The sequence below is a fragment of the Telluria sp. AIW5 genome (assembly GCF_056680575.1).
The window spans coordinates 1,654,985-1,769,917 of the sequence record NZ_CM155289.1 but is presented as its reverse complement, the minus strand read 5'-3'; the positions used below and the strand labels follow the sequence as shown (position 1 = coordinate 1,769,917).

The following is a 114,933-nucleotide window of genomic DNA, read 5'->3' as shown; positions in this document are numbered from 1 at the left end:
GACTACCCGTATTATCGCTTTGGACCGCGCGGCCGCTACGTGCGCCGCTACCACCCGTTCTACGATCCGTTCTGGAGCCCCTTCCCCGCCTATGACGTGTCGATCGAGCACCAGTACCGGCGCGAGCTGCAGGTGTCGATCAAGGATGCGGGCGACAAGCGACTGTTCGACGTCACGGTGCACAACATGAGCGGCGAGCTGTCGACTCCGGTCGTGATGCCGGCGCTGGTGCAAAGCGCGTTCGCGGGCTTCCCGGGACCGAGCGGCGTCGCGCGGCGGGTGGAGTTGCAGCGCAAGGGTGGGTAAGATTGTCGGCCGACGGGGCCGGTAGCGATAATGAAAGCCGGAACGTTCGCGTTCCGGCTTTTTTTATGCCGGGATACTTGCCCACCCAACGGTTACGGCATCGATTTCGCCATCACGAAAAATACGCCTGCGACGCAAAGGTAATCACCACGATCAGCAACACCGCCAGCACCAGCACGATCAGCAAGCGCCCGAACTTCGGCGCGCCGACGGTGTCCGGCTCCTGAGGCTCGTTATCGTCGCTGAACTCCCTCATGGCAGCAGGATCGTCGAGCCGGTCGTGCGGCGCGCTTCGAGCGCGATGTGGGCCTGGGCGGCGTCGGCCAGCGGGAAGCGCTGGCGGATGTCGATGTTGACTTTGCCGCTTTCCACCATGCCGAACAGGTCGGCCGCGCGCGCCTCGAGCTCGGGTCGGGTGGCGGTATAGGCCGCCAGCGAGGGCCGCGTGAGGTACAGCGAACCGCGCGAGGCCAGCTCGCTCATCGAGAACGGCGGCACCGCGCCGGAAGAATTACCGAAGCTGACCATCAGGCCGCGCGGCTGCAGGCAGTCGAGCGAGCGGATAAACGTGTCCTTGCCGACCGAGTCGTAGACGACCGGCACTTTCTCTCCGTTCGTGATCTCGCGCACGCGCGCCACGATGTCCTCGTCGTTGTAGTTGATCACGTGCGCGGCGCCTGCCGCCTCCGCCAGCTCCGCCTTTTCCTTCGACCCGACCGTGCCGATGAGGTTCACGCCGAGTGCGCGCGCCCATTGGCAGGCGATCAGGCCGACGCCGCCGGCCGCCGCGTGGAACAGGATGGTCTGGCCCGGCTTGACGGGGTAGGTGCCGTTGAACAGGTACTGGACCGTCAGGCCCTGCAGCATCATGGCTGCGCCCGTCTCGAAATCGATCGCGTCCGGCAGCCGCACCAGGATGTCGGCCTGCATGATGCGCAGTTCGCTGTAGGCGCCGTTCGGGCGCCCCGCATAGGCGACGCGGTCGCCCGGCCTGACGTGCGTGACGCCCTCGCCCACGGCCTCGACCACGCCCGCGCCTTCCTGGCCCAGTCCGGAGGGCAGCGGCATCGGGTACAGCCCGGTACGGAAATACACGTCGATGAAATTCAGGCCGATCGCATGCTGGCGCACGCGCGCTTCGCCCGGTCCCGGGTCGCCCACCTCGACGTCGACGTATTCCAGTACTTCGGGCCCGCCGGTGCGGGTCATGCGGATTGCCTTGGCCATCATGCCTGTTTCTCCCTATCGTTGGTCATCATGAGTTGGCCCAGCACGAGATGGGCCGTGGATACATTGGTCGCGCAGGCGACGTCGTGGACGTCGCAGGCGCGCACCAGTGCGTTGATATCGGGTTCGTGCGGCTGCGGCGTCATCGGGTCGCGCAGGAAAATCACGCAGTCGATCTCGCCCATGACGAGCTGGGCGCCGATCTGCAGGTCGCCGCCGAAAGGGCCGGAATGCTTGCAGTCGACCACCAGGCCGAGCTCGTTGATCAGGCGCGAACCCGTGGTGCCGGTGGCGGTCAGGGTGCAGCCGGACAGGAACTCCCGGTACTCGCCGGCGAGCACGATCATGTCGTCTTTTTTCTTGTCGTGGGCAATCAGGGCGATGCGTGGTTTCATTCTTTTCGTCTCTTTCTATTTTTTCAAAGACAGCATGAAAATGCCCGACACCACCAGGCCGGTACCGGCCAGCTGCACCGCCGTGATCGGCTCGCCGAGCACGAGATAGCCGAGGAACAACGTCGACACCGGGCCGATCATGCCGGCCTGGGATGCGGTGGCCGCGCCGATGCGCTGGACCGCGACCATCGTCATGAACACCGGGACGATAGTACAGAAAACCCCGTTCACGAGCGAGAGGCCGTACACCTGCAGGGGCTGCACCAGCAACTCGACCGGCCGCAGGATGAAGAACTGCGCCAGGCAGGCCACGCTCGAGACGCACATCGCGTAGGCCACCAGGCGCAGCGAGCCGATGCGGCGCACCATCTCGCCCGAACCGAGCAAATAAAAGGCGTAGCTGAGGGCCGAGCCGAACACGAACAGCGCGCCGAGCGCCGTGCTGGCGGCCTGCCCGCCGGCCAGGTCGTGCATGAAGACCAGCACGATGCCGCAATACGAGAGCCCGAGCGCCCCCCACTGCGCCGCCCCGATGCGGCGCTTGAAGAAGGTGGCGGTGATCACCAGCACGAAGGTCGGCGTCAGGAACAGGATCAGCCGCTCGAGGCCGACCGAAATGTATTGCAGGCCGAGGAAATCGAGATAGCTCGACAGGTAATAGCCCACCAGGCCGAGCCCGGTGATGCGCCAGCGGTCGGCCGGGCTGAGCGGCGCCTCGGTGCGCATCTTCCACAGCGCGACAGCGGCAAACACTGGAAGTGAGAACAGCATTCTGAACGCGATCAATGTCACCGCATCGATGTGGTATCGGTATAGAAGTTTGGCGACTACGGCTTTCGTGGAAAACAAAACGGCGCCACTGATGGCGATTGCCAGGCCGGCAACGAAGACAGGACGTGGCATGGAGGTTGCAGTGATGGCAGGTTCAGGCTGGGTCATCCAACGATTGTACGGCCAAGCACAAAATCGAGCTCGGCAGGGGCCTTGAACGCAAGGCCGGCTCCGCAGTCCAACCTCTGCATTCACACATGATGAGGAGAGACAATGCCGAACTGGAGCATGAAGCCGCCGACCGGCCATCCGGCGCTTCGTCCATGCCCATCCGCGATGTCGTCCGGTCAGGGAGCATCCGGATGACCGCCCTGATCCGCATCGACACCCAGCCCGGCCGCGAGCGGCCGCTGGTCATCGCCTGCCTGGCGATGCTGGTGGCAATCTGCTGGGCCTGCCTGGTGTTCAGGGCCTTGCGCATCGCAACGCTCGATCCGATCTCCCTGGGGGTCGGCCCGCTGCCGGGCGGACCGCTTGCCTCGGCGCCGCCGCCCTACCGCGCGTCCGAACTGCTGCTGGTGCTGGCGATGTGGGGCGCGATGCTCTCCGCAATCACCCTGCCGGCCGCCACCCCGGCGGTCCTGCTGTTCGCACACATCAACCGGCTGGCGCAGTCCGTGAGTTTCCTGAATGTGGGGACGCTGTTCTTCGTCGCCGGCTACCTGGCCGTCTGGAGCGGCTTCGGCGCCCTCGCCACCCTCGCGCAATGGGCGCTGCACGATGCCGGCGCCCTCGATACCGCCATGGCCATCGTCAACCCGAGTGCCTGCGGCCTGGTGCTGGTCGCGGCCGGGATTTACCAGTGGACGCCGGCCAAGCATGCCTGCCTGCAGCACTGCCGGGCGCCGCTGTCCTTCGTGGTGATCTGCTGGCGCCCCGGGCTGGGAGGCGCGCTGCGCATGGGCTGCACGCACGGACTGAACTGCGTGGGCTGCTGCTGGCTGCAGATGCTGCTGCTGTTTGCCGCCGGCGTGACCAACCTGGGCGCCCTGCTCGCCCTGGCCGGGCTGCTACTGAGCGAAAAGCTGCTGCCGGGCGGTCCGGTCGTCGCCTGTATCAGCGGCCTGGCGCTCGTTGCGTGGGGCACACTCTTGCTGTTTCCATAATGGCGATGAGGGGCTTTTTGCGGACGGGGCCCATGTTAGAATGTCGGCCATTCTTGCATACCGTCTAAGGAATTCTCGACATGGCTGGACACAGCAAATGGGCCAATATCAAGCACAAGAAAGCCGCGACTGATGCCAAGCGCGGCAAGATCTGGACCCGCCTGATCAAGGAAATCACGGTCGCCGCGCGCATGGGCGGCGGCGACATCGACGCCAACCCGCGCCTGCGCCTGGCGGTCGACAAGGCAGCCGATGCCAACATGCCGAAGGATAACGTCACGCGCGCGATCCAGCGCGGCTCCGGCAGCCTGGAAGGCGTGAACTACGAAGAAATCCGCTACGAAGGCTATGGTATCGGCGGCGCGGCGATCATCGTCGACTGCATGACCGACAACCGCGTCCGCACCGTGGCCGAAGTGCGCCATGCCTTCAGCAAATTCGGCGGCAACATGGGCACCGAGGGTTCGGTCGCCTTCATGTTCAAGCACACCGGCCAGTTCCTGTTCGCGCCTGGCGTGGATGAAGACAAGCTGATGGAAGCGGCGCTGGAAGCCGGCGCCGAAGACGTGGTGCAGGACGAGGAAGGCGGCTTCGAAGTGCTGTGCGACCCGTTCGCCTTCTCCAACGTCAAGGATGCACTGGAAAAGGCCGGCTTCAAGGCCGAAGTGGCCGAAGTCATCATGAAGCCTGCCACCGAGACCGAGTTCACCGGCGAAGATGCGATCAAGATGCAAAAGCTGCTCGACGCGCTGGAAAACCTGGACGACGTGCAGGAAATCTATACCAACGCCGTCATCGGCGATGAATAAGCATAAATAAGCGCGAGCGTCCCATGAAGATTTTGGTAGTCGGCTCTGGCGGCCGTGAACATGCCCTGGCCTGGAAACTGGCCCAATCCGAGCGCGTGCAGATGGTGTATGTCGCGCCGGGCAATGGCGGCACCGCGCGCGATGCGCGCCTGGTGAACGTCGACATCACGGACCCGGCGCAGTTGGCCGATTTCGTCGTCGCCGAACACATTGCACTCACCCTGGTCGGCCCGGAAGCACCGCTGGCCGCGGGCATCGTCAACCTGTTCCGCGCACGCGGCCTGAAAATCTTCGGGCCGACGCGCGAAGCGGCGCAGCTGGAAAGCTCGAAAGACTTCGCCAAGGCCTTCATGGAGCGCCACGGCATCCCGACCGCGAAGTATCAGAGTTTTTCCGATGCGGCTGCGGCGCATGCCTATGTCGACGCCAACGGTGCGCCGATCGTCATCAAGGCCGACGGCCTGGCGGCCGGCAAGGGTGTCGTGGTCGCCATGTCGCTCGATGAAGCCCATTCTGCGGTCGACCACATGCTGTCCGATAACGCCTTTGGCGACGCCGGCGCGCGCATCGTGATCGAGGAATTCCTGGCCGGCGAAGAGGCCAGCTTCATCGTCATGTGCGACGGCAAGAACATCCTGCCGATGGCCACCTCGCAAGACCACAAGCGCCTGAAAGACCACGACGAAGGCCCGAACACGGGCGGCATGGGCGCCTACTCCCCTGCGCCGATCGTGACCCCGGCAATGCATGCGCGCGTGATGCGCGAGATCATCAACCCGACCATCCAGGGCATGGCCAAGGACGGCATCGTGTTCACCGGCTTCCTGTACGCCGGCCTGATGATCGATGCCGAGGGCAATCCGCGCACGCTGGAATTCAATTGCCGCATGGGCGACCCGGAAACCCAGCCGATCATGGCGCGCCTGAAAAGCGACTACCTGACGGTGCTCGAACACGCCTGCAACGGCACGCTCGACGCCGTCGAACTCGAATGGGACCGGCGCACGGCAGTGGGCGTGGTGATGGCCGCCGGCGGCTACCCGGACAGCCCGCGCAAGGGCGACATCATCGAAGGCATCCCGGCCGAGACACCGGAATGCGTCACCTTCCACGCCGGCACCACCATCGTCGGCGGCACGCTGCAGACGAACGGCGGACGCGTGCTGTGCGTCGTCGGTCTTGGCGACAGCGTCAAGATGGCGCAGAAGCAGGCGTATGAGGCTGTGGATCAAATCCACTTCGATGGCGCGCAGTTCCGGCGCGATATCGGATGGCGCGGGATTAAGTAAGCGCCAGCACGTCAACCGTATATCGAGTGCGGAACCGTGGTACCGCGTGGAGCCAGGAGGCTTGGCGCCCCCCTCCACCCTACGTTTAGCGATGATCGTAGGGTGGAGTCCTGACTCCACGCGTTTACACCCTCCGATCACCCACGGCAGAGACCATCACCCTGGCTTTCACCGCCGCCCCTCGCCGCAGTGTACAATCCCCCTCTTATTTTTCCGTCAGCGTTCCCGCCCCTCATGTCCACACCCTCCCCTTCCGCGATCAAAGCCTGGCTGCTCGACCTGCAAGCACGCATCGTCGCCGGCCTGGAAGACGTGGATGGCAAGCCTTTCCTGCGCGACAGCTGGGAACGCCCGGAAGGTGGCGGCGGCATCTCGCGCCTGATCGAGGAAGGCAATGTCCTCGAACGCGGCGGCGTAAATTTTTCCCACGTGACCGGCGCCAACCTGCCGCCATCGGCCGCCGCGGCCCGTCCCGAACTGGCCGGCCGCGCCTGGGAAGCGATGGGCGTGTCGCTGGTGCTGCACCCGCGTAATCCGTACGCGCCGACGGTCCACATGAACGTGCGCTTTTTCGAAGCGACCGCCGAGGGACAGGAACCCGTATGGTGGTTCGGCGGCGGCATGGACCTGACGCCGTATTACGGCAACGCCGATGACGCGCGACACTTCCACCGCGTCTGCCACGATGCGCTGGCGCCCTGGGGCGACGGCCTGCACCCACGCTTCAAGAAGTGGTGCGACGAGTATTTTTATATTAAACACCGCAAGGAAGCACGCGGCGTCGGCGGCATCTTCTTCGACGACTTCAACGAGCTGCCCTTCGACGAAGCCTTCGCCATGGTGAAGAGCGTCGGCGACGGTTTCCTCGATGCCTATTTGCCGATCCTTCAACGCCGCAAGGACACCCCTTACGGCGAACGCGAGCGCGATTTCCAGGCTTACCGGCGCGGCCGCTATGTCGAGTTCAACCTGGTGTGGGACCGCGGCACCCATTTCGGCCTGCAATCGGGCGGACGGACGGAAGCGATTTTGATGTCGCTGCCGCCGATCGTGAAATGGCGCTACGACTGGCACCCGGAAGCGGGCAGCCCAGAAGCGGCGCTGTATGCCGACTTCCTGCCGCACCGCGACTGGCTCGCTTCGTGAGCCAATGCATCGCCCTGCTCGGGGGCAGTTTCGATCCGGTCCACCACGGCCACCTCGCGCTGGCGCGGCTATTTTGCGATCTGCTGCATCCCGATGCACTGCACGTGCTGCCGGCCAAACCGTGGCAGAAATCGTCGCTGCAAGTGAGCGACGAGGCGCGTGTCGCGATGCTGGAACTGGCCTTCCGCGAACTCGGCGACAGCGGCTTGCCAGTCATCATCGACCGCCGCGAAATCGAACGCGGCAACGCGACCTACACGGTCGAGACGCTGCGCGGCCTGCGCGAGGAACTCGGTCCCGAAGCATCGATCGTGTTCCTGATGGGCGCCGACCAGTTGCAAAACCTCGACAGCTGGCGCGACTGGCAATCGCTGTTTGCGCTGGCCAACATCGGGGTGGCGGCGCGCCCGGGTTATACGCTGGAACAGGAAGCGCTGCCGCCCGCGGTGGCGCAAGAATTGGCGCCGCGTCTGGCGTCGCCAGGACAGGTGCGCACCACGCCCGCGGGCCTGGTGTGCCTGGCGCACACACTGGCGGTCGACATCTCGGCCACCCAGGTGCGCGCGGCACTACGCGAAGGTCATGTACCGGGCACGGACGCGAAAGAAGTGAACTCGCTCGTCCCGCCGGTAGTGCTAGACTATATTCAACAACATCATTTATACAAGAACTAATGGATATCAAAAAACTGCAAACGGTCGTCGTCGACGCCCTCGAGGATGTCAAGGGCCAGGAGATCATGCTGTTCGATACGACCGGGCTGACCAGCCTGTTCGACCGGATTGCGGTCGTTTCGGGTACGTCGAACCGCCAGACCAAGGCGCTCGCCGCCTCGGTGCGCGACAAGGTCAAATCGGCCGGCGGCGACGTCATCGGCATGGAAGGCGAGGACACCGGTGAATGGGTGCTGGTCGACCTCGGCGACATGATCGTCCACATCATGCAGCCGGCCATTCGCCAGTACTACCGCCTCGAGGAAATCTGGGGCGAAAAGCCGGTCAAGCTGGGCGCCGCCAAGCGCAAGTCGACCACGGAAGCGGCGGAAGCAGCCGAGCCGAAGCTCAAGTCGAAGCACCTGGCCGCAAACCAGGATGCGCCGGAAGTCAAGCCAGTCAACGAGCGCAAACCGGCCGCCAAGCGCGCAACAACCCTGAAAACCTCGGCCACCAAGCCGGCGGCGAAGAAGCCTGCCGCCAAAGTGTCGAAAGCCGTCGGCAAGACCATTACGGTCGGCCCAAGCAAGACCGAGATCGCCGCCGTCGAAGCGACCAAGGCCAAGCCGCCGAAGCGCAAGGTCGCAGCACCGGCCGCAGCGGCAGCCGAGGCTGCACCGGTGAAGCGCGTCATCAAGCGCGTCGCCAAGAAGGCTGCCGAGTAATTTTTAGAAGTCAGCTTCAATGCAACTGATCATCGCCGCGGTGGGCCATAAAATGCCAGCCTGGATTGAAACCGGTTTCGGCGAGTACACGAAGCGCATGCCGCCCGAGCTGCGCATCGTGCTCAAGGAAATCAAGCCGGTCGAACGGTCCGGCAGCAAGACGGCGGCCACGGCGATGGCGCTCGAACGCGAGCGTATTGAAGCGGCGCTGCCGAAGGGCGTGCGCATCATCGCCCTCGACGAGCGCGGCAAGGACCTGACCAGTGTCGGCCTGTCCCAGCAATTGTTGGGCTGGCAGCAGGACGGCCGCGACACCGCCTTCCTCATCGGCGGCGCCGACGGCCTCGATCCGGAACTCAAGGCGCGCGCCGAAGGCCTGATCCGCATTTCCAGCATGACCTTGCCGCACGGTGTGGTGCGCGTGATGCTGGCCGAACAGCTCTACCGCGCCTGGTCGATTACCCAGAACCATCCGTACCACCGCGTCTGACGGCATCCGTCCCATGAAAGTGCTCGACAAAAAAATCTACCTCGCCTCGAAAAGCCCGCGGCGGCGCGAACTGCTGCGCCAGGTCGGCGTGGACTTCGATTTGCTGATGCTGCGCAGCGACCCTGCGCGCGGCGCCGACGTCACCGAAGAAGTGCGCCCCGGCGAGCCGGCGCACGAGTACGTGGTGCGCGTCGCGCTCGAGAAGGGCGCCTTCGCCTGGAAGGTGTTGCAGCAGCGCCGCCAGCCGTTGCGCCCGGTGCTCACGGCCGACACGACCGTGACGCTCGACGACGAGATCCTCGGCAAACCGGCCGACCCGGCGGAAGCGGCAGCGATGCTCGAACGCCTGTCGGGCCGCACCCACCAGGTCCTCACGACGGTGGCCGTGCACTTCACCGACATGGCCGAGCACGTCACGCAGGTGTCGAACGTGCGCTTCGCCAAACTGACGCCCCAGGCCATCCGCGCCTATTGCGCCACGCCCGAACCCTATGACAAGGCAGGTGCCTACGGCATCCAGGGCCTGGCCGCGCTGTTCGTCGAGCATATCGAGGGCAGCCATTCGGGCATCATGGGCTTGCCCCTGTTCGAAACGGCAGGACTGCTGCGCAAGGCCGGCGTCTGCATTTGACCATCGCGCCGCCAGCGCTTTCTTGCTGGCGCTGCAATCATTTTCCAGCCCGGCCTTCTGCCGCGCTGCCAGCAAATACGCCAGCCTGAGCTGGCGTACGGCCCATCTGTTCCCCATCGCCAGCCGCGCTGCTGCTCACCCGCAAGGGCTGTTGCGCCGAAGTGTCAATTGCAAAAAAGAAAATTCATTCTATTAACAATTGCTATCGTGCGCAGTTGGCATTTTCGTATGCTCCCTGTCACAAAACGCTCATAAACCTCGTCGCCAAGTGATGAGCCGATTCTTTTGCCGACTTTTTCGGTAGAGCGATGACCGCAACATTGGGGGCCACAATGTCAAACTACCAGATAGCGATTAAGCGGCAGTCGGTCGCACAGGCTCTGGCGACCGCGATCGCTCTGCTCCTCGCCGCAAGCCTGCTCGGGCAGCTTTCCCGTTATCAGTTCGGACACGATTCTGTCTACGGCCTGGTCCAGCTGCTCAATGTGGATGGCGAGCGCAACATCCCGACCTTCTTCACCGTCCTGCTGGCCGCGACCGGCGCCATGTTGTTGGTCGTCATTGGCCTGGCGAGCAAGCAGCGCGGCGCGAACGATAACCGGAACGATAGCCGTTACTGGTTTGCACTGGCCGCCGGCTTTGTGTTCCTCGGTTATGACGAGTCCTTCCAGGTCCATGAACAACTGATTGTGCCGATGCGCAAACTCATGGGCAATGCCAACCTGGGCTTCTTTTACTTCGGATGGGTGGTGCCGGGCATTGCAGGCGTCTGTGCATTGATACTGTTCTTCTTCAAATTCCTGTTCCGGCTTCCGGCAACGACGCGCAACCGGCTGGTGTTCGCGGGCGGCATGTACCTCGGCGGCGCCCTGGTCATGGAAATGATCGATGGGAAGTACGCGGCGGCATACGGCCAGAACCTGATGTACAGCGTGCTGACCACCATTGAAGAAGGCCTCGAAATGTCGGGCCTGGCCATGCTCATCTCCACCCTGCTCGGCCATATTGCCGGGGCCGGCGCGAAGGTCGAGTTCCGCATCGACGCGCAAACGCAGCCGGACATGGCCGCCCAGCCAGAGTTCAGCTGAGCATCGTGCCGGGCGACCTGCCCTGCCTGCCGGCGATCGCGCCCGGCAGGCCAGGCGCCATCCAGTACCGCTGAGCATCCGGCCGTGCGCACCACCTGCCCACGGTCGCGGGCGGCTGGCATGCAGCGGCTGCTCCACGCGCCACCACCCAGCGTGTATCATGGCACTCTGAACAATATCTCCCCGGCGCAGCGCTCATGAACGAAGACATCCTCATCAATATCACCCCGCAGGAAACGCGCGTGGCGCTGGTCCTGCAGGGCGCGGTGCAGGAGTTGCACATCGAGCGCACGCTGACCCGCGGCCTGGCCGGCAATGTGTATTCGGGCAAGGTCGTGCGCGTGCTGCCGGGGATGCAGTCGGCCTTCATCGACATCGGCCTGGAGCGTGCGGCTTTCCTGCATGTCGCCGATATCTGGGAAGCGCGCCCGCACGACAATTCGAACACGCCGCCCACGGCCATCGAAAAGCTGCTGTTCGACGGCCAGGTGCTGACGGTGCAGGTAATCAAGGACCCGATCGGGACCAAGGGCGCGCGCCTGTCGACGCAAATCTCGATTGCCGGGCGCATGCTGGTCTACCTGCCGCAGGATAACCATATCGGCATCTCGCAAAAGATCGAGAAGGAAGCGGACCGCGAACTGCTGCGCACGCGCATGGCGGGCCTGCTCCCAAGCGAAGAAAAGGGCGGCTACATCGTCCGCACCCAGGCCGAGGAAGCCTCCGATACCGATCTTGCCGCCGACATCGATTACCTGCGCAAGACCTGGGCCGCGATCCAGAACGGCGCGCGCACACGTCCCGCCACGAGCCTGTTATATCAAGACCTGAACCTGGCCCAGCGCGTGCTGCGCGACTTCGTGCACGACGAGACGGCGACGATCCAGGTCGATTCGCGCGAAAACCACGCCATGCTGGCCGAGTTCGCCAAGGTCTATACGCCGAGCGTGCTGGCGCGCCTGCAGCACTACACCGGCGAGCGTCCGCTGTTCGACCTGTATGGCGTGGAAGAGGAAATCCTGCGCGCGCTGGGCCGGCGCGTCGACCTGAAAAGCGGCGGCTACCTGATCGTCGACCAGACCGAAGCGATGACGACGATCGACGTCAACACGGGTGGTTATGTCGGCGGGCGCAATTTCGCCGATACGATCTTCAAGACCAACCTGGAAGCAGCGCATGCCATCGCGCGCCAGCTGCGCCTGCGTAACCTGGGCGGCATCATCATCCTCGACTTCATCGACATGGAGAACAACGAGCACCGCAACCAGGTGCTCTCCGAGCTCAAGAAGACGCTGGGACGCGACCGCACCAAGGTATCCGTCAGCGGCTTCTCGGCGCTCGGCCTGGTCGAGATGACGAGGAAGCGCACGCGCGAGTCGCTCGCCCACATCCTGTGCGAACCCTGCCCGGCCTGCGCCGGCAAGGGGCAAGTGAAAACCTCGCGCACGATCTGCTACGAGATCCTGCGCGAACTGCTGCGCGAAGCCAAGCAGTTCAACCCGCGCGAATTCCGTATCCTCGCCTCGCAGGAAGTGGTCGATTTGTTCCTGGAAGAAGAATCGCAGCACCTGGCGATGCTGGGCGACTTCATCGGCAAGAAGATCTCGCTGCAGGTCGAAAAGGGATACCACCAGGAGCAGTACGACGTCATCCTGATGTAGGAGTGCGAGGAACAAGGCCGAACCAATCCGCGGCCTCGCGCTCGAACCATCATGGAAAACGCATCCCGTCTTACCGATTCGTCCCAACAAATTGCGCGATCGGCTGCCGCCCTGCCGCTTCTTCTTGACTTGTCCATCGAAAATCCCTAGCGTCTGGGGCAGGTAGCGATTCTGCATTCCGGTTTTACGTCACAGCAGTCCTTGTATCGAATCACCTGGCTTTCGATATGCGTACAGACCCATCCGGCCAGAAGAGCGAGGCGCAGGGCCAGCGCCAGACAAACCAGCCCGACGGACACGGCGACCTGGGGCCGGACGGCGTCGACCTCGACTACGAGGCGGCGATGTTGCGCCTGACGCAGGACCAGATGCTGGTCAACCAGGCGCTCGTGGAAAAGATCTTCGCCTGCGAACGGGCCGAAGTGGCCCTGCGCACCTCCGAACAAAAACTGCACGAGTTGCTGGCGCACCAGCTGGCGACCCGCGAAGACGAACGCAAGCGCATTTCGCGCGAGCTGCACGATACGCTCGGCCAGAACTTGCTGGCGCTGCGCATCGACATCGTCATGATGCGCCAGGACACCACCAGCCGGCACTACCGCCTGCGCGACCGCATCGGCGCCGCGCTCGACAACGTCGACGTCACGCTGCGCTCGGTCAAGCAACTGCTGGGCGAGCTGCGCCCGTCGGGGCTGGAACTCGGCTTGACGGCCACCGTCGAGATGGAGCTGCGCAAGTTCACGCGCGCCAGCGGCATCGCGTGCGAGCTGGGCGGCAGTCCCGGCATCGACGAGCTCGTCATCGGGGAAGAAGAAATCCTCACCCTCTACCGGGCGCTGCAGGAGTGCCTGAACAACGTGTTTCGCCATTCGCTGGCGAGCCGGGTCAATGTGCGGCTCGAGGCCGCGCACGGCAGGCTGGCGATGCGCATCGTCGACAACGGCATCGGCTTCGATCCCGCGGCGCCGCGCAAGGCGAACAGCTTCGGCCTGCTCGACCTGCAGGAACGCGTGGCCGGGCATGGCGGCACACTGGCCGTGAAGGGAGCGCGTGCCCACGGTACCGAAGTGGTGCTGAGCATCCCGATCGCGCCCCGCCCTGCGGACTCGTCCAGCCTCCCGGCAATCGGATAGAACGATGTGTTGAGCACATCCATTCACACGGCCGTGGCGTGGCGCAAGCGTCATCGACGGGCCATGTTGCTGTTGCCTGAACGCCATGCCAATACCGACCGAGCTGTTCGCAACAATGACAGGACGATTGACTCCCGGCGGTAGTCCAGGAACTGCTACGGATGCAATCGTGGTGTGGCGCGCGTTGTTCAAGAAGTTCGCCCCCCTGCTTGGCCCGCTCAGTACGGAGCTGCTGTTTGCGCGCAGCCTGGCCGCGCACGCGTCCGCCTTTCCCTGGCTGCCGCAAACGACGGTGGGTGTGATGCGCCCGATGTTCGAAGAGTTCGAACGCGGCCTGGAAACCCGCTCCCCTGACGAGATTGTCGTAGTCAACAACGCCTTGCTGGCAACCTATACCATCGCTCTTGCCGACCTGATTGGTGCAGGGCTGGTCACGCGCTTCCTGCACGCAGCATTTCCGCATGACGAATTCACCAAGAATATTCAGGAGTATCAGGCATGACCGACAAACTTGCGCTGCGCCTGCTGGAAACAGGTGTTCCCGGACTCGATACCATCCTCGGTGGCGGCTTGCCCGACTTGTCGTTCAACATCATCGGGGGCGCCCCCGGCAGCGGCAAGACCACGTTCGCGCAGCAAATCATGTTCGCGCTGGCCACGCCCGAGCGGCGCGCCCTGTTCTTCACGGCCATGGGCGAGCCGCCCGTGAAAATGCTGCGCTACCAACAGCAATTTTCCTTCTTCGACTTCGACAAGGTCGGGGACGCCGTCAACTTCGTCAACCTGGCGGCCCAGGTCGAGGAAGGCAATTACGACGCCGTGCTGGCCCAGATCCTGGAAGAAGTGCGCATGCGTGCGCCGAGCCTGGTGTTCATCGATTCCTTCCGCTCCTTCGTCCAGGGCGCGCGCGGCGACCAGCAGGAAGTCGCGGCCCTGCAAACCTTCGTGCAGCGCCTGGTCACGCACATGACGGCCTGGAATGCGACCAGCTTCCTGATCGGCGAATACACGACCAACGAGGCCGACCAGAACCCGATCTTCACTGTCGCGGACGGCCTGATCTGGCTGAACCAGTATGTGCAGCGCAACGCGATGGCGCGCAAATTGCAGGTCATCAAGATGCGCGGGCGGCAACAGCGCCCTGGCCTGCACGCGTTTCGCATCGGCAGTGGCGGCATCGAAATCTTCCCGCGCATCCTGCCCGCGCCTGAACCGATCGGCGCCATTGCGCCGCTGAAGCAACCATTGGGCCGCCTGTCGAGCGGCGTGCCGACGCTCGACGAAATGTTCGGCGGCGGCATCCCGGTCGGCTACTCGGTCCTGCTGGTCGGCCCGACCGGCTCGGGCAAGACGATCCTTGCCACCGAGTTCCTGGCCGCCGGCGCCGCCAACGGCGAGAAAGGCGTGCTGGCACTGTTCGAACGTACGCCGAACCAGATCATGAACGACAAGCTCGACGCCCTCGTGCGCGCCGGCGAGGTCGCCATGATGAGCGTGCGCGCGCTCGACCTCTCGGTCGACGAGACGCTGCACGAGATCAGCGGCCTGATCGACGCCACGGGTGCGACCCGTATCGTGCTCGATTCGCTCTTCGGCTTCGAACTGGCGATCGCGCCGGAATACCGCGAGGACTTCCGCGATTCGCTCTACCGCATGACCACGGTGCTGGGCGCGAAAGGCGTGACCGTCCTGATGACGAGCGAACTCGAAGACCGCTACCAGGAACTGCGCTTCAGCCAGTACGGCAGCGCGGTGCTGGTCGACGCGATCATCATGCAACGCTACATCGAGTCGCAATCCGAACTGCACACGGTGATCTCGGTCGTCAAGGTAAGGGGATGCAAGCACAGCCGGCAGATCCGGTCCTTCGAGATCGGGGACGACGGCGAGGTCATCATCGGCGACGGTCCGGCGCCATTCGACGGCGTGCTGTTGGGGAAACCGCAGGCACGGGAACCGTAAGGCCGCCGCCCGGCAGGCTTGACGTCGACAAATGCCAGCTCCCGAGCTGGCATTTTTGTTGAGCAATGCGCCAAGTGCGCTTTCCCCGCAGCACTATTGGTGCACGCACGGAACAGTCGGTGCACTCTTGAAAAGACACAAATACAAGCTCGCGTTCTATCTGGAAATGCGCCGTGTCGACTTTCTTTACATGTATTTACGGCGAGACCTGTTGATGATCATAAGCAATTGATTCTTAAGGAAATTGTTTTTAGGCACGACGATTGCTTTACTTAAAGTTCCACCGCCCCACTGACAATTTGTCGAAAGAGCAATAATGAAATTTGTTAAACAACTTATCTGTGCCGCAGCCCTCGCGCTGGGCACCACCGGTGCCGCAATCGCGAGTCCGGTACTCAACAATTGGGTCTTCAATCCGGTCGGCGGCGGCTTCGCCGGCGGCCAGGTCGTCAACGAATACCTGGACTTCAACGGCAACGCCTTCATCCAGCTGACCTCGACGGGCGGCAACGCCTTCTCGTTCAAGGAAACGGCGGTCTTCAACGTCCTGCAGGCGGACAGCAACGGCCGCTACTTCCCCCTGAACTACCCGACCGGCAATATCAGCGCAACTTTCCAGGCAAGCGGCAAGGGCGTGTTCGGCGGCGACTTCAGCTTCGCCAGCGGCACCATCCGCATCTACCGCAATCCGGTCGGCGGCCAGTACGCCAGCACGAACGGCTACTACGGCGCGAACCTGGGCGAAGTCATCGCCGAGTTCAACGTGCTCCAGGGCGGCGGTGGCACGGTCGATTCGAGCGGCAACCCGACCCGCAATGGCCAGGTCAGCGTGTTTGCCCAGGCAGCCCCCGGCATGCTCGACGCCGGTTACTTCTTCAATAGCGCGGGCCGCGACCTGTCGAGCGAATCGATCCTGTCGTTCGCCTTCACCAACGCCAACACGCTCGGCTCGCCGACCAGCAGGCTGGTGAGCGAGGTGGCTTGCCAGTTCGCCGGGTTCACGGGGCCGGGCTGCTCGGGCGGCACCTACCACAACCGTGCGCGCGAGTATTTCTTCATCGGTTCGAACGGCCAGTTCAAGCTGGCCGAGGTGACGGACGTGCCGGAACCGGGCTCGTTCGCCCTGTTCGGCATCGCCCTGCTCGCCGCGGGCGCCGTGTCGCGCAAGCGCAAGGCTTTGCAGAAGTAAGTGCAGAGCTGGGGTCAGGTCTGACAATCGGACACGACCTCTGCCTTATTCGGCCGGCTATCGTTGAGGCCGTGCCTAAATGTCAGACCTGACCCCAGCCGTCTCACTGGGGTCAGGTCTGCCAATCGGACACGACCTCTGCCTTATTCGGCCGGCTATCGTTGAGGCCGTGTCTAAATGTCAGACCTGACCCCAGCCGTCTCACTTCGCAGTGGGGAAAAACAGCTGCTCGCCGGCCGGCTTGAAGGCGGCGATGCGCGCCTGCCCTTCCTTCGAGGTGATCCACTCGATCAACTGCGTCGCGCCCTTGTAGTTCACGCCGGGGTGCTTCGCCGGATTGACGGCGATGATCCCGTACGGATTGAACATGCGCTTGTCGCCCTCGACCAGGATCGCGAGGCCCGTCTTTGCCTTGTACGCGCCGTAGGTGGCGCGGTCGGTCAGCGTGTAGGCACGCATTTCGGCGGCCATGTTCAGGACTTCGCCCATGCCCAGGCCCGCCGATACATAGTTTGACCCTGCCGGCCTGGTGCCGGCCGTCTGCCAGTAGCCCTTCTCCATCACGTCGGTGCCCGAATTGTCGCCGCGCGAGATGAACTTCGCGCCGCTCGCCGCGATCTTGCCGAAGGCGGCGATGACGTCATGGTTGCCCTTCACCTTCGCTGGATCCGACTCCGGGCCGACGACGATAAAATCGTTGTACATCACGTCGCGGCGGTCGATGCCCCAGCCCTCGGCGACGAATTTATCCTCCAGCTGGCGCGCGTGCACCAGCGTCACGTCGACGTCGCCGTTCTTGCCCAGTTCGAGCGCCTTGCCGGTGCCGACCGAGATCACCTTGACCTTGATGCCGGTTTTGCCCTCGAAGGCCGGCAGCAGCTGGGACAGCAGGCCCGAGTTCTCGGTGCTGGTCGTGGTCGACAGGCGCAGCACGTCCTGCGCCAGCGCGAGGGGCGAAGTCAGGCTGGCGCACAGCAGTACGGCCAGTAGCTTACGGCGTTTCATCGTGTTCTCCTTTATGGGTGCGGTATTCGAGATGCCCGTCGCGCAACTTGAGGCGGCGTACGCCGGGCAGGCCAATCAAGTCGCGGTCGTGGCAAGCCATGACCACCGTCGTTCCTTGTTCGATGAGCGTCGGGATCAGCGCGATCACCTGCTCGCGCGCGGCGCCGTCGAGGTTCGCGGTGGGTTCGTCGAGCAGCAGCAGGCGCGGTTGCAGTACGCGCGCCCGCGCCAGCGCCACGCGCTGCTTCTCGCCGCCGGACAGGCGCGCCGGATCGGTGCCGGCCAGGTAAGTCACGCCCGCCCATTCCATCGCCTCGTCGACGACGCGCGCGATGCGCGCCTTCGCTTCGCCGCGCGCCGCCAGTCCATAGGCGATGTTCTGCGCGACGCTGGTCGAAAACATGATCGGGTGCTGGTGCACGTAGACGATCGCACGGCGCAGCAGCTGCGGGTAAGGATGCAGCGTGACGGGCTTGCCCTCGAAGGAGGCGCTTCCCACCTGCGCGGTATCGAGCCCGGCCAGCACGCGCAGCAGCGTGCTTTTACCCACGCCGTTGGCGCCGGTCAGCACATAGGCACTGGCCGTGTCGAGGCTCAGTTCATCGATATCGAACAGCAGGCGCTCGCCGTGGCGTTTCTTGAGGCCGCGCACCGTCAGCAGATTGGTCATGCGCGTCCTCCGGCGGTATGCGCTTCGCCCTGCAGCAGCATCAGGGCGCCGTTCATCAGCAGCGCCAGGGCGACCAGCACGATGCCCAGCGCGATCCCCTGGGCAAACTCGCCCTTGCTCGTTTCCAGCGCGATGGCGGTGGTAATCGTCCGCGTTTCGCCTTCGATGTTCCCGCCCACCATGAGCGCGCAGCCGACTTCCGAGATCACGCGTCCGAAGCCGCTGATCACGGCCGCCATGACGCCATAGCGCGCCTCGTGCAGCACGGTGGCCATGACCCGCCAGCGCGAGGCGCCCAGCGCCCTCGCCGTCTCGGCATAGCGCGCGTCGAGCGCCTGCACCGCCGCCAGCGTAAAGGCCAGCAGCACCGGCAGGCCGACCAGGAACTGGCCGGCGATGATGCCCGACTGCGAGAACAGCCACTCCAGCGGCCCGAGCGGACCGCGGCGCGACAGCAGCAGGTAGAGCAGCAAGCCGATGAGGACCGTCGGCAGGGACAAGGCGCACTGGGCCAGCCAGATGGCGACGCGGCGCCCCGGGAAGCGGTGCATGGCGATCGCGTAACCCAGCAGCACGGCAGGCGGCGTCGCCAGCAGCAGGCCGACGAGGCTCGTTTTCAGCGAGACCCAGACGATGCGCCACAGGGCGGCGTCGCCCGAAAACAGCAGCGCGAAGGCGTGCGCCGTGGCGTCGAACAGGGACATTCAGCTGCGCTGCGTGGCCGCGGGAAGATCGAACAGTTCGGGCTCGAACACCAGCCGCTCCTGCCCGGCCAGCAGCAGGAAGTGCTTGCCGGTGCAGCGCGCCAGCAGCGACATGCCGACCTTTTCCGCCACCATGTGCCCCATCTGCGTGGTGCCCGAACGCGACAGCAGGAAGGGAATGCCCATCTGCGCGCCCTTGATGACCATCTCGGAAGTCAGGCGCCCGGTGGTATAGAACACCTTGTCGGCGCCATCGATCCCTTCCAGCCACATCAGGCCGGCGATCGCATCGACCGCGTTGTGGCGGCCCACGTCTTCCACGAAGTACAGCAGCTCGCCGCTGTTCGAGAACAGCGCGCAGCCGTGCACCGAGCCGGCCTGTTTATAGATCGATTGCTGGGTGCGGATGGTGTCGACGATGCGGTACACGACGGATTGGCTGAGGCGCGCAGTATCGCTCAGGGAAATAGTGTCGATCTCATCCATTAATCCGCCGAATACCGACCCCTGCCCGCAACCGGTGGTGACGACCTTTTTCGCGGTGCGCTCTTCGACATCGGCGATGCCGTTGCGGGTGACGACCGCCACCGCATCGACCGACCAGTCGACCTGCACCGAGACCACGTCCTCGATAGCACGCACGAGGCGCTGGTTGCGCAGGTAGCCCAAGGTGAGGGCTTCGGGCGCGCCGCCGAGCGTCATCAGGGTGACCAGCTCGCGCTTGTCCACATACACCGTCAGCGGGCGTTCGGCCGGAATCGAGATGGTCGACGCGCGGCCCCGTTCGTCCAGCGCGCTCACCTCGTGCGTGAGGTGGGCGCGGGCGTCGGAGAGTTGCGGGCGGTAGCGTGGCAGGTCGGGACAATTCATGTTGCTAATTGTGCCATGCCGGCCAGGATTTGGCCGCCACCGTAGCTCCCCTGGTGTGCGACCTCCCCGCCCGCCGTCACCTTGATCGCACAATACTTGAACTCCGGGATCTTCGCGACCGGGTCGAGCGCCGCGTTGGTCAGCCGGTTGATCGCCGCTTCGTAGTAGCAGAAGGGAACGAAAATCGCACCCACGGGCGAGCTGTCGTCCGCGCGCGCATACAGCACCACTTCACCGCGGCGCGAGGCGATCGTGACCGGCGCGCCCGGCGTGATGCCCATGCGTTCCATATCCAGCGGGTGCACCAGAGCGACCGGATCCGGCTCGATCGCATCGAGCACGGTGGCGCGCCGGGTCATGCTGCCGGTGTGCCAGTGCTCGAGCTGGCGGCCCGTGATCAGCACCATCGGATAGTCGGCATCGGGCCGCTCGTCGGCCGGGATGATATCGGCCGGGACGAAGCGTGCCCGTCCCCCTTCGCGCGGGAACAGTTCGGTGAACACGACCGGCTGGCCGGCGTCGCCCTCGTTCATGCACGGGTAGACGACTGCACCGTTCTGCTCCAGGCGCTCCCAGGTAATGCCGCCGATGCTCGGCATCGTGTGGCGCATCTCGTCGAACACTTCCGACACATGGCCGTAGTTCCACGGCAGGCCGAGGCGGTTCGCCATTTGCTGGATGATCCACAGGTCCTGCTTCGCCTCCCCCGGCGGGTCGATGGCTTGCCGGCCCAGCTGGACCAGGCGGTCGGTATTCGTAAACGTGCCCGTCTTTTCCGGGAAGGCGGAGGCAGGCAGGATCACGTCGGCGAGATAGGCCGTCTCGGTGAGGAAGATGTCCTGCACCACCAGGTGCTCCAGCGCGGCCAGCGCGGCGCGCGCGTGGTTGGCGTCCGGGTCGGACATGGCCGGGTTCTCGCCCATGATGTACATGCCGCGGATCTGGCCTGCGTCGATCGCGTCCATGATCTCGACCACCGTCAGGCCCGGCTTCGGATCGAGCGTGGCGCCCCAGGCGGCTTCGAATTTCGCGCGCGCTTCCGGGTTGTCGACGCGCTGGTAATCCGGCAGCATCATCGGGATCAGGCCGGCGTCGGACGCGCCCTGCACGTTGTTCTGGCCGCGCAGCGGATGCAGGCCGGTGCCGGGACGGCCGATCTGGCCCGTCATCAGGGCCAGCGCGATCAGGCAGCGCGCGTTATCCGTGCCGTGTACGTGCTGCGACACGCCCATGCCCCACAGGATCATCGAGCCTTTCGAGGTGGCGTACAGGCGGGCCACGTAGCGGATGGTCTCGGCGTCGATGCCGCAGATCGGCGCCATCGCTTCGGGGCTGTACTCGGCCACGTTCGCTTCCAGCTCTGCGTAGCCGATGGTGCGGCTGGCGATGAAGTCGGCGTCCACCAGTTTTTCGGTGACGATCACGTGCATCATGGCGTTGAGCAGGGCGACGTCGGTGTCGGGCTTGAACTGCAGGTAGCGGTGCGCGTGGCGCGCCAGCTCGGAGCGGCGCGGATCGAGCACGACCAGTTTGGCGCCGGTACGTACGGCGTTCTTGATCCAGGTGGCCGCGACCGGATGGTTCACGGTCGGGTTGGCGCCGATGATGAGGATGACTTCGGCGCGCGTCACGTCCATCACCGGGTTCGACACGGCGCCCGAGCCGATCCCTTCCAGCAGGGCCGAGACCGAGGAGGCGTGGCAGAGGCGCGTGCAATGGTCGACGTTATTCGTGCCGAAGCCGGTGCGTACCAGCTTCTGGAACAAATACGCCTCTTCGTTACTGCCCTTGGCCGAGCCGAAGCCGGCCAGCGCATTGCCGCCGTGGGTGTCGCGGATCGCGGCCAGCGTGCCGCCGGCCAGCGCCAGCGCTTCTTCCCAGCTCGCTTCGCGGAAGACGTCGAGCACGCGCTCCGGGTCCATCGTGAAGTCGCCTGTTTTCGGCACGCCCGCACGGCGGATCAGCGGCTTCGTGAGGCGATGCGGATGGTGCGCATAGTCGAAGCCGTAGCGGCCCTTGACGCACAGGCGGCCCTGGTTGGCCGGGCCGTCGCGCCCTTCCACGTACAGGATCTTGTTGTCCTTGACGTTATAGGTCAGCTGGCAGCCGACGCCGCAATACGGGCAGACCGAATCGACCTGTTTATCGGGGACGGTCAGCGCCACCTCGCGCGCCGGCATCAGGGCGCCGGTCGGACAGGCCTGCACGCATTCGCCGCAGGCCACGCAGGTGGAGGCACCCATCGGGTCGTCCTGGTCGAACACGATTTTCGCGTTCTCGCCGCGGAAGGCGAGGCCGATGACGTCGTTCACCTGCTCGTCGCGGCAGGCGCGCACGCAGCGCGTGCACTGGATGCAGGCGTCGAGGTTGACGGTGATGGCGGCGTGGGTGTCGTCACGCTGCGGCTGGCGGCGGGTGGACGCGAAGCGCGGCTTGCCGAGGCCGAGCTTGTCGGCCCAGAGGTCGACTTCGTTCTTCCGCGTGTACCCGGCTTCCGGCATGTCCGACAGCAGCAGCTCGAGCACCATCTTTTGCGCGGACACGGCGCGCGCGCTGTCGGTGGTGACCTTCATGCCGGCGCTTGGATGGCGGCAGCAGGATGGCGCGAGTACGCGCTCGCCGTCGATCTCGACCATGCAGGAGCGGCAGTTGCCGACGGCCTCATAGCCCTCCTTGTAGCACAGGCGCGGGATCTCGATGCCCTCGCGGCCTGCGACGTCGATCAGGGTCTCGTGCGGCAGCGCTTCGACGGTGCGGCCATTGAGTTCGAATGAAACGGTGCGGATGATGGCGTTCATGGTTTCACCTAATTGAGCTTTACTGAGCCAGCTCGTGCGGAAAGTATTTGATGACGCAGTCGAAAGGATTCGGCGCGGCCTGGCCCAGGCCGCAGATCGACGCGTCGCGCATCACCTGCGACAGTTCGCCCAGCAGCGGAACGTCCCAGACCGGCTGGTTGATGATGTCGAGCGCTTTGGCGGTGCCGTTGCGGCAGGGCGTGCACTGGCCGCAGGACTCGTCCTTGAAGAACGCGAGCGTATTGCGCGCGGCGGCGCTGGCGCTGTCGCGATCCGACAGCACGACCACCGCGGCCGAGCCGATGAAGCAGCCGTAGGGCTGCAGCGTGTCGAAATCGAGCGGGATGTCGCCCATCGACGCCGGCAGGATGCCGCCCGAAGCGCCGCCCGGCAGGTAAGCGTAAAAACTATGGCCGTCCTGCATGCCGCCGCAGTATTCCGCGATCAGCTCCGTGATCGTGATGCCGGCCGGGGCCAGTTTCACGCCCGGTTCGCGCACGCGGCCCGAGACCGAGAACGAGCGCAGGCCACGGCGGCCATTGCGGCCGTGGCTGGCGAACCAGTCGCCGCCGCGCTCGAGGATCTCGCGCACCCAGTGCAGCGACTCGAAATTGTGTTCCAGCGTAGGCCGGCCGAACAGGCCCACTTGCGCCACATACGGCGGACGCAGGCGCGGCATGCCGCGCTTGCCCTCGATCGATTCGATCATGGCCGACTCTTCGCCGCAGATGTAGGCGCCGGCGCCGCGCCGCAAATGAATTGGCGGCATGCCCTGCACCGGAGGATCGGCGCGCAGTTTGTCCAGCTCGGCTTCCAGCATCGCGCGGCAGCCGTGGTATTCGTCGCGCAGGTAGATGTAGATGGCCTCGATGCCGACCGCCCAGGCGGCGATCAATGCGCCTTCCAGGAAGCGATGCGGATCGCGCTCGAGGTAGACGCGGTCCTTGAAGGTGCCGGGTTCGCCTTCGTCGATGTTAATTGCCATCATGCGCGGGCCGGCCTCATTGCGCACGATGCGCCACTTGCGGCCCAGCGGGAAGCCGGCGCCGCCGAGGCCGCGCAGGCCCGAAGCTTCCAGTGTGCCGATGACTTGCTCGACATCGCGCAGGCCGGCGACGCAGTCGCGCAGCAGCTGGTAACCGCCGCTTTGGCGGTAGTCCATGAAACCGATGTGGCCTGTCACCTTGTCCGTCGTCACGCCGGCGGTGGCCTTGGCCACGATGGTATCGACGGTCGCGTTTGGAATCGCATGCTGCCCCACCACCGCCGCCGGCGCCTGCTCGCAGCGGCCGATGCAGGGCGCTTCCAGCACGCGCACTTCGCGTCCGAGCAGCGCCGGGAGTTTATCCAGCAGTTCCTTCGCGCCCGCCATCTCGCAGGACAGGCCGGCGCAGACGCGCACCGTCAGCGCCGCCGGGGCCAGCTCTCCCTCTTTGACCACGTCGAAGTGGTGGTAGAAGGTGGCGACCTCGTAGACCTCGGTCTGCGCGAGGCGCATTTCCTGGGCCAGCGCCGCCATGTGGGCGCTGGACAGGCAGCCGAAGTGGTCCTGGATCTTGTGCAGGTGTTCGATCAGCAGGTCGCGCTGGCGCGATTCGCTGCCAAGCAAAGCCTGGACCTCGGCGAGTGCCTGCGGGTCGACGCGGCGGCCCTTCGGGGCTTCGCGCTTGCGCTGGCGGCTGGCGCCGGCGTTAGCGACGGCGATCGGGATGATGGGGTGGTTCATGATGCGTCCCAGGTTGTGATCTGTGTTGCGTTGGTTTGTTGTGGCAGTGTGGCATGCGAGCGATGTAACGCGTGGGCATGCCCACCCTACGTTACGCCACGGTCCGTGATGCCGCGAACCGTGGTGTCAATCCGTGTCGGCGGTGCACCGTAGGGTGGGCATGCCCACGCGGTGCACCGCTCGAACAGCGATTACTTGAACAGCACCGACGCCTTCTGCAGCGTCACCCACACGCCGAACATCAGCGGAATACCGACCGCCAGCCAGGCGAATGCCGTGACGAACGGGCTGCTGGCAACGCCGGCACCGCTGCCGCCGACACGCGTGCCGCTCACCGCGCTGACGTCGCGTTCCTGCGCCAGCTTCTTTTCATGCGCCAGTTCGGCATCGCTCATGAAGTGCTTGTCGGCCAGCGGACGGATCATCGTGTTGAGCACGATGCCCACCAGGATCAGGCCAGCCAGCACGTACATCGTCACGTCATAGGCTTGCGCCTTCGGCACGCCATGGGCGATCTGGTACTCGCGGATGTAGTTGATCAGGATCGGACCCAGCACGCCGGCGGCGGCCCAGGCGGTCAGCAGGCGGCCGTGGATCGCGCCCACCATCTGCGTGCCGAACAGGTCGGCCAGGTAGGCCGGCACGGTCGAGAAACCGCCGCCGTACATCGACAGGATGATGCAGATGAAGGCCACGAACAAGGCCAGCTGGCCGGTGTGCGCCAGCGACGGAATCGACACGTAGAGGACGAAGCCGAGGATCAGGAAGACGAAATAGGTCGCCTTGCGGCCGATGTAGTCGGAGCACGATGCCCAGGCAAAGCGGCCGCCGATGTTAAACAGCGACAGCAGGCCGGTAAAACCGGCGGCAATCGCCGCGATCTGGCTCTTTTGCGCCGCATTCAGGTCATTGAAGCCGAGGTCGACGCCGATCAGGCGCCCGCCGAACACTTCCTGCAACAGCGGCGAGGCCATGCCCAGGATGCCGATGCCGGCCGAGACGTTCAGGAACAGCACGCCCCAGATCAGCCAGAACTGGGGGATGCCCCAGACGCGGCTGGCGTGCACGTGGCGCGCGGTGATCATGGTGTTGGCGGTCTGCGCCGGCGGGGTCCAGCCTGCAGGCTTCCAGCCGTTGGCGGGCACGCGGTAGGTCAGCGCGCCGGCGACCATGAACACGAAATAGATCGCGGCCAGGGCCAGGAAGGTTTCCCACACGCCGACCGAGGTGGCGGTCGCAAAATGCTTCATCAGCTTGTCGGCCAGCGGCGCGCCGATCATGGCGCCGCCGCCGAAGCCCATGATGGCCATGCCGGTCGCCATGCCGCGGCGGTCCGGGAACCATTTGATGAGCGTCGAGACGGGCGAGATGTAGCCGAGGCCAAGTCCGATACCGCCGATGACGCCGGAACCGATCCACATCAGCCAGATCTGGTGGGTGTAGATGCCCAGCGCCGAGATGACCAGGCCGCCGCACCAGCACACTGCCGACACCAGGCCGGCCTTGCGCGGACCAGCGTGCTCGAGCCAGCCGCCGAACAGCCAGGCGGCCAGGCCCAGGAAGACGAAGAACAGCGTGAACATCCAGCCGAGCATCGAAATCTTCCAGTCGCAGGTGGTCGAGAGGATCTCGGCCATGAAACCCATGTCGGCCGCACAGGCCTTGGACTCGGTGATGCCGAGCGCTTTCGACAGCGGCAGCCAGAACACCGAGAAGCCGTAGGCCATGCCGATGCACAGGTGAATCGCCAGCGCCGCGGGCGGTACCAGCCAGCGATTGAAGCCCGGTCCCGCGACCGTCCGCTCCTTATCTAAAAAACTGAATAAAGCCATGTCCCCTCCTTTGTTGTAGGGCTTCGGCCAGCCGCTTGCAATCTGGCCGCCGAGCCCTTATAAGTATGTAATATGCTTTTTAAAGCATATCTGTCAGGCATCTTTTCTTGCCCGCCGAGGGTAACATGATGCTTTTGACAGCGAAATAGGCTATTTTTAGCATATGCTCAAGGTTCACATTCGCCCGCACTGGGAAATCAGCGTCAAGGGAGAGGCACCGCTCGATACGCAGGACCTGCTCGGCCTGTTGCTGTCGATCCAGGACACCGGTTCGATCGCCCAGGCGGCAAAAAGTGTCGGCCTGTCCTACCGGTATGCATGGGGTTTGCTGCGCTCGGCGGAAAGCCTGTTCGGCGAACAATTGCTGCAGACCGGACGCGGGCGCGGCACGGCCTTGACGCCGCTGGCGCAGAAACTCGTGTGGGCCGACCGCCGCATCGCCGCGCGCCTGTCGCCGACGCTGCACAGCCTCGCCTCGGAACTGGAAGCGGAACTGGCGCACATCACCGCCAACAAGCTGCGCACCCTGCGCATGGATGCGAGCCATGGTTTCGCGGTGGCCGCGCTGACTGGCTGCATCGACCGCGACGCCCTGCCCTTCGACCTGCGCTACCGCACCAGCACCGACGCGGTCGCCGCGCTGGCGCGGCGCGAATGCGACCTGGCGGGCTTTCACATTCCGCTGGGACGCTTCGAAGCGCCGACCGTCGCCTGGTACCTGCGCTGGCTCGATCCGAACCAGCATTGCCTGGTGCGCGTGGCGGGCCGCGAGCAGGGGCTGATCATGGCGCGCGGCAATCCACTTGGCCTGCGCGGCCTGGCCGACCTGGCGCGCCCCGAGGTGCGCTTCGTCAACCGCCAGGCCGGCTCCGGCACGCGCATGCTGCTGGAAATGATGCTGGCGGCGGACGGCCCGCCCCTGGAAAGCATCAATGGCTACAACAGCGCCGAGTTCACGCATTCGGCGGTGGCCGCCTACATCGCCAGCGGCATGGCCGACGCCGGCATCGGGATGCGCGCCGCCGCCGCCCAGTTCAAGCTCGATTTCCTGCCGCTGGTGCGCGAAGACTATTATTTTGCGCTGCGCCTCGACGCCGTCGACGAGCCGGCCATGCGCCAGCTGCTCGCGCTGATGCGCGATCCTTCCTACCACGCGCTGGTGGCCGCCCTGCCCGGCTATGACCCTGCCGGCACGGGCGAACTGGTCTCGATCGCCGAGGCATTTTCGCTGTCGGCGTAAAAAGAGCTCGGCGGAAACGTCGCTTCCTTGCGCCCCTTGTCTGCGCAAGAAGCGCGCTACCTCCCGGCCGGTCTTCACGGCGACTCCTGCGCTCGCTCAAGCAAGCGGCCTCGTCCATCGCTAGATTGGAGTCTTTGCCCGCAGCGTGCGCGCGGGGAGGACGTCATGCTCGACAGATACTTCATCACGCTCGGTGCGGCGACGACGGCGGGCGGCAAGGTCGCCTCGAGCAGCCGCTTCGAGACGATCGATGGCGTGCCGGTGGCGGTCGAGGGCGACATCTGCTGGTGCCCGAAGTGCCTGTCGGAAGGCGTGATCCGGGCCGACGGGCCGCGCCTGTCCGAGCCGATCGACGGCCGCCAGGTCGCCCTGCACGACGACCTGTGCATCTGCAAATGCCATCCCCCGCCGCGGCTGGTCGCTGCGCAAACATTGCTGTGCCAGTCGATCGACAGCGACTGGTATGCGGACGCGGTGGCGGCGGCCGTGCAGGCAGTGGCGGACGCCAACGCCGCGGCCATCCCGCCACCGGCACAGGAGCGCCTTCCACTCGCGCTGGTCGACATCGGCACGCAGGAGCCCCTCGCGAACCGCCCTTACCGGCTCGAGCTGCCGACCAGGGTGGTCGAGGGCACGCTCGATCACGAGGGCCGGACCGACCCCCTGAGTGCGGACGAACGCGACGCGGTCCTGGCCGGGCGGGCGGCAACGATCATCGCCTGAACCGCCAGCCGTTCCTTTATTGCATCGCCGAGGAGCCTACCAATGCAGGCCAGTTATGTCCCCGGGGGGCCGAACCCCTGGTTTTCCAGACACAAATACTTCGGCATTCCCATCGGCAGGAACGTCAAGCCGGTCCGGGAGTGCACGCTGCATCACTGCGTCGGGCCGGCGGCCACGGTGGAAAAGGCGATCGCCGTTCCCATCCTGACGCCGGAATACCTGTGGGGCACGTTTCAGGTGGAGGCGGAGGAGATTATCAAGGTGGACGGCAGCTTCGAGGGCAACGACCGCGAGCGCAATAAACGCATCAACGCCGCCTACGCCAGGTTATGGCTGGCCGACAGCCGCTTCCAGTGGGCGGGACTGGCGGCGTTTGCGTCGAAGCAGGTCGGGTGCGGGCTGCTGCATTCGGCCGAGACCATCGAGAAGAACCGCCTTGAGCGCGAGCGCCTGCAGTTGTCGCTTGCCGGCGCGATGCCCGGCGCAGAAGCGGCGGTCGGGCTGCAGGCGGGCATGGAAGCCGGCGCGGCCTACATGTATCAGAAACTGGGCTTCGGGAATGCGCACCTGTTTCTGGATATTTATCCGCTGCACAGGTTTTACATGGAGCGGGGGTGGCAGGAGTTCAATGACTATCTTGCCAAGAGGCAGAACGATAAATATCCGTTTCATTGGGCGGTCAACCGGGACAAGCTGCGGTTCGCAACGCCATTTGTCGAGATTAGTCAGGCGTTTCGCGAGATCGAGCAAGGGAACCTGGCGCTTAGTGTCGAAAGGCTGGCTCAGCATGAGCAAGTGAACATCCTCCAGAAGATCCTATATGACGACGCAGTTCTGCAGAAGCTGCTGGCCATGAATCAGTATGCCTGGGCGACCGGATTTCCGACCGGAGACTACGAAGAAATCAAGCTGACCCTGTCGGCCGAATGCCGGGCCAAGACCGGCTTCACCTCCTGGTTCTCGCGGAACAAAGATGCCAAGTTGTGGGTCGCTGACGAGCGCATGCAGTTCGTGAGGCGGACCGCGGAACGATTTAACCAGCTCCTGAACAGCCCCGATCGGCCCCGCGTCGAAGCTTCGCTCCGGGCGATCGCCGCTGGCGGAGGCGTCGCATGAAAGGCCGGTATCGATTCCTGGCCCTGGCGGCGGGCCTCATCGTCGCCGCCATCTGGTGGAATTCCCGCACGCCTGTACCGACCATGTTGTCGTTTCGCCCCGGCCAGCCTTTCGAGGGCGTCGTGAAGGACTCGACCTATCCAGTGATGACCCGGTCGAATCTACCCTCCGAATCCGAAAGCGGCTGGGGCGCGACCTGGGTTACGGAGCCGGCCGTCATCGTCCGTCTCAACGATTCCCAACACGGGTTCACCCTGCCACCTACAAAGTTTGCCGCACTGAGCTACCAGCAGAACGTAGTTGCCTCGCTCGCCACCTCGCCCATGATCGAGGAGTTGCCCTTCGACGAAGCCGTCGCAGTGCTGGAGAACTTGCAAAACCAGTTCAAAGTCGGCGGCTGGGAACCATGGGTCGACAACGACAGCGTCTGGTTCGACCTGACGCCAGCGGGCAGGAAGCGGCTGTATGCTCGAATGTTCGAGCCGGGATACATGCAGACGGCAACCTTACGCATCCCGAAGTTGTATGGCATGGTCTTCCGGCTCAAGTGCACCGAAGGCTGCTGGACGCGCGAACCGCCTTACCGCTTCCTGATCGACATCGGCGTCGGCGATGATGTTTATGGATGGGAACGGGGAGACCCGAGTATCTCGGAGTCGTCGCACCCCGCGGCAAGTCGAAAGGGCATGCAATGAAGACGCGTCCTTACCCGCTCGCCATCGCGGTTGCAGCCCTCACCTTCGCCGCTTCTTCCAGTCGTAATCCGGCCCCGTCACATCCACCCCCGGATGCCCCACCACATCCGGGTGCTCGGAACACATCGTAATAAAACGCACACCCTCGCCGCCGCGCTGGCGGCGCCTTAACTCTTCCATGAAGCCCATCGCCTTGACCATCTCCTCGGTGCCGAAACCCTGGGCATGCGGGCGGCAGTCGCTTTCCTCAATAACCGTCCAATACACCATATACATATGTCTACTCCCAGCGCGATTTTGTCGGAATTGCCGAATAAGCAAGAATGTATCAGTTTTTCGCGCCGCCCGGAAACGGAAGAACACGATTTGGCAGCAGTTAGCATATATTTAGCAGAGGAAATGGATACGAAGACAAAAAGTAGGACTAGTCCGAAATGTGTCTTATATGTTCGCCAGTTCACATTACAGCCTGCATAGGGCCGTTAGTCTAGGGCCTGTCTCATTACTAGCAGGTATTTCTCATGAACATTGAAAAGCAGATCCAGCCTGAGACCGCAACCGAGCTGGCGCTTTGGGGCGGCCTGGAATGCACGGTCAACCGTGTACGCGACAATTACTTCAGCCAGATGGAACGCAATGGCCACGCCGACCGCGTGGAAGACATCGAGCGCTTCGCCTCGCTCGGCATCAAGGCGATCCGGTATCCGGTGCTGTGGGAGCGCACTGCCCCGAACGGCATCGAGAACGCCGACTGGTCCTGGTCGGACGCACGCCTGCCCGCGCTGCAGCGCCTGGGCGTCACCCCCATCGTCGGACTGATCCACCATGGCAGCGGCCCGGAACATACGAGCCTGGTCGATCCGGCCTTCCCCGAAAAGCTCGCCGAGTACGCCGGCGCGGTAGCCCGGCGCTACCCCTGGGCCGAGTACTACACCCCCGTCAACGAACCCTTGACGACAGCGCGCTTTTCCGGCCTGGCCGGCGTCTGGTACCCGCACGGGAAAAGCCACACGACCTTTATCCGCGCCCTCCTGAACCAGTGCAAGGCCACCGTGTTGTCGATGCGCGCGATCCGCGCCGTCAACCCGGACGCCAAACTGGTGCAGACCGACGACCTCTCGAAAACCTACGGCACGCCGGAAATGGCATGGCTGGCGAACTTCTTCAACGAACGGCGCTGGCTGGCCTGGGACCTGCTGTGCGGGAAAGTCGATCCCCAGCACGCACTGTGGAATTACATGCTCGAATCGGGCGCCACGCGCGACGAACTGCTCTGGTTCCGCGACAACACCTGCCCGCCCGACATCATCGGCGTCAATTACTACGCCACCAGCGAGCGCTGGCTCGATCACCGTACCGAGCGCTATCCGAAGGACCGCGTCCACGAATACGACGGCGTCCCGCATGCCGACATCGAGACCCCGCGCGCCCTGGCCACGCCGACGCCCGGCATCGGGCCGCTGCTGCAGGAAACCTGGGACCGCTACGGCCTGCCGATCGCGGTCACCGAAGCCCACATCGACGCCAACCGCGAAGACCAGATGCGCTGGCTGCTCGAAATCTGGAATGCCGCGCAGAAGACGAAAGCCGGCGGCGCCGACATCCGCGCCGTCACCGTCTGGGCCCTGCTCGGCTCCTACGACTGGAACTGCCTGGTCACCGAATGCCGCGGCTATTACGAGCCGGGTCCCTTCGACGTGCGCGGACCGCAGCCGCGTCCGACCGCGGTGGCGAGCCTGATGCGCGAACTGGCCAGCGGCCGTCCGCTGTCGAACCCCGTGCTGCAGGGCCAGGGCTGGTGGCGCCGGCCGGGCCGCTTCCTGTGCAAACCGGTCGCGACCCGCACGGCGGTGGCCGACATCGCGGTGCGCAGCCAGTTCAAGTCGAATCATGTGCAGCCGATCCTGATCACGGGCGCCACCGGCACCCTCGGTTCGGCCTTTGCCCGCATCTGCGAAAAGCGCAACCTGGCGCACCACGTGCTGACGCGCCAGGAGATGGACATCACCGATCCGGCCTCGGTCGAAGCGGCGATCCAGCGCTTCAAGCCCTGGGCCATCATCAACGCCGGCGGCTATGTGCGCGTCGACGAAGCCGAACGCGATGTCGACGGCTGCATGAACGGGAACACGCACGGCCCGACCGTGCTGGCCCTGGCCTGCATCCGCCATGCGCTGCGCTTCATGACCTTCTCGAGCGACCTGGTGTTCGACGGCGGCAAGGACACGCCGTATGTCGAATCCGATCCGGTGGCGCCGCTCGGCGTGTACGGCCGCAGCAAGGCCGAATCCGAGCGCCGCGTGCTGGAAGCCGATCCGCAGGCCCTCGTGATCCGCACCAGTTCCTTCTTCGGCCCGTGGGACAAGCATAACTTCGTCACCCAGGCGCTGGCGGCGCTCAAATCCGGCAAGCCGTTCACGGCGTCGAACGACCTGGTCGTATCGCCGACCTATGTGCCGGACCTGGTCAACGTCAGCCTCGATCTGCTGATCGACCGCGAGCGCGGCGTCTGGCACCTGACCAATGGCGAAGCCGTGACCTGGGCCGAGCTGGCGCGCAAGGCCTGCGAAGTGGCCGGCGTCGATGCGCGTGCGCTGGAAGAGCGTGCGGCGACGGAGCTCGGTTACGTGGCGGTGCGGCCGCATTACTCGGCGCTGGGCAGCGAACGCGGCATGCTGCTGCCTTCGCTCGACGATGCACTGGCGCGCTACATCAGGGCGCTGGAGGAACACGCGGTGGACGACGGCGAGATGGTCGGGGAAGCGGCGCATTACGCGCGTTGATGGGAGCAGGCCATCCGAACATCGATGTCCGGGTGGCTGACGGCCGCTGACGCTTCGCGAAACGTTGCGGATGATCGGCCGTCGTACCGCGTGGAGTCGGGACTCCACCCTACGAACAGCGACGAATCGTAGGGTGGAGTCCTGACTCCACGCGTTTTCGTGCTCCGGCACACCCGACCGTTTCTACGAGCTCGCGCGAGGCGAGGCTTCGCGCGGCTGTGCGGATGATCTGCTGTACGAACGCGTGGGCTCAAGAGCCCACGCGTTTTTCGTGTCCCAACCCGCCCCGACGCGTCGACTCGCCTTACCGCCCGAGCATCGGCCCCAACTCACGCCACACGATCGGCGCGTCCATCTGTTCGAGACAATTGTGATGCCCGAGCGGACACTCTCGCTGCCGGCATGGCGAGCAATCGAGGCGCAGCGACAGCGCGCGCGCCATGTCGGAAAACGGCGGTGCGTGCTCCGGGTCGGTCGGCCCGTACAGCGCCACCACCGGCCGGTTCAGACCCGATGCGACATGCAGCAGCCCCGAATCGTTCGCCACCACGCCCTCTGCGCGCGCGATCAGGGCGATCGCTTCGTCGAGCTGCGTCCGGCCGGCCAGGTTCAGCATGGCGCCGGCCGCGGCACCGGCGTTCGCTACGACCTCGTCGCAGGTCTCGCGGTCCTTGGGCGAACCGAGCAGCGCGATCTGCGCATCGCCATGTGCGCCAATAATCGCCTGCGCAAGCGCGCCGAAGTGGCGCGGCGGCCAGCGCTTGGCCGGGCCGAACTCCGCGCCCGGCGCAAACACGACTAGCGGCCGCCCCGCTTCGACGCCATGCCGCACGCAGGCGGCTTCGATGCGCTCTTCCGGCACGTGCAGGCGCGGCCGCGGTGCGCCCGCCAGCGGCGCGCCGGGAGAGAGCGCCAGCGCCGCATAGAAGGGCACCATCGGCCGCGGCGGCGTGTCGTCGAAGTGCATCACGTTGACCAGGCCATAGCGCATCTCGCCCTTGTAGCCGACCCGGTGCCGGATGCCGGCCAGCCAGGGAATCAGCGCATATTTCAGGGTGTTGGGCAGGACGTAGGCCTCGGCATAGCCGCGCGCGCGCAGCAGCTGCGCATACTTCCAGCGCTCGCGCAGCTGCAAGGCCTTGTGGCGGAACGGGGTTTCGAGCACGGTGTCGACTTCCGCCACCGCGCGCCAGACCGGCGCCACCGACGGCGGGGACAATACGTCGATCGGGCGCCCCGGTTCCCGCTCCTTCAGCCGCTGCAGCAGCGGCTGCGCCATCACGGCGTCACCGATCCAGTTCGGCGAAATGACGAGGGTGCGCCCAGCGCTCATTGTTCGACTGCCGTCGCCGCGAACTGCAGCCGGTACAGGTTGGCGTACATGCCGCCCTGCGCCAGCAGTGTGTCGTGCGTGCCCTGCTCGACGATGCGGCCGTGCTCCATCACCACGATGCGGTCGGCGCGCTCGATGGTCGACAAACGGTGTGCGATGACGATCGTGGTGCGCCCCGCCATCAGGGTGTCGAGCGCGGCCTGCACGGCGCGTTCGGATTCGTTGTCGAGCGCGGAGGTCGCCTCGTCCAGGATCAGGATCGGCGCATCCTTGTAGATCGCACGGGCGATCGCCACGCGCTGGCGCTGGCCGCCCGACAGGCGCATGCCGTTCTCGCCGATCATCGATTCCACGCCGTCCGGCAGGCGCGCCACCACATCCGTCAGGTGCGCCGCCTTCACGGCCGCGGCCAGGCGCTCGTAGTCGATGTGCTCGGCGCCGTAGGCGATGTTCGCCGCCAGCGTGTCGTCGAACAGCACCACGTTCTGGCTCACCATCGCCAGCTGCGCGCGCAGGCTGGCCAGGCGCAGGTCGGTATAGGGCACGCCGTCGAGCAGGATGCGGCCGGCGTGCGGATCGTAGAAGCGCGTGGCCAGGCTGACGAAGGTGGACTTGCCGCCGCCCGAGACGCCGACCAGCGCCACCGTCTGGCCGGGGGCGATGTCGAGCGTGATGTCCTGCAGCGCGAGGTTGGCGGCGTTCGGATAGCGGAACGAGACGTTTTCGAAGCGCAGGTGGCCGGAGACCGCCCCCAGCTCACGGGTGCCGGTGTCCGTCTCGACCGGCGAGTCGATCATCTCGAACACGGTTTCGGCCGCGGCGATCCCGCGCTGCATCGGCCCGTTGACCTCGGCCAGCGATTTCAGCGGCGTGAGCAGCATCAGCATCATCGTCACGAACTGGGTGAATTCGCCGACCGTCATGTTGGCGCGGATCGCCAGCACGATCACCAGCGACAGGGTCATGGCGGTGGCGATCTGCGTCACCGGCGTCGTGGCCGCAAAGGCGACGGTGCTGCGCTGCGAAAAACCGCGCAGCGCTTCGCTGCGCATGTCGAAGCGGCGCCGCTCGTAACGCTCGCCCGAAAACACGCGGATGACCTGGTGGCCGCGCGCCGCTTCCTCGACCACCTGCGTCATCTCGGCGGTCACGCGCTGGTTCTCGCGGTTCAGGCGGCGCAGGCGCTTGGTGGTGGTGCGGACGATGACGGCGGTGAGCGGCATCACGACGATCGCCACCAGCGTCAGCTTCCAGTTCAGGTACAGGAGCGTGCCCAGCAAACCGACCACGATCAGCGTGTCGCGCACGAAGGCGATGAAGACGGAGTTGATCATGTCGACCACCTGGCGCACGTCGCCGATCACGGTGTTGATGATCTTGCCGGTCGACTCTTCGTGGAAGCGCGCCACGGGCAGGCGCAGCAGGCGGTCGAACAGTTGTGCGCGCAAGTCGTTCAGCACGCGGCTGATGACCCAGTTGTTCAGGTAGGCGGTGGCGAAGGTGCCGATCCCGCGCAGGACGAAGACCGAAATCAGGATGGCCGGGATCCACCACAGGGAAAATTCGACCTTGTTCTTGAAGCCCCGGTCCAGCAAGAGCTGGAGCGCCTTGCCCAGCATCGGCTGGGTGGCGGCGGTGAGCGCCATCGCCAGCAGCGCCATGTAGGCGCGGCTGCTGTAAGGCTTGATGAACGCCCATAGGCGCTTGACGATCACACTGTTATCCATAAGGTCTTTCGATTGCGGGTGCAGGCCGGCCCCAGGCGCGCACGCGCGCGGCCACGGCCTGCGGCGTGATGGCCGCCATGCAGCTGCAGGCGGCGGGGTCGGCACAGCCGGCGCAGGGCTGCGGTGCGCACAGCACCTCGGCCCGCGTGCCGAGCGCGCCCCAGCGGGCGGGATCGATCGGTTTGATCGGCGGGAACAATCCCAGCGTCGGCCTGCCCAGCGCGGCCGACAGGTGCAGCGGCCCGGTGCCGCTCGCCACCAGGCCGTCGCAGGCGCCGATGAGCGCCAGCAGGCCGTCGAGACTGAGCGTGCCACACAGGTTACTGACGTTTGGCAGCGCCAGCAAGTCCGGCGCGTCCTGCGCGATCAGCTTGCCCTCGGCCGCGCTGCCGGTGACAAACAGGCGGAGGTCGGGGTCTGTGGCCAGTTCGCGGGCAAGTGCCGTGTACTGGGCCAGCGGCCATTCCCGTCCGTTGCCGTTCGACTTCGGATGCAGGATGACGTGGCGCCGGCCGGGGACCAGCAAGGCGTCGACGGCATCATCCTGCGGCGCGTCGAGCCCGTACAGCGGCGGGATCCCGGCCAGCGGCGGCAGGTAGTCGATGCCCAGTGGCCGCAGCAGCGCAAAGTTCAGCTGCGCTTCGTGTAACTCGGACTTGACGCGGCTGAAGTGGGCCAGCCGGTTGCAGGTCAACCAGTGATACAGGCGGTGGCTGGTGCCGACCCGGTTCGGCACCCGCGCCCGGCGCGCCGCCTTGGCCAGCCTGCGATCGGGATAGGCAAAGATCACGGTGTCGTAGGCGCCCTGTGCGAAAAAGGCGTCGAGCTCATTTGCCTCCTCCACCGCCACCACGCGGTCGAGGAAGCGGCAGTGGCGCATCGCCGGCGCGACATAGGCGCGGCACAGCAGGTCGACCTGCGCCTGCGGAAAGCGCGACTTCAGGTAGCCAGCCAGCGGCAGCGTCAGGACGACGTCGCCGATGTTGTCGGTGCGGCAGATCAGGATGCGGTCAAGCGTCGCGCGCATGGGGAACCTGTAAGGCAGAGGGTGCAGTAGGGGACAAACCTTGCGCCGCCAGGCAGAAGCCCGCCAGCACGCAGACCATGGTCGCGTAGAACACCTTGGTCATCATCAGCCAGAACATCACGTCGGTCAGGCCGAAGGCGACGAAGCAGATCACCAGCAGCATGCCGGCCAGCGCGGGCGCGGCAGCCGCCGGCGGCCCCCCGTGCAGCATACGCGAGAAGAAGACGAAGGGCGCGCCGTACATCAGCAGCAGGAAGGCGAGATCGAGCAGGCCGCCGGTGGCGAGGGTATTCAACACGTCGTTGTGGGCACTGCTGAAATCGATCGCCATGGACTTCTGCAGCCGCCCTTCCTTTTCCAGCGCCAGCAGGGTCGGATGGAAAGCATCGCGGCCGACGCCGAGCACGGGGTGCTCGGCGATCATCATGCCCGATGCCTTCCACAATTCGAGGCGGATGCCGACGTTGGTGTTGACCTCGTGGTCGCGGTAATAGCGCTCGACGTCCGACACCGCATCGGCGACCCGGCGCGCGATGCCGGCCTGCGGCAGCAAATAGCCGCCAACGCAGGCCAGCAGCACCAGGCCGACCGCATAGCGCATCGTCTTGCCGTGCATGCGGCTTCCGTATTTCAGCATCGGCCACAGCACCAGCAGGAGGCCGAGCCAGGCGCCGCGCGAACCGGAAAAAACCGCGGCCAGCACGCCGCACAGCAGGGCGAACGGCGGCAGCCAGGCCAGGCGCGTGCCGCGAAACTCCGACAGCGCGCAGAACGACATAACGCCCATGGCCACGGCCAGGTCGCCGAAGGTGATCGGGTGGTGGGTAAAACCCTCGACCCGTTCGATGCCGAGGAAGAGGGATTGCCAGCCGCCGATCAGCGCCGCGCCGATCGTGCCGACGCACAGGCCGATCCAGAACAGGCGGATGCGCGGGCGCAGGATGCCGACGAAACCGATGCAGGCGATCGTCAACATCACCCGCGACGGCCCGTCCAGGACGCTGATCGGGTGGCCGAACCAGAGCATGCGCAGCAGCGTCACCAGCGCATAACCGCCGAAGCCGAGCGCGATGAAGCGGATCTGGCGCGCGTGCGCGCGGTAGAAATCCGCCAGCCCGCGGCGCAGCAGCAGGCCGGCCGAGAGCAGGACCACGAACAGGACGAGATGCATGCCGAAGCGGGTCGTCAGGGTGGACGCGGGCAGCAGCAGCATGAGCCAGCTTGCCGCCGTGCCGGCGCGGTCGCGCGCGCCCACGGGCCCTGCCGGTCTGGTTGTTTCCATCGTCATCGGGGAGCGGCGCGTGCGGGCTGTGGAGAAGGCCGGATTATAGTCGAAGCTCCAACAGGGACGAGATGCGGCCGAACCCGCAGTTGCAGACGACCATCAGTACTCTACCGCCACGGCCTTCGCCCCCAGCGTCAGCTCGAGCGCCTGCTTGAGGGCGTCCGACGGCGCCACGCGCCACTCGTCGCCCAGCTGCAGGATGCAGTCGACGTTGGCCGGCTTGATGCGCAGGCTGACCGGCAAGCCGTCCGGGTGTTTATACGGCGCCAGCACCTCGGCGATCTTTGCCGGGCTGACCGTGCAGGCCAGGTCCATCTCCAGCTTGTGGCCGTACTGGATGCGCGAGCTGGCCAGGTCGTACACCTTCTCCGCCGTGATGCGCAGGCCGCCGTTGAAGCGGTCTTCCGACACCTTACCGACCACCAGCAGGAATTCGTCTTCCCGGAACGCGTTTTTATTCGCCTCGAACACTTCGTTGTAGACCGTGACTTCGACCACGCCGGTCTTGTCGTCGAGCGCGACGATCAGGATCTTGCCGCGCTGGGTCATCTGCGTGCGCACGCCCGTGATCACGCCGCACAGCATGCGCGGCTCGCGCGACGGTTCCAGGTCCTGCAGGCGGGTGCGCGCGAAACGCCGCACTTCCTGGGAATAGATGTCGAACATGTGGCCCGACAGGTAGAAGCCGAGCGCGGTCTTCTCTTCCGACAGCTTCTGGCGGTCGGTCCAGGGCAGCGCTTTCACGTATTCCGGCGGCGCCACCAGGTCGGAATCGTCACCGCCAAACAGGCTGACCTGGTTCGCGGCGGCCGCTTCCTGGCCCGCCACTTCCATCGCAAAGCTGACCGACGCCAGCAGGATCGCGCGGTCGACATTGAAGCAGTCCATCGCGCCGGCGCGGATCAGCGACTCGATCGTGCGGCGGTTGATCGCCTTGCGGTCGACGCGCTTGCAGAAGTCGAACAGGTCCTTGAACTTGCCGCCCTCTTTGCGCGCCGCGACGATCGCTTCGATCGCGCCCTGCCCTGCGCCCTTCACGCCGCCCAGGCCGTAGCGGATATTCGTGACCTGTTTCCCGGTGACGGATTTCGGCTCGCCTTCCGGCGTGAAGCGGAACTGCGATTCGTTGACGTCCGGCGGCAGCAGCGTCAGGCGGCACACGTCGATCGAGTCCTCGACCAGGATCTTGATCTTGTCCGTGTCTTCCATCGCCAGCGACATGTTGGCTGCCATGAAGGCGGCCGTATGGTGCACTTTCAGATAGGCGGTATGGTAGGACAGCAGCGCGTAGGCGGCGGCGTGCGATTTATTAAAACCGTAGCCCGCGAACTTCTCCATCAGGTCGAAGATTTCGTCCGCCTTCTCTGTCGACAGGCCATCCTTGGCGGCGCCGGCGCGGAAGATCTCGCGGTGCTCGGCCATCTCTTCGGCCTTCTTTTTACCCATCGCGCGGCGCAGCATGTCGGCGCCGCCCAGCGAATAGCCGCCGACGATCTGCGCCATCTGCATGACCTGCTCCTGGTAGACCATGATGCCGTAGGTCTCGGACAGGATGGACTCGGTGCGCGGATCGGGATAGTCGAACTTCTCGCCGTGCTTGCGCTTGCAGAAGTCGGGGATCAGGTCCATCGGACCCGGACGGTACAGTGCGACCAGCGCAATGATGTCCTCGAAGCGGTCGGGACGCGCATCCTTGAGCATGCCCTGCATGCCGCGCGACTCCAGCTGGAAGATCGCGACCGTCTTCGCATCCGACAGCAGTTTATAGGACGGGCGGTCGTTCAGCGGCAGCTTGGCGAGATCAAACTCGCTCTCGGCCGGATCGAGCGCCTTGATGTAGTTCACCGCGCGGTCGAGGATCGTCAGCGTCGTCAGGCCCAAAAAGTCGAACTTCACCAGGCCCACGGCCTCGACGTCGTCCTTGTCGTACTGCGAGACGACGCCGGCGTCGCCGCCCTGGGTGTACAGCGGACAGAAGTCGGTGAGTTTGCCCGGCGCGATCAGCACGCCGCCGGCGTGCATGCCGATGTTACGGGTGATGCCCTCGACCTGCTGGGCCAGTTCCAGCACCTGTTTGACTTCTTCCTCGTTCTCGAGGCGTTCCTTGAGCAGCGGTTCTTCCTCGATCGCCTCGGCAATCGACACCGGCTTGCCCGGCTTGAACGGAATCAGTTTCGAGATGCCGTCGCAGAAGTTATAGCCGTAGTCGAGCACGCGGCCGACGTCGCGGATCGCGCCTTTCGCCGCCATGGTGCCGAAGGTGGCGATCTGCGAGACCGCGTCGCGGCCATATAAATCCTTCACGTGCTGGATGACGCGGTCGCGGTTTTCCTGGCAAAAGTCGATGTCGAAGTCGGGCATCGAGACGCGTTCCGGGTTCAGGAAACGCTCGAACAGCAGGTTGTACTTCAGCGGATCGAGGTCGGTAATGAGCAGGCAGTAAGCCACCAGCGAACCCGCACCCGAACCGCGGCCCGGACCGACGGGCACGCCGTTGTCCTTGGCCCACTGGATGAATTCGGCCACGATCAGGAAGTAGCCCGGGAACTTCATCTTGTTGATGGTATCGGTCTCGAACTTCAGGCGCTCTTCATAGCGCGGGCGCGCTTCTTCGCGCTTGACCGGGTCCGGATACAGGTGCTCGAGGCGCTTCTCCAGGCCCTTCTTCGACTCGGCCACGAGGAATTCGTCGATCGTCATGCCGGGCGGCGTCGGGAAGTCCGGCAGTTGCGGCTTGCCGAGCGTGAGCACGACGTTGCAGCGCTTGGCGATTTCGACCGAATTGGCGAGCGCGCCCGGCAGGTCGGCGAACATCTCCGCCATCTCGGCCTGGGTCTTGAAACACATCTCTTCGTTGAAGCGGCGCACGCGCTTGGCATTGGCCAGCATCTCGCCCTCGGCGATACAGGTGCGCGCTTCGTGGGCGATGAATTCGTCCTTGCTGATGAACTGCACCGGGTGCGTCGCCACCACCGGCAGCCCGAGGCGCCCGGCCAGCGCCACGGAATGGCGCACGGCCTGCTCCTGGTTCGCCGCGCCGGCGCGCTGGATCTCGATATAGAAATGGCCGGGGAAGATGCGCGCCCAGCGCGCGGCATTGCGTTCGGCGCGCTCGATGTCGCCGTTGTCGATCGCCTGGCCGACGTCCCCGAAAGAGGCGCCCGACAGCACGATCAGGGCGTTGGCCTGGTCGGCATCCGGGTGCAGCGTCGAGGTGGACGTGGCCAGCGCTTCGAGCCATTCGGCGCGAAACTCGGCGCGGCCCTTGTACTGGTTGGTGAGCCAGGCTTTGGACAGCAGGTCGCACAGCTGCAGGTAGCCGGTGTGGTTTTTTGCCAGGATGAGCAGGCGCGAAGGTTTATCGCGGTTGTCGTCGTTGGTGATCCAGGCGTCGACCCCGACGATCGGCTTGATCCCCTTGCCGCGCGCCGCCTTGTAGAAGCGCACCATGCAGAACATGTTGGCCAGGTCGGTCACGGCGAGGGCCGGTTGCTTGTCCTTGGCGGCGGCGCCGACCAGGTCGTCGATGCGCACAAGGCCGTCCACGATCGAGTATTCGGAGTGGACGCGCAGGTGGGTGAAGGTCGGGGAAGTCATACCGCTATTTTACCTCGCTCATCCGATCCGGGCAGCGTCGGCTTTCCGCCACGGGCGATGCACGACGCCGCCACGGAACCGTGGTTGCAAATCAGCAACGGCGTCGAATGGGCTGCCGTTCGCAGGCAGGCCGCGGCCAGCGCGCGGGCCTCAGGCCTGCTTGAAAATCCAGTATTTACCCAACAAAAATCCATTCACCGAAATCACCCCCAGCGACACCAGCTTGCCGTACAGCGGAACGCCCGTCAGCGAAATCGAGATGGCCACGATGCCGAGCGTGATCAGGTAGTTGAGCGCGACGACGCACAGGTAACGCGTGAACGTGGCGGCGCTGGCGATGTTCTTGAACGTGACCTTGGCGTGGAAGACGTAGTTCACGATCAGGCTCGTCAGGAAACCGGCCGTCGTGGCGAGGAAGGGATTGACGTGATTGACGATCAGCAGCTGCATCAGGCCGACGTCGATCGCGGCGCACACCAGGCCGCCGAAAATATAGACCGCCAGTTGCGGGGACAACATGCCTAGCTGTCGCATCGCAGGCGCCGCAAGGAGACTTTCTTTTGGAGCGGGCGCTTCGGCACCGACGCGATATCGTAGGCGATGAAGGCCAGGATCAGCTGCATGCCCATGAGGATCGGCATCGCCGCCAGCATCACCGTCCCCGCCGGCGTCTCGACACCGGCCCGGGCCGACTGGACCCAGTGCGTGCCGCCGTAGATGATGCCGCCAAATAGCATCGCCAGCCCGACCGGCAGTTCGATCGAGGCCAGCGACATGTTGCGCAAATAATAATTGTAGAACAGGCGCTTGACGAAATTGCGGATATGTTTCGCGAAAAATTCGGTGACGATGCGCGACACTTTGAGGTTACTGACCTCGTCGCCATAACTGGCATCCATCGGCACGTCGGCGACGACGGCCTGCACGGTATTCAGGCGAAACAGGATGTCGGTTTCGAAGAAATAACGGCGGCTGATTTTCGCGAACGGCAAATGGCGTGCCGCTCCCGCATGAATCGCGGTGAATCCGTTGGTCGGGTCGAACAAATCCCAATACCCGGACGAGAGCTTGGTCATGAACGACAATACCGCGTTACCGAACAGGCGCAGCGGCGGCATCGAGCGGATCTTTTCCAGGTCGAAGAAACGGTTGCCCTTGACGTAGTCCGCTTCGCCCTCGATGATCGGCGCGACAAACAGGGGAATCAGGCGCGGGTCCATCTGGCCGTCGCCATCGACCTTGACGATGACGGTCATGCCGTCCTCGATCGCGGCCTGGTAGCCGCTCATCACGGCGCCGCCGACACCCTGGTTTTCGGCGTGGACGATGACTTTCACGCGCGGATCGGTACATTGCGCGCGTACCAGCTCGCCGGAGCCATCCGGGCATTTGTCGTCGACCACGTAAATGCGCGTGACTTCGGGGCCGATACCGGCAATAACGCCGAGGATATGCCGGGTTACGCGGTAACTGGGTATGACAACAGCGATAGCGACGTCGGGAATCATGTACAGCCTGAAAAATGTCGAAAATTCCCCCATTATTACCGAATAGCCAACAAATACCAAGCAATTGCGTGCCCGCCGGGCAGGCGGCGCCGTCGGCGCATTTACAACGCCGGGCGGACTGGACGAGTCGCTCGCCTTATAATAGCCGGCGTACACGACCCACTCCCGAACACTCATGCAAGTCAAAACCCATTTAGCTGACGCGGCCGGCGGTTCCGTTCCAGGCCAGGCTGGCCCCTACGTCAACATCGCCGCCTATAAATTCGTCAGCTTCGACGACACAGAGGAAATGCGCCCGCGCTTCCAGGCGATCTGCGCGGAGCTGAGCCTGCGCGGCACGATCCTGCTGACGCCCGAAGGCATCAACATGTTCCTGTCGGGCCTGCCGGCCGACATCGACGCCTATCTCGCCTGGCTGCGCAGCGACGCGCGCTTCGCCGATATCGACGTGAAGTACAGCCATTCGGAAGAACAGTCGCACAAGCGCATGCTGGTGAAGATCAAGAAAGAGATCATCACCATGCGCATGCCGCTGATCAAGCCGGAACTGGGCCGCGCCCCCTCGGTCGAAGCGACCACCCTGAAGCGCTGGCTCGACCAGGGCCACGACGACAACGGCAAGCCGGTCGTGATGGTCGATACCCGCAACGATTTCGAGGTCGACGTCGGCACCTTCGACAACACCGTCGACTACCGGATCGCCAAGTTCACCGAGTTCCCGGAAGTGATCGCCGCCCACAAGGACGATTTCGCCGGCAAGACCGTGGTCACCTTCTGCACCGGCGGCATCCGCTGCGAAAAGGCGGCGATCCACATGCAGAACATCGGCTACGACAACGTCTATCAGTTAGAGGGCGGCATCCTGAAGTATTTCGAGGACGTCGGCGGCGCCCACTATTCGGGCGACTGCTTCGTCTTCGACTACCGTACCGCGCTCAATCCGAAGCTCGAGCCGACCGTCACCACCCAGTGCTTCGCGTGCCGCGCCGTGGTCACGCCGCGCGAACAGCTCTCGCCGCAGTACGTGTACGGCGTGTCGTGCCCGCATTGCGCCGGCGCCAGCCAGGCGTAATGAACCCGGGCCGGCAGCGATGAAAAGCCTGCTGCGCGGCTGGCTGCGCCGCCTCAAGCACAGCAACTGGGCGCGCCGGATCGTGTTTCCGCTGCTGCAGCGTTTCCCGCAGCTGCAAGGGCCGCTGCGCCGGCTGTCGGAAGGCGCGGCGCCCGCTCCCGCCGTGTCGGCGGCGGCCCTGGCGCCGGACTGGCCGGGCCCACTGCCCGCCGACTACGTGAACATGCCCGAAGCGGCCCGCAAGGTCCTGCTCGACCTTGCGCGCGCGGCCGCGCCGGACCGCTAGTCCATCCCATGCGCATCGTCATCGATCTCCAATCCTGCCAGCAGGCCGACAGCGCGCCGGCGCGCACACACCTGGCGCTGGCGCAGCAGATGGCCCGCAGCGCCGAGGGCCACACGCTCTGGATCGCCTTCAGCAACCAGTTCCCGGCACGCCTTGCAGTGCTGCGGGCGGCCTTCGCCGACCTGCTTCCAGCCGACCGGATCCTGGTGGTCGACACCCCGGCCCCGGATGGCAGTGCGCGCGTCCAGCGCATGCTTGAACTCATCCGTGACAATTGTTTCGCCGCCCTCGGCGCCGACCTGGTTTTCGCGCCCGAGGCGCTCGACGGCGCCGCCGCACCTGCCGCCGGCCTGGCCGGGCCGGCGCGTCCATACCTGACGGCCGTCGGCATCGGCGGCCGCCTGCCGCAGTCGGCGCAGGAGGCCTGGGAGGCGATCGGAGCGCTGCTGCGCGCGCGGCCTGCAGAACCGGCGGCGGCGCCGGCAGCCCGGCCGACGCTCGCCTGGGTCTGCACGCACCCGCCCCAGGCCGGCGCGCAGGACGGGGCGGCTGGCTTGCTCGCCGGACTGGCGCGCTTCTACGACATCCAGCTGGTCGTGCCGCCGGCCGCGGTACCCGGCACGGCTCGCGGCTTCCCGGTCCACGATCTCGCCTGGTTCGACCGCCATGCGGCCAGCTTCGACCGGATCGTCTACCAGGCCGGGAATTCGGTGGCCCATGCGGGCATGCTCGACCTGCTGGCACGCCATCCCGGCATCGTCGACCTGCACGATTTCTTCCTGGGCGAGGCGGTCCAGGCCCGGCAACACGGGGGCGGCGCGGCGCCGGACCTGCGCGAGGCGTTGTTCCATTCGCACGGCTACGGCGCGCTGGCCGGCTACGCCGCGTCCGGCGCCCCGGCCGCGGCGGCGCATTATCCGCTCAACAGAGAGGTGCTCGATGCCGCGACCGGCGTCATCGTTCACTCGCCCGCCATGGCCGGCCTCGCGGACGCCTGGTATGGGGACGGCAGCAGCGCGCGTTGGCGCACCGTGCCGGCGCCGGCGGCTGGACGCGACTATGCCGACGCCATCGAAGCGTTCGCCACAGCCAGTCCGGCGGCGCATTACCAGGCGCTGCTGCGTGCGATCCGCGCCCTTGGCATCCCGGCCGACGCACGGCACCCGGAGCTGGTCGCCGCGGCGCAGGCCATCGCGGCCAACCAGCCGCCGGCGCGGCCACGCCAGCTGCTGGTGGACGTCTCGGCCATGGTCCAACTCGACATGAAGACGGGCATTTCACGGGTCGTGCGCAGCATCCTGCTGTCGCTGATCGAGGCGCCGCCGCCCGGATACCGGATCGAGCCGGTGTACGCCAACGGCGCCGGTGGGCGTTATCGCTACGCGCGCCAGTTCACGTTCGCACTGGCCGGCATCGCGCCGGTCGGGGTCGAAGACGCGCCGATCGCACACCGGGCCGGCGACGTCTTCCTCGGCCTCGACCTGGCCCCCGGTGCGACAACGCCCAACGCCGCGCTGCTGGCGGACATGCGCAACCACGGCATCGCCCTCCATTTCGTGGTGTACGACATGCTGCCGCTGCTGCAGCCGGACGCCTTCGCCTACGGGTCGACGGCTTACTTCCAGCGCCATATCGAGACCATCGCGCAGCAGGCCGACAGCCTGGTCTGCATCTCGCGCGCCGTTGCCGACGAGCTTGCCGAATGGCTGGCGGCGCACCCACCGCCGCGGGCGGCGCCGCTGCGCATCGGCTATTTCCACCTGGGCGCCGACCTTGCCGCCAGCGCCCCAAGCACGGGACTGCCGGCCAACGCGCAGCAGGTGCTCGACCGGGTGGCGCAATGCCCCACCCTGCTCATGGTCGGCACCGTCGAACCACGCAAGGGTCACGAACAGGCGCTTGCAGCCTGCGAGTTGCTGTGGTCGCGAGGCGTCGCCGTCAACCTCGTCATCGTCGGCAAGCCCGGCTGGCTGGTCGAGCGGCTGATCAGGAAAATCGAAAAGCACCCGCGGCTGCACGAGAACCTGTTCTGGCTTCCCGGCGCCTCGGACGACATGCTGACCAGGCTGTACGAGTCCTGCGCGGCGCTGCTGGCGGCGTCGAAGGGCGAAGGCTTCGGGCTGCCCCTGATCGAGGCGGCGCGCCACGGCCTGCCGATCCTCGCGCGCGACCTGCCGGTGTTTCGCGAGGTTGGCGGGCAGCACGCTTTCTACTTCGACGGCGCCGATGCGGCCGCGCTGGCCGCGGCGATCGGGGACTGGCTGGCGCTGCGCGCTTGCGGGCAGGCCCCGCCATCGAGCGGCATGCCCTGGCTGAACTGGGCGCAGAGCACGCAACAATTGCTGGCCGCCGTCCTCGGCCGGGAATGCTACCGCAGCGTCGCCGGCGTGCCGCCGGCAGCCTAGCCGTTTTCGTCTCGCCGGTGCGGGCCGGACAGGCGTGCACGCCTGCGCCGCGTTGCTTGGCTCAATTATTGCGATGTTATAATTATTGACTCAGCCTCAGGCCGTCGGCGCCACCTTCCACTCCAATCATGACCAGTTTATTTTCCCTTGTCGCTGTGCCCTGTCGCGCCAAGGTTCTCTGTAGCAAACCACACACCCCATGATTACATTTCCCATGCTCGCCAGTGTCTGGCGCTATCGTGGTTTTATCGGCGGCAGCATCAAGCGCGAATTCCAGATCAAGTATCGCAATTCATTGCTGGGCGCCGCCTGGACCATCCTGAGCCCGCTATCCATGATCCTCGTCTACACGATGATCTTTTCGCAGGTGATGGGCACGCGTTTACCAGGCACGGCAGGTACGTTTGCGTACAGCATTTATCTATGTGCCGGCGTGCTGACCTGGGGCCTGTTTGCCGAGATCACGACGCGCAGCCAGACCGTATTCATCGAAAATTCGGGGCTCATCAAGAAGCTGCAGTTTCCCCGCCTCTGCCTGCCGGTGATCGTCGTACTCAACGCCGGTATTAACTTCGCCATTATTTTCGGCTTATTCAGCCTGTTCCTTGCCTTGTCGTCGAATTTCCCGGGCTGGGTGTATTTCGCTATTTTCCCGGTATTGCTCGTGCAGATTATCTTGTCCATCGGCATCGGCATGATTCTCGGCGTACTGAATGTGTTTTTTCGCGACGTCGGCCAGTTCTTCACGATTCTCCTGCAGTTCTGGTTCTGGTTTACCCCGGTGGTCTACCCGGTCGCGGCGCTGCCGGCCGAGATACGCGGCTGGCTGTTCCTGAATCCGATGGCGGGCGTGATCGGCGCATATCAAACGATCCTCGTGCATGCCCAGGCACCCGACTGGCTGTCGCTGTTGCCGGCCACCGTGGTTGGCCTTGCGTGCTGCCTGATGGGCCTGCAACTGTTCCGCAAGCGCGCGGGTGAAATGGTGGATGAACTCTGATGGGCAGCATTCGCGTCAACAAACTGGGCAAGGCCTACAAACAGTACGAGACCCGCTGGAGCCGGCTGGCAGAGTGGGTCATTCCGATGGGCCGGCCCCGCCATCGCCTGAAATGGGTACTCCAGGACATCAGTTTTCAACTGGCGCCGGGAGAAGCCGTCGGCATCATCGGCATGAACGGTGCGGGCAAGAGCACCTTGCTGAAGATGATCACCGGCACCTCCCAGCCGACCACGGGCAGCGTGACCATGACCGGCCGCGTTGCCGCGCTGCTCGAGCTGGGCATGGGCTTCCATCCGGACTTTACCGGGCGCCAGAATGCCTACATGGCCGGCCAGCTGATCGGCCTGGGCGTGGACGAGATCACGGCCCTGATGCCGCAGATCGAGGCCTTTGCCGATATCGGCGACTACCTCGACCAGCCGGTGCGCGTGTATTCGTCCGGCATGCAGATGCGCCTGGCCTTCAGCGTGGCGACCGCCAAGCGTCCCGACGTGCTGATCGTCGACGAGGCGCTGTCGGTGGGCGATGCCTACTTCCAGCACAAGAGCTTCGACCGCATCCGCGAATTCCAGAAGCTGGGGACGACCCTGCTGATCGTCAGCCACGACCGCGCGGCGATCCAGTCGATCTGCGACCGCGCCATCCTGCTCGACCGGGGCGGCATCGCCAAGCAGGGCACGCCCGAAGAGGTGATGGATTACTACAATGCGATCATCGCCGAACGCGAGAACTCGAGCGTCGAGCAGGTCGTCACGGCCGAAGGCCGGGTCCAGACCACTTCCGGCACCGGGGAAGCCACGGTCACCGACATCACGCTCGAGGATGAGCAAGGCGCGCCGCTCGAAGTGGTCAATGTCGGCGCCGTCGTCAACCTGCGCGTCCGGGTCCGGATCAATGCCGACCTGCCGCGCCTGGTGCTCGGCTACATGATCAAGGACCGTCTCGGCCAGCAGATGTTCGGCACCAACACGCACCACATGGAAGCGCCGCTCGAGCACCTGCGCGCCGGGGAGACCGTCGATTATTGTTTCCGGTTCCCGCTCAACCTGGGCGCCGGAAGCTATTCCGTCACGACCGCCCTGACCAGCAGCGATACCCACCTGGCCCATAACTACGAATGGCGCGACCTGGCCTTCCTGTTCATCGTGATGAACATGAACCGCAAGGTCTTCGTGGGCACCAGCTGGCTCGAACCAACCGTTGAGATCCACCGATGAGCAATTCGTTTTACCGGGCGTTCGAAGACCGCCACCGCGGCTCCCGCGAGCTGATCAAGTCGCGCCTGTCCGTCTATCACCCCTTCCTGGCGCCGCTGCCCGCGGTCGCCCACCCCGCCCTCGCCCTCGACCTCGGCTGCGGCCGCGGCGAATGGCTTGAACTGCTCGGGGAGCTGGGCTTTTCCGCGCGCGGCGTCGACCTCGACGAAGGCATGCTGGCCGCCTGCCGCGAGCGCGGCCTCGACGTCGCCACCGCCGATGCCCTGTCCTCCCTGCGCGCGACGCCCGACGCCAGCCTGGCGCTGGTATCGGCCTTCCACCTGGTCGAGCACATCCCGTTCGACGACGTGCAGGAGCTGATCGCCCAGGCGCTGCGCGTGCTGCGCCCGGGCGGCCTCCTGGTCATGGAAACGCCGAACCCGGAAAACCTGGTCGTCGGCAGCACCAATTTCTATACCGACCCCTCGCACCTGCGGCCGGTGCCGCCGCTGCTGCTCGACTTCGCGGTGGAATTCGCCGGCTTCGCGCGCCATAAAGTGGTACGCCTGCAGGAGCCGGAGGCGCTGCGCGGCACGGCCAGCGTCGACCTGATCAATGTACTCAACGGCGTCAGCCCCGATTACAGCGTGGTCGGGCAAAAGGCCGCCGACGCACCGGTGCTGGGCGCCTTCGACGCAGCGTTCGCGGCGCCCTTCGGCCTCGAACTGGACGAACTGGCGCGCCGCTACGACCAGCGGTCGCAGGCTCGCGAAGCCGACGCCGCCGCCGCGCTGGCGAAACTGGAAGAGCGCGTCGTCGCCGCCGAGCAGGGTCCGGCGCAGCTGTTCCAGCGCGCGCTCGATATGATCGAGGGCGCCAATGCGGCCAGCCGCGCGGCCCAGGCCGAACTGCTGGCCGGCCAGGAGCGCGAGCGCGCGCTGGCGCACGGCCATGCCGAAGCTGCCGCCCAGCTTGCCCGCGAACTGCAAGAGCTGCGCAGCGCGCAGGCCGACGTCGAGGGACGTGGTCAGCAAACGCAGCAGCAGCTCGATGCGATGGCGGCGCAGCTGGAGCACGCGCAGGCCGAACGCGATGCGGCAAGCGCCCGTGCGCGCGCCGCCGAAGAAACCGTGGCGGCGCTGTACGCCAGTACCTCGTGGCGCATCACGGCCCCGGTGCGGGGCATCCGGCGCATCGGCGGCGTGCAGCCGCGCGCGCGGCGCGCCGCGCCCGGCACCGGCAGCGCCACCGGCACGAGCTTCGCCCGGCGCGTGCTCCAGTGGGGCATGCGCAAGGTGCTGCAACACCGCCGCCTGACCGAATTCGCGCTGGGCGTGCTGGCGCGCCATCCCGGCCTGAAGGCGCGCCTGCGCCGGGTGACCGCGCCGGCAGCCTATGCCCCCGCAGACCCATCCCACACTTCATCCGTGACGCCGATGACGAACCCGAACCAGCCGCAGCTGCCGGCGCGTGCCGCGCGCCTGCTCTCCGATTTGCAGAAAGCATCCGCCGAAAGGAAGCGTTAATGCGCATTGCCATCGACATGCAAGGTGCGCAGGCCAGCAACGCGCAACGCGGCATCGGCCGCTATACGCTGGCACTGACGCAGGCGCTGGCCCGGGCCCGCGGCGGCCATGAGCTGATCCTCGTACTCAACGGCGCGCTGGCGGAATCGATCGAACCGATCCGCGCCGCCTTCGATGGCCTGCTGCCGGCGGACGCGATCCGCGTCTGGGACTGCCCGGGCCCGGTGGCCGCCGCCGATCCCGGCAACGACTGGCGCCGCCGCTCGGCCGAACTGCTGCGCGAAGCCTTTATCGCCAGCCTGGACCCCGATATCGTGCTGGTGTCGAGCCTGTTCGAAGGCCTGGGCGACGAAGCCGTCACCAGCGTCGGCGCGCTCGGCACGCTGCCGACGGCGGTCGTGCTGTACGACCTGATTCCGCTGATCCGGCGCCAGCCCTATCTCGAGAACCCGGCGGTCGAGAACTGGTACGAGAACAAGATCGGCCACCTGCGCCGTGCCGCGCTGCTGCTTGCCATTTCCGAGTCCTCGCGCCGCGAAGGCATCGAGTATCTTGGCTTCCCGGCGGCGGGCTGCGTGTCGATCTCGACCGCCGCCGACGCCCATTTCAAGCCGCAGGCCATCGCTCCGCAAGACTCCGCGGCGCTGCGCGAACGCTACGGCATCACGGGTCCCTTCGTGATGTACACCGGCGGCATCGACCACCGCAAGAACATCGAAGGCCTGATCCGCGCTTTTGCGCTGCTGCCCGCCGAACTGCGCGCCAGCCACCAGCTGGCGATCGTCTGCTCGGCGCAGCCGGCCGCGCGCGCGGCCCTGGTCAAGCTGGCGCGCCAGCAGGGACTGGCGGCGGACCGCCTGGTACTCACCGGCTACGTGCCGGAAGACGACCTGGTGGCGCTGTACAACCTGTGCGAGCTGTTCGTGTTCCCGTCCTTCCACGAAGGCTTCGGCCTGCCCGCGCTCGAAGCGATGTCCTGCGGGCGTGCCGTCATCGCCGCCGGCACCTCGAGCCTGCCGGAAGTGATCGGGCGCGCCGACGCCCTGTTCGACCCGGCCAGCGACGCCGCGATCGCCGCCAAGATCGAACAGGTGCTGGGCGACCCGTTCCTGCGCGCCGACCTCGAACGCCATGGCCTGGAACAGGCGCAGCGTTTCTCGTGGGACGCCAGCGCGCGCCGCGCGATCGCGGCCCTCGAAGACTGGCAGGCTGCGCAGCCGCAGGCCGCGCCGCCCCCGGCGCGCCGTCCGCGCCTGGCCTATGTCTCGCCGCTGCCGCCCGCACGCAGCGGCATCAGCGACTACAGCGCCGAGCTGCTGCCGGCCCTGGCGCGCCACTACGACATCGACGTCGTCGCCGCCCAGGTCGATATCGCCACTCCATGGATACGCGCCAACTGCGCGATACGCAGCGTCGAGTGGTTCCGCGCACATGCGTCCGACTACGAACGCGTGGTCTACCACTTCGGCAATTCCGAATTCCACCAGCATATGTTTGGCCTGCTTGCGGAAGTGCCGGGCATCGTGGTGCTGCACGACTTCTTCCTGTCGGGCGTCGCCGCGCACATGGAAGTGACGGGCTACCAGCCCGGCTACTGGGCGCGCGTGCTGTATGAGGGCCATGGCTACGCGGCCCTGGCGCATCGTTTCCACGCGGCCGACACCGCCGACGTGGTCTGGGGCTACCCCTGCAACGCCGACGTGCTGCGCGGCGCCCTCGGCCTGATCGTCCACTCGGAAGCCTCGCGCCGCCTGGCCCACCAGTGGTACGGCGCGGAGGCGGCGCGCAACTGGTCTGTCGTGCCCCTGCTGCGGGTTCCCGAGCCGGCTCCCGACCGCGCCGCCGCGCGCCGCGCGCTGGGCCTGGACGATGGGGATTTCGTTGTCTGCAGCTTCGGCCTGCTCGGTCCCAGCAAGCTCAATGACCGCCTGCTGTCGGCCTGGCTGGCCTCGGCGCTGGCACGCGACCGCCACTGCATCCTCGTCTTCGTCGGCGAGAACAGGCCGGGCGCCTTCGGCCAGGAGCTGGTGGCGACGATCCGCCGCAGCGGCCTGGAAAAACGCATCCGGATCACCGGCTGGGCCGACACCGCGACCTTCCGCCGCTACCTGGCCGCAGCCGACGCCGGCGTCCAGCTGCGCGCCCGCTCGCGCGGCGAAACCTCGGCAGCCGTGCTCGACTGCATGAACTATGCACTGCCGACGATCGTCAATGCCAACGGCAGCATGGCCGACCTCTGCGACGACGGCGTCTGGAAGCTCGACGACGAATTCGCCGACAGCGACTTGACGGCCGCCCTCGAGACCCTGTGGCGCGATCCACAGCGGCGGCGCGCGCTGGGCGACCGGGCACGCCGGATCATCCTCGACGACCACTCGCCCTTCCATTGCGCCGTCCTCTACCAGCAGGCCATCGAAGCGGCCTACCGCAGGGCCGGCAACGGCCTGCCGGCCCTGTCGGCCGCGGTCGGGCGGCTCGACGGCGCTCCGGCGCAGGAGCAGCCATGGGCCGACCTGGCCCAGGCCGCCGCACTGTCGATCCCGGCGCCGCTGCCGCGCCGCCAGCTGCTGCTCGACATCTCGGAACTGGTCCAGCGCGATGCCCGCAGCGGCATCCAGCGCGTCGTGCGCAGCGTGCTGCGCGAATTGCTCGATCATCCGCCGCCCGGCTACCTGGTCGAACCGGTGTACGCCACTGCCGAGCACGGCTACCACTACGCGCGCAGGTACACGCTCGGCCTGCTCGATTGCCCGAACGCGCTGTATCCGGACGAGCCGGTCGAATTCCACGCCGGCGACATGTTCCTCGGCCTGGACCTGCAGCCGCACGTCGTCGCCGCGCAGCAGGCCTTCTACCGCCACCTGCGCCGCGTCGGCGTGGCCGTGCACTTCGTCGTCTACGACCTGTTGCCGGTCACCTTGCCGCAGGCCTTCTCGCCGGGCGCGGCCGACCATCACAACGGATGGCTCGGCGTGGTGACCGAGGGCGACGGCGCAGTCTGCATCTCGGAAGCGGTGGCCGACGAACTGCGCGCGTGGATGCGCGAACACGGCAAGCCGCGCGCGCGCCCCTTCCGCGTCGCTTCGTTCCATCTCGGCGCCGACATCGGCTCGTCGGCGCCGTCGACCGGTATGCCCGCCGAAGGCGCGGCCGTGCTGGCGCAGCTGGCGCAACGCCCGACCTTCCTCATGGTCGGCACGCTCGAGCCGCGCAAGGGCCACCTGCAAGTGCTTGCCGCGTTCGAGCAGTTGTGGGCGGAAGGCGTCGACGCCAACCTGGTCATCGTCGGCAAGCAGGGCTGGATGGTCGAGGCGCTGGTCGAGCGGATGACGAACCACGCGGAGCGCAACCGGCGCCTGTTCTGGCTCGACGGGGTCAGCGACGAATTCCTGGAACAGGTGTATGCGGCGAGCGCCTGCCTGGTCGCGGCCAGCCATGGCGAAGGCTTCGGCTTGCCGCTGATCGAAGCGGCCCAGCACAAGCTGCCGATCGTGGCGCGCGACATCCCGGTGTTCCGCGAGGTTGCGGGCGCCCACGCGCATTACTTCAGCGGGGAGGCGCCGTCGGAGCTGGCGACCAGCCTGCGCGAGTGGCTGGCGCTGCACGCGGCCGGCCAGGCCGTGCGCTCGGACGCCATGCCCTGGCTGAACTGGCGCGAGAGCACGCGCCAGCTGCTGGCGGCATTGGCCTTGCCGCTTCCGTCATGAACTACGGCGACTCCAGCCGGCCTGCCCCCCCTGCGATGACCGGGCCATCGAATGCCCGCGTCGCCGGTTTAATCGCCTCATCTGAATTGAGCTCATGAATAAACAATACGCCCCGATGGGCAGCAAGCTCCGGGCTGCCTGGTTCGCCTGCATCATGATCGCGCTTGCCTACCTGATTTTCAGGAATACCGGCTTGCAGCCGGTGGTCATGGCCGACGAGTGGTACTACAGCAGTTTTTCGCGCTTGTTCCCGCTGGCGGAAGTATCGATACCGTCCTATCTGTATCTCGTCCTGTCCAGGGCGACGGCCTCATGCGGCACAGGGTTCCTCGAGTGCGCACGCCTGATGAACGTCGGCTTCTTCGTGGCAGCCGCGCCCCTGGTCTATCTCGTCGGCCGCCGCTTCCTCAGTCCGTCGATTGCGAGCGCGGTCGCACTGCTGTCGATTTTCGGGCCAGTCAACAGTTATACGGCCTACTTCATGCCGGAGTCGCTGTACTATTTTTGTTTCTGGCTGCTGAGCTGGTCGGCCTTCCGGTTTCACGAAAGCCCGGGGCAAGCCCGAGCGATCCAGACCGGCGCGGTCCTGGGTATCCTGGCTCTGATCAAGGTACACGCCCTGCTCCTGTTTCCGAGCGTGGCGCTTTTCCTGATGTACGCCGTGTACGCCCGTCCCGGCGACGCCGCGGGCCGCATCGGCAAGGCGCTGCTCCTCGTTGCGCTGGCGCTTGCCAGCGCCGCCGTCGTGCGCTTCGGTTTCGGCTACCTGTGCGCGGGGACGAACGGCCTGAGTCCGTTCGGCGCCCTGTATGGCGCGCAGGCAGCCAATTCAGGGGCAACCCACGTTCGCCTCGCGACACTCCTGCCGCTGGCCCTGTTCAACCTGAAGGGCCATGTCATCGGTCTCGCGCTCCTGTTCGGGCTTCCACTGGCAGCCCTGGCGGGACAAGCCGTCTCCCGTAACATGGGCGACACGGAGAACCGGCATGGCGCCCTGACGGTCTACACCATCCTGGTCCTGCTCGCCCTGCTGGCGGTCACGGTCGGTTTCACCGCCTCCGTCGCAGGTGGCGGGCAAGAGACCAACGTGCGCCTGCATATGCGCTATTACAACTTTATATTCCCTTTGCTGACGATGATCGCGGCGACCCAGCTGGGCGGCGATCCGGCGCGCCGCTCCCGCCCGTCCATCGTCGAAAGCGTGCTGGCGGTCGTTATCGGCCTCGTCATGGTGTACGGCGTCGCGACCTTGTGGCAGCCGTACACGCCCAGCTTTGTCGACAGCCCCGAGCTGCAGGGAATGACCAGCCACCGTAACTGGTTCTATTGGCTGAGCGCCCTGGCGCTGGCCAGCCTGGCCGCATGGACGTTCGACCGCCGCAAAGGCGCGCGCGTGTTTTTCTATATCTTCATGCCCTTGTTCACCGTCCTGTCGAACATCGCCATCAATCAGGAAGTGAAGTCATGGGGTACGGAGTCGCAATCCGATCGCGCCGGCATCGTCACCCGTCATTACCTGAGCGAGCCGCAACGGGGGCAGCTGGGTATCGTCGGTTCGGACGCGAGCGGTGTCTTCCGGGCGCAGTTCCACGTCGACAACCGGCACATCTGGCAGCACGTGGCGCCCCAGCACACGGCAATCGACCTGAAGGACATGCCACCTGAAACAGGCTGGCTCCTCGCCCTCGGCGATTATCCGACGCCCGCCGGGGCCGAGGTACGCGTCAGGACGCCGGAATTTTCGATCATCGAACTGAATACTCAGCTGCCAACAAATTTCGCCATGGAATTTTCTTCACCCGACAGCAAATTCCTCGAAAGCGTCGTCGGCTTGTCGGGCGCCGAACCCTGGGGCCGGTGGTCCGACCGGGCGGACGTCGAGCTTCATTTCAAGAACCCACTGCCCCGTCACTTCTCGCTGGGCTTGCTGGCTGAAGCCTACGGTCCGAACGCAAACGAAGACGTTGCGGTCACCATCGGGCCGGAAACGCATATGGTCAAATTCCAGAAAGCGAAACAGCAAGTGCAACTGGACTTCAAGACCGATGGAACGCAACGGGTCGTCAAGATCCACATCCCGAAACCAACGTCGCCGCAATCGCTCGGCAATGGCGAGGATTCCCGGACGCTGGGAATCGGTTTCAGCAGGATGACGATCACCTCCGCGCCGGCAGCCCTTGCCAACGACTAAGGGCCTGCCGACCGACAGGCAACACGCTCCATAAGGCCAGCCATGAATCTTGCAGCGCACCCCCCAGGCAGAAACCGGGCTCCTGTCGGTCGTTATCCCCTGCTATAACGAAGAAGAAGTCATCGGGGAAACGATCAAGCGGATCGGGCAGTTCTGCGCGGAGTTGCGCGGCCTCGCCGTCGAGGTGATCTTCGTCGACGACGGCAGCCGCGACCGTACGCGCGGCTTGCTCAAGCAATTCGCCGCCGCCGACCCGCGCATCAAGCTCATTTGCTTTGCGCGCAACTTCGGCCACCAGATCGCCGTGACGGCCGGCATTGACGCGGCGCGCGGGGATGCCGTCGTCCTGATCGACGCCGACCTGCAGGACCCGCCCGAAGTCATGCACGAGATGGTGGCCAAATGGCGCGAAGGCTTCGACGTGGTCTACGGTACGCGCACCGAACGGCCGGGGAATCGGCCTTCAAGCTGGCGACCGCGCGCGGCTTTTACCGCCTGCTCAACAAGCTGTCCGAAGTGCCGATCCCGCTCGACACCGGCGACTTTCGCCTGATGAGCCGTAACGTCGTCGATACCCTGCGCGCCATGCCCGAGCGCGCCCGCTTCGTGCGCGGCATGGTCAGCTGGGTCGGCTTCAAACAGACCGTCCTGCCCTACCGCCGCGCCGAGCGCTTCGCCGGGCAGAGCAAATATCCACTGCGCAAGATGCTGCATTTCGCAACCGACGGCATCCTCTCGTTCTCGACCCGGCCGCTGCAGATATCGGCGGCCATGGGCCTGCTGTGCGGCGGCCTGGCCATGCTCGGCATCGTGTACGCCCTGTACCTGCGCCTGTTCACGAACATCTGGGTCGAAGGCTGGACCGCGCTGATGATCGCGGTGCTGTTCATCGGCGGCGTGCAACTGGTCAGCGTCGGCATCCTGGGCGCGTACATCGGGCGCATCTACAACGAAGTCAAGAAGCGCCCGCTGTACGTGGTCGAGGAATATGCGGGTTTTGAGGGAGGCCCGGCGCTGTCGCGCAGTCCCGTGGTACGCAGTCCCGAGGTAAACCAGCAATGACGGGAAAGAACAGCCTGCGCCTCCTGGGCGGGGCCGGATGCGCCGTGTTTTTCGCGTGGCTGATCCTGCGCCAGATCGACGCCGGCCAGATCCGGGAAGCATTCCGCGGCGCGGATCGTACCTGGATCGGCGCCGCGCTGGCGGCCTTTTGTACGGGCTACGCGGCGCGCATCCAGCGCTGGCGCGTCATGCTGCGCATCGACAATCCGGCGCTGCGCTGGCGCGACTGCGCCGGCCCGCTGCTGGGCAGTTTCGCCGCCAACAATGTACTGCCGCTGCGCGCCGGCGACGTGCTGCGCGCCTTTGCCTTCAACGCGCGCCTCGGCACGGGTTCCGGCACGGTCGTGGCCACCCTGTTCGTCGAGCGCCTGCTCGACCTGCTGATGGTGCTGGTGTTGCTGGGAACGACGCTGGCGCTGTTCGGCATGGAGACCAGCCGCTTTGCCGGCGTCGGCAGCCTGGTGCTGGTCGCGCTCGCCTGCGCCATCCTGGCCGTCCTGCTGCTGCCCCGCGCCTTCGCCCCGCTCGCGCTGGGCGCCGGGCGCGCCGTGGCGCGGATCGCGCCGGGTCCGGGCGCCAAGCTGCTGGCGGGCATCGGCAAGAGCCTGGCGACGCTGCAGCACCTGGCGCGCGGCAGCACCATGCTGCAGCTGGTCGCCTGGTCGGTGCTGGCCTGGAGCGCCGAAGGCTGTGTGTTCTGGTGCGCCGCCCTGGCCCTGCCGTCGGTCGCGGCGCCGCTGGCTGGCTGGCTGGCTGGCCCTGCCGGTCGGCACGCTGGCGACCCTGATCCCGGGCACGCCCGGCTATGTCGGCACCTTCGATTATTTCACCGTCAAGGCGATGACGGAAATGGGCAACACGGCGGCCGGGGCGACCGCTTGTGCGCTGCTCGTGCACATGCTGTTGTGGCTGCCGCCTACCCTGGCCGGCGGGCTCTATCTGCTGCTGCATCCCGCAAGCCGGCGTGTACAACCTGAGGCAATCCAAGAATGAGTATTTCCGGCAACACGCAGGTAACGATCGTCGGCGCCGGCTTCACCGGCCTGGCGACCGCCATGAACTGGCCAGGAAAGGCGTCAAGGTCACGGTGCTCGAAGCCGAACCCGAACTGGGGGGCCTGGCGGCGGCCTTCGACGTCGGCGGCGAAAAACTCGACCGCTTCTACCACCACTGGTTCACCAACGACCAGGAAGTCATGGGCCTGATCGACGAGCTGGGACTGAACGACCGGGTCGAGATCAGCCCGACCAACACCGGCGTCTACTACGCCAACAATTTCTTCAAGCTGTCGACGCCCTGGGACCTGCTGAACTTCACGCCGCTGGGCCTGCTTGACCGCATCCGGCTGGGCCTGCTGGCCCTGCGCGCGCGCCGCGTCAAGGACTGGAAAGTTCTGGAGAACAAGACCGCGCACGAATGGCTGATGGAACTGGGCGGCGCGAATGTCTACCGCATCGTCTGGCAGCCGCTGCTGAAGGGCAAATTCGGTCCCTATGCGGAACAGGTGTCGGCGGTCTGGTTCTGGAACAAGCTCAAGCTTCGGGGCAGCTGCCGCGGCAAGGGTGGCGAGGAAAGGCTGGCCTATTTCAAGGGCGGCTTCGTCGCCCTGGCCGAGGCGCTCGCGCGGCGTATCGAAGCGCTCGGCGGCAAGATCGAACTCAATACCCGGGTAGCGGAGATCGTGCCGGTGGACGGCCGCTGGCAGACGGTCACCGACCAGGGAACGATCCGCTCGGACCGTGTGGTGGCCACGACCGCGCTGCCGCTGGTGGCCGGCATGCTGCGCGGCTGGGCCGCGCCGGATTACCTCGCCAGCCTGGAGCGCATCGCCTACATCGGCAACGTCTGCCTCGTGCTGGAGCTTGACCGTCCGCTCTCGAAGACCTACTGGCTCAACGTCAACGAGCCGAGCTTCCCTTTCGTGGGCGTGATCGAACACACCAATTTCGAGCGGCCGGAAACCTGTGGCGGGCGCCATATCGTCTACCTGTCGAAATACCTGCCGCACACCGACCGCCTGTACGCGATGAACGCGGACGAGTTCCTCGACTACGCCCTGCCCTACATGCAGACCATGTTCCCGGCGCTGCGGCGCGACTGGATCCAGGCCCACCACCTGTGGCGCGCGCGCTGGTCGCAGCCCGTTGTCGAGAAACACTACAGCGCGCTGATCCCGGCGCAGGACGCTCCGCAGGCGGGCCTGCACCTGTGCTCGATGGCGCAGATCTACCCGGAAGACCGCGGCACCAACTACGCGATCCGCGAAGGCCGCCGGCTCGGCCTGCGGCTCGCCGGCCTGTTCGGGCAGCAATGACGCAGGAATAAGGAGTGCCTGCCGGGCGGGCGCCAGCGTGAAGCGCCGCACAGTCCCGCTTGTCGGTTTGCGCGAAGATGCAGCATCACCATGCTGTCCCGGCCAGGCGCCGGGGCGGCGTCGCGCAAAGGAATCCCATGGCAACCGGCTCCACTCCCGAAGACAACGCAGGCAAGCCGCTCGACCTCCAGGGCGATGGGCAAAGCGTCGGCGTGCCCGCCGACGGCGAACTCGAGGGCAGCACCTACAACCCGCTCGGCGGCAGCACCGGCATGAAGCACTGGCAGGCAGGCTACATCGAAGAACCCGGTTTCGAGGACCGCGGCAACGTCTTCTTTGCCGCCGTCGAAATGACGCGCATGCCGATGATCGTCACCGACCCACGACAGCCCGACGACCCGATCGTCTTCGCCAACCGCGCCTTCCTCGACCTCACGCTGTACGAGGAGAAAGACATCCTCGGGCGCAACTGCCGTGTGCTGCAGGGGCCGCAGACCAATCCCGACACCGTCGCCGAGATCCGCGCGGCGCTGGCCGAACGGCGCGCCATCGCCCTCGACATCCTCAATTACAAGGCCGACGGCACGCCCTTCTGGAATGCGCTCTACATCGGGCCGATCTTCGACCAGGAAGGCGAGCTGCTGTATTTCTTCGCCTCGCAAATGGACATCACCCAGCGCCGCGCGAACGAGCAGTCCTCGCTGCAGGCGCAGAAGATGGAAGCGATCGGCCAGCTGACGGCCGGCATGGCCCACGATTTCAACAACCTGCTGCAAGTAATTAACGGCAACCTGGAACTGGCCCTGCTCACGCTGAACAAGCCCGGCGGCGCGGCCGAGCCGATCCGGCGCGCCCAGCGCGCGGCCATGAAAGCCGGCAAGCTGACCCAGCAACTGCTGACCTTTGCGCGCAAGCAGCGGCTCGAACCGAAGCGGGTCAACCTGAATGCGCTGCTGGTCGAATTCTCGGAGTTGCTGGTGCGCACCCTGGGCGACCGGGTCGACCTGCAGCTCGACCTGAAGCCCGGCCTGCCCGCATGCAAGCTCGACCCGACGCATTTCGAGATGGCCCTGCTCAATGTCCTGATCAATGCGCGCGACGCCATGCCGAACGGCGGCCGCGTGCGCGTCAGCACCGCCGTGCTGGGCGGCGACGGTCCGGCCGCCAACGATCCGGGCGCCGGCCAGGTTGCCGTCTGCATCAGCGATGAAGGCGAAGGCATGGCGCCGGAAGTCATGCGCCGCGCAACCGAGCCTTTCTTCACGACCAAGGGGCCCGGTACCGGCCTCGGGCTGGCGATGGTGCACGGCTTCGTGCAGCAGTCGCGCGGACGCCTCGAGATCGACAGCGCGCCCGGACAAGGCACGACGGTGCACATGGTGTTCCCGGTCGACACCACGCGCGGCGCGGCGGCCGAGGCGCCGGACGACACCGACGCCGCGCAGGAAAGCGCGAAGGCGCGCATCCTGGTGGTCGAGGACAACGAGGACGTGCGCGAACTGGCGGAGACGATGCTCGCCGCCGCAGGCTATGCCGTGGTTTCTGCGCCGAGCGGTGAACACGCCCTCAGCCTGCTCGACGAAGGTGGAGAAGTCGACCTGGTGTTCACCGATGTGATGATGCCGGGCGGGATGAACGGCTTGCAACTGGCGGACCAGGTGCGGGCGCGGCGGCCCGGCACGCCGATCCTCGTCACCACCGGCTACATGGACGAGTTGCCGGCGGCGCGCGGCCAGCGGCTCGACATCCTCGGCAAACCCTATCGCCAGGAAGATTTACTGGCGCGGGTGCGGGCGATCTTGCCGGCATCGGCCGGGTAACGAGGCGCGGCGGCTTGTGCGGGCCGTTCAGCGTGCGGCCGCGGCGCCGGCCGCACCCTTGCTTGTTTCGACGCAGGCGCCGTCGAGCACCAGGATCGGGCCCGACGGCAAGGTCGAACAGCCCTCGGCGCCGGCAAAGCGCGAATGGCCGCGCGAGGACAGGATGAAGCCGTATTGCGAGGGCTGCGACACCGGCTTGAGCGCTTCGCCGCCGATGAATGCCCCCAGCGCGACCTCGCGCGGCGTGCGCGCCACCGCGATCGAGAACATGTAGTCGATCACATCCGGCATGCCCGCCGTGTCGATCACCAGGTTGGGTTTGCCTGCCGCGGGCGCCGGCAAGGCCGCGGCGTGCAGGGCGAGCAGCTGGCGCTCGAGCGCGACCACGCCCATGGTATCGATCGAACGGCGGGTGCGCGCAGCGCCGGCGACGGTGACGGCCAGGGCGAGCCCGAACACGAGCACCCAGCCTGCCGGGCTGTTGCAGAACCGTCCCAGCCGCGGGCGGGGCTCGATGCAGACTCGGGCCTTGGGACCGAGCCACAGGGCCAGGCGCAGGAAGAGGAAGCTGACCAGGCCGAAGGCATATTTCTTGGCGGCGTATTCGGAACCGAGATGGAAGAAGTTCAGCACCACCTGCAGCAGGAACAGGCCGGTCACGGCCGCGCCGTACATCCCCGGTACTTGTGGACGACATGGCCCGCACGCTCGCGGTACCAGCTGCGCAGCAGGGACAGGGCCGACGCCAGTGCGCCCAGGCTGACGATGACGACCGACCAGAGCGGGCGCAGCGGTCCCAGGCCGATGCCGGCGTTGAAGCTGCCGATGGCGCGCATGGCGGCAAAGGACGGGTGCAGCACGACGATCGCGACGCCCGCCGCCGCCACTGCGATGGAGAACAGCGCGCCGCCGAGGCGCGCGCGCGGCGCCCCGTCCGCGAATACCGCGTCGAGCAGGGCCAGGCCGGCCAGCAGGCCCAGCAGCTCGACCGCCGGTAACAGGTGGACGCTCGTCGCCAGGTAAATAAATCCCAGCAGGAGCAGGTAGATCCAGGCGCGGTGCAGCTTCCCGTCCATCCACACCGCCAGGGCCATCGCCACGAAGACCAGCGACTGCGCGACCATCTGCGCAAAGTAATAATTGCCCGAGATCTCGGCGCCGTGGATGCGGAAGGCGCCAAAGTTCAGCAGGACCACGCCCGCCAGCACCAGCGCATTGAAGGGGCCGGTGCGGTTCGGCGCCGCGTACAGGATCGCCACGCAGGAAAGCCAGAGCAGGACCACGGATACCAGCGAGACCAGGTGCATGCCGAGGAAAGGCGAACCGGCAAGCATCCCCATGAGCGCGGCCGCCATGTGGCTGGCGCGCGGATAGATATTCATTTCGCCCAGGGTCGGGTCGTTCGGGACCAGCTGCCAGTGCTCGCTCAGGCGCAACACCAGCGCGTAATTGTGGGCCAGGTCGACCGACGTGGTCCGGACCAGCTCGGCCTTGATGGCGACCAACAGCGTGCCGACGACCAGCGTGACCAGGACATACCAGGGGAAAGTCGATTTTTGCGTCATGCTGTCATGAGTAAGTGAGCAGGCAAAAAAAAGCGGCGCCCACTGTGGGGCGCCGCGATCGGTACGCAACTGCCAGAAGCGGCAGGCACGTCAGGCAAGCGCCCGGCAGTCGCGCCGGGCCTTGCTTACTGCGGCTGCTGCTTCGGCAAACCGCCGAGCAAGGCGGCGATCTTCTGCTTCGGCTTGGAAGACGCCGTGTTCGACACGTTCGTGCCGGCTTCCTGGCGCGGTGCATTGGCCGGCTCGTAGGGTTTCAGGAACCATGGATCGACCTTCTCGCGGCGCGGCAGCGGGCCGGCGCCATAGCTGCGCGGGGCGCGCTCGCTGCTGCCGGTTTCGCTGCGGCGCGGGCCGCGTTCGGTGCGTTCGCCGCGCTCGGTGCGTTGCGGGCGCTCGCCACGTTCGCCACGTTCGGCATCGCGGCCGCGCGGGCGCACCGCGAAGCCGGTCAGCTCGCCGCGCGTGATGGTCTGCTTGATCAGCTTTTCGATATCGACCAGCAGGCGCTCGTCCTTCTCGGTGTACACCGACAGCGCATCGCCGGAAGCGCCGGCCCGGCCCGTACGGCCGATGCGGTGCACGTAATCCTCGGCGTTGTAGGGCAAGTCGAAATTGATCACGCACGGCAGGTCGGAAATGTCGAGGCCGCGGGCGGCGACGTCGGTCGCGACCAGCACTTCGATTTCGCCCTGCTTGAACGCCTCGAGGGCGGCCATGCGTTCCTGCTGGGTTTTATCGCCGTGGATCGCCGAGGCCTTGATGCCGGTCTGCTCGAGGTGGCGCGACAGGCGGGAAGCGCCGATCTTCGTGTTCGAGAACACGATCACCTGCTTCAGTTCGCGCTGGCGGATCAGGAATTCGACGACGTCGCGCTTCTGCTCTTCCTCGACCTTGTAGACGACCTGGGTGACCTTCTCGGCGGTGGCATTGCTGCGCGCCACTTCGATCAGCACCGGCTGGTCCAGGAAGCTGTTGGCCAGCTTCTTGATTTCTGGCGAGAAGGTGGCCGAGAACATCAGGTTCTGGCGCTTCTTCGGCAGCAGGTTGATGATGCGCTGCAGGTCGGGCAGGAAGCCCATGTCGAGCATGCGGTCCGCTTCGTCCATCACCAGCATCTGCACTTGCGCGAGACTGACGTTTTTCTGTTCAATATGGTCGAGCAGGCGGCCAGGCGTGGCGATGACGATCTCGACGCCGGCCTTCAGGGCCACGGTCTGGCCCTTCATGTCCATGCCGCCGAAGACGACGGTCGAACGCAGCGGCGTATGCTGGGCGTAGGCCTTGACGTTCTCGGCGACCTGCACCGCCAGCTCGCGGGTCGGCACGAGCACGAGCGCGCGCACCGGGTGGCGGGCCGGCGACATGCTGCTGCTGGCGTGGGCCAGCAGCAGCTGGATGATCGGCAACGCGAAGCCGGCGGTCTTGCCGGTACCGGTCTGGGCGGCGCCCATGACGTCGCGGCCCTGCAGCACGATCGGGATCGCCTGTTCCTGGATCGGGGTCGGATGGACGTAGCCCTGATCAAGCAGCGCGCGCAGGATTTCAGGCGCCAGGCCGAAATCGGCAAAAGTCACGCTCGGTGCGGCAGCCCCGGCTTCGTTGTTCAGCGGTAGTTCAGACATTCATTTTTTCCGAATTAAGGGTTCGACCCACTGCACCACGGCGCGTGGCGCTCTGGTCGGCGTCCCTTTACATCAATTTGCTCTACGGGCAAAGGCGCCTCGGCCTGACCGCGCGAGCCCAGCAGGCGTGGCAGGCACTGACAACTCCTGGAGGGGCGGGTGAGCCGCCGGCTGGGGCACGGCCAGTGGCCGGCTCGGTGGCACGTCGCGCCAGCAAAACCGGCAGCGCGGACGTAGAGACACAATATATCGCCCTCAAGGTTACCTCAAATCCACGGCAGTGTATATGGAATCATGCACGAACCGGGCCATGCGCTTGCCGCGCACTTGCCCCGCACTTGTCCTTTTATCAAACTCCGCTTTACCCGGCTTTACATTCCCGCCCTGCTGTCAGGAAGCAGGCGAGCGAGGCGGAAAAAGCGTCCAGCGCGCCCGACGCGGCGCAGCAGTCGCGTGCGCAGGAAGTGCAGCAGACCTATCAGCCGCAGGAAACCTCAGGCACGCAGCCCGATATCAGCGCCTGACCGGCCTTTCGAAGCTGTGGCTTTGGCTCCGGTGATGGAGTCGTTTTACTCCGGAACCGGAGCATTATCCTTCGCGTTTCCAGCCGCGCTCCTTGGCGGCGCGCTCGGCTGCCGGCCCTAGCGGGGTGCCGTCGATGCGCCCGTCAATGGCCTCGAGCACAGCCGGCGGCAGGCCGCTGCCATCCATCCAGGCCGCCCCCGCGGCGCCTTGCGCCAGCACCGGAATTTTCCATTGCCCGCCATCGCGGCAGGCCAGGCCGGCGGTCGTGTCCATCACGAAGCTGCGGCAATACTTGCCATCCTTGGCAAGAAAACTGATGCCGATGCGCACCCGTCCCGAGGGTCCGGGACTGGCCAGCTGCGCGCTCAGGGCCGAGGCCAGGTGGCCTTGCGCGACCAGCGCGCCGTCGGCGCCGCTGAGGGAAGCGAGCTCCGCTTCGCCCTGCCAGGCCTGCCAGCCGAGGCCGCCCGCCAGCGCGCCGGCCGCCAGCGCCACGGCGACCGCGCTCCAATGGCGCACCGTCCAGGCCGGCCTGGGCGCCGGCGCGGGTGGCGGCGCGCCGTTGCGGGCCGCGCGCACCATGTCCAGCTGCACCACCTTGGCGCCGCAGGGAGCGCCATGATTATGCGCGTGGGCGCCACTGTCGCGTCCGCCCGCCACGACGCCATACACGCGGCTGCGCCGGGCGCGGTGCTGGGCGACGCGCGCGGCAATGGCCGGGTCGGCGCGCAGCGCGCGTTCGACGGCGGCACGTGCCGGCTCGGCCAACTCGCCGTTGACGAATGCAATCAAGAGTTCGTCGGAAAATTTCATGGCAGGCGCTAGGAAGTGATCAAGCCATGTTCGTCCAGCACATCGTGCAGCAGTTCGAGGCGGATGACCGGATTGTCGAGCATGAGCATGTTGTGCTTCTGGGTGTTGGGCAGGGGCAGCAGTTCGCACCAGCGGTTCGCTACCCAGCCGCAATCTTCGAGCCGGAACGGCGGCTGCACCGGCCAGCGCTCCTGCGGCACGTCGTGCAGCGAGGCAAGCACCCGGTCGAGCGCGTCGGAAGCACCCTGCAGCTCGGCGGGAATGCGCACCGCATGGTCGTCCTCGACCAGTTCGACTTCGGCCATCCACAGCCCGTTCAGGCGCTGCTGCGAGGACTTCACTTCGAAGCGCGTGCCGCCGCGGCACACTACCTGCAACAGGCCGGGCGTGGTGGCGGTGGTGTCGCAGACGGTGGCGAGCGTGCCGCTTTCGACGAAGCGCTCGGGCGCGCCGCCGCGGGCGCGCACTTCATGTCCCTGGGTCAGCAGGACGACGCCGAAAGGCGTGTCCTCGGTCAGGCAACGGCTGACCATGTCGAGGTAGCGCGCCTCGAAGACCTGCAGCGGCAGCACCCCATCCGGGAACAACACCGTGCTCAGTGGGAACAATGGAAGGGAAATCGTGGCCATGCCCCATCATGACAGAATCGCCCGGCGGACCGCAGCACGATTGCGGACGCCGGACGGGGCCGTCTTCGGACCTTGCCGCGCCCGTTTTCCGGACAATCAACCGGGTGCCATGGTGTGCTGGGGGGAGCCGTGCGCAGACAGTTGTGGCGCGTGCATCATGCGCGCCGTATCGAACCCGCCGTCCGCTGGAGATCAGCCTTGGGGCGCGACCAGCGGCAGCGTGCGCAAGGCCGGGCCGAGCGCCTCGAAGCGCCAGCGCAAGCGATCCCAGCCGGGATCGGGCAGGCGCACCACCTGCACCGTCAGCGTGCCCCCGGCCACGTCCGGGCAGGCGACGGCATAGGTGCCTGCCTGCTCGAAGGGCAGCCTGAATTCCTGGCCCGGCAGCAATTGCAGCGGCCCGAACACATGGGGCCGGCGGTCGTGGTTACGCAGCAATAAAACATCCTGCACGCCGAGCGTCAGGCGGATCGCGCGCGGCAGCGCCATGGCGCGCTGCGCGCCCGGACTCGGGCTCGGACCAGGCGCGGGAAAGGTAAAGCTGCGCTCCTGGCTGGGCGTGCGCAGCGGCGCCAGCGCGCCCCACAGCAGGGTCAGCAGGAGCGCGCCGATGAGCGCGCACGGCAGCCGGTGGCGGCGCAGGATCGGATGGGGGGAATTCATGGGGGACGGTCGGTATGCGGCGGCGGATTGTAGCATTGCAGATATTGTATTATGCAAACAAACACGCCGGCGAGACAGGCGGGCAAGCCGCCATTACGCGCCAATTACGTGCCATTGCGTGCGCCTGCACAGGGCATTGCCGCGTATTCTCAGTCTCCACGCCATCCGATCATCCTGCCGCACACCGACTCCCACTACATGCCACGTCCAGAACCCGACGAGACCCTCCCCATCCCCGGCGCCGCTGTCCGCCAGGGGTGGGGACCCCTGATCCTCGCCGGCTTCGTGTTCCTGGTATCGATGCTGCTCACCTATGGCGCGTGGAGCAGCGCGCGCCGGGACGCCGCGGCCGACCTCGCCGCCCAGTTCGACTACCGCGCACGCGACCTCGTCAACACGACGGTACGCCGCATGGCCGTCTACGAACAGGTGCTGCGCGCCGCGCGCGGCTTCATGCGCGGCCGCGTCGACATCGGCCGCGAGGAGTTCGCCGAGTATTTCCGCACCCAGAACCTGCAGGAACATTTCCCGGGCATCGAGGCGCTCGGCATCGCCAGCATCATCCCGCGCGAACGGCTGGCGGCGCACCAGGCGGCGCTGCGGGCGCAGGGCTTCGAAAGTTACGAAGTCCACCCGCAGCCGGCCGGCGACTTCGTCACCTCGATCACCCATATCGAACCCTTCACCGGGCGCAACCTGCGCGCCTTCGGCTTCGACATGTACAGCGAACCGGTGCGCCGCGCCGCGATGGAGGCCGCGCGCGACACCGGCAGCGCCGCGCTGTCGGGCAAGGTGGTGCTGGTACAGGAAGGCCGCGGCGCCCAGCCCGGCTTCCTGATGTACGTACCGGTCTACCGCCACGGTGAACCGATCGGCGGCATCGACCAGCGCCGGGCCGCCATCGTCGGCTGGGTCTACGCGCCGTTCCGGATGGCGGACCTGATGCGCGGCCTCGGCGGCGCCCACGCGGCGGACCTGCAAGTGACCATTTATGACGGTGCGCGCCCCAATCCCGACGCCCTGCTGTTCCGCTCGCAGGACGCGGTCGCCTGGCGCCAGCCGCTGTTTCACCAGACGCTGCCGGCCCGCATTTCCGGCCGCCCCTGGCTGATCGACATCGCCTCCTCGCCCGGCTTCGAGGAGCGGCTCGACACGCGCCGTCCGCAAGTGATCGCCTTCACCGGCATCGGCCTCGGTTTCCTGCTGAGCGTGGTGGTCTGGCTGCTGGCCAGCGAACGGCGCCGCGCCGTGCAGCTGGCGCGCGCGATGACGCTCGAATTGCGCCAGTCCTACGAACGCATCGACGCCGAGCGCGTGCGCATGAACCTGATTTTACGAAACACCTACGACGCCTTCATCGCCATCGATACGGAAGGGCGCATTACCGACTGGAACCCACGCGCCGCCCTGCAGTTCGGCTGGTCGCGCGACGAAGCCCTCGGCCGCGAGGTCGGCGAACTGCTGGTGCCGCCCGAGCAGCGCTTGGCGCAGGAACGCGGCTTCGCGCAGTTCTCCGCCCTCGACGGCGGCGGCATGGCGGACGCCGCCGGACGCGGTTTCCCGGCATCGGTGCACTACGGCGAGCCGGCCGAAGTGATGGCGCGCCACCGCGACGGGCGCCTGGTGCCGGTCGAAATCGTCGTTGCCGCCCTGCCCGCCGAAGTCGGCAATGGCGCCAGCGCCTTCCTGCGCGACATCGCGCCGCGGCGCGAAGCCGAGGCGCGGGAACGGCTGCGCCAGCAACGCCTCGATGAGGCGCGCACGGCGCTGGCGCGTTCGCAAAAGCTCGAGGCGGTCGGCAAGCTCACCGGCGGCGTCGCCCACGACTTCAACAACATCCTGCACATCATCAGCGCCAACGTGCAGTTGATGCTGAAATCGTCCAACAACAGCGAAAAGCGCCTGCGCAGCATCCTCGACGCCGTCGAGCGCGGCTCGAAACTGTCGTCCCAGCTGCTGGCGTTTGCGCGGCGCCAGCCGCTGCATCCGAACCTGGTCAACGTCGGCCTGCTGCTCGAACGCATGGACAGCCTGCTGCATCGCGCCGCCGGCGAATCGGTGCAAATCGGCCTGGCCCACGGCGCCGATCTGTGGAACACGCTGGTCGACCCGAACCAGCTGGAAAACGTGTTACTGAACCTCGTCATCAATGCGCGCGACGCCATGGGCGGCAAGGGCAAGGTCGACATCACCCTCGAGAACCTGAGCGTCGACAGCGCCGCCGCGGCTGTCGACCCCGAACTCGCGGCCGGCGACTACGTCCGCATCGCCGTGGCCGACACCGGCGAAGGCATGCCGCCCGAGGTCATGGAGCGTGCCTTCGAACCCTTCTTCACGACCAAGCCGGAGGGCAAGGGAACGGGCCTCGGCCTGTCGATGGCGCATGGCTTCGTGCGCCAGAGCGGCGGCCATATCCGGATCGCGAGCGTGCCCGGACAAGGCACGACCATCAGCATCTATCTGCCGCGCGCAGAGGCCGGGACTCCGATGGCCCCGCCGGCGGCCGCGCACTAAGCCGGGCTTGTAGGGGTCATTGTGGCCAATGGCCACAATGACGGGTTCACCGGGCATGCCCACGCGTTAGGTACACATGCTCCACCCTGCGAGCGTGGCAAACAGCTTGTACTGCGTCCGACAGCCACGTACCAAGCGTTCCTGTCCACCGGATATTGTGTGAGCGAACGGTCGGCGTCACGTATGCAAGAGTCGGACGTAACGCGTGGGCATGCCCACCCTACAACGGCATCAAGGCGGCGCTGCCCGCGCCGGTCGTCCCGTCATGTGGCGTGCGATCGCGCCCACATGGCGCTCGTCGGTGCCGCAGCAGCCGCCGACCACATTCATCCGCGGCAACAGGTGGTGCAGCGCCAGGTATTCCTCGCCCAGCGCTTCCGGATCACCATCGTCGAGTTCGGTCGATTCGTCGAGCTCGGCATGCGTGCGGCGCGAGGCGTTCGCGCGCAGGCCGTGCAGGCGTTCGCGCCAGGGCCCCGCCACCGCCAGCGCCGGTTCGATGTGGGTCGGATGGGCGCAATTGATCATGTAATAGGCGGGGTAGCCGCCCGTCTCGGCATCGGTGCGCAGGATAGCCTCGGACAAGGCATCGCCCGAGGGCAGGCGCCCATCGCGCTCGAGCGTGAATGAAATCGCCACCGGCATGTCGCAGGCAGCGGCCGCGTCGACGATGCCGATCGCCTCGTCCGGATAGCTGATCGTGAAGGCCGCCACCATGTCGGCCTCGGTGCCGGCGAAGGTGGCGACCTGGGCCAGGTGATAGTCGTGCGCGGCAGCGGCGCTCATGCGCTGCGCGATCCGGTAGCCGTCGCCGCGCGGCCCCAGGTTGCCGCTGATGACGACCGGCATGGCCGCCGTTTCCCATGCGGTGCGCACCGCGGCCAGCAGCGCCACCGCGTCGCGGTTGGCATCGGCCAGCGCGAGGGCCTTGTAGCCGAGCGCCTGGCCCCAGTCGGGATTGGCGCGCCAGGTCGGGGTTTCGAGCACCAGCCCGGTGCCGTGGGCGCGCGCCAGGCGGGCGAACTCCTCGTAATACGCCTGCAGCGCCGCCCGGCCGCGCGCGTCCTGCAGCAGCACGAAGGAGGCGAAGGCGGGCAAGGAAAACCCCTGCTGGAAGAGGAGTATCGTTTCCAGGCCGGCGTCGGTGAGGAACAGGCGGCCTTCGAGCTGCGGCAAATGCTTGCGGTAGCGATGCATGAAATCTCCCGGTGGATGCCGCCGTTCTTGACTGGTCGTTTGCTTGGAACGCGCCGGCCCGGCCCCGGTTCCCCGCCCGCCGTGCAGCGCGCCTGATGCGGCGCAATACACGCCGGCGGGATGCCGGACGCCCGCGCCGCTCGCCGGATGGCGCGCGCGCAGGCCGCCACTGTTGTACAAAGCGCGACACCGCTGCCATGCGGACGCCAGCGCACATTCGGAACGCGCCCGCTCTGGCACACTCGGGAATAAAAGGAGACCACATGAACGCGCCCCATTCCGCCGCCCTGCCCGTCCACCGCGCCATCCTGCAGGCGCCCGGCTTCGACAACACCATCGCGCTGCTCGAGGAGGGTTACCGCTTCATCGGCAATCGCTGCGATGAACTCGGCAGCGACATCTTCGGCACCCGCCTGATGCTGCGCCGGGTCGTCTGCGTGCGCGGCGAAGCGGCCGCGCGCATGTTCTACCAGCCCGGACGCTTTACGCGCCGGGGTGCAATCCCCCCGACCGCGCTGGGCTCCTTGCAGGGCCATGGCAGCACGCTGGTGCTCGATGGCGAGATGCACCGGGTGCGCAAGGCGATGATGCTGTCGCTGCAGTCACCCGAATCGCGGGCGCGGCTGGTGGCGCTGGCCGAGCGCGAATGGCGGGCGCGTTTCGAGCGCTGGCCGCGGCTGCGGCGCCAGGTGCTGATCCAGGAAGCGCAGGCCGTGCTGTGCCGCGCCGCCTGCGCCTGGGCCGGGGTGCCTTTGGTGAGCGTCGAGGAAGAGGTGCTGCGCACGGCCGAATTTTCCGCCATGATCGATGGCGCCGGCACCGTCGGTCCGCGCAACTGGCTGGGACTGGCGCTGCGCCGGCATACCGTGCAATGGGCGCACGACCATATCGCCGCGGTGCGTGCCGGGCGTCCGACCGATCCGGAAAGCCCGCTGGCCGTGATCGCCTTCCATCTTGATGCCGACGGCGAGGTGCTGTCGATGGACGATGCCGCCGTCGAACTCATCAACGTGCTGCGCCCGGTGGTGGCCGTGGCGCGCTACATCGTGTTCGGCGCGCTGGCATTGCACAGGTATCCGGAGTGGCGTGCGCGCCTGGCGGGCGGCGACGATGCGGCGCTGCACATGTTCGTCGAAGAAGTGCGCCGCTACTACCCCTTCTTCCCGGCCATCGGCGGCCGCGCCAACGCCGGCTTCGAATGGCAGGGACTGCAGTTCGACAAGGGCGACTGGGTGTTACTGGATGTCTACGGCACCAACCGCCACCCCTCGACCTGGCCCGATGGTGAGCTCTTCCGCCCGGAACGCTTCGAGGGCCGCCAGGGCAGCGGTTTCGATGTGATCGCGCAAGGCGGCGGCGACATGGCGCAGGGGCATCGCTGCCCCGGCGAAATGGTCACCGTCGAGCTGACCGGATCGGCGCTGCGCCTGCTGGCAAGCGAGCTGCGCTACGAGGTGCCGCAGCAGGACCTGGACGTGGACCTGTCGCGCATGCCGGCACTGCCGGCCAGCGGCTTCGTGATCGAAAGCGTGCGCCCGGCCTGAGACCAAGGCTGACAACGCGGTCAGGCGGCGTCGGCGCCGATCAACACCGTTTCCAACGGGCCGCGCTCGCTGGGGGCGTGCTCGGCCACGCGGCCGCGGCCATGCAGCTTGGCCTGGTACATCGCGACGTCGGCGCTGCGCAGCAGGCTGTCGGCATCCGCGGCGTTGTCCGGATACACGGCCACGCCCAGGCTGGCCGAGATGTGCAACGTGAAACCCTCGGTCATGAAGGGCCGGTTCAGCGCTCTCAAAATATCCTCGGCGACCTTTCTTGCGTCGCCAGTCCCCGCCACCCGTGGCAGGAGGACGACGAATTCGTCGCCGCCGAGCCGTGCCAGCGTGTCCGACGCGCGCAGGATGGTGCGCAGGCGCGTCGCGACTTGCTGCAGCAACAGGTCGCCGACGGCATGGCCGTAGCTGTCGTTCACCGGCTTGAACTTGTCGAGGTCGAAGAAAATGAGGGCCAGCCTGTGCTCTTCGCGCTGGGCGGCGAGCAGCGCCTGGCGCAGGCGGTCGCCGAACAGCAGGCGGTTCGGCAGGCCGGTGAGCACGTCATGGTGCGCCATGTGGCGGATCTGCTCTTCCTGCATCTTGCGCGCATCGATGTCGGCCGCCGTGCCGACGATGCGCAGTGGCCGCCCCCTGCCGTCGCGCTCCGCCACCTGGCCGCGCGCCAGGATCCAGCGCCAGTTGCCGTTGCGCAGGCGCGTGCGGTATTGCGCCACGAAGTCGGGCGTCGTGCCCTCGAGATGGGCGTCGAGCGCGTGCAGCACGGCGGCGGTGTCGTCCGGATGCGCCATCGCGGCAAAGGCCGCACGCTTGAAGGGCAGCAAGGTGCTTTCGGCGTCGACGATGCCCTGGGCGCTCGGCGACAGCGTGATCAGGCCGCTGGCGAAACTGTAATCCCAGACCCCCTCGCCGGTGGCGTTGAGCGCCAGTTTCCAGCGCGCCTCGGCGGCCGCCAGCGAGGCGATGCCGCGGCGGCGATGGTCGGCCGCGGCCAGTGCGGCCCAGCCGGCCAGCAGGAGCAGCAGCGAAATACCCAGGCCTGTGTAGACCAGCAATCGCTTCTGCTGCAGATAGCGCGCGTTGGCATCCACCACCGACTGCCCGACGGTCACGAGCAAGCCATATTCACTGAGCGCGCGCCAGCCGTAATGGCGCTCGACACCGTCCAGCCGGCTGACGCGCTGGAAAGTGCCGCCGGGGCCGCTGCCAGGGGTGTACGGGTAGCCGCTCAGTACCTTGCCGCTGTGGCCCAGGGCCTGGTTGCGCGTGGTGCGGGCGACCACGATGCCGTCGCTGCGGATCAAGGCGATCGTGGCATCGGCGCCGAGGTCGATGGTGTTGTAGAAGCGCGAAAAATAGCTGGGGGCGACGCCGGCGACAATCACTCCGGTCAGCTTGCCTCCCTCATCAAAAATGGGCCGTGAAAACTGCACCGTCCACTCTCCCGACAGCCGTCCCCTGAGCGGCTTGCCGATATAAAGCCGGTCGCCGGGCGGGCCGTGCAAATAGGTGCCGATGTGTGCGCGCTCGCTCAGGTCGATGCCCTCGGGCACACCGTCGATGCTCGAAAACACCAGGCGGCCTTCGGCATCGGTGACGACGACGTTCATGTGCAGCCGCCCCTGCAGGTGACTATTGAGTTCGCTGACGATGGCGCCGAACTGCCTGGGATTGCGCACCCAGCTCAGGCGCAACTGGCTGAGCGACAGGTCGATCGTGATAATGCTCGAGCGCACTTCCTCGGAAAAAGCATGGGCCAGGTTCTGGACGTTGCGATTGCTCTCGTCGCGCGCGATCTGCCCGAGCTGCCCGCCCTCATGCGCCACGAACAGCCATACCAGCGGCAACACGATCACCAGCCACAGGGCGAGTCGCCGCAACACGGCACTGCGAAACCAGGCGCCTGTGCCGCGCAGGGTGCGCAACGAGTAGGTGGAGCGGAAGGGCATTGGCCGGGAAACCCGGCGGCGAAGGCGGGCTCAAAAAGTTGACGAGAAACTACGTTATGAAATTTTACAGACGAGCCGTATGGTCCTCAAGTTTATCTGCATGAGGTGTTGTTTGTAGGCGTCGTCCTACAAAATCGCAGAGGTGAAATTTTCTTTCAACGAAGCCGGCCCGGTGAAATATTCTTTCAGGCCAACTGGATTGCAGCACTCGGCAATTGTCCGCCGCGTTCGCCCGGTTCGCGGATAATCGGGAACGAACAGGGGAAAACAATGGAACTGCAATTCCTGGGCACCTCGTCCGGCACGCCCAGCCGCGCGCGCAACGTGTCGGGCCTGGCCTTGCGCGCGACGGGGTCGAAGCACTGGTACCTGGTCGACTGCGGCGAGGGTACCCAACACCGCATCCTGCGCACGAACTTCTCGCCGATGAGCCTGCGGGCGATTTTTATTACCCACATCCACGGCGACCACTGCTACGGCCTGCCGGGCCTGCTCGCCAGCGCCGGCCTGCTTAACCGCACCGAGCCGCTGCTGGTTGCCGGTCCCCCGGCGGTGGAGCGTTTCGTGCGCGGCGTGATGGAGAGCACGGAATTGCGCCTGCCCTATTCCCTCGAATTCGCCTCCGTCGACGCCGGCTGGACGCTCGCCACGCTGCCCGACTTCCGCATCGAGGCGGCGGAACTGTCGCACCGCGTGCCCTCCTTCGCCTTCACCTTCGTCGAAAAAAGCATCGAACGCCGCCTCGACATTAGTAAACTTGAGCGCGACGGCATCGCCTCCGGCCCCGGCTGGGGCCAGCTGCAGCGCGGCGAAGACATCGATTTGCCCGACTGCCGGGTGGCGCGCAGCGCCGACTATGTGCTGCCGGGCCGGCGCCAGCGCAAGATCATCGTCGCCGGCGACAACGACACCCCGTCGCTGCTGGCCGCGCAAGCCCGGGACGCGCACCTGCTGGTGCATGAAGCGACCTATACCGAAGAAGTGCTGCAGAAAGTGGGCCCCGGCCCGCAACACAGCTCGGCCCGCGCGACCGCCGCCTTCGCCGAGGCGGCCGGCATCCCCAACCTGGTCCTGACCCACTTCAGTCCGCGCTACCAGCAGCAAGGCAATGGCAATCCGTCGATGGCCGATCTCGAAGCCGAGGCGCGCGCGGTGTACAGCGGCAATTTGTTCATGGCGAGCGACTTGCAGCGCTACACGCTGGACCGCCATGGCGAGCTTGCCGAGCCGGCGTCAGCCAACGACCCGGCCTGAGTTGCGCACTTCGCCCGCGAACTGGAGCGACTCGACCCGGTCGCGCCCGTTGCGCTTGGCCTGGTACATCAGCTCGTCCGCGGCGGCAATCAGGTGGACCAGCGGATGCTCGAGCGGAAACTGCGTCAGGTCGATGCCGGCGACGCCGAAGCTGGCCGTGGCGCGCAGCCGCGTCGTCCCGTCATTCGACAGGACTTCGGTCGCGGCGAAGGTGACGCGCAGGCGTTCGGCCAGGCGCATGCCGCCCTCGAGGTCGGTGCCCGGCAGCACGATCAGGAATTCTTCCCCGCCATAGCGCACCACGCTGTCGACAGCCTCCCGCGTCGTGGCGTGCAGGATGCGGGCGAAGCCGCGTAACACCAGGTCGCCGTCGCCATGGCCGTAGGTATCGTTGATGTGCTTGAAACGGTCGATATCGCAGAGCACCACGGTCAGGCTGTTCGCGTCCGGCGCGCGCTTTCTCCAGCGCCCACCTAACAATTGCTCGTGCAGGTAACGGCGGTTGAAACACCCGGTCAGGTGATCGCGTTCGGCCGCGTGTTTCAGCACCGACCAGGAGCGGAACTCCTCGCGCGAGACCTGGTTGAAACGGCGCGCCGCCAGGAAGCCGAAGGTATTCACCAGCACCAGCAGCATGCCCATCGTAAATTTATCGGCAGGCGACATCCAGCTGTACCTGGCAGCGACCACGACGAAGCCGACCGTCGCCACGCTCGCCAACGTCGCCGCGTTGCGCAGCCGGTTCGGAATGTACAGGTAGACCACGACCAGCATGATCGCCAGCGACATCGCATGCCAGTGGAATTCGGCCGGGCGCAGCTTTGCAATGAACATGAAGCAGGCCAGCGCCACCGCCTCCGACAGCGAGGCCGCCAGCCGCGTGGCGCGCACCGACAAGGCGGTGCGATACGCCAGCCAGGCGCAGCTGCCGGCCGTCGCGCCCACCGCCAGGCGCGCGGCCAGCAGCTTCATCGTGTCCGGGCCCCAGCCAAGGGCCGCGAGATCGGTGGCGAAAAAGCCGAGATAGAAGATCGTGCAAAACGTCAGCGTAAAGCCCAGCAGCGAGCGGGTCTGTTCCTGCTTGTGTTGCAAAAAGGCGTTTTCGGTCGGCGCAAGCACGAACTCGCCGGTCAGCGAATTGATTTCCATGAGGATGTATTCCAGCGCCTACGCCTGCTGATGAGGATGCTATTGTGCCAGTAATTGGAGCGATCGCAAATCACACATTTTCACTGGTAGTTGCTTTCTGAACATAACCCGGACGAGCGGGCGGCGGGCGCGGCCCCTGTCAGCGGGCGATGACGCAAAGCGCAGCTCGATGCAAATGCTTGGCTGCGGCATTCGATGAACCATGTTTGCGGAGCCGCGTCTAACCCAGCACCACCGATGATCGTATCAAACCATGCTGCTAGCCCATCGCATCCGTATCGACGCGACTCCTGGACAGTGCGACTACTTCACGCGCGCGGCCGGCACAGCTCGTCGGGTTTGGAACTGGGCGCTGGCCGAATGGCAGCGCCAGGAGGCACTCGGTCTACGCCCTAACGTAATGGCCCTGAAAAAGCAGTTCAATGCGATCAAGTACGTCCACCCCGACTGGCTCGATAGCGAAGGTAATCCGTGGCTGCGGGCCATTCACCGCGATGCACATGCACAGCCGTTCGCGCACTTGGCTCGCGCCCTGGACCGCTACTTCAATGCACTCAAAGCGCACACACCGGCCCATCCTCCAGTATTCGAGAAGAAGGGACGCTGCCGTGACAGTTTTTATGTTGCGAATGACAAGTTCCGCATTGATGGCAGGAACGCTATCCTGCCAAAAGTCGGACGCGTCGTGCTTTCTGAAGGACTACGGTTTCCGGGGAAAATCATGGGGGCATGCGTGTCGCGCGAAGCCCATCACTGGTTCCTTGCGGTGCAGGTCGATGTTCCCGATGAAGTGGCCCAAGCCCCCCGCACTGGCGACGACATCATTGGCGTCGACTTGGGGGTAACGACCGCGGCGACCTTAAACAGTGGTGAGAAGCTTACTGCACCGCGTCCCTTGCAGGCGGCACTGCGTCGCCTGCGCATCCGTGGACGGCGCCAGGCGCGCAAACAAAACGCGGCAAGGGCCAGCGCCGGCATCGAACGCCACATCCCCAAAAACACTCGGCTTCCCATATCGAAGAATCGATTAAAAGGATCTGGTGCGCTGGCACGATTGCATGCTCGTATTGCCCGAATACGAAAAGACTTTCTACATAAGCTCACGACCCGCCTGTGCCGCGAGAACCAAGCGGTCGCGATCGAAGACTTGTGTGTGAAAGGGATGATGGCCAATCGCCGTTTAGCGCGCAGTATTGTCGATCTGGGATTCCACGAGTTCCGGCGCCAGCTGCAGTACAAGGCGCTGCGCTTCAGGACGCAGATCGTACTGGTCGATCGCTGGTATCCATCGAGCAGGCTATGTTCGCACTGCGGAATGAAGAACAGCACACTGAGGTTGAGTGAAAGGACCTGGACTTGCGAATGCGGCGTCCGGCATGACCGCGACGTCAATGCAGCCGTCAATCTGCAACGGTTCGCCACCGGCGCTTTCGAGGCGACAACGGCGCTACCCGTGGCGAGCCAGGCGGTAACGCCGGCACTTCCGTTGGAGGTATCCAGCGGGAGGCGGGAAAGTAACGCTTGCTAGATACGAACCCGGTCAGCAAGACGGTTCGGAGCAGGAAGAGGACGGTGCATATCCCTGCACGTGTTTTCGATAGCAGTCGAACCGGGCACCAACAAGTGCTGCTCTTCTACCGAAATAAAGAAAATCAAATACTTACATCACAGCACAGTGTGCGGTAAGTGTTGACATTACTGGTAGGCCTCCCGTGAGTCGAACACGGCACCAACGGATTATGAGTCCATGAGGCCGCTTGAGGAACCCTTTAATTTCAATGACTTGCGATGCTTGCCGGCGATGAAAACCAATGTCACCAAAGGGTAAAACCGGTTACTTATTAGGAGTTACGTCACGAATATGCCACAGTCACTGCAGTGTGGCTAGTCAGCCATTGTACCGAGCCGAGGTCGGTTGCTAAAGGACTTGGTGTCAGCAGGCGTATTCCCCACGACTATGGGAAACACCGTTCGGTGCGCAGGTAGCGGCGCCACCATGCCGGTTCATCCCCACACCCGTGGGGAACACCTCGGCGTGTGCAAGCAGCTAGTAAAGGCCGACGGTTCATCCCCACGCTCGTGAGGAACACAGGCGGTCCACGATGCCGGACCCGATACCGATCGGTTCTTCCCCACGCTCGTGGAGAACACCCGGTATTACGGTACAGCGCGCCGGGCTTGAACGGTTCATCCCCACGCCGTGGGGAACACGCAAGCGGCAGGTAGCCCAGCGGGTCGCCGTCCGGTTCCTCCCTCGCCCCTGGGGAACACAACGCGGAGCCAGGAGAAACCGTGCAAATTGACGGTTCATCCCCACGCCCGTGGGGAACACGGCATAGTCGCCGGCCTTGAGCTGATCACCGTTCGGTTCATCCTCACGCCCGTGGGGAACACCGGCGACGGATACCGGATGATGTGCTGCCCCATCGGTTCATCCCCACGCCCGAGGGGAACACGCACGAGCAACGCTTCATGGTGAGCCCATGCGGCGGTTCATCCCCACGCCCGTGGGGAACGCTAAGCGGCGGTGCGTGGCGAAATATCGCCGTACGGCTCATCCCCACGCCCGTGGGGAACACAACTTCCTCGTCCGCCCGCTGACCACATACTACGGTTCATCCCCACGCCCGGGGAACACGGTGCTCTCGACGGGTTTGGCCTGCTTTACGACGGTTCATCCCCACGCGTGGGGAACACTCCAAAATTAGGCACCTGATTTCCAAGCACAATTTGGCAAGGCCAAAATCTACCAGCTTTTCGGAGGCAGAAAGTCTCTGTAGGTTTTTAAAGAGCGTGTGCCGAAGGCTAATCCGGCAGATCGGGGGGAAGGAAGGAGACCGGTTGCGCTCCGTTGTTTGACGGTTATGATGAACCTCACACGATCGAGCGGGCCGACCTTATGGACCTTCAACTGGCATATGCCATCACGTGCCACCGCGGGCAGTGAAACCAGGCTCCCTGCGTCATCATTCCTCTTTACCGAACGCGCTTGCTTGATCCTTGCTGGCTCTACACGGCTGTGACCCGGGCGCAGCGCCAAGTCGTGCTGATTGGTTCAGCCGATGTCCTGCGGAAGGGGCTTGCCGCCAGGTCGGCGGCGATGTCGCGTAAGGTGGGGTTTGAATGGGATGGGCATGGTCTGCCCGGCCGAGCGGAAATGGCTTCTTAGTATTCCGTGCCTGCCCAGCGGAAACTAGGTGGCAGGAATAGGGACTTACGGGCGTATACCCGGCTTTCTTGTAGACGCCGTTGACTGAAAAGCGTCCGGGATGCTTCGTGGCACCGGGCGCCTCCAGCGCTCGGTCCGTCGACGTATCGTTGCAAGACAAGCGTGGATGCTAGCCATTGCTATGATTGATTAACTCGGCAATGACCATGGCTGAAAGCGTGTCGATATGTGATCGTTCGCAAACGCCCCACGTGTAAAAAAAATAACAATGGCCCGCCGGCGCACCAGCTGCCGAGACAGATTTCATCACACTGGGGTGGCGATGCGCGATTCTCTTTTCCGGACTGAGCTGAACGAAGCACGCGCGATGCAGTCGATCGGCGCCGCTGTACTGCTTCGGCCGGTGCCGATCCGCGTCGCCGCGGCCCTGTCCGCTCTCATCGGCGTCGGCTTGGCCTGTCTCGTCACGCTCGGTCATTACACGAGAAAGACCCACGTCCAGGGGCAGATCGCACCGGTGACAGGTGCCATCCGCGTAGTGGCCCAACAGGGCGGTACGGTTATCGCTGCCCCTCAGGTTGCCAACGGCGAGCGCGTGCGCAAGGGACAACTGTTGTTCGAACTTTCATCCGAGCGCGGGGGACCCGGCGGCGGAGCCGACGCCCGCATCGACGTCGCCCTAGCGGAACGGCGGGACCTGCTGCGCCAGGAGCTAGCCCTGCAAAATTCCCAACTTGAGCGACGGCTGGAGAGCCTGCTGCAACGACGCAAGCTGATTGATGGCGAGCTGGAGCGCATTGGACAGGAAAGGGCGTTGCAAGCCGACCGATTGCGGCGGGCGATCGATCTGCGCAAGCGCTACGAGGCGCTGCGCGCCAGCGGCTATATCGCCGAGCCGCAAATGACGTCGATAGACGATGATGCCGCCGAACAGGAAAGCCGCCTGCACGCCCTCGACCGGGCTCGCTTTTCCCTTCAGGGCGAATTGCTGCAGAACCGCCAAGAAGGCGCCGAAGTCAGCTCCCAGATGTCACTCAACAAAACCCAGAGCGCACGTACGGGCGCCACTCTTGAGCAGGAAATCGCCGAACACCAGGCGCGCGCGCGCGCCGCCGTCCTGGCGCCCGCCGATGGCTTCCTTACCGCAGTCACGACCGAGGTGGGACAGACAGTGCAGACAGGATCGACACTGGCCACCGTTATCCCTGATGGCGGGCAGCTCGAGGCCGTCTTGCTGGCGCCCTCGGCCGCGATCGGCTTTGCAGAGCCAGGCCAGGCCGTCATGCTGCGCTTGTCATCGTTCCCTTATCAGAAATACGGGCAACTACGCGGAAAAATCGCGAGCGTCGACAACAGCCCGGTCGTCACCGCCCAGGCAAGCGGCGGAGCAGGTGCAGAACAGCTATTTCGCATTCGCGTGCAACTTGTGCGGCGGTCGATGGCAGTGAACGGTAAAGAACGCTTGATCTATCCGGGAACCGAAGTGAGCGGCGATATTCTGCAGGAGCGACGCACCTTGGTCGCCTGGATAGTCGATCCGATCATCAGCGCATCCGGATGGCGCGATCCAGCGCCCTAGCGCAAAGTGCATGGCTCCGAAGGGGCCGAAACTGCGGGCCTTCTGTGTGATGGCCATGCTTCCGCGCCACCCGGCCCGGAACAACGACGGATAAAAAGGAATAGTGTCATGGAACCACTCGCGCAGCATTTGTTAAAGAAAGTAGGGGGTGGATTTTCGATTTTTGACGATGATTCGGGTGACGTTTCCGGAGACGGAGACTGGGGCGGGGGCGGGGACGGGGGCGGCTACGATATCAGCTATGGCGATTATTGGGATTCCCATGTTCCCGATTATGAGCTTCAGGTCAACTACGACGGGTCGCTGATAGTCAGCGATTCGACCAGGGATGCGATGTCCATGCTGTCATCGGCTGCAGGCTGGGGTGCAGGAGCGGTCGTCACCGGCGCCTGTGTCGCCGTGCCGGCGGCTCTTTCGGGCCCTGCTGCACTTGAAGTGGCGGCCTTGATGGCACGCCCGTGCGCAGTGATAGGCACCGCCGCTGGTGTGGCCACTGGGATCTGGGTCGGCAATCGACTCGCGGCGCGGATCAAGGTATTGACTGAATAGCGGCACGGCCGGGCGGCCTGCGCGATGCAGGCCGTTTGGTGCATGGGTCCGCTGGGCCGGCTGCGGATCTTTTGGGAGAACTGGATGAAGCGCATGCAAAAAATGAGCAAGGGGATGTTCTACCTGTGTCTATTCGCGGCGGCTTTGGCGGCGTCGCTGCTCGCGGCGAGCTATTACCGCAACATGACTGTCGGAAGCGCCATCCTACTTGCATTTGGGGCGACTGCCTCATCGGGATTGGCCGTCGAACTGGTGGTAGCGCTGATAAAACGCTGGCACCGCTAAGCGGCTGAATTATGCCCGAAGCGGTGCCAACGTGGACACCATCTGCCGGGCGATTCGGCTGCTAGGGCGCGTTTCGCTCCGTCTTTCACCGCACCATTCCATCGGAGTTTAGTATGAAGAGTCTGCTTCTGCAGTTTGCGGCCGGTGCGCTTTTTGTCTTATGCGTCCCTGAAGCGCTTGGCGAACAGTATCCTGTACTGAAAGCATCGAAAGGCACTGACAGCGTCTTAATCGTCGGTTCCCTTCACGTCGGCGTAGCGGATGGAGAGCGCGCGACGCAGGCACTGTCGCTGGTGCGCCGAAGCAGCGCGCTATGCTTCGAGACGGATCGCAACGATGCGGCCGGCGCGGCGGAGGACGGAAAAGTCATCTTTCTGAATCCGCCCGGCAGCGACCTGCGCTCGCGCATCGGGCCTGCAGCATACGCGGCGACGGTGGCGCACCTGCGCGCGTTCCTGGATGACGGCAACCAAATTGACGCGTTGTCGCCGTTCGCCGTGTCTACCATCCTGACGATGAACCTGCCGCAACTGAAAAAAGACACCTTGGCAATGGCGCCTCGCACCTCCCCCGACGCCGACCTGGAAAGTGGAGCCAAGCAGCTCGGCAAGCCAGTATTCGCCATCGAGCGCCCCGGCGCCACGAGGGCGGCCTTTGCTGCCATCAGCGACGCCGATTGGTCAGCTTACGTCAGCGGAATGATTTCCATCCTCGACTGCCCGAGCTGCGCGCAGCAGTACAGCGAGAACATGAGCAAGGCGAACCGCGTGCAGACTGACTTCGAGTCGCTGCACCGGCAGCTTCATGCCGCCATGGCAAGCGAACCGCGGATGCTTGCGTTATAGAGCGCTTGCACTTTGGGCAGCGCAACCGAGACATGGTCGAGTCGATCGCGCGGCCGCCCGAGCAAAGACGGTGCGACCTGGTCGCCGTCGGTATTGGCCACTTGGGCGGCCCTAACGGGCTGGTGCCCCTGCTGCGTAAGGCTGGCTGGCAAGTCGACCAGGTCGCCGCTGACGGCAGCACGACAACAGCGCAGAAGCAGGTGAAGAGCGCTGCTACACGTGCAGCGCTTTCCAATTCCGGCTCCGGTCCTGTCGCCGCCGGAGCGCGGCAATGACTGCACCATTGCCTCACCTCGCGTTCGGCGGGCGCAGGGTGCCGCTGATCCTGCAGACCGAAGCCGCCGAGTGCGGCCTGGCCTGTCTCGCAATGGTCGCCGGCTTCCACCGGTTGCATCTGGACATGCGCTATCTTCGCGGCCGCTTCAGCGTGTCGATGAAGGGCAGCACCCTGCAGCACATGGTGTCGATCGCGAGCGAGCTAAAGATGACTTCGCGACCGCTCAAGCTGGAACTCAATGAACTATCCTCGCTACGCTTGCCGTGCATCCTTCACTGGAATCTCAATCATTTCGTCGTTTTGTGTAAGGCGACGCCAACGCGGCTGGTGATCCACGATCCGGCGCTCGGTCTGCGAAAGCTGAATTACGAGCAGGCCAGTACCGCGTTTACCGGCATCGCGCTGGAACTTGATCCCGCCATCGCGTTCGTGCCCGCCGTGCATGTACAGAAATTCCGCCTCGGCGCCCTGGTTGCCAGGGTGGGCGGCCTGTGGCAATCGCTGGCGATCATGCTTGGCATGGCCTTAGTGCTTGAAGCCTTCGCCCTGCTCGCACCGCTGTTCAACCAGTGGGTCGTCGACGAAGTGCTGACATCGAACGACCGCGAACTGCTCAATGTGCTGGTGTGCGCCTTCGCGTTGATGCAGCTGACGCAAACCGCCATTTCGCTGGCGCGCGGCTGGACCATCATGTATCTCTCGACGCACTTGGGCCTGCAATGGTCGGCCAACCTTTTTACTCACCTGCTCCGGCTGCCCACTGAGTGGTTCGAGAAGCGCCACCTGGGCGACGTTGTGTCGCGCTTCGGGTCCATGGGGGCGATCCAGAAAACCCTTACTACCGGCTTTATCAGCACCTTCATCGACGGCCTAATGGCGGTGGCGACGCTGAGCATGATGATTTTTTATAGCGGCCCGCTGACGATGCTGGTGGTCAGTGCGGTGCTGCTGTACGGCCTGGTCAGGGTCGGTTCCTGCTATCCGCTACGCGCGGCCAGCGGCGAGTCGCTGCAACTCGCCGCGCGCGAGCAGAGCTGCTTTCTGGAGTCGATCAGGGCGGTGCAGCCGATCAAGCTGTTTTGCAGCGAGGACGACCGCCGCAGCCGCTGGCTCGGCGCGCTGGTCGACTCAGTCAACCGCAGCGTGCGCACGCAAAAATTCACCCTTGTGATCGGCCTGGCCAATACTTTCATTTTCGGTATCGAGGCCTTACTGCTGTTCTGGGTCGGCGCGCGTGCGGTGATGGATGGCGCCTATACGGTTGGCATGCTGTTCGCCTTCTCCAGCTACGGAAGCCAGTTTACAGGGCGGATGTCGGCGCTGATCGACCGCGCAATGGAGTTCCGGATGCTGTCGTTGCAGTGTGAACGGCTCGGCGACATCGTGCTCGAGCCGCCTGAGCCGCCGGGCAACATGCCCGGCGGGATCGGCCATCTGCCCGCCAGCATCGAGCTGGTCGACGTCGCCTTTCGCTACGGCGACGACGAGCCATTCCTGTTACGCCATCTGAACCTGAAGATTGATGCCGGCGAAGTGCTCGCTATTACCGGACCCTCCGGATGCGGCAAGACGACCCTGCTGAAGATAATGCTGGGCCTGCTCAAACCTGTCGAAGGCCACGTTTCCTATGGCGGAGTCAGGCTGGAGCGGATCGGGCCGGCGGCGTACCGTAAAGTGGTCGCCACTGTCATGCAGAACGATCAGTTGCTGTCAGGTTCGCTGGCCGAGAATGTCGGTTTTTTCGCGCCGGTGCTCGAGCACGAACGCATCGAGCAATGTTGCAAGATGGCTGGCATCCACGAGGACATCGAGGCGATGCCGATGGGCTATCAGACGCTGACGGGCGATATGGGCACGACACTATCGGGAGGACAGAAGCAGCGACTCATGCTTGCCCGCGCGCTCTACAAGCGCCCGACGGTACTGTTCCTCGACGAGGCGACCAGTCACTTGGACGTCGACAACGAACGCCATGTGAACGCCGCCATCCGCAATCTTCCGATCACGCGCATTTGCGTAGCGCACCGCCCTGAGACCATCGCGCTTGCGAGTCGCGTCGTGCGTCTTGAGGATGGGGCGATTAAGTTCGATAGTGCGGCGCAAATGCCAGCGAATACTACGACGACGCTGCCTTGACGAAACCGGCCATTGCGGGACGATGGAGCACTGGAAAAATGCCGTGCGAGTAGATCCGGCGTTTGGAGACGAATAGTTGGGAGCGCAGTCCCAACGCGCTCGTTCGGACACGGGGAAAAACAATCGTCGCTCAGGGGTTTCGCCCGGTCGTCTCAACTTGTCATGAACACGATGATGGCCGGACGCACCAACTCTCCCTTAAAAAACAGGGGCTTATACATACACGTGAACAAACCAAGCCGACACAGGCAACGGAAATGACGGCATCTACGACACCTTCGGCTATCGGCTTTTCCAAGCCACCTGCCGCCAGCATGGTTTCGATAAATCGTCGGGACAAGCGAGAACTCTTATTGTCGAACGTCGCCTATATCGTCGAGATCGGACTCCGCTTGATCGAGTTTTTCTTCCGTGTCGCCCAAGATCGTTTCGGCTTCTTCAGGACTCAGCTTTTTGAATCCGTCGTCCCCTTCTCTGCCCTTTTGGCCCCCCTTTCAGCATCCCGAGGGCGGTACTGATTGCCGGTCGGATCTCGCGACGCAGTCTATCGCGCTCTTCCCCATTAGGAACATCGTCGGGACTACGGTTCATACGCACGCCGGCGGGGGAACACATCATCAGCTGGATGTGGCTGGGCCTGATCACCGCCTCATCCCCACGTCCACGGGAACACGGTGTCAATAAATTCTACAGCGACATAGGAAACGGTGCATCCCCGCGCCCACGGAGGACACCGTAAGACGGCAAAGCTTTCCTTGTCGAGTTCCGGTTTACCCCTGCCCCCGTGGGGAACACGCGGGAAGTGCGACGTGCTAGCCTCGCCCTGCTGCGGTCATCCCCACGCCCGTGGGGGAACACTCGATCGAGCTGGCGCCGTACTGCGAGTGCATCGGTTCATCCCCACGCCCGTGGGGAACACGCCATGCGGCCGGCGGAATTCACCTCCCGATCGGTTCATCCCCACGCCCGTGGGGGACACTCTGCCAGCGTGGGCGGCTCGGGCGGCTTGATCGGCTCATCCCCACGCCCGTGGGGAACACTCAGCCTTGCACGCCATCGCGTCGTTCAACTTCGATTCATTCCCACGCCCGTGGGGAGCACGTGGAGTTAGCCAATGGCTACCCGTAATTTTACGGTTCATCCCCACGCCCGTGGGGAACGCCAGGCCATCGACGCCGCCCTCGATCTCGAAGCCGGTTCATCCCACGCCCGGGGGAACACCGTGGCAACCACCAAGTTTTCCGACCTCCTGCCGGTTCATCCCCACGCCCGTGGGGGACACCGCAGGCAATACCACTGTAGCGAGCGGCCTGACGGTTCATCCCCACGCCCGTGTGGAACAACGCGCCGCCGCCAGGTAAATATTCCCGAAATCGGTTCATCCCCCGTGGGGAACACCGGAAGGCGTCTAAGAAGGCCGTCGAATGGAACGGTTAGTCCCCACGCCCGTGGGGAACACACCTTGAAGTCGCAGCCAGCCCTGGCCACCGGCCTGCGGCAGGGTAATGTGACCGGCCTGCGCTGGTCAGGTCGATCTCATGCGCCGTACGGCCTAGGTCCATGGCGAAGACGCCAAGAAAGCAATGATCTCCACGTATCACTCAACAACCTCGCCATGGACGTCCTGCAGCGCTAGCGCGGCAAGCACAGCGAGTACGTCTTCACCTACCGGGGGGGGAAGCCGATCCGCTGGCCCAACACGCGGGGGTGGCGGAGCGCCCTGGTGCGTGCGGGAATAAGCAATTTCCGGTGGCACGACCTGCGCCACACTTGGGCCAGCTGGCTGGTCCAGCGTGGTACGCCGTTGTACGACCTGCAGGAGATGGGCGGCTGGAAGTCAGCCGAGATGGTGAGACGTTATGCGCATCTTGCGCCGGCACAGATGGCGCGGAATGCGGCTGCGATCGATGCCCTGCGTCACGTCACAACTACGTCACAGTGTCGTTTGCAGGGCGAATAAAAAAGGGGTTACGGAAAACCGTAACCCCTTGAATATGTAGCATAAATCTTGGTAGGCCTCCCGTGAGTCGAACACGGCACCAACGGATTATGAGTCCGCTGCTCTAACCAGGCATGAGCTAGAGGCCCAAACTCGTTACAGATGGGAAGAAGAATCTCGCCACCGCGCTGCGGTGTCCCGAACGAAGTGGCGAGAGGATATTGCGTTTAGTGTAGAGCCGTCAAGCTCTAGCTGAAGTTAGCGACAAGAATCAGCTGCTACCCTCGAGGAAGCTCTTCAGCTTGTCCGAACGCGACGGGTGGCGCAGCTTGCGCAGGGCCTTCGCTTCGATCTGGCGGATGCGCTCGCGGGTGACGTCGAACTGCTTGCCGACCTCTTCCAGCGTGTGGTCGGTCGACATCTCGATGCCGAAACGCATGCGCAGCACCTTCGCTTCGCGCGGGGTCAGCGAATCCAGTACGTCCTTCACCACACCGCGCATCGAGGCGTGCAGGGCCGCATCGGACGGCGCCAGCGTGTTGTTGTCCTCGATAAAATCGCCCAGGTGCGAGTCGTCGTCGTCGCCGATCGGCGTTTCCATCGAGATCGGCTCTTTCGCGATCTTCATGATCTTCCGGATTTTGTCTTCCGGCATTTCCATCTTGACCGCGAGGGTGGCCGGATCCGGCTCGGCGCCCGTCTCTTGCAGGATCTGGCGCGAGATGCGGTTCATCTTGTTGATGGTTTCGATCATGTGCACCGGGATACGGATGGTGCGCGCCTGGTCGGCGATCGAGCGGGTGATGGCCTGGCGGATCCACCACGTCGCATAGGTCGAGAATTTATAACCGCGGCGGTATTCGAACTTGTCCACGGCCTTCATCAGGCCGATGTTGCCTTCCTGGATGAGGTCGAGGAATTGCAGGCCGCGGTTCGTGTACTTTTTCGCGATCGAGATCACGAGACGCAGGTTGGCCTCGGTCATCTCGCGCTTGGCTTTGCGCGCCTTCATTTCACCGGCCGCCATCTGGCGGTTGATGTTGCGCAGGTCCGGCAGCGGCAGCACGACGCGCGCTTGCAGGTCGATCAGGCGTTGCTGCAGTTCCTTGATCGTCGGGATGTTGCGCCCGAGGATGGCGCTGTAGGCGTGGCCGGCGTTGACTTCGCCGTCGACCCATTCCAGGTTCGTTTCGTTGCCCGGGAAGACTTTGATGAAGTGGGCGCGCGGCATGCCGCAGCGGTTCACGGCGACATCGAGGATCTGCTTTTCGATGTGGCGCACTTCGTCGACCTGGCCGCGCAGGGTGTCGCACAGCTTTTCGACCACTTTTGCTGTAAAGCGGATGCCCAGCAGTTCGTCGGAGATGGCTTCCTGGGCCTTGACGTAGGCTTTCGAGTTGTAGCCGTCCTTTTCGTAGGCCTTGCGCATCTTGTCGAACTGGGTCTCGATGTTGCTGAACCGGGACAGTGCGGACTGTTTCAGCGCTTCGAGCTGCTCGGCGGAATAGCCGGCGGCGCCTGGGGTGGCGGCGGCTTCTTCTTCCTCTTCTTCTTCCTCTTCCTCGGCTTCGTCGTCTTCGTCATCGAGGCCGTCGCCGGAAGGGCCGACCGCCGATGGCGAGGTCTCTACGGCGCCTTCTTCTTCGACCAGGCCGTCGACGATTTCGTCGATCTTGATTTCGTCGGCTTCGATGCGCTGGGCGGCGGAGATGATTTCGGCGATGGTGACCGGGCAGGCGGAAATGGCCTGGATCATGTCGCGCAGGCCGTCTTCGATGCGCTTGGCGATCTCGATTTCGCCTTCGCGCGTCAGCAGCTCGACCGAGCCCATTTCGCGCATGTACATGCGCACGGGGTCGGTGGTGCGGCCGAAGTCGGAGTCGACGGTCGACAGCGCCGCTTCGGCCGCGGCCTCGGCTTCATCGTCGCTGGTGACGGTGGCAACATTGTCGGACAGCAGCAGCGATTCGGCATCGGGCGCGTGTTCGTACACGGCAATGCCCATGTCGTTGAACGTGCCGATGATGCCTTCGATCGCTTCCGGGTCGACGATGTTGTCGGGCAGGTGGTCGTTGATTTCCGCGTAGGTCAGGAAACCGCGTTCCTTGCCGTTCTTGATCAGCGCCTTCAGCTTCTGGCGCCGGATCTCGATCTCTTCTTCGCTCGCTTCGGTGTCCGATGCGAACGCGTCTTTCAGCAGGGCTTTTTCCTTGGCCTTGCGGTCCTTGGCTTTGGCCTTGTCGACGGCTTTCAGTTCGGCGCGTTCGACCGCGTTCAGGGCGGCGACTTCGTCGTTTTCGGGGGTGAATTCTTTTGGTTTGCGACCGCGGCGCCCCGGGACTTTCACGGAGGGCAGCACGTAGCCGGACGTATCGATGGCGGCCAGGGCCGCGGCATCGGTGGTCTGGCTGACGACAGGTGCGGCGCCCGTTGTGCGAACTTCCGCCTTGTCTTGCGCATTGTCCGCCTTGGCGGACGTTCTGGTGGTTTTGGCAGCCACTTTGGGTTCGGGTTTCTTGGTTGGCACAGGCGCTTTCGATGTCACAACGACTAACTTTACGATGGTTAAAGATAAAGTTTTGTTACCTTACATCACCCTGCAAGAAGCGTACAACACTTGCTCCGCTAACTGAAACTCCACGCCCCTTTTGACACGGAAGTCGTTTCAAAGGTTGCAATAGTTAGCGTTTTATTATAGCACGCACCCCTCTTTTTCCAAGTTGCACAAAACCTAACTGCTGCCTTCGCAACACACGCTCAGCGGGGGGCCCTGGCGGCAGCTTGTTCACTCTCCAGAAGCTGCTGCTGTGCTGTGATTTCACGATAGCGAGTGCTCACCTGATCTGGGGTCAGGCCCTTGGAAAACAACTGGTTTAACTCCTGTTTCAAGGCTGCGATCTTGATGTCTCTCACGGCACTCGCCAGGAAGACGCGGTTCGCATCGGGATCGGATTCCGTCTCGGAGGCGATCTCGGCGATGATGCGGTCGTAGTGGTTGCCGGCCTCTTTGAGTTGCTCCGACAGCGCCGCGAAGTTGCCGTATTCGCCGAGCGCCTGGGCCACACTCACCAGGTAGCGCAAGGCGTCGCTCGATTCCTGCCCGAAGTGGTCGAAGGCCTGCAGCGCAGTCTCGTCGAGGTCCAGCGAGAGCGCCGGATGGGCGACCAGGATGCGCACGATCTGCAATTCCAGGCCCACCGGCTCCGGCCGGCCCTGGCGCGGCGGCGCTTTCTTCGCCACCGAAACGGGCTTGGACAATTCGAACAGGCTTTCGATCTCGGCCGGACTCGACTCCGTGATGCTGGCCAGGCCGCGCACGATCTGCAGGCGCAGCGAGGTCGGCGTCATCGCCTGCAAGAGCGGCTTGGCGTCGTACTGGGTGGCGGCGCGCCCTTCCGGAGTGGATAAATCGTGTTCGCCCGTCACTTCGCGCAGCAGGAATTGCGACAATGGCATGGCGTCGTTGATTTCCTGGGCGAAGGCATCGGCGCCGAACTCGCGCACGAAGCTGTCCGGGTCGTGCTTTTCCGGCAGGAAGAGGAACTGGATGGTCTTGTTGTCGGACACTTGCGGCAGGCAGGCCTCGAGGGCGCGGCGCGCGGCGCGGCGGCCGGCCTTGTCGCCGTCGAAACTGAAGATGACGTTGTCGGTCTGGCGCAGCAGCTTTTGCACGTGGGTACTGGTGCAGGCCGTGCCGAGCGTGGCCACCGCTTGCGGGAAGCCGAGCTGGGCCAGCGCGACGACATCCATATAGCCTTCCGTCACGAGCACGTAGCCGGCATCGCGGATCGCCTGGCGCGCTTCGAACAGGCCGTACAGTTCCAGGCCTTTCTGGAACAGCGGCGTTTCCGGGGAGTTCAGGTATTTCGGTTCGCCATTATCGAGCACGCGGCCGCCGAAGCCGATCACCTGCCCTTTCGTGTTCCGGATCGGGAACATGATGCGTTCGCGGAAACGGTCGTAGCGCTTCTTGTTGCTGCCGTCTTCGTCGACCTTGTCGATGACCAGGCCGGACTCGACCAGCGCCAGCGCTTCGTAGTCACTAAAGACCGTGCGCAGGTTGTCCCAGCCGGACGGCGCGTAGCCCATGCCGAAGCGGGCGGCGACTTCGCCGGTCAGGCCGCGGTTCTTCAAATAAGTAATCGCGTTCGGCGCGGTTTTCAGCTGGGCGCGATAGTAATCGCAGGCCTGGCTGAGCGCTTCCGACATCGACTGCGACTGCGCCTGCTGGGCGGCGCGCTGCATTGGCGGGATCTTGTCGTCGGCTTCGGGCACGACCATGCCCACGTTCTGGGCCAGGTCCTTGACGGCATCGACGAAGCCCATGCCCGAGTATTCGATCAGGAAACCGATCGAGGTGCCATGGGCGCCACAACCGAAGCAGTGATAGAACTGTTTGGTGGGGCTGACGGTGAAGCTGGGGGATTTTTCGCTGTGAAAAGGACACAGCCCCATGTAATTGGCGCCGCCCTTTTTCAGCTGGACGTAGCGCCCGACGACGTCGACGATGTCGACGCGGTTGAGCAAATCGGTAATGAATGATTGCGGGATCACGTGGCTAACACAGGGTTTGTCTAAGGTCAGACTATACCGCAGCGACCGCTGCAAATTGATTTACAACAAGCAAGGGCCCGTCGGGCCCGCTTGTGCTTACTTTGTGCTCATTTATGTTACATCAGGCGCCGGACAGCGCCTTCTTGACCAGGGTCGAGACGACGGTCATGTCGGCCCGGCCGGCCAGCTTCGGCTTGACGATGGCCATCACCTTGCCCATGTCCTGCGGACCGGCGGCGCCGGAGGCGGCGACTGCAGCGGTCACTTCGGCGGCGATTTCCTCGTCCGACAATCCTGCCGGCATGTAGGTGACCAGCACTTCCAGCTCGGCTTTTTCGATGTCGGCCAGGTCCTGGCGGTTGCCGGCTTCGAACTGGCTGATCGAGTCCTTGCGCTGCTTGATCATCTTTTCGACGATGGCGACGGTTTGATCGTCGTTCAGTTCGATCTGCTCGTCGACTTCCTTGCGCTTGATGTCGGCAAGGATCAGGCGGATCGTGTTCAGCTTGCCGGCTTCCTTGGCACGCATCGCGGCCTTCATGTCGTTGGTGATTTGTTCTTTCAGGCTCATGGCTTCTCCGAATCGAATGGCTACAAACAACAAAACCCGCCGGGGTCACAACCAGGGCGGGTTCACAGGACTTCCTAGCGGCTGCCGGGACGAGCCTTTTGCTCTGTCACCGGTTCAAGCCCGGCTGGACAGTCTTAGTACAGTTTCTTAGGCAGTTGCTGGCTGCGGATGCGCTTGTAGTGGCGCTTCACGGCAGCGGCGAGCTTGCGCTTGCGCTCTGCAGTTGGCTTTTCGTAGAACTCGCGTGCGCGCAGTTCCGTCAGCAGACCGGTTTTTTCGATAGTGCGCTTGAAGCGACGCATAGCGACTTCGAACGGCTCGTTTTCTTTAAGGCGGATAGTGGTCATGTAAAAATCAAACCGTTGGATTTAGGGAAGAACGAAATTCTAGCAGCTTTTGGCAAGCAGTGGAAGAGATTACGGTGGTGTGATGAATTTAATACAGGGGCATGCATGGGTTCCCGGTGCTGCAGCTGGGCCGTTATTGGGACGCATCATCCGCGTGGGCACGAGTGCCCACGCCAGGGGCGAGGCCGCAGGCCGTGGCCCGCGAAACCAACGAACGCTGGCAATCTTTGCGAACAAAAACTCAGACGCTCTGCCCTGCCACGTAACCCGAGGCCCAGGCCCACTGGAAATTGTAGCCGCCGAGCCAGCCGGTGACGTCGACCGATTCGCCGATGAAATACAAGCCGGGCACGTCCTTGGCCATCATCGTTTGCTGGGACAGGGCGCGGGTGTCGACGCCGCCGAGGGTGACCTCGGCCTTGCGGTAGCCTTCGGAGCCGGTGGGAACAATCGCCCAGCGGTTGATGGCGTCGCCGAGTTTGCGCAGCTTGGCGTCGGGCATGTCGGCCAGGCGGGCGTCGGGGGCGAGGCCGTTGGCCAGCAGCAGGCCCTCGACCAGGCGCGCCGGCAGCCATTGGGTCAACACGTTGCCGAGCTGTTTCTTGACCGTCGTTTTCGAGCCGATCAACTCTTCGGCGACGTCCATCTCCGGCAGCAAATTGACGACGATCGGCGTACCCGGTTCCCAGTAGCTGGAAATCTGCAGGATCGCCGGGCCCGACAGGCCGCGGTGGGTGAACAATAAATCTTCGCGGAACAGGCCGCGTTTTGCATTCTTGCCTTTGCCGGAGCCGGTCGACACTTCCACTTCGAGGGCGATGCCTGCCAGCGGCGCGAAGGCGGCCCAGCTTGGGCCGTCGAAGGTCAGCGGCACCAGGCCCGGACGCGGCTCGACCAGCGGCAGGCCGAACTGGGTGGCGATGCGGTAACCAAAGTCGGTGGCGCCGATTTTCGGAATCGACAGGCCGCCAGTGGCGATCACGACGCTGTCGGCCCAGATGTCGCCGTGGTCGGTATCGATCAGGTAGCCGTCAGCCTCTTTCGTGATCTCATGCACCTTGCACGGCATGCGCCAGTTGACTTCGGCGGCGCTGCACTCGGCCTTCAGCATGGCGATGATCTGCTCGCTTGAGTCATTGCAGAACAGCTGGCCGCGGTGTTTTTCGTGATACGCGATGCGGTGCTTCTTCACCAGCGCCAGGAAATCCTGGGCCGTGTAGCGCGACAGCGCGCTTTTGCAGAAGTGCGGGTTCTCGGACAGGAAGTTGGCCGGTCCGGCGTTGATGTTGGTGAAGTTGCAGCGTCCGCCGCCGGAGATGCGGATTTTCTCGGCCAGCTTTTCGGCGTGGTCGATCAGCACCACGCGCTTGCCGCGTGCGCCGGCGATCGCCGCGCACATCATTCCGGCCGCGCCTGCGCCGATTACCGCTACATCGAATTGTTTTGCCATGAGCTGCCGCCGCCAAATTCCAAACCCGCCATTGTAAACGCTGGGGGCATGGGCCGCACGCCCGACGCCGCCAGTGTGGTTTTACGGTTGGAGCGCCACGGTCACTGGATAGCGCCGGCGCACGTCGCGCGCCGCAGCCGTCACCCGCGCCACCTGGTTCGCGATCGACACCGGCACCGGCACTTCCCCATTCAGGGCCGCCCGGATCCAGGCGGCGGTGGCGGCCGCGTCGCGCGCTTCCGGCACGGCGGACAGGGTATCGGCCGGCGGATCGCGCTCGACCAGCACTTCGCGCAGGCCGTCATGAAACCAGTCGATCTGCTGGGCGCGGTGCGGATTGGCGACGGTCTCGCCTTCGGTCCCGCGCATCAGGAAGGCATCGCCGCGCGCGGGCGGTGCGGCGCTCATGAAGTATTCGCCGAGGGTCTGCAGGTATTCGGGGTGGGTGTAGGAGACCAGGCGCAGCGCCGCATCCTCGAAAGGCTGCAGGATCTTGACGATGGTGTGCGTGGAGTTGCGCACGCCGAGGATGCGGCGCAGCGAGAGCATGTGGGACAAGGCAGGGGCCAGCGTTTCGATCGGCATGAAGGCCGGGCGCCGGGCCTCGAAAGCGTCATGCACGGCGGCGCTGGTGGCCGCTTCCGCCAGCCCGAGTTCGGCCAGGATCTCGGCGGTCGTGACGCGGCCCGGGTCATTGCGTACGCCATGCACCAGCGTCGGCACGCCTTCGCGCGCCAGCAACAGTGCCAGCAGCGGGGTCAGGTTGGCCAGCTTGCGCGCGCCGTTATAGCTGGGTACCAGTACCGGGGCGAAGTCGCCGGGCGGCGCCGGCAAGGGCGCGAACGCGGCTTCGGCCGCGGCCATGAAGCCGGCCAGTTCGTCGACCGACTCGCCCTTGATGCGCAGCGCGAGCACGATCGCGCCCATTTCGAGGTCGGAAACGCGGCCCTCGAGCATGGCGCCGTACAGGCCGGCGGCATCGATGCGCGACATGCTGCGCGCGCCTTTGACGCCGCGGCCGATCTCCTTGATGAAGTGGGCGGCAGGGAAGCTGTCTGGGTGGAGTTCGGTATTCATACTGCAAGCTTACACCCTCATGCGTTTGCCCTGCTTTTGCGATGTCTGCTGCAAACAAGCATTTTTGGCGCTACACTCGTTGATCGAACTTTGTCCAACGGACCGCCCCATGCCGATCACTCCAGATATTGAAAATACCAACGTTACCTCGTTCGGGCGCATGCCGACACCAAGCGAGCTGCACGCCAAGCTGCCCCTGTCCGACCGCGCGTTTGCCACCATCATGAATGGCCGCGCCGCGCTGCGCGACATCCTCGACCGCAAGGACGAGCGCCTGTTCGTCGTCGTCGGCCCCTGCTCGATCCACGATCCGGAAGCGGGCCTGGACTATGCGCGCCGGCTGAAGGAACTGCAGGACGAAGTGGCCGACACGATGCTGCTGGTGATGCGCGTGTATTTCGAGAAGCCGCGCACGACCACTGGCTGGAAGGGCTATATCAACGATCCGTTCATGGACGACTCGTTCCAGGTCGATGTCGGCATGGAGCGCGCGCGCCAGTTCCTGATCGACGTGTGCGAGCTGGGCCTGCCGACCGCCACCGAAGCGCTCGATCCGATCTCGCCGCAGTACCTGGGCGACCTGATCGCCTGGACCGCGATCGGCGCGCGCACCACCGAATCGCAGACCCACCGCGAGATGTCCTCGGGCCTGTCGACGCCGGTCGGCTTTAAAAACGGTACCGACGGCGACGTCAGCATCGCGATCAATGCAGTGCTGTCCTCGGCCAATCCGCATGCGTTTTTGGGTATCAACGACAAGGGCACGGTATCGATCGTGCGCACCCGCGGCAATGCGTATGGCCATGTGGTGCTGCGCGGCGGCGGGGATCGTCCGAACTATGATTCGGTGTCGGTGACGATTGCGGAGCAGGCGCTTAAAAAGGCGGGGCTGCCGGCCAACCTGGTCGTGGACTGCTCGCATGCGAACAGCTACAAGAAGCCGGAGCTCCAGCCTTTGGTGATGTCGGACGTGATCCAGCAGATCAAGCATGGCAACCAGTCGCTGGTGGGTGTGATGATTGAATCGAATATCGTGGCGGGGAACCAGCCGATTCCGAGCGATTTGACGCAGCTGAAGTATGGCTGTTCGGTGACGGATGGGTGCATCGGGTGGGACGATACGGTGACGATGCTGCGGAATGCGCACAGGGAATTGCTGGCGCGTCCTTGATGCGGTAACCGTGGGCATCCGCTTTTGTCCGGAACGCGGTGTAACGTAGGGTGGGCATTCATGCCCACGCGGTGATACGCGGCGGCGAGACCATCGTGCACGAAATCGGAGCCGATCCGTATCGCCGCGTGGGCACAAGTGCCCACCCTACGGTACGCATCGGCCGGCGGCCGGCATCCCCCGCGCATGTGCTTTACAATGCCAGCTTCCGCTTCCCCTTCCGGCATTTCCCATGATTGTTCTCGGCGTCGAATCCTCCTGCGATGAAACCGGCCTGGCTCTGTACGATACCGAGCGCGGGCTGCTGTCCCATGCCCTGCATTCGCAGGTCGCCATGCACGAGGAGTACGGCGGCGTGGTGCCGGAACTGGCCTCGCGCGACCATATCCGGCGCGCCCTGCCCCTGCTCGAACAAACCCTGAAAGGCGCCGGCATCGCGAAAGGCGATATCGACGCCATCGCCTACACCCAGGGCCCGGGCCTGGCCGGTGCGCTGCTGGTGGGTTCCTCGGTCGCCTGCAGCCTGGCGCTCGCGCTCGACAAACCCGTGCTCGGCGTGCACCACCTCGAGGGCCACCTGCTCTCGCCGCTGCTGGCCACCGACCGTCCGGCCTTTCCCTTCATCGCCCTCCTCGTCTCGGGCGGCCACACGCAGCTGATGCGGGTCGATGGCGTCGGGCGCTACACGCTGCTCGGCGAAACCCTGGACGACGCCGCCGGCGAAGCCTTCGATAAATCGGCCAAGCTGCTCGGCCTCGGTTATCCGGGCGGGCCCGCGATTTCGCGCCTGGCCGAATTCGGCGATCCGGGCGCCTATACGCTGCCGCGCCCGATGCTGCATTCGAAGGATTTCAATTTCAGCTTCTCGGGCCTCAAAACGGCCGTGCTGACGGTGGTGAAGAACCACGAAGAGAAGGTCATCGCCAACATCTGCGAGCAGGACAAGGCGAACATCGCGCGCGGCTTCGTCGATGCGATCGTCGATGTGCTCACCGCAAAATGCGTGAACGCGCTGCGCCACACGGGCCTCAAGCGCCTCGTGATCGCCGGCGGCGTCGGCGCGAATGCGCAGCTGCGCGTCTCCTTGAATGCCGCGGCCGAAAAACGCAAGTTCCGCGTGTTCTATCCCGAGCTCGAATTCTGCACCGACAACGGGGCGATGATCGCCTTTGCCGGCGCCCTGCGCCTGGAGCGCAATCCTGCCCTGGCGACGCGCGACTACGCCTTCAACGTGCGTCCGCGCTGGCCTTTGGACGAGCTGGAAGCCGCCTGATCACGGGCTCCCACGAGTGAACTTGCAACGCTGACATCGATCCTACCGTGTGACCGCCCTGCCCCAAACGATGGCAAACTCTGGCGGTTCAGTTTGGGAGGTCCTACATGCGCGTTGTAAGTTGGAACATTCACTGGGGTTGTGGGAAAGACGGGCGCATCCGTATTCACGCGATCATCGACGTGTTGCGCAAATTGAACCCTGACATCGTCTGCCTGCAGGAAGTGGCCGCGAATCACCCCGAACTCGAGGGCAGCGCCACCGCCAACCAGTTCAAGCAGCTGGCCGGCGCCTTCGGCGGCTTTCATGCGATCGAGCACGCGCCCAGTGAAATCTACCGCAACAACGTCCCCCGCCTGTTCGGCAACCTGATCCTCTCCAAATACCGCATCACCCAGGCCCAGCGCCACATGCTGCCCTGGCCCGCCGACCCGGACCATCCACCGGGCATGCCGCGCGGCGCGATCGAGGTCGTGCTCGACACGCCGGGATCGAAGCTGCGGCTCGTGACCACCCACCTCGAATACCATTCGCCGCCGCAGCGGATGGCCCAGGTGCAGCGCCTGCGCGCACTGCATGTGGAAGCCGCCGCCCGCGCGCGCATCTTCGCCGCGCATCCGGAGATGGACGCGCCCTATCAGCTCGGCGAGCGCCCGGCCGCGGCGATTTACTGCGGCGACTTCAACATGGCGCCTGGCGACGAGGCTTACCAGGCCTTGCTCGCGCCGCATGACGATGGGGCGCCGGCGCTGGTCGACGCCTGGGCCGCGCGGCATCCAGGCCATGCGCGCGCGCCGACCGCGGGGCTGCACGGGTATCCGTGGCCCGAGAAGCCGGATTGCTACGATTATTTTTTCGTGACCGAGGACTTGGCGCGGCGGGTTGCGACGGTGGAGGTGCAGTCGGAGACGGCAGCGTCGGATCACCAGCCGGTGGTGCTGGAGCTGATTCCGGGGGCTGATTTTCCGGCGGCGTGACACGTAGGGTGGGCGCCCTGTGCCCACGCGGAACGATGAGCGAACGAGACGCTTTTGTTGCCGTGCGTGATGAACAGATTTAGCCTGTCCAGAAAGCGTCAACGCGACGCATGCGTCGGTGGGCACGGGGCGCCCACCCTACGAAACCGACGCCATTGGCCACAAGCCAATCAAATAATCGGTGCGTCCGCCTGCGTCGCAATCTCGCGCAGCGCGCGCTCGAACACTTCCGGCGGCTGGCCGCCCGAAATCAGATGGCGCTGGTTGATGACGATCGCCGGTACCGAGCGGATACCCGCACGCTGGAAGAACGCTTCGGTCTCGCGCACTTCGTCGGCGTACTCACCGGTTTCCAGGATGCGCGCCGCTTCCGCGGTGTCGAGGCCGACCTGGCCCGCAACGCGCACCAGCAGCTCGCGCGAGCTCGGGTCTTCGCAGTGGGTGAAATAGGCTTCGAACAGGGCCAGCTTCAATGCATGCTGGCGGCCCTGCGACTCGGCCCAGTGCAGCAGGCGGTGCGCGTCGAAGGTGTTGTAGATGCGGCCGCGGCGCGCCATGTCGAACGTAAAACCGACCGCTTCGCCGCGCTGGCGGATCTGTTCGCGCGACTGGATGTGCTGCTCGAGCGGGGCACCGTATTTTTCGGTGATGTGTTCGACGATGTCCTGGCCTTCGGGGCCCATGTCGGGATTGAGTTCGAAGGGCTGGAAATGCAGCTCGGCGGTGATGTCGGGGGCGACGCGCTCGAGCGCCTGTTCGAGTGCCTTGAGGCCGATCGCGCACCACGGGCACGACACGTCCGACACGAAATCAATCCTCAATTGCTTGCTCACGCTACACCGCCTTCCTTGTTGATGCCGGGGCACTGTGCACCGGCCAGGAGCGGTATGTGGGGATGCTTGGGGAAGAATCAACAGGGCGCGCGGCGATTCGTGCAGCGCTTGAACGCGTGGACGGGGGACCCGTCCACCCTACGGGCCTACTTCTTTTTCGCGCCCGCGGCTTTGCTGCCGATGCGCGATTCCTTGCCGGAGATGAGGTTGCCGATGTTGGCGCTGTGGCGCCACAGCAGCAGCGCGCTCATGGCGATCACCGCGAACAGGATTTCGTCGACGCCGAACAGCAGGCCGTAGTAGAACGGCGCGAACACGGCGGCGATCAGGGCGGCCAGCGACGAGTAGCGGAAGGCGTAGGCCACCACCAGCCAGGTCACCAGCGTGGCCAGCCCCAGCCACGGGTTCAGGCCGAGCAGCACGCCCAGCGCCGTGGCGACGCCCTTGCCGCCGACAAAACGGAAGAAGATCGGCCACAGGTGGCCGAGGAAGACGGCAATCGCCACGAGCGCGATGCCGCCGTCGTCGAGGCCGTAGTCCGGGCCGAGTTTGACGGCCAGGAAGACCGCCAGCCAGCCCTTGGCGCCGTCGCCGACCAGGGTCGCGATCGCGGCCTTCTTGCTGCCGCTGCGCAGGACATTGGTCGCGCCCGGGTTCTTCGAGCCGTAGGTGCGCGGGTCGGACAGGCCGAACACGCGGCTCATCACGACGGCAAACGAAATCGAGCCGATCAAATAGGCGGCGACGGTGGCGATCAGGGTATTCATTCTTGTCTCTCTATGTTTGAAGCTGCGTCCCTCTGGCGGGCTCGTGAATATACACCAGCGCCAGGCCGGGCGGTAGTCACTCGGCCAAGGCGCACTGCACCGGTTTCGCGCCCAGCACCTCGGCCAGCACGCCCGGCGCAATGCCGACCAGGTAGCCGCGCCGGCCGCCGTTGATGTAGATCTTCGCCAGCGCCAGGATCGATTCCTCGACGTACACCGGCATCGCCTTGCGCGTGCCGAAGGGAGAGGTCCCGCCAATCATGTAGCCCGAGTGGCGCTGGGCCACGTCCGGCTTGCAGGGCTCGACCGACTTGCAGCCGATGGCGCGCGCCAGGTTTTTGGTGGACACCTTGCAGTCGCCATGCATCAGCACGATCAGCGGCCGGGCCGCCTCGTCCTGCATCACGAGGGTCTTCACGACCTCATGCTCGGGCACGCCGAGCGCGCGCGAGGACACGGCGGTGCCGCCATGTTCCTCGTAGGGATAGGGATGTTCGGAAAAATGCACCGCGTGCTTGCGCAGGAAGCTGGTGGCGGGCGTCTCTGACACGTGCTCTTTCTTGGCCATGCGTGATACGCTAAACACTGGAATAAAGGGTTTCTATTATGCAGCAAGAAATACGCTTTGCCACCTTCAACGTTTGCAACCTGGCCCCGCCCGGCGTGAAGCTGTACGACAACCTGCTGCCTACGACGCCCGAGGAATACGAGGCCAAGCTGGACTGGACCGCGCACCAGCTCGACCTGCTCGACGCCGACGTCATCGGCTTGCAGGAAATTTTTTCGCAAGCGACGCTGAAGGAAGTGCTGGCGCGCACCCGCCGCTACCGTGAAGCCTTCCACCTCGGCTTCGACCCCGATCCGGCCGCGATGCGCCTGACGCCGAGCGTGGCCCTGGTATCGCGCCTGCCGCTCGCCGCGCCCGCGAAGCAAATGATCGACTTCCCGCGCGGTATAGAACTGCCGATGGGCAGCCGCGACGCCGCCCGCTTCACCCGGGCGCCGCTGCATGCGGTCATCACTGCCTCGCCGGATGTGCTGGTGGACGTGGTCGTCGTGCACCTGAAATCGCGCCGTCCCGACTACCGCACCGGCGATACCGGCGAAGACCCGGCCCTGTACGCGCTGGCCTGCCTGCGCTCGCTCATCCGGCGCGGCACCGAAGCGGCCGCGCTGCGCGTGCTGATGACCGAAATGGGCCGGGCGAATCGCCGCCCGCGCGTGCTGCTGGGCGACTTCAACGACGTGGCCGATTCCGTCACGACCAGCATCGTGCTCGGCGCCGGCACGCCGCTGGGCGACCGCCTGTACGACGCCAGCCAGGTCCAGCGCCGGGTCGACCATGCGCGCCACCTCGGCTTTTCCAGCGTGCACGAGGGCCATTACTCGACCATCGACCACATCCTCGTGTCGGAAGAATTCAACGGCGCGCTGCCGAGCGCGATCGGCGAAGTGATCGACGTGCTCTACCTGAACGACCACCTCGACCTCGAACTGCCGGCAGCATCCGACCACGGCCAGGTGCTGGCGCGCATCCGCCTGTACGACGAGGGCCGCGGCCTCATGGAGGCGGGCGTGTAGGCATCATTGCTGCGGGTGGCGCCGCGCCGCCCGGACCGCTGTCGACAGCAGCCTCACCGGCAGTGCCCGCACCCGCGCGGGCACCAGCGCCAGCACCTTTAGCGGCACCATTGCCCGCGCCTGGACCGCCATTCAGCGCTCCATTCACCGCTCCGTTAGCGGCACCGTTGCCGGCAATAGCGCCAGTTCCAGCAGCAGCCGCGGCGGCCCTGCTCCCTGCCCCATCCCCATAAAATCCCTGGTATTCATCGCAGCCATGCTGCTGCAGGTAGTCCAGCTGCTCCGCCGTCTCCACCCCTTCCGCAATCACCCGCAGCTTGAGGCTGCGCGCCAGTGCGATGATGGCCGGGATCATGGCCGCCCCGTCCGGCTCGCCGACGATGTCGTCGATGAAACTGCGGTCGATCTTGAGTTTCGACAGCGGGAAGCGGCGCAGGCTGGCCAGGCTGGAAAAGCCGGTGCCGAAATCGTCGATGGTCAATTGCACGCCGCGCTCGCGCAGCCGGCTGAGGGTGGCCAGGATGGCGGCGTCGCCGCGCATGATGGTTTTTTCGGTGATCTCCAGGTCGAGGAATCCGGGCGCCAGGCCGGATGCCGACAAGGCCTCGTCGACATAGCCGAGCAGGTCGTTGTGGACGAACTGGACATTCGACAGGTTCACCGCCACCACCACCGGAAAGCCGGCATCGCGCCAGCGTCGTCCCTGCTGGCAGGCTTCAAGCAGCACCCACCTGCCGATCGGCACGATCAACCCCGACTCTTCGGCGGCGGCCATGAAGGCGTCCGGCCTCAACAGGCCCCGTTCGGGGTCGCGCCAGCGGATCAAGGCTTCGAAGCCGACCGTGCGGCCGCTGCCGATATCGATTTCGGGTTGGTATTCGAGCTCGAACTCATGCTTGTCGAGCGCCCGGCGCAGCCGGTTTTCCATGGCAACGCGTTCTGTCACGCGCGAATTCATTTCCTGGCTGAAGAAGTGGAATTCGCTGCGCCCGCTTTCCTTGGCGTGGTACATCGCCACGTCGGCATGGCGCAGCAGGGTTTTCGGGTCGTCGCCGTCGCTCGGGCAGATGGCGATGCCGATCGACACCGACAGCGTGAGCGGCCCGGACTCGGCCTGCATCGGACGCGCCACCGACTGCAGGATCGTGGCGGCCACGTGCGCCGCCTGGTCGACGCCGCCGATGTCGGCCAGCAGCACGACGAATTCGTCGCCGCCGAGCCGGCTGACCGTATCGACCCGGCGCACGCAGCGCCGCAGCCGGTTCGCCACTTCCTGCAGCACGGCGTCGCCCACCTCGTGCCCGTGGTTGTCGTTGATGGCCTTGAAATGGTCGAGGTCAATGAACAGCAGGGCGAACTGGCGGTGCTGGCGCGCCACCCCTGCCAGCGCCTGTTCGAGGCGGTCCATGAACAGGATGCGGTTCGGTAGTCCGGTGAGGGCGTCGTGCTCGGCCTGGTGGCGCGCCTGCTCGACGGCGCGGCGACGCTCGCTGATGTCGGTCAGCATCACCATATAACTGGTGACCGTCCCGGCGGCATCCAGGATCGGCGACAGGGCCGCGCGGAACGGGATCGTGCTGCCGTCGCGCCGCATGCCCCACACTTCGCCTTCCCAGTGCTGGTGGGCGTCGAGGTGGTCGTGCAGGCGGTCGTAGAAGGCGCGTTCCTGCATGCCCAGGCGCAGGCTCGGCAGCTCGACGCCGACCACCTCTTCCGCCGGATAGCCGGTCAGCTCGGTGTAGGCGCGGTTGACGGCCAGCACCCGGTGTTCGCGGTCGACCAGCAGGATGGCGTCGCGCGCGTGGTCGAACACCTGGCTGGCCTGGCGCAGCGAATCCTCGAGTTCCTTGCGCGCGGAGACGTCGACTTCCATGCAGAACACTTGCCGCACCTCATCCTCCCCCCGGCCCTCGCCCGGCACCGGAAAATGGCTCGAATGCAGCCACAGGCGGCGCCCGTCGCGCAGCTCGACCTGCCACTCGCGCGCCTTCGCCGCTTCGCCGCTGCGCCAGACTTCTGCGATGGTATCGTCGAATTCTCCCTGCTTGTCGAGGTGACTGACGAATTTGACGAAGGGCTGGCCGATCGCCTCATGCGCCGGTATGCCCGTCAGCCGCGCGCAGGCGTGATTCCAGAAGCGCACGACGCCCTTGCGGTCCTGGCTGTGCACCGCCACCGACGGGCTGAGCTCGATCGCCGCGACGAAGCGATACAGCCAGTCGAGCACTTCGCGTGCCGGCCCGCCGGCAAACGCAGACAGGGGCGGTTCGGGCAAATCGCTGCTCACAACAGGTCCTTTTCTTTAACGAAACAAGGGGTTAGAGCTCCCCCGATCGAACCATTCTTGTCCCCACCGAAGCCATTTCATTTGCGCGCACGCAAAGGTATCGCGCTCGCACAAGCGCTACCTTTGCGGCGCCGTTTCGTCCCCTTTTTCTGCACTTCAGCGTCCGGAAACGGCTGCTTGTCGCATTCCGATGGCGCCAGGACTTGTCAATTTCTATAGTCCCTACCATGCGCACGGAGCTCCGCCTTGGACCAGGTGGAGCACGGGCGCCCTTATTCTTATCCGTGCTCTCAACAATTCAAACAACGGCCGCCATGAAAATCGAAACCCTGCCGCTCACCTCACCTCCCTCCGCATCGCGTTCCCCGGGCAGCGGCCGGCGCCGCTGGCGCAAACCGGTCATTGCGCTGCTCGTGATCGCCATCGCGGGCGGCGGCTGGTTCGCGCTGCATGGCAAGGGCGCGCCGCCCGCCGCGGCTGCCACGAAGAAGACCGACAAGCCCACCGTCTTCGAGCTCGCGCAGAACGATGTCGTCACGGTCGAATCGCGCGAGCTGGCGCTGCGCTTGCCGCTGTCGGGTTCGCTCGCGCCGCTGGCCCAGGCCACCGTCAAGTCGAAGGTGTCGGGCGTCGTGCTCGCCACGAGCGTGCGCGAGGGCATGAACGTGGCGGCCGGCCAGGTCATCGCGCGCCTGGATGACGCCGACGCGCGCGCGCGTGTGGCCCAGCAGGCGGCGCTGGTCAAGGAAGCGATGGCGCGCCTGTCCATGGCGACCAAGAACGAAGCCAACAGCCAGGCCCTGCTCAAGCAGAACTACATCTCTCAAAACTCCTTCGACACGACCCGCAACAGCGTCGAGCTGGCGCAGGCCGCCGTCGATGCGGCGCGCGCCCAGCTCGAGATGGCGCGCATCGCCCTGAACGACACCACCATCCGCGCGCCGCTCGCGGGCGTGGTCAGCAAGCGTTTCGTGCAGGCCGGCGAAAAGCTCTCGCCCGACAGCCCGGTGATGGCGATCGTCGACCTGCAGCACCTGACGCTCGACGCCCAGGTGCCCGCTTCGGACATCCCGCGCGTGCAGGTCGGCCAGGACGTGCGCTTCAAGGTCGACGGTTTCAATGGCCGCGCGTTCTCCGGCAAGGTGGCGCGCATCAATCCGGCCACCGAAACCGGCTCGCGCTCGATGCTGGTATATATCAGCGTGGCGAACGACGACGGCAGCCTGCGCGCCGGCATGTTCGCGAAGGGAGAAATCACGACCGACAAATCCGCCGCGCGCCCGATCGTGCCGCTCACCGCCCTGCACAAGGATGGCGCGCGCGACGTCGTCTACCGGGTCGACGGCGGCAAGGTGGTGGCGCAGCCGGTCCAGCTGGGCATGCGCAGCGAAGACGAAGGACTGGCCGAAGTGACGGGCGGCGTCGAAGCGGGCGCGGTGCTGCTGGCCGTGCCGCTCGACGGCGTCAAGCCGGGCAGCGCAGTCAAGTTGAGCAATGCGCTGACCAAGGCCAGCACAGCTACGCCAGCGCCGGCCGCCGCGGCGAAGAAGGGCTGATCATGTGGATCACCAAAGTCAGCATCCGCCACCCCGTCTTCGCCACCATGGTCATGGTCGGCCTGATGGTGCTCGGCCTGTTTTCGTACCGCTCGCTCGGCGTGGAGAGCATGCCGAACGTCGAGCTGCCGTTTGCCTGGGTCGAGACCCAGTATCCGGGCGCCTCGCCCGAGCAGGTCGAGAACGACGTCACGCGGCCGATGGAAGAAGTCATCAACACGGTCAGCGGCATCAAGAACATCCGCAGCAATTCGTGGGAAGGCCGCAGCGGCGTCTCGATCGAATTCCACATCGCCACCAACATGGACAAGGCGATGCAGGACCTGCGCGACAAGGTGGCGCGGGTGCGCCCGAGCTTCCCGAAAGAGGTCAAGGAACCCTTCGTGATCCGCGCCGACGGCGAGAACCAGCAGCCGGTGGTACGCATCTCCGTCACCTCGAACGCACGCGACATGCGCTCGCTCTCCACGTTGGCCGAACAGGTCATCGTCAAGCGCCTGCAGAGCGTGGCGGGCGTCGGTGAAGTGCGCACCGGCGGCGTCGCCACGCGCCAGATCCTGGTGCACGTGAAACCCGAGCAGCTGCGCAGCCAGAACATCGGCGTCGACGAAGTGCTGCGCGCGATCCAGGCGACGAATACCAATCTCCCGGCCGGCAACCTGCAGTACGGCGCGGCCGAGCGCCTGGTGCGGGTCGAAGGCAAGATGCGCGAAGCACGCGAGTTCAACAACATCATCGTGGCGCGCCGCGCCAGCGGGCCGGTGTATTTGTCGCAGGTGGCGGACGTGGTCGACGGCGAGCGCGAGGAGACCTCGATCTCGCGCGTCAACGGCGTGCGCGCCATTTCGCTCGACATCACCAAGGTACAGGACGCGAACACGGTGCTGGTCGGCACCGGCATCCTGAAAATGGTCGAGGAACTGCGCAAGACGATGCCGGCCGACGTCCAGTTCCGCGTCATGGACGACCAGTCCGCGACGGTGCAGGACCAGCTCGACAACGTGAAGCGCACCATCATCGAAGGCGCGCTCCTGACGATGGTGATCGTGTTCCTGTTCCTGCATTCGTGGCGCAGCACGGTGATCACCGGCCTGACGCTCCCGATCTCGGTGCTGGCTTCGTTCATCGCGATGCGCTGGTTCGGCTTCACGCTGAACTTCCTGACCCTGATGGCGCTCTCGCTGTGCATTGGCCTCTTGATCGACGATGCCATCGTCGTGCGCGAGAACATCGTGCGCCACCTCGGCATGGGTAAAAGCCATCTGCGCGCGGCCGAGGAAGGCACCAGCGAGATCGGTCTCGCCGTGATGGCCACCACCTTCGCCATCGTCGCCGTGTTCGTGCCGATCGCCTTCATGGACGGCATCATCGGGCGCTTCTTCCTGCAGTTCGGCGTCACCGTTGCGGTGGCCGTGCTGGTGTCGCTGTTCGTGAGCTTCACGCTCGACCCGATGCTGTCCTCGGTGTGGCCGGACCCGGTCAAGGACCGGTTCAAATATGTGCGGTGGCTGGGCCGCATCATGGCGAAGATCGAGGTCGGCATCGAGCACGTGCACGGCATCTACGGCCGCGTGCTGGCGCTGGCCCTGCGCTGGCGGAAGTCGACGCTGGCGCTGGCGCTGGGCATTTTCGTCGGCAGCCTGTTCCTGATCCCGATGATCGGCGGCGAGTTCGCACCGAAAACCGACAACGGCTTCATCGAAATGAAGTTCAAGACCCCGGTCGGCTCGAGCCTGGCCTACACCGACGGCAAAGTGAAACAGATCGAAGACGCGCTGCGCGACTACAAGGAAATCGAGGCGATCAGCAGCGCCATCGGCGTCTACGAAGGCCATAACACGGCGCAGGTGATCCTGAAACTGACCGACGTGAAGAAGACGCATCGCCGCTCGCAGGAAGAGATGGAAGCGGTGATTCGCGCCCGCCTGCAGCCGATCGCCGGCATCACGATGTCGGTCGGTAACAAGCCGGTCTTTATCGCGATCCTGGGCCGCGACGAAGCGAAGCTGGACGCCGCCGCGCACAAGCTGATGGACAAGATGCGGACCATTAAAGGCGTGGCCGACCTCGAATACAGCCAGGAAGGCGCGAACCCGGCCACCGTCATCAAGATCAACAACGAGCTGGCGAGCGACCTGGGCTTGTCCGTGGCGCAGGTCGGCGCGGCGCTGCGGCCGTTTGTCGGCGGCGACCAGATCAGCCACTGGCTGGCGCCGGACGGCCAGAACTATGAAGTCAACGTGCAGCTGCCGCGGAGTGGCCGCCAGAAAGTGGCGGATCTTGCCGACCTGTCGCTGGCATCGAACAAGCTCGACGCGGCGGGTAACCCGATCATGGTGCCGCTGCGCCAGGTAGTCGATTTCGTGCCCTCGTTCAGCCCGCAGGTGCTGAAACGCCAGGCGCTGGAACGGCGCGTGGCGATCTACGCCGGCATCGAAGGCCGGCCGTCGGGCGACGTGAACGCCGACATCAAGAAGGCGATGAACACGATCGAACTGCCCGAAGGCGTGCGTTTCGACGTCGGCGGCGACGCCCAGCAGATGGCCGAGACGATGGCCAACTTCGGCTCGGCCATCGCGATTGCGATCATCTTCATCTACCTGGTGCTCGCTTCGCAGTTCGGCAGCTTCCTGCAGCCGATCGCGATCATGATGTCGCTGCCGATGTCGCTGATCGGCGTGCTGCTGGCGCTGCTGGCGACGGGCAGCACGCTGAACGTGTTCTCGGTGATCGGCGTCGTCATGCTGATGGGCCTGGTGACGAAGAATGCGATCCTGCTGGTGGACTTCGCCAACCACGGCCAGCGCGAGGGCCGTGCCCAGTTCGCCGCGATCCTGGAAGCGGGGCAAGTGCGCCTGCGCCCGATCCTGATGACGACGCTGGCCATGATCTTCGGCATGCTGCCGATGGCGATCGGCGCCGGCGACGGCGGCGAGACGCAGGCGCCGATGGGGCGCGCGGTGATCGGCGGGGTGATTACCTCGACGCTGCTGACCTTGGTCGTGGTGCCGGTGGCCTACAGTTACCTGGACAATATCGGCAAGCGTGCGCGGCGCTGGTTTGCGAAGGGGCACGAGGAAGTAGTGGATGTCGTGCCGGGGATTGCGAAGGAAAGTGCATAACGGAATGTGGTCGGGCCGGGATGCTTGATGCATCCCATTGCCGATGCGCACCGTAGGGTGGGCATGCCCACGCGTGAACGCGCCGCAATGTTGGCCTCACTCGAGGCAATCACCATGCGGCGCGTTATCGTAATTAAGGAATCACCACGAGCGACATCTCATGCGTCGCAAATGATCATCGGCTGGACCGCGTGGGCACGAGTGCCCACCCTACGTTACGCGACGGCCGCAGGTGCCGTCAGCGTTCGCGTTCCGCCCAGTTACGGCGTCTGCGTCTCCTGCGCATCGGCATTTGCCTCGACCTCGGCATCGTCCGACGCTTCTTCCGTCATCCCCGCCCCCTCCGGATGATTTTTCGCTTCCGCTTTGCGCTTGGCTTTTTCTTCCGCCTTGCGCTTCTTTTCCAGTTCCCGCTGCCGCTTCTCGTATCCGAAGTTTGTTTTGGCCATGATTACCTCTTGTGACTTGAAAGGAATAGAGCCTCTGCCAGCAGACTCTGTGCGCGACTATTATGCGCCAGATAAGCTTTCGGGATTTGAATTAACCACGTGGATGGTGCTGCGCGTGCAAGTGTTTCAGGCGCTCGCGCGCAACATGGGTATAGATCTGTGTGGTGGAAATATCGGAGTGTCCCAGGAGCAGTTGCACCACGCGCAAGTCGGCGCCATGGTTCAACAGGTGTGTCGCGAATGCATGGCGCAGCGTGTGCGGCGACAGCGGCGCGCGGATGCCCGCCTTCAATGCATGCTTCTTGATCAGGACCCAGAACATCTGGCGCGTCATCGGCCCGCCGCGGCTGGTGACGAACAGGGCGTCGTCGACTTGCCCGTTCAGGATGATGCCGCGCGCATCTTTCAAATAGCGCTCGAGCCAGGCGCGCGCTTCGCCCCCAAACGGCACCAGGCGCGTCTTGGCGCCCTTGCCCGTGACCCGCAAGACGCCATCATTCAAGCTGAGTTCGACAATTTTCAGGGCCACCAGTTCCGACACGCGCAGCCCGCTCGCGTACATGAGTTCGAGCATCGTCCGCTCGCGCAAACCGAGCGGCGTGGCGACGTCGGGCGCGGCCAGCAAGGCCTCGACCTGCGCTTCGGAGAGCGTGTGCACGAAGCGCGTCGGCTGGCGCGCGGTGGCCATTTTCAGGCAGGGGTCTTCCGTGATGTGATTGCGCCGCAGCGCCAGCGCATAAAAGCGTTTCAATACCGACAGCCGCCGGTTCGCCGTGCTCGGCTTGGTGTCGGGATGGCGCTCGGCGAAATAACTGGCCAGGTCGTCGGGGCCGGCCGCGAGCAGGCCGCGTCCGGGCCGCTTCACGTCGAGCCAGGTCGAAAACATGCGCATGTCGCGCCGGTAAGCGTCGAGCGAGTTCTTCGCCAGGCCCTGCTCGAGCCAGAGCGTGTCGCAGAACTCGTCGATCAGTCCCAGATCGCCTGCTGCTGCCATGGAGATGCGGTGGCGCCTTCGTGACGCAGCAGCCAGCGCTTGACGGACAAATGAAAACCGTTTTCGTCGTCGCTGCTGGCAAAGCCACCGAGGCCGCCGGCGGCGGTGACGCGGTGGCAGGGAATGACGAGCGGGAACCAGTTGGCGCCGCAGGCCTGTCCAACCGCGCGCGGGGCCGAGCCGATGTCCTTGGCGATCCTGCCATAGGTTCTGACGGTGCCGCGCGGGATGGCGCTGATCGCGTCCCACACGCGTTTCTGGAAGGCGCTGCCGGCCTCGAACAGCGGCAAATCGAACGTAAAGTCTGGATCTGCCAGGTAGCGTTCGATCTGCAGCGCGGCCTGTTCCGCGACTGGATCCTGCGCATCCTTTTCGTGGAAGCGCGGCTGCAAATAGACGAGCTCGCGCACCCGCCCGTCTTCGGTGCGGATGCCGATCGCGCCGAACGGGGCCGCCACGATGGCGGAAAACAGCTCGCTGCCTTGTTGTGTAGTCATCCCCGCAGTTTACTCCTCGCGCGCCCCGCCCACCACCCTTTTTCGCTGGAGCAATTACTCGTCCGTGGCGTCAGGCTCAGCCGAAAACGGCTAAGCTGTTGGCATAACGTGACAGGATTTTTATGCCGCTGGTGAAACGCACCCTGGCTTTCCTCCTCCTGCTCGGCGTCATGGGCCTGGCCGCTACGGCGCGCCAGGCACCGCTACGGATAGGCGTCTATCCAAATCCACCAAAAGTATTCACGAACGGCGATGGCAATGCCTCCGGCATCCTGGTCGACCTGCTGCGCGAAGTCGCCAGTGCCGAGCAATGGCCGCTCGAATTCATCGCCTGCGAGTGGAACGCCTGCCTCGACGCGCTCGCCGCGGGCCGGATCGACCTGCTGCCGGACGTCGCCTGGACCGAAGCGCGCGCGCGCCGCTACGCCTTCCACCAGGTGCCGGCGCTGCACAGTTGGTCGCAGGTCTATGCACGCACCGGCAGCGGCATCGGTTCCCTGCCCGACCTGAAGAACCGCCGCATCGCCGTGCTGGCCGAGTCGGTGCAGGCGCAGGTGCTGCCTGGCGTGCTGGCCGGATATGGCGCGCTGCTGGTGCCCGCCCCTTCGCTCGAGCGTGCGTTTGCGCTGGTGGCGGACGGCCGGGCCGATGCCGTGGCCGCCAACCACTACTATGGCGAAGCCCAGGCGCGCGCGCACCAGCTGGCGGCGACGCCCATCACGTTCAATCCGGCGCGCCTGTTCTACGCGGCCATGCCGGGCCGCCAGGGGCCGGTACTCGACGCCATCGACCGCCACCTCGCCGCCTGGCGCGAAGACCCGAACTCGGTGTATTTCAGTACGCTGCGCCGCTGGCAGGCGGCCGGCCCGGCGCCGGCCGTGCCGCCGACGCTGCTATGGGTGCTCGGCGCCACGGTGGGCCTGCTGCTCTCCGCCCTGGCCGTGGCCAGCTGGCTGCGTACCGAGGTGGCGGTGCACACGCGCGATCTGCGCGACAACGAGCGCAAGCTGTCCACCATCCTCGACAGCGTCGATAGCCTCATCTACATCAAGGATGCGCAGTTGCGCTTCCAGTACGTGAACGGCGCCCTGTGCCGCCTGCTGAACCGTCCGGCGGCCGCCATCCTGGGTAAAACCGACGAGGACCTGTTCGGTCCCGAGCAGGCAAAGATGACGCGCGCCGGCGACCTCGCCGTGATCGAGGGACACGAGCGCTTCGTGTCGGAAGAGCGCCTCAACGGCAAGCTGTATCTCACCACGAAAATCCCGCTGGTGCAGGATGACGAAGTGAACGCGCTGTGCGGCATCACGACCGACATCACGCCGCGCAAGCAGGCCGAGGAATCGCTGCGCATCGCGGCCACCGTGTTCCAGTCGGGCGAAGGCATGTGCGTGCTCAGTCCCGACGCCCGCATCGTCGAAGCCAACCAGGCCTTCGGCACGCTCAACGGCTGCCCCGCAGCGGAACTGGCGGGCGCGCCCTTCCCGCCGTTCTCGCTGGAGCATGACGGCGACGACTACCGCGAACGGATGTGGGACAGCGTGCGCCAACAGCAGTCGTGGCAGGGCGAAGTCTGGACCCGGCGCCGCGACGGCCAACGCTATCCGGCCTGGCTGACGGTCAGCGCCGTGCGCGATGCACACGGCGTGCTGACCAATTTCGTCTGCACCCAGTCCGACATCAGCGCGCGCAAGCAGGCCGACGAGAAGATCGTCCAGCTGGCCTATTACGACCCGCTGACCGGCCTGCCGAACCGGCGCCTGCTCTACGACCGCCTCACCCACTGCCTCGGCCGGCATGGACGCAAGCGCCGCGCCGGCGCCCTGCTGTTTCTCGACATGGACAATTTCAAGGACCTGAACGACAGCCGCGGCCACGTCGTCGGCGACCACCTGCTGCAGCAAGTGGCCGCGCGCCTGCTGGCCTGCACGCGCGAGACCGATACCGTGGCGCGCCTGGGCGGCGACGAATTCGTGATCCTGCTCGAATCGAACGCCGACGACGAGGTGCAGGCGCGGCAGCACGCCGAGACCGTCGGCGAAAAAATCCTCGGCGCGCTGCGCGAGCCGTTCGACATCGGCGGCGGCGTGCACCACGCGACCTGCAGCATCGGCATCACGCTGTGCACCGGCCATAAGGATGAGCGAGAGAGCGGCCTGGACGACCTGATGCGGCGCGGCGACCTGGCGATGTACGAGGCCAAGCGCCAGGGCCGCAATACGCAGCGCTTCTTCCAGCCGTCGATGGAACGCGAGGTCACCTACCGTACCGAGATCGAAACGGAATTGCGCGCGGCGCTGCAGGACGCGCAGTTCGTGCTGCACTACCAGGGGCAGGTCGACGGCGACGGCATCCTGACCGGGGCCGAGGCGCTGGTGCGCTGGCAGCATCCGACGCGCGGGCTGGTGGGGCCGGCCGGCTTCATCGCCATTGCCGAGACTTCCGGGCTGATCGTGCCGCTCGGGCGCTGGGTGCTGCGCACCGCCTGCGAGCAGCTGGCGCTATGGTCGGACGCTCCGGCCACGGCCCACTTCACGCTGGCCGTGAACGTCAGCGCGCGCCAGTTCCTGCAAGCCGATTTCGTGGAAGAGACGCTGTCCATCGTGCGCGGGAGCGGCGCCGATCCGGCGCGCCTGAAACTCGAATTGACGGAGAGCCTGCTGATCGAAGGCGTCGAAGAAACGATCGCGAAGATGCGCGCCCTGCGCGAACACGGCATCTACTTCTCGCTCGACGACTTCGGCACGGGCTACTCGTCGCTCAGCTACCTGAAGCGCCTGCCGCTGGACCAATTGAAGATCGACCAGAGTTTTGTCCGCGACGTGCTGGACGACCCGAACGACGCCTCGATCGCGCGCAGCGTGGTCGCGCTCGGCAAATCGCTGGGGCTGGCGATCATCGCGGAAGGGGTCGAAACCGAGGCGCAACGCACTTTCCTGGCGGGGATCGGGTGCGATCACTGGCAGGGGTATCTCTTCAGCCGGCCGGTGGATGCACGCACGCTGGAAGAGCTGGCGGCGTAAACCCGCGGCGCCGAGGTAACGTAGGGTGGGCATGCCCACGCGTTCATTACATGAGTAAACGCGACATCACGTTCAACGAAACGCGTGCGCAGCAGGATCAGATTGAAACGTTACGGTACGCATTGAAACGAACGCGTGGGCCTGCCCACCCTACGGTGCACAGCCGTCCGTGACGAAAAAACGTCAAGCCCAGGCGAAAAAAAAGCGCACCCTTGGGTGCGCTCCAATCATCAGGCACGTCCCGGTCGTTTGGTTATACCAACGACTTCTGTCGAACGTGTGTCTCCTCTCATGATCTCCGGTATGGACTACCGTATTTTTCTGCCCTCC

Annotated in this window: 93 protein-coding genes and 1 tRNA gene (1 of these 94 running past the window's edge); 52 read left to right on the top strand and 42 right to left on the bottom strand. The window is 65.2% G+C overall.

Translation table 11 applies throughout. The features are described from left to right. A protein-coding gene (locus AC1MEM_RS07835; protein WP_499476441.1) for a DUF4136 domain-containing protein crosses the window boundary here: on the top strand, positions 1-306 show its 3' end. Its footprint begins 318 nt before the window's first position; 306 of the gene's 624 nt are visible here — the last part of the coding sequence; the start codon falls outside the window, past its left edge; its stop codon occupies positions 304-306. Between the two features lie 112 nt (positions 307-418). Here AC1MEM_RS07835 and AC1MEM_RS07830 read toward each other — a convergent pair whose 3' ends face one another. From AC1MEM_RS07830 to AC1MEM_RS07815, 4 genes are read right to left on the bottom strand one after another with little or no spacing between them, the layout of a single operon-like run. Then, a complete protein-coding gene (locus tag AC1MEM_RS07830) occupies positions 419-562 on the bottom strand; it encodes a hypothetical protein (RefSeq protein WP_499476439.1) in 144 nt (47 codons plus the stop codon). Then, complete coding sequence (locus tag AC1MEM_RS07825; RefSeq protein WP_499477599.1) at positions 559-1,533, bottom strand: quinone oxidoreductase family protein; 975 nt, start codon at positions 1,531-1,533, stop codon at positions 559-561. Before AC1MEM_RS07825 ends, AC1MEM_RS07830 begins: the two co-directional genes overlap by 4 nt. Then, positions 1,533-1,928, bottom strand: coding sequence for a methylglyoxal synthase (locus tag AC1MEM_RS07820; protein WP_499476437.1), 396 nt, complete (start codon positions 1,926-1,928; stop codon positions 1,533-1,535). The genes AC1MEM_RS07825 and AC1MEM_RS07820 overlap by 1 nt, the downstream gene beginning before the upstream one ends. A 15-nt stretch (positions 1,929-1,943) precedes the next feature. Beyond that, positions 1,944-2,867 carry a DMT family transporter gene (locus AC1MEM_RS07815; protein WP_499476436.1) on the bottom strand — a complete coding sequence of 308 codons (924 nt, stop codon included), beginning with the start codon at positions 2,865-2,867 and terminating at the stop codon, positions 1,944-1,946. A gap of 194 nt (positions 2,868-3,061) precedes the next feature. On the opposite strand from AC1MEM_RS07815, the gene AC1MEM_RS07810 reads away from it, so the two are divergent. The 14 genes from AC1MEM_RS07810 to pepA all read left to right on the top strand — a co-directional run bounded on the left by AC1MEM_RS07810 (position 3,062) and on the right by pepA (position 16,641). Continuing rightward, the gene (locus AC1MEM_RS07810; RefSeq protein WP_499476435.1) at positions 3,062-3,865 is read left to right on the top strand and encodes a DUF2182 domain-containing protein; all 804 of its coding nucleotides are present in this window, start codon (positions 3,062-3,064) and stop codon (positions 3,863-3,865) included. Between the two features lie 80 nt (positions 3,866-3,945). Then, complete coding sequence (locus tag AC1MEM_RS07805) at positions 3,946-4,674, top strand: YebC/PmpR family DNA-binding transcriptional regulator (RefSeq protein ID WP_499476434.1); 729 nt, start codon at positions 3,946-3,948, stop codon at positions 4,672-4,674. A gap of 23 nt (positions 4,675-4,697) precedes the next feature. Beyond that, the gene (gene purD, locus AC1MEM_RS07800) at positions 4,698-5,963 is read left to right on the top strand and encodes a phosphoribosylamine--glycine ligase (RefSeq protein WP_499476432.1); all 1,266 of its coding nucleotides are present in this window, start codon (positions 4,698-4,700) and stop codon (positions 5,961-5,963) included. Between the two features lie 234 nt (positions 5,964-6,197). Further along, entirely contained in the window at positions 6,198-7,109 is a 912-nt protein-coding gene (gene hemF, locus AC1MEM_RS07795; RefSeq protein ID WP_499476431.1) for an oxygen-dependent coproporphyrinogen oxidase, read from the top strand. Beyond that, positions 7,106-7,783 carry a nicotinate-nucleotide adenylyltransferase gene (locus AC1MEM_RS07790; RefSeq protein WP_499476429.1) on the top strand — a complete coding sequence of 226 codons (678 nt, stop codon included), beginning with the start codon at positions 7,106-7,108 and terminating at the stop codon, positions 7,781-7,783. The genes hemF and AC1MEM_RS07790 overlap by 4 nt, the downstream gene beginning before the upstream one ends. After that, positions 7,783-8,487 (top strand): ribosome silencing factor, encoded by a 705-nt coding sequence (rsfS, locus tag AC1MEM_RS07785; RefSeq protein ID WP_499476428.1) that lies wholly within the window; start codon positions 7,783-7,785, stop codon positions 8,485-8,487. Before AC1MEM_RS07790 ends, rsfS begins: the two co-directional genes overlap by 1 nt. A gap of 19 nt (positions 8,488-8,506) precedes the next feature. Then, positions 8,507-8,977 (top strand): 23S rRNA (pseudouridine(1915)-N(3))-methyltransferase RlmH, encoded by a 471-nt coding sequence (gene rlmH, locus AC1MEM_RS07780; RefSeq protein WP_499476427.1) that lies wholly within the window; start codon positions 8,507-8,509, stop codon positions 8,975-8,977. Positions 8,978-8,990: 13 nt separating this feature from the next. After that, the gene (locus tag AC1MEM_RS07775) at positions 8,991-9,608 is read left to right on the top strand and encodes a Maf family protein (RefSeq protein WP_499476426.1); all 618 of its coding nucleotides are present in this window, start codon (positions 8,991-8,993) and stop codon (positions 9,606-9,608) included. A gap of 332 nt (positions 9,609-9,940) precedes the next feature. Then, positions 9,941-10,696, top strand: a complete 756-nt coding sequence (locus AC1MEM_RS07770; RefSeq protein ID WP_499476425.1) for a DUF8692 domain-containing protein — start codon at positions 9,941-9,943, stop codon at positions 10,694-10,696. Between the two features lie 197 nt (positions 10,697-10,893). Then, positions 10,894-12,357: a ribonuclease G gene (rng, locus tag AC1MEM_RS07765; RefSeq protein ID WP_499476424.1), complete on the top strand. Its 1,464-nt coding sequence runs from the start codon at positions 10,894-10,896 to the stop codon at positions 12,355-12,357. 227 nt (positions 12,358-12,584) lie between these two features. After that, positions 12,585-13,490, top strand: coding sequence for a sensor histidine kinase (locus AC1MEM_RS07760; RefSeq protein ID WP_499476423.1), 906 nt, complete (start codon positions 12,585-12,587; stop codon positions 13,488-13,490). A gap of 85 nt (positions 13,491-13,575) precedes the next feature. Continuing rightward, positions 13,576-13,992 (top strand): hypothetical protein, encoded by a 417-nt coding sequence (locus AC1MEM_RS07755; RefSeq protein ID WP_499476422.1) that lies wholly within the window; start codon positions 13,576-13,578, stop codon positions 13,990-13,992. Further along, a complete protein-coding gene (locus AC1MEM_RS07750; protein WP_499476421.1) occupies positions 13,989-15,452 on the top strand; it encodes a DUF7125 family protein in 1,464 nt (487 codons plus the stop codon). Before AC1MEM_RS07755 ends, AC1MEM_RS07750 begins: the two co-directional genes overlap by 4 nt. Positions 15,453-15,768: 316 nt before the next feature. After that, entirely contained in the window at positions 15,769-16,641 is an 873-nt protein-coding gene (pepA, locus tag AC1MEM_RS07745; RefSeq protein ID WP_499476420.1) for a flocculation-associated PEP-CTERM protein PepA, read from the top strand. A 201-nt stretch (positions 16,642-16,842) separates the two neighbouring features. On the opposite strand, the gene AC1MEM_RS07740 is transcribed toward pepA, so the two are convergent. The 7 genes from AC1MEM_RS07740 to AC1MEM_RS07710 form a co-directional block, all read right to left on the bottom strand. Beyond that, positions 16,843-17,646, bottom strand: a complete 804-nt coding sequence (locus AC1MEM_RS07740) for an ABC transporter substrate-binding protein (protein WP_499476419.1) — start codon at positions 17,644-17,646, stop codon at positions 16,843-16,845. Then, entirely contained in the window at positions 17,633-18,316 is a 684-nt protein-coding gene (locus tag AC1MEM_RS07735; protein WP_499476417.1) for an energy-coupling factor ABC transporter ATP-binding protein, read from the bottom strand. Before AC1MEM_RS07735 ends, AC1MEM_RS07740 begins: the two co-directional genes overlap by 14 nt. Next, entirely contained in the window at positions 18,313-19,020 is a 708-nt protein-coding gene (locus AC1MEM_RS07730; RefSeq protein ID WP_499476416.1) for an ABC transporter permease, read from the bottom strand. The genes AC1MEM_RS07735 and AC1MEM_RS07730 overlap by 4 nt, the downstream gene beginning before the upstream one ends. Beyond that, on the bottom strand, positions 19,021-19,890 hold the full coding sequence (locus AC1MEM_RS07725; protein ID WP_499476414.1) for a formate dehydrogenase accessory sulfurtransferase FdhD: 870 nt from the start codon (positions 19,888-19,890) through the stop codon (positions 19,021-19,023). Next, positions 19,887-22,688 carry a formate dehydrogenase subunit alpha gene (gene fdhF, locus AC1MEM_RS07720; RefSeq protein ID WP_499476413.1) on the bottom strand — a complete coding sequence of 934 codons (2,802 nt, stop codon included), beginning with the start codon at positions 22,686-22,688 and terminating at the stop codon, positions 19,887-19,889. Before fdhF ends, AC1MEM_RS07725 begins: the two co-directional genes overlap by 4 nt. A gap of 19 nt (positions 22,689-22,707) precedes the next feature. Continuing rightward, complete coding sequence (locus AC1MEM_RS07715) at positions 22,708-24,414, bottom strand: NAD(P)H-dependent oxidoreductase subunit E (protein ID WP_499476412.1); 1,707 nt, start codon at positions 24,412-24,414, stop codon at positions 22,708-22,710. Between the two features lie 191 nt (positions 24,415-24,605). Then, on the bottom strand, positions 24,606-26,246 hold the full coding sequence (locus AC1MEM_RS07710; RefSeq protein WP_499476411.1) for an OFA family MFS transporter: 1,641 nt from the start codon (positions 26,244-26,246) through the stop codon (positions 24,606-24,608). 163 nt (positions 26,247-26,409) lie between these two features. Here AC1MEM_RS07710 and AC1MEM_RS07705 point away from each other — a divergent pair, with 163 nt between their 5' ends. The 4 genes from AC1MEM_RS07705 to AC1MEM_RS07690 all read left to right on the top strand — a co-directional run bounded on the left by AC1MEM_RS07705 (position 26,410) and on the right by AC1MEM_RS07690 (position 30,020). Further along, positions 26,410-27,486, top strand: coding sequence for a substrate-binding domain-containing protein (locus AC1MEM_RS07705; RefSeq protein WP_499476410.1), 1,077 nt, complete (start codon positions 26,410-26,412; stop codon positions 27,484-27,486). 165 nt (positions 27,487-27,651) lie between these two features. Further along, positions 27,652-28,209 (top strand): PAAR domain-containing protein, encoded by a 558-nt coding sequence (locus AC1MEM_RS07700; RefSeq protein ID WP_499476408.1) that lies wholly within the window; start codon positions 27,652-27,654, stop codon positions 28,207-28,209. Positions 28,210-28,251: 42 nt separating this feature from the next. Next, entirely contained in the window at positions 28,252-29,325 is a 1,074-nt protein-coding gene (locus tag AC1MEM_RS07695; RefSeq protein WP_499476406.1) for a DUF2515 family protein, read from the top strand. Further along, positions 29,322-30,020 (top strand): hypothetical protein, encoded by a 699-nt coding sequence (locus AC1MEM_RS07690; protein ID WP_499476404.1) that lies wholly within the window; start codon positions 29,322-29,324, stop codon positions 30,018-30,020. The genes AC1MEM_RS07695 and AC1MEM_RS07690 overlap by 4 nt, the downstream gene beginning before the upstream one ends. A gap of 39 nt (positions 30,021-30,059) precedes the next feature. Here the strand turns inward: AC1MEM_RS07690 and AC1MEM_RS07685 are convergent, their stop codons facing one another. Then, positions 30,060-30,296, bottom strand: a complete 237-nt coding sequence (locus AC1MEM_RS07685) for a hypothetical protein (RefSeq protein WP_499476402.1) — start codon at positions 30,294-30,296, stop codon at positions 30,060-30,062. A 245-nt stretch (positions 30,297-30,541) separates the two neighbouring features. On the opposite strand from AC1MEM_RS07685, the gene AC1MEM_RS07680 reads away from it, so the two are divergent. Next, positions 30,542-32,803 carry a family 1 glycosylhydrolase gene (locus tag AC1MEM_RS07680; RefSeq protein WP_499476400.1) on the top strand — a complete coding sequence of 754 codons (2,262 nt, stop codon included), beginning with the start codon at positions 30,542-30,544 and terminating at the stop codon, positions 32,801-32,803. Positions 32,804-33,107: 304 nt separating this feature from the next. Here the strand turns inward: AC1MEM_RS07680 and waaF are convergent, their stop codons facing one another. The 7 genes from waaF to AC1MEM_RS07645 form a co-directional block, all read right to left on the bottom strand. Continuing rightward, entirely contained in the window at positions 33,108-34,136 is a 1,029-nt protein-coding gene (gene waaF / locus AC1MEM_RS07675; RefSeq protein ID WP_499476398.1) for a lipopolysaccharide heptosyltransferase II, read from the bottom strand. Continuing rightward, positions 34,133-35,863, bottom strand: coding sequence for a lipid A export permease/ATP-binding protein MsbA (gene msbA, locus AC1MEM_RS07670; RefSeq protein ID WP_499476396.1), 1,731 nt, complete (start codon positions 35,861-35,863; stop codon positions 34,133-34,135). The genes waaF and msbA overlap by 4 nt, the downstream gene beginning before the upstream one ends. Then, positions 35,856-36,890 (bottom strand): glycosyltransferase family 9 protein, encoded by a 1,035-nt coding sequence (locus AC1MEM_RS07665; protein ID WP_499476395.1) that lies wholly within the window; start codon positions 36,888-36,890, stop codon positions 35,856-35,858. The genes msbA and AC1MEM_RS07665 overlap by 8 nt, the downstream gene beginning before the upstream one ends. Next, positions 36,874-38,172, bottom strand: a complete 1,299-nt coding sequence (locus tag AC1MEM_RS07660) for an O-antigen ligase family protein (protein WP_499476394.1) — start codon at positions 38,170-38,172, stop codon at positions 36,874-36,876. Before AC1MEM_RS07660 ends, AC1MEM_RS07665 begins: the two co-directional genes overlap by 17 nt. A 102-nt stretch (positions 38,173-38,274) precedes the next feature. Further along, positions 38,275-41,772, bottom strand: coding sequence for a DNA polymerase III subunit alpha (dnaE, locus tag AC1MEM_RS07655; protein WP_499476392.1), 3,498 nt, complete (start codon positions 41,770-41,772; stop codon positions 38,275-38,277). A gap of 150 nt (positions 41,773-41,922) precedes the next feature. Continuing rightward, positions 41,923-42,291: a GtrA family protein gene (locus AC1MEM_RS07650; protein ID WP_499476390.1), complete on the bottom strand. Its 369-nt coding sequence runs from the start codon at positions 42,289-42,291 to the stop codon at positions 41,923-41,925. Positions 42,292-42,293: 2 nt separating this feature from the next. Next, positions 42,294-43,280 carry a glycosyltransferase family 2 protein gene (locus AC1MEM_RS07645; RefSeq protein WP_499476389.1) on the bottom strand — a complete coding sequence of 329 codons (987 nt, stop codon included), beginning with the start codon at positions 43,278-43,280 and terminating at the stop codon, positions 42,294-42,296. A 175-nt stretch (positions 43,281-43,455) separates the two neighbouring features. Between AC1MEM_RS07645 and AC1MEM_RS07640 the strand changes: the two genes are divergently transcribed. The 13 genes from AC1MEM_RS07640 (at position 43,456) to AC1MEM_RS07580 (ending at position 61,862) form a co-directional block, all read left to right on the top strand. Continuing rightward, positions 43,456-44,352 carry a sulfurtransferase gene (locus tag AC1MEM_RS07640; RefSeq protein WP_499476388.1) on the top strand — a complete coding sequence of 299 codons (897 nt, stop codon included), beginning with the start codon at positions 43,456-43,458 and terminating at the stop codon, positions 44,350-44,352. 19 nt (positions 44,353-44,371) lie between these two features. After that, positions 44,372-44,638: a hypothetical protein gene (locus tag AC1MEM_RS07635; RefSeq protein WP_499476386.1), complete on the top strand. Its 267-nt coding sequence runs from the start codon at positions 44,372-44,374 to the stop codon at positions 44,636-44,638. Between the two features lie 8 nt (positions 44,639-44,646). After that, complete coding sequence (locus AC1MEM_RS07630) at positions 44,647-47,043, top strand: glycosyltransferase family 4 protein (RefSeq protein ID WP_499476384.1); 2,397 nt, start codon at positions 44,647-44,649, stop codon at positions 47,041-47,043. 199 nt (positions 47,044-47,242) lie between these two features. Then, positions 47,243-48,043 carry an ABC transporter permease gene (locus AC1MEM_RS07625; RefSeq protein ID WP_499476383.1) on the top strand — a complete coding sequence of 267 codons (801 nt, stop codon included), beginning with the start codon at positions 47,243-47,245 and terminating at the stop codon, positions 48,041-48,043. Continuing rightward, positions 48,043-49,263: an ABC transporter ATP-binding protein gene (locus AC1MEM_RS07620; protein ID WP_499476381.1), complete on the top strand. Its 1,221-nt coding sequence runs from the start codon at positions 48,043-48,045 to the stop codon at positions 49,261-49,263. Before AC1MEM_RS07625 ends, AC1MEM_RS07620 begins: the two co-directional genes overlap by 1 nt. Then, a complete protein-coding gene (locus AC1MEM_RS07615; RefSeq protein ID WP_499476380.1) occupies positions 49,260-50,768 on the top strand; it encodes a class I SAM-dependent methyltransferase in 1,509 nt (502 codons plus the stop codon). Before AC1MEM_RS07620 ends, AC1MEM_RS07615 begins: the two co-directional genes overlap by 4 nt. After that, the gene (locus AC1MEM_RS07610; protein WP_499476379.1) at positions 50,768-54,475 is read left to right on the top strand and encodes a glycosyltransferase; all 3,708 of its coding nucleotides are present in this window, start codon (positions 50,768-50,770) and stop codon (positions 54,473-54,475) included. Before AC1MEM_RS07615 ends, AC1MEM_RS07610 begins: the two co-directional genes overlap by 1 nt. Positions 54,476-54,569: 94 nt before the next feature. Further along, the gene (locus tag AC1MEM_RS07605) at positions 54,570-56,666 is read left to right on the top strand and encodes an ArnT family glycosyltransferase (protein WP_499476378.1); all 2,097 of its coding nucleotides are present in this window, start codon (positions 54,570-54,572) and stop codon (positions 56,664-56,666) included. Positions 56,667-56,715: 49 nt separating this feature from the next. Beyond that, positions 56,716-57,219, top strand: a complete 504-nt coding sequence (locus AC1MEM_RS07600; protein WP_499476377.1) for a glycosyltransferase family 2 protein — start codon at positions 56,716-56,718, stop codon at positions 57,217-57,219. Continuing rightward, positions 57,183-57,728: a hypothetical protein gene (locus AC1MEM_RS07595; protein ID WP_499476375.1), complete on the top strand. Its 546-nt coding sequence runs from the start codon at positions 57,183-57,185 to the stop codon at positions 57,726-57,728. Before AC1MEM_RS07600 ends, AC1MEM_RS07595 begins: the two co-directional genes overlap by 37 nt. Continuing rightward, positions 57,725-58,705: a lysylphosphatidylglycerol synthase transmembrane domain-containing protein gene (locus AC1MEM_RS07590; RefSeq protein ID WP_499476374.1), complete on the top strand. Its 981-nt coding sequence runs from the start codon at positions 57,725-57,727 to the stop codon at positions 58,703-58,705. The genes AC1MEM_RS07595 and AC1MEM_RS07590 overlap by 4 nt, the downstream gene beginning before the upstream one ends. Positions 58,706-58,815: 110 nt before the next feature. Then, positions 58,816-60,042 (top strand): NAD(P)/FAD-dependent oxidoreductase, encoded by a 1,227-nt coding sequence (locus AC1MEM_RS07585; RefSeq protein WP_499476373.1) that lies wholly within the window; start codon positions 58,816-58,818, stop codon positions 60,040-60,042. A gap of 137 nt (positions 60,043-60,179) precedes the next feature. Beyond that, positions 60,180-61,862, top strand: coding sequence for a histidine kinase famiy protein (locus AC1MEM_RS07580; protein WP_499476371.1), 1,683 nt, complete (start codon positions 60,180-60,182; stop codon positions 61,860-61,862). Positions 61,863-61,889: 27 nt separating this feature from the next. Here the strand turns inward: AC1MEM_RS07580 and AC1MEM_RS07575 are convergent, their stop codons facing one another. The 6 genes from AC1MEM_RS07575 to AC1MEM_RS07550 all read right to left on the bottom strand — a co-directional run bounded on the left by AC1MEM_RS07575 (position 61,890) and on the right by AC1MEM_RS07550 (position 67,679). Continuing rightward, positions 61,890-62,522 (bottom strand): hypothetical protein, encoded by a 633-nt coding sequence (locus AC1MEM_RS07575; RefSeq protein WP_499476369.1) that lies wholly within the window; start codon positions 62,520-62,522, stop codon positions 61,890-61,892. Then, positions 62,519-63,427 (bottom strand): hypothetical protein, encoded by a 909-nt coding sequence (locus AC1MEM_RS07570; protein WP_499476368.1) that lies wholly within the window; start codon positions 63,425-63,427, stop codon positions 62,519-62,521. The genes AC1MEM_RS07575 and AC1MEM_RS07570 overlap by 4 nt, the downstream gene beginning before the upstream one ends. Before the next feature lie 125 nt (positions 63,428-63,552). Then, positions 63,553-65,049: a DEAD/DEAH box helicase gene (locus tag AC1MEM_RS07565; protein ID WP_499476366.1), complete on the bottom strand. Its 1,497-nt coding sequence runs from the start codon at positions 65,047-65,049 to the stop codon at positions 63,553-63,555. Positions 65,050-65,637: 588 nt separating this feature from the next. Then, positions 65,638-66,387: an anti-sigma factor family protein gene (locus tag AC1MEM_RS07560; RefSeq protein WP_499476365.1), complete on the bottom strand. Its 750-nt coding sequence runs from the start codon at positions 66,385-66,387 to the stop codon at positions 65,638-65,640. Positions 66,388-66,395: 8 nt separating this feature from the next. Next, positions 66,396-67,016: an LON peptidase substrate-binding domain-containing protein gene (locus tag AC1MEM_RS07555; protein WP_499476363.1), complete on the bottom strand. Its 621-nt coding sequence runs from the start codon at positions 67,014-67,016 to the stop codon at positions 66,396-66,398. Positions 67,017-67,208: 192 nt separating this feature from the next. After that, positions 67,209-67,679, bottom strand: a complete 471-nt coding sequence (locus AC1MEM_RS07550; RefSeq protein WP_499476362.1) for a cupredoxin domain-containing protein — start codon at positions 67,677-67,679, stop codon at positions 67,209-67,211. A gap of 198 nt (positions 67,680-67,877) precedes the next feature. Between AC1MEM_RS07550 and AC1MEM_RS07545 the strand changes: the two genes are divergently transcribed. Further along, a complete protein-coding gene (locus AC1MEM_RS07545; protein WP_499476361.1) occupies positions 67,878-70,193 on the top strand; it encodes a CHASE domain-containing protein in 2,316 nt (771 codons plus the stop codon). 231 nt (positions 70,194-70,424) lie between these two features. On the opposite strand, the gene AC1MEM_RS07540 is transcribed toward AC1MEM_RS07545, so the two are convergent. After that, positions 70,425-71,390: a homocysteine S-methyltransferase family protein gene (locus tag AC1MEM_RS07540; protein WP_499476359.1), complete on the bottom strand. Its 966-nt coding sequence runs from the start codon at positions 71,388-71,390 to the stop codon at positions 70,425-70,427. Between the two features lie 263 nt (positions 71,391-71,653). Here AC1MEM_RS07540 and AC1MEM_RS07535 point away from each other — a divergent pair, with 263 nt between their 5' ends. Further along, positions 71,654-72,934, top strand: coding sequence for a cytochrome P450 (locus AC1MEM_RS07535; RefSeq protein ID WP_499476358.1), 1,281 nt, complete (start codon positions 71,654-71,656; stop codon positions 72,932-72,934). A 20-nt stretch (positions 72,935-72,954) separates the two neighbouring features. Here the strand turns inward: AC1MEM_RS07535 and AC1MEM_RS07530 are convergent, their stop codons facing one another. Beyond that, positions 72,955-74,892, bottom strand: a complete 1,938-nt coding sequence (locus AC1MEM_RS07530; RefSeq protein ID WP_499476357.1) for a diguanylate cyclase domain-containing protein — start codon at positions 74,890-74,892, stop codon at positions 72,955-72,957. 270 nt (positions 74,893-75,162) lie between these two features. Here AC1MEM_RS07530 and AC1MEM_RS07525 point away from each other — a divergent pair, with 270 nt between their 5' ends. After that, the gene (locus AC1MEM_RS07525) at positions 75,163-76,146 is read left to right on the top strand and encodes an MBL fold metallo-hydrolase (protein ID WP_499476356.1); all 984 of its coding nucleotides are present in this window, start codon (positions 75,163-75,165) and stop codon (positions 76,144-76,146) included. On the opposite strand, the gene AC1MEM_RS07520 is transcribed toward AC1MEM_RS07525, so the two are convergent. After that, positions 76,126-77,295, bottom strand: a complete 1,170-nt coding sequence (locus tag AC1MEM_RS07520) for a GGDEF domain-containing protein (protein WP_499476354.1) — start codon at positions 77,293-77,295, stop codon at positions 76,126-76,128. The two genes, AC1MEM_RS07525 and AC1MEM_RS07520, sit on opposite strands and share 21 nt — an antisense overlap. 253 nt (positions 77,296-77,548) lie before the next feature. Between AC1MEM_RS07520 and AC1MEM_RS07515 the strand changes: the two genes are divergently transcribed. From AC1MEM_RS07515 to AC1MEM_RS07475, 9 genes are all read left to right on the top strand, one after another. Next, positions 77,549-78,823 carry an RNA-guided endonuclease InsQ/TnpB family protein gene (locus AC1MEM_RS07515; RefSeq protein ID WP_499476353.1) on the top strand — a complete coding sequence of 425 codons (1,275 nt, stop codon included), beginning with the start codon at positions 77,549-77,551 and terminating at the stop codon, positions 78,821-78,823. A gap of 1,461 nt (positions 78,824-80,284) precedes the next feature. Next, on the top strand, positions 80,285-80,464 hold the full coding sequence (locus AC1MEM_RS07510; RefSeq protein ID WP_499476351.1) for a hypothetical protein: 180 nt from the start codon (positions 80,285-80,287) through the stop codon (positions 80,462-80,464). Between the two features lie 322 nt (positions 80,465-80,786). Further along, positions 80,787-82,043 (top strand): HlyD family secretion protein, encoded by a 1,257-nt coding sequence (locus AC1MEM_RS07505; protein WP_499476349.1) that lies wholly within the window; start codon positions 80,787-80,789, stop codon positions 82,041-82,043. A 108-nt stretch (positions 82,044-82,151) separates the two neighbouring features. After that, a complete protein-coding gene (locus tag AC1MEM_RS07500) occupies positions 82,152-82,592 on the top strand; it encodes a hypothetical protein (protein ID WP_499476347.1) in 441 nt (146 codons plus the stop codon). A gap of 84 nt (positions 82,593-82,676) precedes the next feature. Then, on the top strand, positions 82,677-82,877 hold the full coding sequence (locus AC1MEM_RS07495; RefSeq protein WP_499476346.1) for a hypothetical protein: 201 nt from the start codon (positions 82,677-82,679) through the stop codon (positions 82,875-82,877). Between the two features lie 113 nt (positions 82,878-82,990). After that, positions 82,991-83,722: a TraB/GumN family protein gene (locus AC1MEM_RS07490; protein ID WP_499476345.1), complete on the top strand. Its 732-nt coding sequence runs from the start codon at positions 82,991-82,993 to the stop codon at positions 83,720-83,722. 32 nt (positions 83,723-83,754) lie between these two features. After that, positions 83,755-83,997 (top strand): TraB/GumN family protein, encoded by a 243-nt coding sequence (locus tag AC1MEM_RS07485; protein ID WP_499476344.1) that lies wholly within the window; start codon positions 83,755-83,757, stop codon positions 83,995-83,997. Then, the gene (locus AC1MEM_RS07480; protein WP_499476343.1) at positions 83,994-86,135 is read left to right on the top strand and encodes a peptidase domain-containing ABC transporter; all 2,142 of its coding nucleotides are present in this window, start codon (positions 83,994-83,996) and stop codon (positions 86,133-86,135) included. Before AC1MEM_RS07485 ends, AC1MEM_RS07480 begins: the two co-directional genes overlap by 4 nt. 1,684 nt (positions 86,136-87,819) lie before the next feature. After that, positions 87,820-88,095, top strand: coding sequence for a tyrosine-type recombinase/integrase (locus tag AC1MEM_RS07475; protein WP_499477598.1), 276 nt, complete (start codon positions 87,820-87,822; stop codon positions 88,093-88,095). 49 nt (positions 88,096-88,144) lie between these two features. Here AC1MEM_RS07475 and AC1MEM_RS07470 read toward each other — a convergent pair. The 7 genes from AC1MEM_RS07470 to ybiB all read right to left on the bottom strand — a co-directional run bounded on the left by AC1MEM_RS07470 (position 88,145) and on the right by ybiB (position 96,073). Next, positions 88,145-88,223 (bottom strand) — tRNA-Ile (locus tag AC1MEM_RS07470). 122 nt (positions 88,224-88,345) lie between these two features. After that, complete coding sequence (gene rpoD / locus AC1MEM_RS07465; protein WP_499476342.1) at positions 88,346-90,574, bottom strand: RNA polymerase sigma factor RpoD; 2,229 nt, start codon at positions 90,572-90,574, stop codon at positions 88,346-88,348. A 257-nt stretch (positions 90,575-90,831) separates the two neighbouring features. Further along, on the bottom strand, positions 90,832-92,628 hold the full coding sequence (dnaG, locus tag AC1MEM_RS07460; protein WP_499476341.1) for a DNA primase: 1,797 nt from the start codon (positions 92,626-92,628) through the stop codon (positions 90,832-90,834). A gap of 121 nt (positions 92,629-92,749) precedes the next feature. After that, entirely contained in the window at positions 92,750-93,199 is a 450-nt protein-coding gene (locus tag AC1MEM_RS07455) for a GatB/YqeY domain-containing protein (RefSeq protein WP_499476340.1), read from the bottom strand. 134 nt (positions 93,200-93,333) lie between these two features. Continuing rightward, positions 93,334-93,546 carry a 30S ribosomal protein S21 gene (gene rpsU / locus AC1MEM_RS07450; RefSeq protein WP_005665410.1) on the bottom strand — a complete coding sequence of 71 codons (213 nt, stop codon included), beginning with the start codon at positions 93,544-93,546 and terminating at the stop codon, positions 93,334-93,336. Between the two features lie 241 nt (positions 93,547-93,787). Next, positions 93,788-94,996 (bottom strand): BaiN/RdsA family NAD(P)/FAD-dependent oxidoreductase, encoded by a 1,209-nt coding sequence (locus AC1MEM_RS07445; protein ID WP_499476339.1) that lies wholly within the window; start codon positions 94,994-94,996, stop codon positions 93,788-93,790. Between the two features lie 81 nt (positions 94,997-95,077). Continuing rightward, on the bottom strand, positions 95,078-96,073 hold the full coding sequence (ybiB, locus tag AC1MEM_RS07440) for a DNA-binding protein YbiB (RefSeq protein WP_499476337.1): 996 nt from the start codon (positions 96,071-96,073) through the stop codon (positions 95,078-95,080). A 109-nt stretch (positions 96,074-96,182) separates the two neighbouring features. Between ybiB and AC1MEM_RS07435 the strand changes: the two genes are divergently transcribed. From AC1MEM_RS07435 to AC1MEM_RS07425, 3 genes are all read left to right on the top strand, one after another. Beyond that, positions 96,183-97,244 carry a 3-deoxy-7-phosphoheptulonate synthase gene (locus tag AC1MEM_RS07435; RefSeq protein ID WP_499476336.1) on the top strand — a complete coding sequence of 354 codons (1,062 nt, stop codon included), beginning with the start codon at positions 96,183-96,185 and terminating at the stop codon, positions 97,242-97,244. Positions 97,245-97,476: 232 nt separating this feature from the next. Beyond that, a complete protein-coding gene (gene tsaD / locus AC1MEM_RS07430) occupies positions 97,477-98,517 on the top strand; it encodes a tRNA (adenosine(37)-N6)-threonylcarbamoyltransferase complex transferase subunit TsaD (RefSeq protein ID WP_499476335.1) in 1,041 nt (346 codons plus the stop codon). A 107-nt stretch (positions 98,518-98,624) separates the two neighbouring features. Next, a complete protein-coding gene (locus AC1MEM_RS07425) occupies positions 98,625-99,494 on the top strand; it encodes an endonuclease/exonuclease/phosphatase family protein (RefSeq protein ID WP_499476334.1) in 870 nt (289 codons plus the stop codon). Positions 99,495-99,664: 170 nt separating this feature from the next. Here the strand turns inward: AC1MEM_RS07425 and AC1MEM_RS07420 are convergent, their stop codons facing one another. The 3 genes from AC1MEM_RS07420 to AC1MEM_RS07410 all read right to left on the bottom strand — a co-directional run bounded on the left by AC1MEM_RS07420 (position 99,665) and on the right by AC1MEM_RS07410 (position 101,662). Beyond that, the gene (locus AC1MEM_RS07420; RefSeq protein WP_499476333.1) at positions 99,665-100,327 is read right to left on the bottom strand and encodes a DsbA family oxidoreductase; all 663 of its coding nucleotides are present in this window, start codon (positions 100,325-100,327) and stop codon (positions 99,665-99,667) included. Between the two features lie 146 nt (positions 100,328-100,473). Next, a complete protein-coding gene (gene plsY, locus AC1MEM_RS07415; protein WP_499476331.1) occupies positions 100,474-101,094 on the bottom strand; it encodes a glycerol-3-phosphate 1-O-acyltransferase PlsY in 621 nt (206 codons plus the stop codon). Positions 101,095-101,170: 76 nt separating this feature from the next. Next, the gene (locus AC1MEM_RS07410) at positions 101,171-101,662 is read right to left on the bottom strand and encodes an aminoacyl-tRNA deacylase (protein ID WP_499476330.1); all 492 of its coding nucleotides are present in this window, start codon (positions 101,660-101,662) and stop codon (positions 101,171-101,173) included. A gap of 38 nt (positions 101,663-101,700) precedes the next feature. Between AC1MEM_RS07410 and AC1MEM_RS07405 the strand changes: the two genes are divergently transcribed. Further along, a complete protein-coding gene (locus tag AC1MEM_RS07405) occupies positions 101,701-102,675 on the top strand; it encodes an endonuclease/exonuclease/phosphatase family protein (protein WP_499476329.1) in 975 nt (324 codons plus the stop codon). On the opposite strand, the gene AC1MEM_RS07400 is transcribed toward AC1MEM_RS07405, so the two are convergent. Beyond that, entirely contained in the window at positions 102,656-104,962 is a 2,307-nt protein-coding gene (locus AC1MEM_RS07400; RefSeq protein ID WP_499476328.1) for a putative bifunctional diguanylate cyclase/phosphodiesterase, read from the bottom strand. The two genes, AC1MEM_RS07405 and AC1MEM_RS07400, sit on opposite strands and share 20 nt — an antisense overlap. 314 nt (positions 104,963-105,276) lie before the next feature. On the opposite strand from AC1MEM_RS07400, the gene AC1MEM_RS07395 reads away from it, so the two are divergent. Further along, positions 105,277-106,518 carry an efflux RND transporter periplasmic adaptor subunit gene (locus AC1MEM_RS07395; protein WP_499476326.1) on the top strand — a complete coding sequence of 414 codons (1,242 nt, stop codon included), beginning with the start codon at positions 105,277-105,279 and terminating at the stop codon, positions 106,516-106,518. 2 nt (positions 106,519-106,520) lie between these two features. Continuing rightward, positions 106,521-109,640 carry an efflux RND transporter permease subunit gene (locus tag AC1MEM_RS07390; protein WP_499476325.1) on the top strand — a complete coding sequence of 1,040 codons (3,120 nt, stop codon included), beginning with the start codon at positions 106,521-106,523 and terminating at the stop codon, positions 109,638-109,640. A 260-nt stretch (positions 109,641-109,900) separates the two neighbouring features. On the opposite strand, the gene AC1MEM_RS07385 is transcribed toward AC1MEM_RS07390, so the two are convergent. The 3 genes from AC1MEM_RS07385 to AC1MEM_RS07375 form a co-directional block, all read right to left on the bottom strand. Then, complete coding sequence (locus tag AC1MEM_RS07385) at positions 109,901-110,089, bottom strand: hypothetical protein (protein ID WP_499476324.1); 189 nt, start codon at positions 110,087-110,089, stop codon at positions 109,901-109,903. A gap of 91 nt (positions 110,090-110,180) precedes the next feature. Continuing rightward, entirely contained in the window at positions 110,181-111,083 is a 903-nt protein-coding gene (gene xerD / locus AC1MEM_RS07380) for a site-specific tyrosine recombinase XerD (protein ID WP_499476323.1), read from the bottom strand. After that, a complete protein-coding gene (locus AC1MEM_RS07375) occupies positions 111,056-111,580 on the bottom strand; it encodes a methylated-DNA--[protein]-cysteine S-methyltransferase (RefSeq protein ID WP_499476322.1) in 525 nt (174 codons plus the stop codon). The genes xerD and AC1MEM_RS07375 overlap by 28 nt, the downstream gene beginning before the upstream one ends. 122 nt (positions 111,581-111,702) lie before the next feature. Here AC1MEM_RS07375 and AC1MEM_RS07370 point away from each other — a divergent pair, with 122 nt between their 5' ends. After that, positions 111,703-114,603: an EAL domain-containing protein gene (locus AC1MEM_RS07370; protein WP_499476321.1), complete on the top strand. Its 2,901-nt coding sequence runs from the start codon at positions 111,703-111,705 to the stop codon at positions 114,601-114,603. The last annotated feature ends 330 nt before the right edge of the window (positions 114,604-114,933 follow it).

What these genes read in the sequence shown, in the direction of transcription:
- AC1MEM_RS07830 (WP_499476439.1), bottom strand. Translation starts at nt 562, where the DNA reads ATGAGGGAGTTCAGCGACGATAACGAGCCTCAGGAGCCGGACACCGTC.
- AC1MEM_RS07825 (WP_499477599.1), bottom strand. Translation starts at nt 1,533, where the DNA reads ATGGCCAAGGCAATCCGCATGACCCGCACCGGCGGGCCCGAAGTACTG.
- AC1MEM_RS07820 (WP_499476437.1), bottom strand. Translation starts at nt 1,928, where the DNA reads ATGAAACCACGCATCGCCCTGATTGCCCACGACAAGAAAAAAGACGAC.
- AC1MEM_RS07815 (WP_499476436.1), bottom strand. Translation starts at nt 2,867, where the DNA reads ATGACCCAGCCTGAACCTGCCATCACTGCAACCTCCATGCCACGTCCT.
- AC1MEM_RS07810 (WP_499476435.1), top strand. Translation starts at nt 3,062, where the DNA reads ATGACCGCCCTGATCCGCATCGACACCCAGCCCGGCCGCGAGCGGCCG.
- AC1MEM_RS07805 (WP_499476434.1), top strand. Translation starts at nt 3,946, where the DNA reads ATGGCTGGACACAGCAAATGGGCCAATATCAAGCACAAGAAAGCCGCG.
- purD (WP_499476432.1), top strand. Translation starts at nt 4,698, where the DNA reads ATGAAGATTTTGGTAGTCGGCTCTGGCGGCCGTGAACATGCCCTGGCC.
- hemF (WP_499476431.1), top strand. Translation starts at nt 6,198, where the DNA reads ATGTCCACACCCTCCCCTTCCGCGATCAAAGCCTGGCTGCTCGACCTG.
- rsfS (WP_499476428.1), top strand. Translation starts at nt 7,783, where the DNA reads ATGGATATCAAAAAACTGCAAACGGTCGTCGTCGACGCCCTCGAGGAT.
- rlmH (WP_499476427.1), top strand. Translation starts at nt 8,507, where the DNA reads ATGCAACTGATCATCGCCGCGGTGGGCCATAAAATGCCAGCCTGGATT.
- AC1MEM_RS07775 (WP_499476426.1), top strand. Translation starts at nt 8,991, where the DNA reads ATGAAAGTGCTCGACAAAAAAATCTACCTCGCCTCGAAAAGCCCGCGG.
- AC1MEM_RS07770 (WP_499476425.1), top strand. Translation starts at nt 9,941, where the DNA reads ATGTCAAACTACCAGATAGCGATTAAGCGGCAGTCGGTCGCACAGGCT.
- rng (WP_499476424.1), top strand. Translation starts at nt 10,894, where the DNA reads ATGAACGAAGACATCCTCATCAATATCACCCCGCAGGAAACGCGCGTG.
- AC1MEM_RS07760 (WP_499476423.1), top strand. Translation starts at nt 12,585, where the DNA reads ATGCGTACAGACCCATCCGGCCAGAAGAGCGAGGCGCAGGGCCAGCGC.
- AC1MEM_RS07755 (WP_499476422.1), top strand. Translation starts at nt 13,576, where the DNA reads ATGCCAATACCGACCGAGCTGTTCGCAACAATGACAGGACGATTGACT.
- AC1MEM_RS07750 (WP_499476421.1), top strand. Translation starts at nt 13,989, where the DNA reads ATGACCGACAAACTTGCGCTGCGCCTGCTGGAAACAGGTGTTCCCGGA.
- pepA (WP_499476420.1), top strand. Translation starts at nt 15,769, where the DNA reads ATGAAATTTGTTAAACAACTTATCTGTGCCGCAGCCCTCGCGCTGGGC.
- AC1MEM_RS07740 (WP_499476419.1), bottom strand. Translation starts at nt 17,646, where the DNA reads ATGAAACGCCGTAAGCTACTGGCCGTACTGCTGTGCGCCAGCCTGACT.
- AC1MEM_RS07735 (WP_499476417.1), bottom strand. Translation starts at nt 18,316, where the DNA reads ATGACCAATCTGCTGACGGTGCGCGGCCTCAAGAAACGCCACGGCGAG.
- AC1MEM_RS07730 (WP_499476416.1), bottom strand. Translation starts at nt 19,020, where the DNA reads ATGTCCCTGTTCGACGCCACGGCGCACGCCTTCGCGCTGCTGTTTTCG.
- AC1MEM_RS07725 (WP_499476414.1), bottom strand. Translation starts at nt 19,890, where the DNA reads ATGAATTGTCCCGACCTGCCACGCTACCGCCCGCAACTCTCCGACGCC.
- fdhF (WP_499476413.1), bottom strand. Translation starts at nt 22,688, where the DNA reads ATGAACGCCATCATCCGCACCGTTTCATTCGAACTCAATGGCCGCACC.
- AC1MEM_RS07715 (WP_499476412.1), bottom strand. Translation starts at nt 24,414, where the DNA reads ATGAACCACCCCATCATCCCGATCGCCGTCGCTAACGCCGGCGCCAGC.
- AC1MEM_RS07710 (WP_499476411.1), bottom strand. Translation starts at nt 26,246, where the DNA reads ATGGCTTTATTCAGTTTTTTAGATAAGGAGCGGACGGTCGCGGGACCG.
- AC1MEM_RS07705 (WP_499476410.1), top strand. Translation starts at nt 26,410, where the DNA reads ATGCTCAAGGTTCACATTCGCCCGCACTGGGAAATCAGCGTCAAGGGA.
- AC1MEM_RS07700 (WP_499476408.1), top strand. Translation starts at nt 27,652, where the DNA reads ATGCTCGACAGATACTTCATCACGCTCGGTGCGGCGACGACGGCGGGC.
- AC1MEM_RS07695 (WP_499476406.1), top strand. Translation starts at nt 28,252, where the DNA reads ATGCAGGCCAGTTATGTCCCCGGGGGGCCGAACCCCTGGTTTTCCAGA.
- AC1MEM_RS07690 (WP_499476404.1), top strand. Translation starts at nt 29,322, where the DNA reads ATGAAAGGCCGGTATCGATTCCTGGCCCTGGCGGCGGGCCTCATCGTC.
- AC1MEM_RS07685 (WP_499476402.1), bottom strand. Translation starts at nt 30,296, where the DNA reads ATGTATATGGTGTATTGGACGGTTATTGAGGAAAGCGACTGCCGCCCG.
- AC1MEM_RS07680 (WP_499476400.1), top strand. Translation starts at nt 30,542, where the DNA reads ATGAACATTGAAAAGCAGATCCAGCCTGAGACCGCAACCGAGCTGGCG.
- waaF (WP_499476398.1), bottom strand. Translation starts at nt 34,136, where the DNA reads ATGAGCGCTGGGCGCACCCTCGTCATTTCGCCGAACTGGATCGGTGAC.
- msbA (WP_499476396.1), bottom strand. Translation starts at nt 35,863, where the DNA reads ATGGATAACAGTGTGATCGTCAAGCGCCTATGGGCGTTCATCAAGCCT.
- AC1MEM_RS07665 (WP_499476395.1), bottom strand. Translation starts at nt 36,890, where the DNA reads ATGCGCGCGACGCTTGACCGCATCCTGATCTGCCGCACCGACAACATC.
- AC1MEM_RS07660 (WP_499476394.1), bottom strand. Translation starts at nt 38,172, where the DNA reads ATGGAAACAACCAGACCGGCAGGGCCCGTGGGCGCGCGCGACCGCGCC.
- dnaE (WP_499476392.1), bottom strand. Translation starts at nt 41,772, where the DNA reads ATGACTTCCCCGACCTTCACCCACCTGCGCGTCCACTCCGAATACTCG.
- AC1MEM_RS07650 (WP_499476390.1), bottom strand. Translation starts at nt 42,291, where the DNA reads ATGTTGTCCCCGCAACTGGCGGTCTATATTTTCGGCGGCCTGGTGTGC.
- AC1MEM_RS07645 (WP_499476389.1), bottom strand. Translation starts at nt 43,280, where the DNA reads ATGATTCCCGACGTCGCTATCGCTGTTGTCATACCCAGTTACCGCGTA.
- AC1MEM_RS07640 (WP_499476388.1), top strand. Translation starts at nt 43,456, where the DNA reads ATGCAAGTCAAAACCCATTTAGCTGACGCGGCCGGCGGTTCCGTTCCA.
- AC1MEM_RS07635 (WP_499476386.1), top strand. Translation starts at nt 44,372, where the DNA reads ATGAAAAGCCTGCTGCGCGGCTGGCTGCGCCGCCTCAAGCACAGCAAC.
- AC1MEM_RS07630 (WP_499476384.1), top strand. Translation starts at nt 44,647, where the DNA reads ATGCGCATCGTCATCGATCTCCAATCCTGCCAGCAGGCCGACAGCGCG.
- AC1MEM_RS07625 (WP_499476383.1), top strand. Translation starts at nt 47,243, where the DNA reads ATGATTACATTTCCCATGCTCGCCAGTGTCTGGCGCTATCGTGGTTTT.
- AC1MEM_RS07620 (WP_499476381.1), top strand. Translation starts at nt 48,043, where the DNA reads ATGGGCAGCATTCGCGTCAACAAACTGGGCAAGGCCTACAAACAGTAC.
- AC1MEM_RS07615 (WP_499476380.1), top strand. Translation starts at nt 49,260, where the DNA reads ATGAGCAATTCGTTTTACCGGGCGTTCGAAGACCGCCACCGCGGCTCC.
- AC1MEM_RS07610 (WP_499476379.1), top strand. Translation starts at nt 50,768, where the DNA reads ATGCGCATTGCCATCGACATGCAAGGTGCGCAGGCCAGCAACGCGCAA.
- AC1MEM_RS07605 (WP_499476378.1), top strand. Translation starts at nt 54,570, where the DNA reads ATGAATAAACAATACGCCCCGATGGGCAGCAAGCTCCGGGCTGCCTGG.
- AC1MEM_RS07590 (WP_499476374.1), top strand. Translation starts at nt 57,725, where the DNA reads ATGACGGGAAAGAACAGCCTGCGCCTCCTGGGCGGGGCCGGATGCGCC.
- AC1MEM_RS07580 (WP_499476371.1), top strand. Translation starts at nt 60,180, where the DNA reads ATGGCAACCGGCTCCACTCCCGAAGACAACGCAGGCAAGCCGCTCGAC.
- AC1MEM_RS07570 (WP_499476368.1), bottom strand. Translation starts at nt 63,427, where the DNA reads ATGACGCAAAAATCGACTTTCCCCTGGTATGTCCTGGTCACGCTGGTC.
- AC1MEM_RS07565 (WP_499476366.1), bottom strand. Translation starts at nt 65,049, where the DNA reads ATGTCTGAACTACCGCTGAACAACGAAGCCGGGGCTGCCGCACCGAGC.
- AC1MEM_RS07560 (WP_499476365.1), bottom strand. Translation starts at nt 66,387, where the DNA reads ATGAAATTTTCCGACGAACTCTTGATTGCATTCGTCAACGGCGAGTTG.
- AC1MEM_RS07555 (WP_499476363.1), bottom strand. Translation starts at nt 67,016, where the DNA reads ATGGCCACGATTTCCCTTCCATTGTTCCCACTGAGCACGGTGTTGTTC.
- AC1MEM_RS07550 (WP_499476362.1), bottom strand. Translation starts at nt 67,679, where the DNA reads ATGAATTCCCCCCATCCGATCCTGCGCCGCCACCGGCTGCCGTGCGCG.
- AC1MEM_RS07545 (WP_499476361.1), top strand. Translation starts at nt 67,878, where the DNA reads ATGCCACGTCCAGAACCCGACGAGACCCTCCCCATCCCCGGCGCCGCT.
- AC1MEM_RS07540 (WP_499476359.1), bottom strand. Translation starts at nt 71,390, where the DNA reads ATGCATCGCTACCGCAAGCATTTGCCGCAGCTCGAAGGCCGCCTGTTC.
- AC1MEM_RS07535 (WP_499476358.1), top strand. Translation starts at nt 71,654, where the DNA reads ATGAACGCGCCCCATTCCGCCGCCCTGCCCGTCCACCGCGCCATCCTG.
- AC1MEM_RS07530 (WP_499476357.1), bottom strand. Translation starts at nt 74,892, where the DNA reads ATGCCCTTCCGCTCCACCTACTCGTTGCGCACCCTGCGCGGCACAGGC.
- AC1MEM_RS07525 (WP_499476356.1), top strand. Translation starts at nt 75,163, where the DNA reads ATGGAACTGCAATTCCTGGGCACCTCGTCCGGCACGCCCAGCCGCGCG.
- AC1MEM_RS07520 (WP_499476354.1), bottom strand. Translation starts at nt 77,295, where the DNA reads ATGGAAATCAATTCGCTGACCGGCGAGTTCGTGCTTGCGCCGACCGAA.
- AC1MEM_RS07515 (WP_499476353.1), top strand. Translation starts at nt 77,549, where the DNA reads ATGCTGCTAGCCCATCGCATCCGTATCGACGCGACTCCTGGACAGTGC.
- AC1MEM_RS07505 (WP_499476349.1), top strand. Translation starts at nt 80,787, where the DNA reads ATGCGCGATTCTCTTTTCCGGACTGAGCTGAACGAAGCACGCGCGATG.
- AC1MEM_RS07500 (WP_499476347.1), top strand. Translation starts at nt 82,152, where the DNA reads ATGGAACCACTCGCGCAGCATTTGTTAAAGAAAGTAGGGGGTGGATTT.
- AC1MEM_RS07495 (WP_499476346.1), top strand. Translation starts at nt 82,677, where the DNA reads ATGAAGCGCATGCAAAAAATGAGCAAGGGGATGTTCTACCTGTGTCTA.
- AC1MEM_RS07490 (WP_499476345.1), top strand. Translation starts at nt 82,991, where the DNA reads ATGAAGAGTCTGCTTCTGCAGTTTGCGGCCGGTGCGCTTTTTGTCTTA.
- AC1MEM_RS07485 (WP_499476344.1), top strand. Translation starts at nt 83,755, where the DNA reads ATGGTCGAGTCGATCGCGCGGCCGCCCGAGCAAAGACGGTGCGACCTG.
- AC1MEM_RS07480 (WP_499476343.1), top strand. Translation starts at nt 83,994, where the DNA reads ATGACTGCACCATTGCCTCACCTCGCGTTCGGCGGGCGCAGGGTGCCG.
- AC1MEM_RS07455 (WP_499476340.1), bottom strand. Translation starts at nt 93,199, where the DNA reads ATGAGCCTGAAAGAACAAATCACCAACGACATGAAGGCCGCGATGCGT.
- rpsU (WP_005665410.1), bottom strand. Translation starts at nt 93,546, where the DNA reads ATGACCACTATCCGCCTTAAAGAAAACGAGCCGTTCGAAGTCGCTATG.
- AC1MEM_RS07445 (WP_499476339.1), bottom strand. Translation starts at nt 94,996, where the DNA reads ATGGCAAAACAATTCGATGTAGCGGTAATCGGCGCAGGCGCGGCCGGA.
- ybiB (WP_499476337.1), bottom strand. Translation starts at nt 96,073, where the DNA reads ATGAATACCGAACTCCACCCAGACAGCTTCCCTGCCGCCCACTTCATC.
- AC1MEM_RS07435 (WP_499476336.1), top strand. Translation starts at nt 96,183, where the DNA reads ATGCCGATCACTCCAGATATTGAAAATACCAACGTTACCTCGTTCGGG.
- tsaD (WP_499476335.1), top strand. Translation starts at nt 97,477, where the DNA reads ATGATTGTTCTCGGCGTCGAATCCTCCTGCGATGAAACCGGCCTGGCT.
- AC1MEM_RS07425 (WP_499476334.1), top strand. Translation starts at nt 98,625, where the DNA reads ATGCGCGTTGTAAGTTGGAACATTCACTGGGGTTGTGGGAAAGACGGG.
- plsY (WP_499476331.1), bottom strand. Translation starts at nt 101,094, where the DNA reads ATGAATACCCTGATCGCCACCGTCGCCGCCTATTTGATCGGCTCGATT.
- AC1MEM_RS07410 (WP_499476330.1), bottom strand. Translation starts at nt 101,662, where the DNA reads ATGGCCAAGAAAGAGCACGTGTCAGAGACGCCCGCCACCAGCTTCCTG.
- AC1MEM_RS07405 (WP_499476329.1), top strand. Translation starts at nt 101,701, where the DNA reads ATGCAGCAAGAAATACGCTTTGCCACCTTCAACGTTTGCAACCTGGCC.
- AC1MEM_RS07395 (WP_499476326.1), top strand. Translation starts at nt 105,277, where the DNA reads ATGAAAATCGAAACCCTGCCGCTCACCTCACCTCCCTCCGCATCGCGT.
- AC1MEM_RS07390 (WP_499476325.1), top strand. Translation starts at nt 106,521, where the DNA reads ATGTGGATCACCAAAGTCAGCATCCGCCACCCCGTCTTCGCCACCATG.
- AC1MEM_RS07385 (WP_499476324.1), bottom strand. Translation starts at nt 110,089, where the DNA reads ATGGCCAAAACAAACTTCGGATACGAGAAGCGGCAGCGGGAACTGGAA.
- xerD (WP_499476323.1), bottom strand. Translation starts at nt 111,083, where the DNA reads ATGGCAGCAGCAGGCGATCTGGGACTGATCGACGAGTTCTGCGACACG.
- AC1MEM_RS07375 (WP_499476322.1), bottom strand. Translation starts at nt 111,580, where the DNA reads ATGACTACACAACAAGGCAGCGAGCTGTTTTCCGCCATCGTGGCGGCC.
- AC1MEM_RS07370 (WP_499476321.1), top strand. Translation starts at nt 111,703, where the DNA reads ATGCCGCTGGTGAAACGCACCCTGGCTTTCCTCCTCCTGCTCGGCGTC.